We start from the raw sequence: 112,123 nt of genomic DNA on the forward strand, positions 1-112,123 counted from the left end.
TCCTGACCGGTGCAGATCGTGAAGGTCAGGGTGTCGATGAGGATGTCCGACTCCCGGATGCCCCAGTTGCCCGTCAGGTCCCCGATCAGCCGCTCCGCGATGGCGACCTTCATTTCCGGGGTGCGGGCCTGGCCCTCCTCGTCGATGGTCAGCGCGATCAGGGCGGCGCCGTGCTCCCGGGCCAGCGCGGTCACCTTCGCAAAGCGCGACTCGGGGCCGTCGCCGTCCTCGTAGTTGACGGAGTTGATGACGGCGCGCCCGCCGAGCTTTTCCAACCCGGCCTGGATGACGGGGACTTCGGTGGAGTCCAGGACGACCGGCAGGGTGGAGGCGGTGGCGAAACGGCCCGCCAGCTCCGCCATGTCCGCCACCCCGTCGCGGCCCACATAGTCGACGCACAGGTCGAGCAGGTGCGCGCCCTCACGGATCTGGTCGCGGGCCATCTCCACACAGTCGTCCCAGCGGCCCTCCAGCATCGCCTCGCGGAACTTCTTGCTGCCGTTGGCGTTGGTGCGCTCGCCGATCGCCAGATACGAGGTGTCCTGACGGAACGGAACCGTCTGATACAGCGAGGCGGCGCCGGGCTCGGGCTGCGGGGTGCGCACCGGCGGCACCGTGCCCCGCACCCGCTCCACGACCTGGCGCAGATGCTCGGGCGTCGAGCCGCAGCAGCCGCCGATCAGCTGCAGGCCGAAGTCGCGTACGAACGTCTCATGCGCGTCGGCCATCTCCGGCGGGGTCAGCGGGAAGTGCGCGCCGTCCTTGGTCAGGATCGGCAGGCCCGCGTTCGGCATGCACATCAGCGGCGTCGCCGAGTGCCGCGCCAGATAGCGCAGGTGCTCACTCATCTCGGCCGGACCGGTCGAGCAGTTCAGGCCGATCAGGTCGATGCCCAGCGGCTCCAGCGCGGTCAGCGCCGCGCCGATCTCCGAGCCCAGCAGCATCACACCGGTCGTCTCGAAGGCCAGCGAACACACCAGCGGCACCTGCACACCCAGCGCGTCCATCGCACGGCGCGCGCCGATCAGGCTGGACTTGGTCTGCAGCAGATCCTGCGTCGTCTCCACGATCAGCGCGTCCGCGCCCCCGGCCAGCAGGCCCTCGGCGTTCTGCTGGTAGCCGTCGCGGATGGTGGCGTAGTCGATGTGGCCCAGCGAGGGCAGCTTGGTGCCCGGCCCGATCGAGCCCAGCACCCACCGCTGCTGCCCGGTCTTCGCGGTGAACTCGTCGGCGACCTCACGCGCGATCCGGGCGCCCGCCTCGGACAGCTCGACGATACGGTCCGCGATCTCATACTCACCGGCCGCCGTGTGGTTGGCACCGAACGTATTGGTCTCCACGCAGTCCACACCGACCGCGAAGTACTCCTCATGCACCGAACGCACGATGTCCGGCCGCGTCACGTTCAGGATCTCGTTGCAGCCCTCCAGCTGCTGAAAGTCCTCCAGACTCGGATCCTGCGCCTGCAACATCGTGCCCATCGCACCATCAGCCACCACCACACGCGTGGCGAGTGCTTCGCGGAGTGCGGCGGCTCGGGTCCTGCTCGCGGAGTCGGCGGAAGGGGTCGGCAACGAGGCCATGAAAGAGCTCCCATAGGTGCGACGGCTGTCGGCTTTGCGGCTTCCGGTGGAAGGCGCACTCGGTCAGGGTAGCCGGGACGAAGGTCCCGGCCGAAGCGGCGTCCAGGGTGCGGACGGGCGGCCGATTCGCTGGGTTGACCCCGAAACAGACGGAAACACGACTGTCCGAGCATTAGCGAGAGGTCGACAACCACCGATAGTGTTCGTCATTGTCGAACGTGGTTGATCAATCATTGGGTCAGGGCCAAGGGGACGGAGGAAGGGGCTGCGATGGCCAAGAACATCCAGTCGCTGGAACGGGCCGCCGCGATGCTGCGGCTCCTCGCGGGCGGCGAGCGGCGGCTCGGCCTCTCCGAGATCGCCTCGGCGCTCGGGCTCGCCAAGGGCACGGCCCACGGCATCCTCCGCACCCTCCAGCAAGAGGGCTTCGTGGAGCAGGAGACCGCGTCGGGCCGCTACCAGCTCGGCGCCGAACTGCTGCGGCTCGGCAACAGCTACCTGGACGTGCACGAGCTGCGCGCCCGCGCCCTGGTGTGGACCGACGACCTGGCCCGCTCCAGCGGCGAGAGCGTCTATCTCGGCGTCCTGCACCAGCAGGGCGTGCTGATCGTGCACCACGTCTTCCGGCCCGACGACAGCCGCCAGGTCCTGGAGGTCGGGGCCATGCAGCCGCTGCACTCCACCGCCCTCGGCAAGGTCCTCTCCGCGTACGACCCGGTGGCGCACAGCGAGGCCGTCGAGGCCGAGCGGCGGGCCTTCACCGATCTCACGGTGTGCGACAAGGACGGCTTCGAGGGCGTCCTCGACCTGACCCGCGCGCGCGGGTACGCCTCCGACGTCGAGGAGACCTGGGAGGGCATCGCCTCGGTGGCCGCCCCCATCCACGACCGGCGCCGGATGCCGGTCGGCGCGGTCGGCATCACCGGTGCCGTGGAGCGCGTGCGCGACAAGGAGGGCGAGCTGCGCCCCGATCTGATCGCGGCGGTGCGGGACTGTGCGCGGGCCGTCTCCCGGGATCTGGGCGCCGGACGGTTCTGAGCCCCGCGACCGGGCGCTGCCGAGCCCCGCACCGCACCCCCCTTTCTGCCCCCTGCCGCTTCGGCATGCAGGGGGCTTCGTCATGGGGCACGATCGACGGACGCCGCGCTGATCACGGGAAACGATCAATAACGATCGTGTTTTCAATAACAGAACTCTTGACGTGCAAGTAACGCCGAGGCGAGACTCGCGTCCATCGGTCGGCATTGTCGAACACCTACCGGCATTACGCGCTAGAGTGGGGCGACGCCAAGGGCCGGAAACTTCCCCTGGACGAAGGACAAAGGAGTCGCGGGTGTCCAGCTCCGACATCTTCATCGGCGAGACCATCGGTACCGCCGTGCTCATCCTGCTCGGCGGCGGTGTCTGTGCCGCCGTCACGCTCAAGCGCTCGAAGGCCAAGGACGCCGGCTGGCTCGCCATCACCTTCGGGTGGGGCTTCGCCGTGCTGACCGGTGCCTATCTGGCCGGTGGCGTCTCCGGTGCCCACCTCAACCCGGCGGTGACCGTCGGTCTCGCCATCGAGGGCGGCACCAAGTGGAGCGACGTACCGCTCTACCTGGCCTCTCAGCTCCTCGGCGCCATGATCGGTGCCGTGCTGGTCTGGATCACGTACTACGGACAGTTCCAGGCGCACCTGACGGACCCGGAGATCGTGGGCTCGAAGTCCGCGCCCGACGGCATGGTCGACAAGACGGCCGAGCCCGAGGCCGGTCCGGTGCTCGGCATCTTCTCGACGGGCCCGGAGATCCGGAACGTCGCGCAGAACATGGCGACCGAGATCATCGCCACCACCGTGCTCGTCCTGGCGATCCTCACGCAGGGCCTGAACGACGGCGGCAACGGCCTCGGCATCCTCGGCGCCCTGATCACGGCCCTCGTCGTGGTCGGCATCGGCCTCTCGCTCGGTGGCCCCACGGGCTATGCGATCAACCCGGTCCGTGACCTCGGTCCGCGCATCATCCACTCGGTGCTCCCGCTGCCCAACAAGGGCGGTTCCGACTGGTCGTACGCCTGGATCCCGGTCGCGGGTCCGCTCATCGGCGGCGCCATCGCGGGTGGCCTCTACAACCTCGCGTTCAAGTAGGCCCGCGCCGGATACCGATCACCGACTGAGACCGCCAAGCAAGAACTTCTGGAGCACACCGTGACCGACGCACACACCGCGGGCCCCTTCATCGCGGCCATCGACCAGGGCACCACCTCGAGCCGCTGCATCGTCTTCGACAAGGACGGCCGGATCGTCTCCGTCGACCAGAAGGAGCACGAGCAGATCTTCCCGAAGCCGGGCTGGGTCGAGCACGACGCCACCGAGATCTGGGCCAACGTCCAGGAGGTCGTCGCCGGGGCCATCACCAAGGCCGGGATCACCCGCGACGACATCAAGGCCATCGGCATCACCAACCAGCGTGAGACCACGCTGCTGTGGGACAAGAACACGGGCGAGCCGGTCCACAACGCCATCGTCTGGCAGGACACCCGCACCGACGCGCTCTGCAAGGAGCTCGGCCGCAACGTCGGCCAGGACCGCTTCCGCCGCGAGACCGGTCTGCCGCTGGCCTCCTACTTCGCCGGGCCCAAGGCCCGCTGGCTGCTCGACCACGTCGAGGGCCTGCAGGAGCGCGCCGAGAACGGCGACATCCTCTTCGGCACCATGGACTCCTGGGTCATCTGGAACCTGACCGGCGGCGTCAACGGCGGCAAGCACGTCACCGACGTCACCAACGCCTCGCGCACGATGCTCATGAACCTGCACGAGATGGCGTGGGACGAGCGCATCTGCCACTCCATCGGCGTGCCGATGCAGATGCTCCCCGAGATCCGCTCCTCCGCCGAGGTCTACGGCGAGGTCACCGGCGGCAAGCTCGGCGACCTGCTCGGCGGCATCCCGGTCGCCTCCGCGCTCGGCGACCAGCAGGCGGCTCTGTTCGGCCAGACCTGCTTCGACGAGGGCGAGGCCAAGTCCACCTACGGCACCGGCACGTTCATGCTGATGAACACCGGTGACAAGGCCATCAACTCCTACTCGGGCCTGCTGACCACGGTCGGCTACCAGATCGGCGACCAGAAGCCGGTCTACGCCCTGGAGGGTTCCATCGCCGTCACCGGTTCGCTGGTGCAGTGGATGCGCGACCAGATGGGCCTGATCAACTCCGCCGCCGAGATCGAGACGCTCGCGTCGTCGGTCGAGGACAACGGCGGCGCCTACTTCGTACCGGCCTTCTCCGGCCTGTTCGCCCCGTACTGGCGCTCCGACGCCCGCGGTGTGATCGCCGGTCTGACCCGGTACGTCACCAAGGCGCACATCGCGCGCGCCGTCCTGGAGGCCACGGCCTGGCAGACCCGCGAGATCACCGACGCCATGACGAAGGACTCCGGCGTCGAGCTCGCGGCCCTCAAGGTCGACGGCGGCATGACCTCCAACAACCTGCTGATGCAGACCCTTTCGGACTTCCTCGACGCACCCGTGGTGCGCCCGATGGTGGCCGAGACGACCTGCCTCGGCGCCGCCTACGCCGCCGGTCTCGCCGTCGGCTTCTGGTCCTCGACCGATGAGCTGCGCGCCAACTGGCGGCGGGCCGCGGAGTGGACCCCCCACATGGACGCGGACACCCGCGACCGTGAGTACAAGAGCTGGCTCAAGGCCGTGGAGCGGTCCATGGGCTGGCTCGACGAGAACGCTGCCGAGGAGTAAGAACCATGACCACCCTGCAGAGCGGCCCCGCCTACCCGGCACTCGGGCTGCGTCCGGCTTCCGGTTCCAACCCGAGCCGCGCCGAGACCCGGGAGCAGCTGTCCAAGGCGACGTACGACCTCCTGGTGATCGGCGGCGGGATCCTGGGCATCTCCACCGCCTGGCATGCCGCGCAGTCGGGCCTCAGGGTGGCCGTCGTGGACGCCGGTGACTTCGCCGGCGCCACCTCCTCCGCCTCCTCCAAGCTGCTCCACGGCGGTCTGCGCTACCTGCAGACCGGCGCCGTGAAGCTGGTCGCGGAGAACCACTTCGAGCGGCGTGCGGTGTCGCGTCAGGTGGCACCGCACCTCGCCAACCCGCTCACCTTCTACCTGCCCGTCTACAAGGGCGGCCCGCACGGCGCCGCCAAGCTGGGCGCGGGCGTCTTCGCCTACAGCGCGCTGTCCGCCTTCGGCGACGGCGTCGGGCACCTGCTCTCCCCCGCCAAGGCGGCGCAGGACGTGCCGGAGCTGCGCACCGACAACCTCAAGGCCGTGGCCGTGTACGGCGACGACCAGATGAACGACGCGCGCATGGCCCTGATGACGGTCCGCGCGGCCGTCGAGGCGGGCGCCGTCGTCCTCAACCACGCCGAGGTCACCGGGCTCCGCTTCACCAAGGGCCGGGTCACCGGCGCCGAGCTCAAGGACCGCCAGTCCGGCGACGAGTTCGGGGTCGACGCCCGCCTCGTCCTGAACGCGACCGGGCCGTGGGTCGACCACCTCCGCAAGCTGGAGGACCCGAACGCGGCTCCCTCCATCCGCCTCTCCAAGGGCGCGCACCTCGTCCTCAAGCGCACCGCCCCCTGGAAGGCCGCCCTGGCCACGCCGATCGACAAGTACCGCATCACGTTCGCGCTGCCGTGGGAGGACATGCTCCTGCTCGGCACGACGGACGAGGAGTTCGAGGGCGACCCGGCCGATGTCCGTGTCACCGAGGCGGACACCGCGCAGATCCTCGACGAGGCCGCGTTCTCGATCCGCGACCAGCAGCTGTCGCGCGACCTGATCACGTACTCCTTCGCCGGTCTGCGGGTCCTGCCGGGCGGCCCCGGCGACACCTCGAAGGCCAAGCGCGAGACGGTCGTCACCGAGGGCCGCGGCGGCATGCTGTCGGTCGCGGGCGGCAAGTGGACGACGTTCCGCCACATCGGCCGTACGGTCATGAAGAAGCTGGAGGCGCTGCCGGGCCACCCGCTCGGCGACGACTACGAGCCGATCTCCGAGCTGCCGAAGAAGCTGCCGCTGCCCGGCATCGCCAACCCGCGCGCGGTCGCCCACCGGCTGCTCGTCGACGGTCCGGCGCCCGGCCCGCGCATGGCGGCCGACACCGCCAAGCACCTGGCCACGCACTACGGTTCGCTGTCCTTCGACATCGCCCGCCTGGCCAACGAGAACCCGGAGCTCGCCGAGCGCGTCCACCCCGACGCCCCGGAGATCTGGGCCCAGGTCGTCTACGCCCGTGACAACGAGTGGGCCGAGACGGCGGACGACGTGCTGCGCCGCCGCACGACGCTGACGATCCGCGGCCTGGCCACGGACGACGTCCGCGCGAAGGTCGAGGACCTGCTGGGCAAGAAGGACTGAGCCCAGGGCTGTTGAGCATGGAGTGTTGCGTAAGGGGCGGTCGCCGCTGCGGCCGCCCCTTACGCATGCCTTGCTATGCCGTGCCCTGCCAGGTGCCTGCCCTGCCGTGCCATGCCACTGCCACAGCGCCGCAATGTTCGGCGCGCAGAGTTGAAGCATGAAGTTCCAGGTGCTTTCGATCATCGGCCATGCCCCGCATCCGCTCACGGGTGAACTCCCCTCCGCCGCCGAGCGGTTGGCGGACGTCGTCGAGGTGGGCGTCGCCGCCGAGGAGCTCGGCTACGACGCGTACGCCGTCGGCGAGCGGCACGCCGGGCCCTTCCTGTCGTCGAGCCCCACCGTCGTGCTCGGCGCGCTCGCGGCCCGCACGACCCGCATCAGGCTCCTGACCGGGGTGACCGTCGTCGCGATCCTCGACCCGGTGCGGGTCGCCGAGGACTACGCGACGCTCGACCAGCTCTCGCGCGGCCGCGTCGAACTCGTCGTCGGCAAGGGCGCGGAGGCCGGGCACTTCGACCTCTTCGGGCTCGACGAGGAGCGGCAGTGGGAGCTGCAGAAGGAGAAGTACGAGCTGCTGCGGCGGCTGTGGAGCGAGGAGAACGTCGACTGGGAGGGCGAGTTCAGGCCCGCCCTCAAGAACGTGACGACCGTGCCCCGCCCCTACGACGGCCCGCCGCGCGTCTGGCACGGCTCCGCCACCTCGCTCAACTCCCCCGAACTCGCCGCCCAGCACGGCGATCCGCTGTTCACCGCCAACGCCATCCAGCCGCGCGCCGCGTACGCGAAGCTGATCGACCACTACCGGGAGCGGTTCGAGGCGCATGGGCACGACCCGGCCCGCGCCCATGTCGCGGCGGGCTCGGGCGGGCTGCTCATCGCGGACAGCGCCGAACAGGCCGTGGCGCGCTACCGGGACCTGTACGAGGCGAAGGTCCGGCAGACCTTCAAGCCGCACCTGGCGGGCAAGGCGGGCTACAACACGCCCTTCCGCACCATCGAGGACGCCATCGCCGACGGGCCCCAGCTCATCGGCTCCCCGCAGCAGATCATCGACAAGATCCTCGGCTACCACGCGGTGTACCGGCACGACCTCCAGTCGGTGACCGTGGACGGCTTCGGGCTCGCGCGCGGTGAACAGATCGAGACGCTCCAGCGGTTCGCGGAGGAGATCGCGCCGGTCGTACGGAGGGAGGCGCCGTCCACCCTGTGGGAGGCGTAGGGGCGCGTGGGGCGATCGCCGTTCGACGGGCGATCACCAGGCGATCGATGGGCGGCCGGTCGATGCCGGGCGACGCGTAGAGGCGCCGCCCGGCCTCGCGTTACGATCCGAAACGGCGTCCGAACTTCCGTATCACCGTGCCTGGTTGAGATCACCGATCCCGCTTGGGATCACCGTGCCTGCTCGAGGCCACCGTGCCTGCTTGTGGCCACCGTGCCTACTTGAGTGCCCCTTGTTCCCGCCGCCCTGGAGAGAGCCATGACCCTCCTCACCACCTGGCCGGAGTCCGGCCCCACGACCCAGGTGCGCCGCACCTCGGACCCGGCGCAGATCGCCGTGGCCCTCGCCCCGCTGGGGGTGCGCTACGAGCAGTGGCCCGTACGCGAGGACGTGGCGCCCGACGCGGACAGCGACACCGTCTTCGCCGCGTACGCCCCGGAGATCGAGAAACTCAACGCCGAGGAGGGCTTCCGGACGGTCGACGTGGTGGCCCTGCATCCGCCCGAGGACGCCGCCGACCCAGAGTGGCCCGGGAAGGCGCGGGCGGCCCGGCAGAAGTTCCTGGCCGAGCACACCCACGACGACGATGACGAGGTGCGCTTCTTCGTCGCGGGCGCGGGCATCTTCTATCTGCACGCGGGCGGCGCGGTGCACGCCGTGTACTGCGAGAAGGGCGATCTGCTCGGGGTGCCGCGCGGCACCACGCACTGGTTCGACATGGGCACCTCACCCGCCTTCACGGCGATCCGCTTCTTCCACGAGGAGGACGGCTGGATCGGCACCTTCACCGGCAGCACGATCGCCGAGCGCTTCCCGGACTTCGACACGATCCACGCGGAGTACGCGAGGGACGCCGGGGACGGCGGGGACAGCGGGGACAGCGGGGACGGCGGGAGCGCCGGGGGTTCCGGGGGCACGGCGTGACGGTCCGGTTCGGCGCGGTGGACGCCGTCGTGCTCGACATCGAGGGCACCACGAGCGCCACCGGGTTCGTGGTGGACGTCCTGTACCCGTACGCCGCCCGGCGGTTCGGCGAGCTGCTCGCGACGCGCGTCGGTGAGCCGGCGGTGGCGCGGGCCGTGGCGCAGGTCCGTGCGGAGCTCGGCGAGCCGGACGCGGACGCGGCCCGGGTGGAGAAGGCGCTGCTCGCCTGGGTGGCCGAGGACCGCAAGGCGACGCCCCTGAAGACCCTGCAGGGGATCCTGTGGGCGGAGGGGTTCGCGCGCGGCGACCTCGTCTCGCACTTCTACCCGGACGTCATCCCGGTGTTGCGGCGCTGGCGCGCGGAGGGAGTGCGGCTCGCCGTGTACTCGTCGGGGTCGGTGGCGGCGCAGCGCGCCTGGTTCACGCACTCCGCCGAGGGTCAACTCATGGACCTGATCGACGAGTTGTACGACACGGAGAACGCCGGGCCGAAGCAGGAGGCCGGTTCGTACCGGGTCGTCGCCGATTCCTTGGGCGTCCCGGCGGGGCGCCTGCTCTTCCTCTCCGACCGCCCGGGCGAGCTGGACGCGGCCCGGGACGCGGGCCTGCGGACCGTGGGCGTGCGCCGGGCCGGGGAGCCGTACTTCGCCGCCGGGGTCGGCGACCACCCCGAGGCGGCGTCCTTCGACGAGATCACGCTGGTGAGGAGCTCGGGCCCATGAGTGACCTGGATCTGGAGGAGGCGGGCGCCGTGCTCGCGGCCGAGGCGGCGCGGTTCGCGTCGTTCGGCTGGATGCGGGGCACCTCCGGGAACCTGTCGGTGGTCGTCTCCCGCGACCCGCTGCGGCTCGCCGTGACGGCGAGCGGGCGGGACAAGGGTGAACTGACGGCCTCGGACGTGGTGTTGGTGGACGAGAAGGGCGGCGCGCTGGGGGCCGGGCGGCCGTCGGCGGAGGCCGCTCTGCACGCGCGGGTGGCCGCGCTGACCGGGGCGGGGGCCGTGGTGCATGTGCATACCGTGGCCTCCGTCGCTATGGGCGCGCGGGAGCCCCGGGGGATCGCCTTCGCGGACCTGGAGATGCTGAAGGGGCTCGGGCATCCCACGCACGAGGTCTCGGTGACGCTGCCGGTGATCGCCAACAGCCAGGACATGGGGGAACTGGGGGATCGGCTGGAGGGGGCCCGGGCGGAGGGGATGCCCGCCGTGGTGGTGGCGGGGCACGGGCTCTATGTGTGGGGTGCTGTGCCTCAGGAGGCGCGGCATCGGACCGAAGTGGTGGAGTGGTTGCTGGAGTTGGAGCTCGCCCGGTCGTAGGGGAGATTTCCCCGAGCCCGCCCCTTCCTGACACCACCGCTCGCGCGGCCCTGGGGTACCGTCCTGGGGCTTCGTCCCTTGCCCCCGTATCGCGGCTCCGCGCTCGTCCTCGATCTCCCCCACGCGCTCAAGGAGCAGGGGACCCCCCTTGGCGGGCTGAAGGGCCGGCCACCAATTGGAGCTTCTCTCGTATGACCGCCGCCCCCGACCTCTCCCCCGTCACCCGCATCCCCCGCACCGGCCTCCCCGCCCGCGCCGTCGTCGTCGGTGATCCCGCGCGCGCCGAAGCCGTCGCGGAGCTCCTCGACGACGCCAAGGAGGTCTCGTACCACCGGGAGTACCGGGTCTTCACCGGGGACTGGCAGGGCGTGTCCGTCGTCGTCGCCTCGCACGGCATCGGTGCCCCCGGCGCCCTGCTGCTCTTTCAGGAGCTGGCCGACGCGGGCGTGACCGCCTTCGTCCGGCTCGGCACCGCGGGGGCGATGCGGGCCGGGATCCGGGACGGGGATCTGGTCATCGCGGACGCGGCGGTGCGCGACGACGGGGTGACCCAGCAGCTGATCCCCACCGCGTACCCGGCGGTCGCGGCCCCCGAGGCGGTGCTCGCGCTGCAGCGGGCGGCGCGCTCGGCGGGAGCCCCGTACCACCGGGGTGTCGTGTGGACGCGCGCCGCGTTCCAGCCGGGCTTTCTGCCGCTGCCCGGCGACGCCTACGAGCGGGCCGGGGTCGCCGCCATCGAGATGGAGCTGTCGGCCCTGTTCGTGCTCGCCTCGACGCGCGGTCTGACGGCGGGCGGCGCCCTCGTCGTGGACGGGGCGAACGCCGACGAGCTGGTGGACGAGGAGGCGACCGGGGGCTACGACCCGCACCGGGACGTGGTGGCCGACGGGGTCGCCCGCGCGGCCCGGATAACCTTGGACGCGTTGCGTCTGCTCGCCGCCGAGCCGCGCTGACCGCCCGCATCCCGGACCCGAGAGACACGGACCCGAGAAGCACGGACACGAGACACGGACCCGAGACACAGAGAGCGATCCCCATGCACCACCCCCTCGACCTCCTGGTCCACGGCGGCGACGTCCTCACCATGGACGCCTCCGGCACCGTCGTCACGGACGGCGCCGTCGCCGTCCGCGCGGGCGAGATCGTCGAGGTCGGCCCGGCCGACCGCCTGCGCGCCGCCCACGAGGCGGCACAGGAGATCGACGCGCGCGGCTGTCTGGTGCTGCCGGGCCTGGTCAACTCCCACACGCACCTCGCGATGAACCTGATGCGCGGCTCCGCCGACGACGTCACGCTGCAGGGCTTCCTCGCGCGCGTCGTGCCGCGCGAGGCCGAGCTGCTCACGCCCCGGGCCGTGGCGGCCGCCACCCGCGCCGCCGTCGCCGAGTCGGTGCGTGCCGGAGTGACCACGGCGCTCGACATGTACTGGTTCCACGAGGCGGCCGAGGAGGTGGCCCGCGAGGCGGGCTGGCGGCTGCTCACCGGGCTCACGTTCATGGACGTGCCGGGGGTGCCGGACGGGCGCCCGTACGCGGAGCGGATCTCCCTGGCCGGGGCGCAGCTCGCCGCCCGCACCCCGGCGCCGGGCACCCGGCCCGTGCTGTGCGCGCACTCCACGTACACCCTGGCGCCCGCCCAGATCGCGGAGATCGCCGCGCTCGCCCGCGCCCACGACGCGCTCCTGCACATCCACGCCGCCGAGAACGCCGCCGAGGTGACCACGGTCACGGAGAAGTACGGCATGCGGCCCGTGGAGCTGCTCGACTCCATCGGGGTCCTCGGACCGGACACGCTGCTCGCGCACGCCGTGGAGCTCACGGACGACGAGATCGCGCTGCTCGCCCGCACGGGCACGCCCGTCGCGCACTGCCCCGTCTCCAACCTCAAGCTCGGCTGCGGCATCGCCCGGGTGCCCGACCTGCTCGACGCGGGCGTCACGGTGGGCCTCGGCACGGACGGCGCCGTCGCGTCCAACACCCTCGACCTGCTGCACGTGCTGCATGTCGCCGCCCTCGTGCACAAGGCGGGCGGCGACCCGACGGCCGTCGGCGCCGAGCGGGCCGTGCGCCTGGCCACCATCGACTCGGCCCGCGCCCTCGGCCTGGACGCGGCGCTCGGCTCCCTGGAGGCCGGCAAGCGCGCGGACCTGATCGTGGTCGGCCTCGACCGGCCGCACCTGGCGCCGCGCCACGACCCGTACTCCACGCTCGCGTACGCGGCCGGGGCGGCCGATGTGCGGGACACCGTCGTGGACGGCCGGGTCCTGATGCGCGACCGCACGCTGCTCACCGTCGACGAGGAGGAGGCCGTGCGGGGCCTGCGCGAGGCGGCCGGCGAGCCTGCCGGAGCCGGTGACGGCGCGGCCCCCGGCGCTGCGGCCCACGGCAACGGAGCCCGCGCATGAACGTCCACGCCACCCGCGGCTTCACCGGGCGCGCCCGCGCCGCCGACCGCGACCCGCGCCTGCCGCCCGGGCAGTACGACGCCCGCGACACCTGGCCCGTCCTGTCCGCCGAGGTGACGCCCCAACTGGCCGCCGCCGACTGGACGTTCCGCGTCGACGGCCTCGTCGCAGAGCCGCGTACCTGGGGCTGGGACGAGGCACACGCCCTGCCCGCCTCCGAGTACCGGGGCGACATCCACTGCGTGACGAGCTGGTCCAAGTTCGGGGTCCGCTTCGGCGGGGTGAGCCTGGACGCCTTCCTGGCCGCCGCCGGGCCGCTGCCCTCGGCCACCCACGTCGTCGCGTACTCCCACACCGGCTACACCACGAACCTGCCGCTGGCCGATGTGACGGGCGGCCGGGCGTGGCTCGCCTGGGAGTACGACGGGGCGCCGCTGCCGCCCGAACACGGCGGCCCCGCCCGGCTGATCGTCCCCCACCTCTACTTCTGGAAGAGCGCCAAGTGGATCGCGGGCCTGCGCCTGCTCGACCACGACGAGCCGGGCTTCTGGGAGAAGAACGGCTACCACCACCGGGGCGACCCGTGGCGGGAGCAGCGCTACGCGGGTGACGGGGTCCCCGGGGAGGAGGGCATCGATGAGTGAGCAGCCCTTCGTCCCGCCCACCGCCTTCGCCGTCCCCGGCCGCATCGCCGTGAGCAACAGCACCGCCTCGCGCTGGCAGCCCGCCCTGATCACCGGGATCCGGCGCGAGACCCCGGCGGCCTCGACCTTCCGGCTCAAGGTCCCCGGCTGGCCGGGCCACCTCCCCGGGCAGCACCTGATGCTGCGGCTCACCGCCGAGGACGGCTACATCGCCCAGCGCCACTACTCGCTCGCCTCGGCGCCGGACGACAGCGGCGAGATCGAGCTGACCCTGGACCATGTGCCCGGCGGGGAGGTCTCCGGGCATCTGCACGGCGTCGCCCGGGTCGGTGACACCGTCGAGGTGCGCGGCCCGCTCTCCGGGTTCTTCGCGTGGCCGGGCGACCGGCCCGCGCTGCTGCTCGGCGCGGGCTCCGGCGTGGTCCCGCTGATGTCGATGATCCGCCACCACCGCCGGGCCGGGCTCACCCTGCCGCTGCGCCTGATCGTCTCGGCCTGCACCCGCGAGGACCTGATCTACGCCGAGGAGTACGGGGACGAGACCACCGTCGTCCTCACCCGCTCCGAAGGGCGCCTGCACGCCGGGCACTTGGCGCCCTGGCTCGGCGCGGGACAGCCCGGGGGCGGCGGCTGGGAAGCGTACATCTGCGGCTCGAACGGCTTCGCCGAGCACGCCTCGCGGCTCCTGGTGGACGGCGGGCAGCCGGTGGACCGGATCAGGATCGAGCGCTTCGGCTGACTCAAGAGCGGGATGATGCGCGGGGCTTCGGTGGAAGCCGGGATCCGCGCGGGAATCTGGCCGCATAATGAGCCGACACATCGGATGTCTGATTCCGCTGTCCGATTCCGTTGTCCGATTCCGCTGATCTGCTGAGGCGAGGTCCCATGGCTGTCACCGACGAGGCCATCGAAAAGATCAAGGGCATGATCGTCTCCGGGGCGCTGCGACCGGGCGACCGGCTGCCCAAGGAGAGCGAACTCGCCGCCGAGCTCGGCCTGTCCCGCAACTCGCTGCGCGAGGCCGTGCGCGCCCTGTCCCTGATCCGCATCCTGGACGTGCGGCAGGGCGACGGCACGTATGTGACGAGCCTGGACCCGCAGCTGCTCCTGGAGGCGCTGAGTTTCGTCGTCGACTTCCACCGCGACGACACGGTCCTGGAGTTCCTCGCGGTGCGCCGCATCCTGGAGCCCGCCGCCACCGCGATGGCCAGCTTCCGCATCACCGACGCCGAACTGGACGCCCTGTCCGCCCAGTTGGACGCCCTCGGCCCGGACCCCTCGGTGGAGGAGCTGGTCGCCGGGGACCTGGAGTTCCACCGGGGCATCGTGGCGGCGACCGGCAACTCCGTGCTGTGCTCGCTGCTCGACGGCCTCTCCGGGCCCACCACGCGCGCGCGTGTCTGGCGCGGCCTGACCCAGGAGGACGCCGTCAGCCGCACCCTGCACGAGCACCGGGCCATCCTCACCGCGCTGCGCGACCGGGACGCGGAGGCGGCGCGCTCCTGGGCGACGGTGCACATCGCGAGCGTGGAACAGTGGCTGCGCTCCACGCTGTGAGACACCTCGCGGCCGCCTGTGAGGCATCCCGCCTCCGCCCGCGGGACGTCCCGCCCCCGTCCGCGAGACGTCCCGCCCCCGCCCGTGAAGCACGTTCGTTCCCCCCTGTGAGCCAGGCGTGACAGGCAGTTGACCTGGGCAGTGATCCGTTCACTCGGCCCTGCAAGGGGGCTGCGGAGAGCCCCGGCTGACGCCGTAAGGTTGGGGCGTACGCAAGGCAACGTCGGAAGGAGCCCTGGGTGATCGAGCTCGAGGGGGTACCCGAGCTGATCGACCCGGTCATGGTGGCCGCGTTCGAGGGCTGGAACGACGCCGGTGACGCCGCCTCCACCGCGGTCGCGCATCTCGACAAGGAGTGGAAGGGCGAGGTGTTCGCGGCGCTCGACGCCGAGGACTACTACGACTTCCAGGTCAACCGCCCCACGGTCTGGCTGGACGGCGGGGTGCGAAAGATCACGTGGCCGACGACCCGGCTCTCGGTGGTCCGCGTCGGCGGCGACAAGCCGCGCGACCTGGTCCTGGTCCGGGGCATCGAGCCGTCCATGCGCTGGCGGTCGTTCTGCAACGAGCTGCTCGGTTTCGCGCACGAGCTGGGCGTCGAACTCGTCGTGATCATGGGCGCGCTGCTCGGTGACACCCCGCACACCCGGCCGGTCCCGGTCAGCGGCGTCACCTCGGACCCGGACCTGGCCCGCACCATGGACCTGGAGGAGACCAAGTACGAGGGCCCGACGGGCATCGTCGGCATCCTCCAGGAGGCGTGCACGCACGCGGGCGTCCCGGCGGTCTCGCTCTGGGCGGCCGTGCCGCACTACGTCTCGCAGCCGCCCAACCCGAAGGCCACGCTGGCCCTCCTGAACCGCCTGGAGGACCTGATCGACCTGCGCATCCCGCTGGGCGAGCTGCCCGAGGACGCGCGCGCCTGGCAGCTCGGCGTGGACCAGCTGGCCGCGGAGGACAGCGAGGTCGCGGAGTACGTGCAGTCGCTCGAGGAGGCGCGGGACACGGCCGAGCTCCCGGAGGCGTCGGGCGAGGCCATCGCCCGCGAGTTCGAGCGGTATCTGCGGCGGCGCGACGGGGGTGGCCCGGCCCAGGCCGGGGGTCATGCGACGGACGGCGACGGGGCGGCGTATCTGCGCGACACCCCCAGCGACCGCACCCGTCCCCCGAAGCCGAAGCCGCGCCCTGACCGCGAGCCGGACCCCGAGCCGGAATCCGAGCCCGACCGTGAGCCGGACCCCGAGCCCGACCGCGAGGACGGCGACGATTCCGGCCCAACCGGGACAAGTGATTCCTCGGAGGACTGAGGAAAGAACAGACGAGAGGGGCGGCACCCGGGACCAGGTGCCGCCCCTCTCGCTTGCGCGTTTGGCCTGATTGGGGCGTGACATCAACTTCGCGCCGAAATGCACGTGGATCGGCAGGGTTCCCCGTTCAACTTCTCTTCAAACGCCGGTGGGTTGAGGGGGGCTGGACGAACCATCGCGGCCGTAGCAGGGTGTGCCGAGTAGGCCCGGCCAACGGATCGAAGCACTGCGATCGACGCTCGAAGCACTGCCGAAGCATGCATTCGAAGGGAGCGGTGGAGCGATGACCGAGCAAGTACCGCCGGCGCACGGCCCCGGAGGCAGCGGCCCCGGGCCTGATGGAGCGGGATTCACCTACCGAGGAGCCGAGCAGGAGCTCATCGTCGTCGCCCAGCCCGAGGCCCGGCTGCGGGCCGGTACCGAGGGCGTCCGCTCGGCGGCGGGCTCCGACCTGTCGGCCCTGAACATGTTCCTCTCCGACGAACAGCTCGCCCTGGAGCCGCTGTTCGGCAACGAGGAGCGGGTGCAGGGCGCCGCCCCGCCCGCGGACGGCGGCGAGCCCGTGCCCGACCTCGCGCAGTTCTACCGGGTGCGCGGCGGCGCGGGCCGCGCCGAGGAGCTGCGCGCCCGGCTCGCCGCGCTGCCGGGCGTCGACACGGCGTACGTGAAGCCGGGCGCCGTACCGGCCTCGTACGGCCCGATCGGGCAGCCCCCGCCGCCGGAGAGCTTCGGGGAGCGGGACGAGACCCGGCGGCGCAAGGAAGGCGCCGTCACCCCCGACTTCACCAGCCGCCAGGGCTACTTGAGGCCCGCGCCCGAGGGCGTCGACGCCCCCTGGGCCTGGCAGCGGCTCGGCGGCTCCGGCGAGAACATCACCGTGATCGACGTCGAGGGCGCCTGGCAGCTGAGCCACGAGGACCTCACCGGCAAGCTCGCCGGGATCGTCGCGGGCACCCCGATCCAGGACGTGGCCTGGCGCAACCACGGCACGTCGGTGCTCGGCGTGATCGGCGGCGACCGCAACGAGTTCGGGATCACCGGCATCGTCCCGGAGGCCGTCACCGCGGCGGCGTCCTTCCAGGGCATCGGCACGGCCGCGGCCGTCTACGCGGCGTCCGAGCGGCTCGGCACCGGCGACATCATCCTCATCGAACTGCACCGCCCCGGCCCGCGGTTCGACTTCGAGCCGCGCGACGACCAGAAGGGCTACATCGCCCTGGAGTGGTGGCCGGACGACTTCGCCGCGATCCGCTGCGCCACCGCGAAGGGCATCATCGTGGTGGGCGCCGCGGGCAACGGCGCGGAGTCCCTGGACGACGCGGTCTACGAGCGCCGCCCGCACGAGTTCCCCGCCTGGTGGCGCAACCCCTTCAACCCGACCAACCCGTCCACGGGCGCCGTCCTGGTGGGCGCGGGCGCCCCGCCGCCCGGCAGCCACGGACGCGACCACGGGCCGGACCGCTCGCGCCTGGCGTTCTCCAACTACGGGGCCCGCGTGGACGCGCAGGGCTGGGGCCGGGAGACCACCACGACCGGTGGCTTCTGGAACCAGCCGGGCGATCTGCAGGGCGGCGCCGAGGAGATCGCCTGGTACACGGACACGTTCTCCGGCACCTCCTCGGCCTCCCCGATCGTGGTCGGCGCCCTCGCGGCGCTCCAGGGCATGCTGAAGGCCGCGGGCCAGGAGCTGATGACCTCGCAGCGGGCCCGGGCCGTGCTGCGGTCCACCGGCTCACCGCAGCAGGACGCTCCGGGCCGGCCCGCGTCGCAGCGCATAGGCAACCGCCCCGACATCAAGGGTGCGGTGACGAACCTGCTGCCGTCGGCAGTGGGTTCGGGGCGGGCGGAGCGGTACTGGGACGAGCTGCTCCCGTATCCGCCCGATCTCCCGCCCAGGCTCCGGCTGTTCGTCGCCGGAGAGTGGCGCAACCTGAACAACCCGTCCCCCGACATCCGCCAGGCGGTGCACTCCGCCTTCGCGGGGGGACAGCCCGACGTACGAGTCTGGTTCTCGGACGACGAGGTCGTGGGCCTGGTCGTCACGGGCTGAAACACCACAACCATTGAGGGAAGGTGGCACCCGCATGAGCACCACCCCGCAAATGAGTCCGCTTCAGCAGCAAGGCCAGCAGTACGGTCCACAGCAGCAGTACGGCCAGCAGCCGTTCGGGCAGCAGCAGCCCTTCAGCCCGCAGCAGTTCGGCCAGCAGCAGCCGTTCGGCCAGCAGCCGTTCGGTCCGCAGCAGTTCGGGCAGCAGGGCCCGAGCACCGCGCCGCCGCAGTCGCAGCAGCAGTTCGGGCAGCGGCAGTTCGGCCAGGGCATCCAGGGCATGGTGGGCCAGCAGCAGATCCCGCAGCACCTGCAGCAGCAGCTCCAGCAGCTCGGCCAGCAGCAGCCGTTCCAGCACCTGCTGCAGCAGATGGGCCGCGAGCAGGTCCCCGCCGCACAGGCCCCCGAGATCTCCACCCAGGCGATCCAGGCCGGCGTCGCGACGGCGTTCTGGGACCTCGTGCAGCCCCTGCCGGGCCAGTCCCCGCTCCTGTACCTGCTCATCGACAACTCGTGGCGCGTGTACGTGGACCCGTCCGACAGCACGCACGACGTGGTCCAGGAAGCGTTCGCGTTCGGGCAGACGGTGATCGGCTACTTCGACTCGAACAACCCGAGTCTCCTGCTGGCCATCGTGGTCACCAAGTGAGCATGACCCGCACCTGAGCACCTGAGCACCTGAGCACCTGAGTGAGACGGCGGCGCCGGGCGGAGACCACTCCCCGCCCGGCGCCGCTCCCGTGCGTCCGGACCAACCCGCCTATGAGCAAGTGAACTTGGCGGCCGCCCAGTCCCCGTGGTCACCGCTCTTGGACGCGTTGGTGTCGGTCACCTTCAGGCGTACGTGCCGCGCCCCGCTGACGTCGACATCCACCGGCACGGTCGCCGAGGCGCCCGTCACCTTCGGCGAGGTCCACAGGACCTTCCCGTCCGCCTCGACGGAGAAGGCCACCTCCCCGTAGCCGTTGATCTCGTCGTCGATGCCCGCGTCGGCGGTGAACTTCGAGCAGCGACCGCCGGTGTAGACCTCGACCGTGGAGTCGGCGTGGGTGCCGATGCCCTTCTCGTAGGTCTTCCCGGCAAGGGTGAGCGGATGGCCGTCGCCGGCCGCCGACTCCCCGTTGCTGCGGTCGTGTTCGGCCGGGCCGTAGCCATTGGTGGCGGTGAGCCAGACCAGGTCGCTCGCCCAGGTGTCGGCCGTGGGCGCGGGCGGCATGACGCCGACCGCGAGTCGGCCGGTGGCGGTGCGCTCCTGGCCCGCGGACCGGTAGCGGGCGCGGGCGGTCAGGGACCGCTCCCCCGGGTCCGCGCCCTTGGCCGGGGTGACGGCGAGCTCGACGCGCCGGGTCTGCCCCGCCGCGATCCTGTCGACCTTCGCCGCCTTCGCCGTCCAGCCCTCGGGCACGTCCACGGCCACCTCGACCCCGGTGGCGCCCCGGTTCCCCGCCGTGACGTCGACGGCGACCTTGCCCTCGGTCCCGGCGCCGAGCTCCTGCCCGGCGGGCGCGCCCACCGCTGCGGCCGCGCCCGGCCGGGCCCCGCCGACCGCGCTGGTGTCGTCGAGCGCGAGCTCAAATCCCTTGTCGGTACGGAGAGTCGGCGTCTTCACCCGCACGACGCCGCCGCGGTCGTCCCGGTCGTAGAACCAGCCCGTGGCGGCCTTCTCGTACGCGTCCTTCGAGGTCAGCCGCGGCAGTGTGCCCCGGTCGAGGCGCACTCGGCTCGGCTCGTCCCCGGTGTGCACGGTGAAGGCGTACGGGCGCTCGCTCTGCTTGCCCGCGAACTCGCCCTTGGACGGGCCGACTTGGATGCGCACGTCACCGGCGCCGGAGCGGGGCGCCGAGACGTCGGCACGCTGCGTCGCGTACTTCCCGTCGCGGTGCCGGCGGGTCACGCCGTCGTCCTCGTACAGCTGGAAGGAGCTCTTCCCCTGCGGGTAGACGTCCCAGGCCAGCGGCGAGTCGGCGGTCCGGTCCCGGTAGGAGCGGATCCCGGGCCACATGGGCACGCTCGCCCCGCCCTTCACGAACAGCGGCAGCGTGTCGAGGGGCGCGCTGTAGCCGTCGATGGTGGTCGGCCCCTGGTAGGTGCGTCCGGTCCAGTAGTCGGTCCACGTCCCCTGGGGCAGATAGATCCCGTCGCGGGTCGTCGTGTCCTTGTACACGGGCGCGACGAGGAAGTCCTCGCCGGTCAGGAACTCGTACTTGGCGGCGTCCGTGGCGGCCTTCGGGTCGTCCGGGTACTCCAGGGCCAGCGGCCGCACGGCGCCCACGCCCGTCTTCGTCGCCTCGTGCGCGTACGAGTAGAGGTACGGCAGCAGTGACTCGTGGAGCTTGAGGTACTTCCTGTTGATGGAGGTGTAGGGCTCCCCGTAGCGGAAGGGCTGCTTGTCACTGGCCGCCCAGCCGTCCATCGTCATCGTGACGGGCAGGAAGGACTTCCACTGCAGGTCCCGCGCGTACGTCTTGGGGCTGCCGCCGAAGATGCCGTCCACGTCACCTGTCGTATAGGCGAGTCCGGACATCGTCGCACCCGCGTACGTAGGGATCTGCCAGCGGATGTACTCCCAGCTGCCGCTCTGGTCGCCGGACCACTGCACGCCGCAGCGCTGCGCACCCGACCAGCTCTCCGGTGCCCAGGTGAAGCCCCGCGCATCACTGTTGTCCTCGATGCCCTTGTAGGCGTCCTTGCAGCCGTCGAGCGCCTTCTTGTATCCGTCGCCGACCCACGCCACGTCGAGCTTGGCGACGCGCTGGCCCGCCTTCACCTGCTCGGCGATCTTGTCGATGCCGTCCTCGGTCCACAGCCCCATTTCGGCCTTGCGGTCGTTCAGCCCCTTGCCGGTCTCGGCGAGGTTCTCGTAGCCGCAGCCGTAGCCGTCGTTGACGAGCATCCAGCCGAGCGGCATGTCGTTCTTCACGTAGTCGTCGGCGACCTTGAGCGAGTCCAGGGTGTGGCGCTCGCCGCGGTTGGCGTTGTGCAGATAGCAGTCGGCGTCGCCGATCTCCATGCCGTACACGGGCGGCATGAAGGGCTTGCCAGTGAGCTTCGTGTACTGCCCGATGACGTCCTTCGCGCTGTCGGAGCCGCTGCCCGCGAAGTAGTAGGCGTCGAAGCGCTGTTCCTTCGCGGTGGCGGTCACCGGCTCGGCGAAGTCGTAGGTGTTCGGGGCGTATGTGTTCCGGAAGACGCCGTAGCCCGCCGAAGAGAGGTAGAAGGGGACGGAGTTGGGGTGGCCGCCGTCGTCCCAGTTGTAGTCGACGCTCACCTCGACCTTGTTGCCGCGGTGCGAGGTGTTGCCGCGCCCGTTCTGCATCCCGGCGCCGTAGAACTGCTCGCTGCCGCCGCGCGCGAGGGACTGCGTGGTGGCGTCCTTGGTCCAGGAGAGCCCCTTGGACTCGGCCCAGACCTGGCTGCCGTCGGCGCGGTAGAGGGCGAACCGCAGCGGCGACTTGTAGGCGCGCAGTGTGACCTCGGCGGTGCGCAGCTCGTAACGGTCGCCCTTGTCCGCCCAGTTGGTCTTCGGGGGCGTGCCCTGCGGCAGGACGAGGTCGCCGCCCGCCGGGTCGGTGAACTTTCCGTCCGGGGCGAGTTCGAGCCGGAAGGTCTCGCCGGAGACGAAGCTGACGCGGGCCTCGGCCTTGCCCGCGGTCAGGTGGTAGACGGGGCCGTCGGCCTGGAAGCCGGTCACATCCCCGACCGTGGTCGCGGGGTCCTCGGCGGCGGCTTGCGCGGCGCCGCCGCCGGGCCCGGCGAAGGCCGCGAGGAGGCCCAGGAGTGCGGCGACGACCGCAGATCTGAGGCGCGTGGGAGATCTCATGGCCGGTGTCTAGCGCGTCAACTGCCGCCGGGGCCATGGACTTTGATGGGCCGCTCCTGGATTTCCGGAGCGGCCCATTCGGTGAGCGTTGCGGCTACAGGGCGACGCCCAGCAGCGCGTCCACGGTGCGCGACACGAGTCCGGGCGCACCCTCGTCGGTCCCGCCCTCGGCGTCCTGGCGGGCGGCCCAGGCGTCCACCGCGGCGAGCGCGGCCGGGGCGTCCAGGTCGTTCGCGAGGGCCTCGCGGACCTCTTCGACCAGGGCTTCGGCTGCCGGGCCGTCCGGGCGGGAGACGGCGGCGCGCCAGCGGCCGAGGCGCTCGACGGCCTCGCGCAGGACGTCGTCGGTCCACTCCCAGTCGGCGCGGTAGTGGTGCGCGAGGAGCGCGAGCCGGATGGCCACCGGGTCCACGCCGTCCCGCCGCAGCTTGGAGACGAAGACGAGGTTGCCCTTGGACTTCGACATCTTCTCGCCGTTCAGAGCGACCATGCCCGCGTGCACGTACGCCTTGGCCATGGGGAACTCGCCGGTGAGCACCTGCGCGTGCGAGGCGCCCATCTCGTGGTGCGGGAAGGCGAGGTCGGAGCCGCCGCCCTGCACGTCGAAGCCCATGCCCAGGTGGTCGAGGGCGATGGCCACGCACTCGATGTGCCAGCCGGGGCGGCCGCGGCCGAGGGAGGCGCCGTCCCAGCTGGGCTCGCCCTCACGGGCGGCCATCCACAGCATCGGGTCGAGCGGGTCCTTCTTGCCGGGGCGGTCCGGGTCGCCGCCGCGCTCGGCGGAGAGCAGCTTCATGGCGGCGCGGTCCAGGTTCGAGACCGATCCGAAGTGGGTGTCGGACTCGACGGAGAAGTAGATGTCACCGTCGAGTTCATAGGCGGCGCCCATGTCCCGCAGGCGCTCGACGAGCGGCACGATGCCGGGTATCGACTCGACGGCTCCCACATAGTGCTGCGGCGGCAGCAGGCGCAGCGCCGTCATGTCCTCGCGGAACAGCGCGGTCTCTCCCTGGGCGAGGGCGACCCAGTCCTTGCCGTCGCGGTTGGCGCGCTCCAGGAGCGGGTCGTCCACGTCGGTCACGTTCTGGACATAGTGAACCTGCCGCTTGGTGTCGAGCCACACGCGCTGAACGAGGTCGAACGCGTTGTAGGTCGCCGCGTGACCCATGTGGGTCGCGTCGTACGGGGTGATGCCGCAGACGTAGATACGGGCGACGGGACCGGGGTCAAGGGTGACGAGGCCACCGGTCGCGGTGTCGTGGATCCGGAGGTCGCGGCCCTTGCCGGGAAGGGCGGGGACCTCAGAAGCGGGCCAGGCATGCATGTCCTGAGCCTAACCGGACGTAGGTTCCGTAGACGAACCGGATTCCGTTGGAACGGCCGTGAACTGGCCGGGGAGGCGCTCTTGCGGATCACGGGGAAACATGCAGGGGGCACCAACGGCGGAATCTAGACAGGAGGCCAGGGAATCGCCGGCCATCCCCCGCCGGGCACGGGGTGCACCCCCGACTCCAGAAGAGCAACCACACGCGCACGCGTGGCCCCCACCTCGGCAGGTGTGATCAGGGCCCCGAGCCGCTCGGCCAGCGGCGCCCCGTCCTTGAGCCCGTCCCGCAGGGACCCCAGCACGGCCACCGCCTCCTCGGTGAGCGGCTCCCCCGCCCACCCCCACAGCAGCGTCCGCAGCTTGTCCTCGGCGTTGAAGGTGACGCCGTGGTCGATGCCGTAGAGGCGCTCTCCGGCGGGCAGCAGATGGCCGCCCTTGCGGTCCGCGTTGTTGATCACGGCGTCGAAGACGGCGAGACGCCGCAGCCGGGCGTCGTCGGCGTGCACGAGCAGAGCCGTCCGCCCCTCGCCACCGTCCTCGCCGCCCCCGCCGTCCGCGCCCTCTTCGTCGTCCGCGCCCTCTTCGTCGTCATCGCCCGTGTCCACGAACCCGATGGCCTTCCAGCCCGCCTCCGGCTCCGCGCCCTCCATGATGGCGAGCAGCCCGTCCGCGTCCTCCTGGGAGCCCTCGATCCAGAGCTGCACCATGCCCTCGCCGTACGGGCCGTCCCGCAGCACCGTCGGCGGCACCAGGCCCCAGCCCATCGCCTCGGAGACCTCGTAGGCCGCGACCTCGCGCTGGGCGAGCGTCCCGTCGGGGAAGTCCCACAGCGGGCGCTCCCCCGCGACCGGCTTGTAGACGCAGGCCGCCTCCCTGCCCTCGTACGCCACGGTGCAGTAGAGGACCGCGTTCGAAGCCTCCCGGATGCGCCCGCGCGCGGTGAGCTCTCCCCGGGTGAGGAGCTCGGTGTCGGCGGGCCCGAAGGCGGGCCCGGCGTCTGCGGTGCTCACGCTCCTCGCCGGTATCCGTTCTGGCGCGGGCATACGTGTCCTTCCGGGTCGAGCGGCAGGCTGCACAGCGGGCACGGCGGCCGCCCCGCGTTCACCACGTCGAGGGCGCGCTTGGCGAAGGCGCGGGCCTGGGCGCCGGTGAGCCGGACGCGGAGCATCGGCGGGCCGTTCTCCTCGTCCTGCAGGAGCCTTTCCTCTGCTTCGGCGAGGTCCTCCTCGGACTCGGCGTCCAGCTCCACCAGGGCCTGCGCCTCGACGATCATGCGCTCCTCGTCGCCGTCCCAGGCCAGCGCCATGGTGCCGACGCGGAACTCCTCCTCGACGGGCGAGTCCAGGGGGGCGCTGTCGGGGTTCTCCGTGGGCGCCACGGCCGGGACGGCGGCGCTGCCGCCGCTGCGCCGCACGACTTCGTCGAGGAGCTCGTCCATGCGCTCGGCGAGGGCGGCCACCTGGGTCTTCTCCAGGGCGACGCTGGTCACGCGCACGCCGGCGGACGCCTGGAGGAAGAAGGTACGCCGCCCGGGGAGCCCGACGGTTCCGGCCACGAAGCGTTCCGGCGGGTCGTAGAGGAACACCTGACGGGACACGTCCTGTCTCCCTTGGGATCGACTGCAACTGTTCAACTGCGGCCGCCTGGGCGGCCACCGCTTGACGCGGCCGCTTCACCCTACTGCGGCCGACGATCACGGTGCGCCCGCGCCACCACCCACGGTCGCGTCGCCGTCGGTGGCTTCGGGCCGGGGCGCGAGCGAGCCGAAGTCGCCGGTGTCTCCCAGGCGTACGAGGAAGGGGCGCAGCCGCGTGTACCGGATGGCGGTCACGGAGCAGGGCTCCACGGAGATGCGCTGGAACAGGTCCAGATGGAGCCCGAGGGCGTCCGCGACAAGGGACTTGATGATGTCGCCGTGCGAGCACATCAGGTACACGGCGTCGGGGCCGTGCTGCTCCGCCACGCGCGCGTTCCACTCCCGTACCGCCTCGGCGGCACGGGTCTGCATGGCCCGCATGGACTCGCCGCCCGGGAAGGCCGCCGCGGAGGGGTGCCGCTGCACGACCTCCATCAGGGGCTCCTCGGTGAGCTCGGCGAGCTTGCGGCCCGACCAGTCGCCGTAGTCGCACTCACCGATGCGGGCCTCGGCGTGCGCGGTGAGCCCGGGGCGGGCGGCGAGCAGCGGGGCGAGGGTCTCCTGGCAGCGCTGCAGCGGGCTGGTGACGACCTCGGACAGCGGCAGTCCGGCGAGCCGCCCGGGCAGCGCGGCGGCCTGCTCGGCCCCCCGCTCGTCGAGGGCCACGCCGGGGGTCCACCCGGCGAGCAGTCCCGCGGTGTTGGCCGTGGAGCGTCCGTGCCGGACGAGGATCAGCGTGGGCATGCGGGTCAGCCTAAATGTTGGCGTCAAGGGCACCCGGGTCGCGGAACGGGTCACAGCAGAGGCCGTCGGTGCGGGTGCGCTCACGGCTCGGGTTCGGGAGAATGCGGCACGTGATCGTCGACTGCGCCATCTACCGCGAGGGGCGTCGTACGGAAGGTCCGTCGGATCTGTCCGACGCCCTCGACGAGGCGCGTGCCGCGGGCGACGCGTTCGTCTGGATCGGGCTGCACGAGCCGACCATGCAGGAGTTCGACCAGGTCTCCGCGGAGTTCGGGCTGCACCGGCTGGCCGTGGAGGACGCCCTGAAGGCCCATCAGCGGCCGAAGCTGGAGGTCTTCGACGACTCGCTGTTCGTGGTCCTGAAGCCGGTGGTGTACGAGCCGGAGCACGACGTGGTGTCGTCCGGCGAGGTCATGGTCTTCATCGGGGACTCGTTCGTGGTGACGGTCCGGCACGGCGAGGGCGCCCCGCTGCACGACGTGCGCCTGCGCATGGAGGCGGAGCCGGAGATGCTCAAGCACGGTCCGACGGCCGTCCTGTACGCGATCTCGGACGCCGTCGTCGACCACTACCTGGAGGTCGCCGACGAGCTGCAGACCGACCTGGAGGAGCTGGAGGCACAGGTCTTCACGCCGCGCGGCTCCCGCGACACCGCCGCGCGCATCTACACCTTCAAGCGGCAGGTCCTCGAATTCCGGCGCGCCACCTGGCCGTTGGCGATGCCGATCGCCCGGCTCGCGGGCGCGGGCCCGTTCGCCCCGAAGGTGCCCTTCGTGGAAGCCTCGGCACAGCCGTTCTTCCGCGACGTCAGCGACCACCTGACGCGGGTCAACGAGTCGGTGGAGGGCCTGGACCGGCTGGTGTCGGACATCCTCTCGGCGGACCTGGCACAGACGAGCGTGCGGCAGAACGACGACATGCGGAAGATCTCCGCGTGGGCCGCGATGGCCGCCGTGCCCACGATGATCGCGGGCATCTACGGCATGAACTTCGACCACATGCCCGAGCTCCACTGGGTCTGGACGTACCCGGGCGTGATCGCCTTGATGGTGGCCCTGGAGTTCTGCCTGTACCGCCTCTTCAAGCACCGCGGCTGGCTCTGAGCCCCGCCCCGTGAACGGGCCCCGGCCCTACGCGAATTCGGGTGCCGTGACCGATGGCCCGCCCAGCGCGTCGCGCCGCTCGGGCATCTCCAGGGTCACCATCCGCCGCCAGCCCACGGCCCGTTCGTACGCGTGGACGGCGTGGATCCCCGCGGCGAGCGCTCTGGCCTTGGCGGCCGGCCAGCCCAGGATGCGCCCCATGTGGTCCATGACGGCGAGGCTGACGTCCCGGTAGACGCGGATCTCGGCGAGCGCGCACTCGCGCAGGGCCCGCTGGATGGCGCGGCCGTGCCCGGCGTACGCGAAGCGCAGCAACTCCTCGTGGCAGTACGCCAGATGGTTGTCCTCGTCGTTCGAGATCATCTTGACCGCGCGGCCGATGTCGGGGTGGTGGGCGAAGTGCTTGCGCAGCAGCCGCATCTGCTCGGAGGCGCGCTGTTCGGTGACGCGGCTGTGCGCGAGGTAGGTGATGAGGTCCGCGACGGTGAGCGGCTCGTCGGACGTCAGCTGCTCGTGCGCGAGGCCGATGCCGTGCTTCTCCAGGAGCATCGTGTAGTCGGTCTCGTGCGGCACCTCGACGGGGGTGAGGCCGCGCTTGCGCAGCAGGGCGTTGAAGATCCGCCCGTGCTTGTCCTCGTCCGCGCCGTGCCGCGCCACCTTGGGCGCGAGGGCGCGCTCGCTCTCCGGTACGAGGGCCGCGATCCGGCCGTTCTCCCAGCCGCCCTGGGCCTCGCCGCCCGCGGCGATGGAGCAGAAGAGCCGGAAGGACTCGTCGTGGTCGAGGATCTCTTCGAAAAGACTCCTGGCCGAAAGCATCGCTGGCACCTCCGTGGCCTCCGCGCGTGGTCCCACCGGGACCGAGTCAAATGCGGGCTGCGACAGGCGGCAACAGGTGTACAGGACAGCTCGGCCGAACGAAGGACTCCGGCGCCCGATCGGGGCCGTAACCGTGGGCGTGCTGACGCGTTGTTCCTCGTGACGGCCGTGGCGGGGAAGACCCCCGAGCCCCCACCACGGCCGCAGAACTTCCCTCCCTCTCCTTACGCCAGTCCGGCGTGCTCCAGCGCCTCGGTGCCCACCCGCAGCGCGGTGATCCGCTCGTCGAGCGTGAAGCCCGCGGGGGCCAGCGTGAGGGTCGTGACCCCGGCGTCGGCGTAGGCCCGCATGCGGTCGGCGATGCGCTCCACGGAACCGAGCAGCGTGGTGGAGTCGATGAGCCGGGTCGGGATCGCCGCGGCCGCGCCCTCCTTGTCGCCGGCCAGGTACTTGTCCTGGATCTCGGCGGCTTCCTTCTCGTAGCCCATGCGCCGGGCCAGCTGGTTGTAGAAGTTCTGCTTGCGGCTGCCCATGCCGCCCACGTAGAGCGCGGTGTACGGCCGGAACATGTCGGCCAGCGCGTTCACGTCCGCGTCCTTGTCGCCGCCGACGGCGAGCGGGAGGGTCGGCACGATGTCGAAGCCCTCCATGGTCCTGCCCGTCTTCTCGCGGCCCGCGCGCAGGTGGCGGACCGCGGTCTCCTCCAGGTGCTCGGCCGCCGGGAAGATCAGCAGGGCGCCGTCGGCGATCTCACCGGTCTGCTCCAGGTTCTTGGGGCCGATCGCGGCGACGTACAGCGGGATGTGCTCGCGCTGCGGGTGCACGGTGAGCTTGAGCGGCTTGCCGGGGCCGTCCGGCAGCGGCAGGGTCCAGTGCGCGCCCTCGTACGAGAGGCGCTCGCGCGTCATGGCCTTGCGCACGATCTCGACGTACTCGCGGGTGCGGGCGAGCGGCTTGTCGAACTTGACGCCGTACCAGCCCTCGGAGACCTGTGGTCCGGAGACGCCGAGGCCGAGCCGGAAGCGGCCGCCCGACAGCGAATCCAGGGTGGCGGCGGTCATCGCGGTCATCGCGGGCTGGCGGGCCGGGATCTGGAAGATGGCCGAGCCGATGTCGATGCGCTCGGTCTGGGCCGCGACCCAGGACAGCACGGTGGCCGCGTCGGAGCCGTACGCCTCGGCGGCCCAGCAGACCGCGTACCCGAGCCGGTCGGCCTCCTTCGCGACGGCGAGATTGTCCGCGTCCATTCCCGCGCCCCAGTAGCCGAGGTTGATCCCGAGCTGCATGGCCAGATCCCCTTACCCATCAGTAACGTGCCGGTGCCGCCGATCCTCGCCCTCCCACCACGGGTTTGTCCACAGGCCCACGCGCCACGGGGGTACGGCCAGTAATCTCAGCGCCCATGGAGCAGAGGCATCTCGGCCGGACCGGCCTGCGCGTGTCCCGGATCGGACTCGGCACCCTCACCTGGGGCCGGGACATCGACGAGAACGACGCCGCGGACCTGGTCAAGGTCTTCTGGGAAGCGGGCGGCACCCTCGTCGACACGGCCGACGTGTACGGCGACGGGGAGGCGGAGTACCTCCTCGGCCGCCTCGTCGAGCGCCTCGTGCCCCGCCGCGACCTGGTCATCTCCACGAAGGCGGGCAGCGTGCCCGACCCGGAGCGCCGCTTCGACGGCTCGCGCGGCCATCTGCTCGCCGCCCTCGACGCCTCCCTGGCCCGCCTCGGCACGGACTACGTGGACCTGTGGCAGGTGCACGCCTTCGACCCGGACACTCCCCTGGACGAGACGCTGCAGGCCCTCGACCTCGCGGTCAGCAGCGGCCGGGCCCGCTATGCCGGGGTCTCCAACTTCTGCGGCTGGCAGCTGGCGAAGGCGGCCACTTGGCAACTGGCCGCGCCCGGGACGCGCACCCGGCTTGCCAGTACGCAGATGGAGTACTCCCTGCTCCAGCGCGGTGTCGAGCGCGAGGTGCTGCCCGCCGCGCTCGACCTGGGCATCGGGCTGCTGCCGTCGTCGCCGCTCGGCCGGGGCGTCCTGACGGGCAAGTACCGGGGCGACGCCACCCCGGCCGACTCCCGGGGCGCCTGTGACCACTTGGCCCCGTTCGTCGCGCCCTATCTCGACGACGCCGCGAGCCGCATCGTCGACGCCGTCGCGATAGCGGCCGACGGCCTGGCGGCGACCCCGCTGCAGGTCGCTCTCGCGTGGGTCCGCGACCGCCCCGGAGTGACCGCCCCCATCGTCGGCTCGCGCAACGCGCAGCAGCTCACGGCCGCATTGTCAGTGGAGACCCTTAGTCTTCCTGACGAGATCTGCCAGGCGCTCGACGATGTGTCGGCGCCCGTGCACCGCTATCCCGATCACGACTGGAGCACGCTGTGAGCACGGAGCCCGCTGCCGCGGAGGAAACCGAGCCGGGGACGCCGGAGGCCGGGCCGACGGCTGCCGCCCCGGGCACCGAGACGGGCAGGGCGGACAAGGGGGCGGAGCCGGGCGGGGACGGCGCGGAGCCGGGCGTGGGGCCGGACGTGGAGGCCACCGCCGACGGCGCGGGGTCGGATGCCGAGGACACGGACGAGGCCACCGAGGATGCGGCGGGGGCCGCAGAGCATACGGAGTCGGGCGCCGACGGCGCGGACGAGGCCGCCGAAGACTCGGACGGGACCGCCGCGAGCGCGGAGCCGGGCGCCGACCGTACGGATGGCCGGGCTGCCTCATACGCGGAGTCGGGCACCGACGGCGCAGAGGGCGGGACCACTCCGGCCGCGGAGCCGGGCGCCGACGGCGCGGACGAGGCCGCCGAAGACTCGGACGGGGCCGCCGCGAGCGCGGAGCCGGGCGCCGACGGTGCGGGCGAAGGGGCTCAGCCGTCCGAGGCCGAGGCCGAGTTGACCGCTCAGCGGGAGCTGCGGGAGCGGATCGAGCGGCGCAAGGCCGAGCGGGAGGAGCCCATCGACAGCGGTGCCAAGCTGAGCGGGACCGCCGCCGACCTGCTGGCGGCCGTGCGCGCCGTGGAGAGCGGCGAGAAGCCCGCCACCGGAGTCTTCGACCGGCCCTCGGCCGAGCCCCCTGCTCCGCGCAGGCCCGCGCCCGAGCCGGAGCGCCGCCCGCAGCCCCCGATGCCCGCTCCGGCCGGACCCGCCGCGCCCGCCCCCGAGACCGTCGCGACCGTCGAGGCGGTGCTCGGCGAGGGCGGGGCGCCCGCCGCGCTCGCCCCCCGCGTGGCGGAGGCACTCGGCGAGGACGCCGACGGGCAACTGCGCGCGGACCCCTGGCAGTTGCTCCGCGTGAGCGGGGTCCGCCCCGAGCAGGCCGACGGCTTCGCCCGAGCGCTCCTCGGCCCCGAGTGCGCCCCGGACGACGAGCGCAGAGGATGCGCCCTCACCGTATGGCTCCTGGAGCAGGCCGCCCTCGCGGGGCACACCGCCCTGGAGGCGGCGGCGCTCGCCGAGGCGCTCGGGCAGCGCGGGGTGCCGGACCCGGACGCGGCGGTGCAGAGCGCCATCGCGGAGGCCGACGTCCTCGTGTTCCAGGACGCGATCGAGACCCCCGGGGTGCCCGCCCCGGCCGCCCCCGTCGAGGACACGGCGGAGGACGGCGAGGGCGACGCCGAGGCCGAAGCGGCACCGGTCCGCGTCCTGTTCGGCCTCGAGCGGTACGCACTGGCCGAGGAGAGCCTGGCGGACGGCCTGGCCCGGCTGGTCAACTCCCTTCCCAAGGAGGAGGGTTCGGGCCCCGGCGCCGCCGAGTGGCAGACCGCCGCCGAGCAGACCTCCGGGTCGGCCGCCGAGCTGATCCGCGCCGTGGGCGGACACGCCCTCGTGCTGCACTCCGGCGGCGAGGCCGCGCGCGCGGAGCCCGCCGCCCTGGCCGCCGCCGCGCTCGGCCTCGGCCTGCGCGTCTGCGTCGCCGTGCACGCCCCCGAGGGGCGCCGCCGTCTCGCCGAGGCCCTGGGCGAGGACCACGCCGCGGCCGCCGTGACGGTGCGCGGCCTGCTGTCGGGCGCGCAGACCCCGGGCCGGGACGCGGACGGCGCCCTCGCCGTGGACGTCCTGGTCGTCCTGGACGCCCCGCAGCTGGACGTGGAGAGCGCGGCGATGCTCGTGGAGTCGCTGCCCGACGGCGCCCGCCTGGTGCTCAGCGGCGACCCGGGCGTGCTGGGCTCGGTCGGGCCCGGCCGGGTCTTCGCGGACCTGCTCGCCGCCCGCTGCTGCCCGCAGGTGGTCTCGCGCACCCCGGACCCGGGCCCGCTCGGTGAGCTGGTGTCCGGGATCGGCGTCGGCGAGCTGGCCGAGGTCGAGGCGCCCGGCAAGGAGATCGTGATCGTCCCGGTGCGGGACGCGGGCGAGGCGGTGCACCGCACGGTGCAGCTCGTCGCGGACTCGGTGCCCCGGGCCATCGGCGTGCCCGCGCAGGACACCCAGGTCATCACCCCCGGCCACGGCGGCGCCGCGGGCACCCGCGTGCTGAACACGGCGCTGAAGGAGCGGCTCAACCCCGGCCCCGGCCGCTTCAGCGGCTTCGACCCCGGGGACCGCGTCGCCCACACCCCGGCGGCCGGCCGCACGACGCTCGGGCACGTGGTCCGCGCCGACGCGGAGGGGCTGCACCTGGAGTGCGACGGCACCCCCGTCGTCGTACGCAAGGAGCTGGTGGAGCGCACCGTCCGGCACGCGTGGGCGCTCACCGCGCACCAGGCGGCGGGGCTGCGCTGGCCGGCGGCGGTCGTGGTGCTGCCCGGCGACGCGGCGCGCTCGCTGAACCGCCCCTGGGTCTATACGGCGTTCAGCCGCGGCGAGCGCCATCTGTCCGTCGTCCAGGGCGCGGAGCAGGCGCTGCCGCGCGCGGTGGCGGAGGTCCTCCCGAAGCCCCGCACCACGCGCCTGCAGACGCTGCTCCGCCCGCAGATCCCGGTGACGGCGTCCTCCTAGATCCCTGATCCCTCAGGGCCTCCTGGCCTGGATGCGCCAAGAGGTCCGGGCCAGGATGGCCCTGAGGGATCCAAGGGAACGTCTCTCCTAAGGGTGGGCCGCGCCCCGGCCCCGCGCGCCGTCGGGCTCGTCCAGGTCGTCGAGCTCGACCACTTCGACCCCGTCGTCCGCCGCGTCGGACCCGTCGGCCTCGTCGGACCCGTCGGCCTCGTCGGCCTCGTCGGACTCGTCGATGTCTTCCATGTCGTCGAGGTCGTCGAGCGGTCCGGGCGCGAAGTCGGCGCCGTCGTCCAGTTCGTCGTCGAAGACCGCGCTGACGTCGAAGCGGCACACGACGCGGGCCGGGTCGGCCTGCTCGAAGGGGGTGTCGAGCCACTCGCCCGGGTCCGCCGGCTCGTCCGTCGCGGTCACCCAGAGCGTGGAGTCACCCTCCTCCAGGCCGAACTCCTTGTGCCGGGAGGCGATTTCGTCCGGCTCGAACTCGCCGAAGAGCACCCCGAGCGCCGCGTGCGCGTTGCTGCCCGCCGCGCCCTCGGCCCCCTCCTCCGTCTCGGCGTCCAGGTCCGCGACCCGCTGGGCCTGAGCGAGGAGCCGCTGCTGGTCCACCACCGCGTAGTCGCGGCGGATCAGCACGCTGAGCGCGTTCGGCTCCGCGGGGCCCTGGTACGGCGGCAGCGTCTCGTCGGAGCCGGGGATCTCGAACGGGGTGACCTCGTCGTAGCGGTCGTAGAGGAGCTCGTCGTACTCCTCGGCCGCGACGGCCAGCTCGTTGAACGCCTCGTAGACGGCCGGGTCGTCCTCCCCCGACCTGCGTTCGACCGCCGCGAGATGGCGGTCGAGCGCGGTCTTGATCGCCTCGGCGGCGGCGCGTACCTCGGCAGCGGTGGGCTGCGCAGCATCAGACATAGTGCAGACGCTATCCGTACCGGGCCCGTGCCCGCACAATAGATGCGATGCCGGAATACGAATTTGTCGACGTGTATGTGCCGCGCGGGGTCTCCCGCAAGGAAGCCACGCGGCTGCTGACGGACCACGCAGAGTACGGACACTGGGAGTTGGACCGCCTGAGTCTGCACCCCGACGGCAGCCGCAGGGTGCGGCTGCGCCGACGGATCATCCGCCAGGTGCGCGCCACCTGGTGATGCGCACCTGACCGACGGGCGCGACGGAGCGGGCCCCGCAGCTGCGGGGCCCGCTCCGTTCTACGCGCGGCTCAGCGCCGCCGTCCGACTCAGACGGCCGCCCTGGACCTGCGGTACAGCACCGTGCCCGCGAGCAGCGCGCTCGCGCCCACCGGCAGCGCCACCCCGAGCGGCAGCGAGCTGCCCGTCTCGGCGAGCATCGACCGGTCCGCCGGCGGCGCGACGACCTGCGTCGACGGCTGGTTCGGCTTGGCCGGGTGCTGCGGGGTGTGCCCGCCCGGCTTCGTGGGCTGCTCCGGCTTGCCCGGGTGATCGGGCTTACCCGGCTGGTCCGGCTTACCCGGGTGATCAGGCTTGCCGGGGTGGTCCGGCTTGCCGGGGTGATCGGGCTTGCCCGGGTGGTCCGGCTTCGACGGCGGCTTCTCGTTGCTCGGCGGCTTGGCCTCGTGGTTGGCGCATTCGTTGCCCATGGCCGCGTTGCCGAGCCCGCCGACGGTGACGCTGTTGCCGCAGACGTTCACCGGTGCGTTGACCGGCAGTTGAACGTCGTTGCCCGAGGCGACGCCGGGTGAGTCACTGGTGTGCCCCGAGGCCGTGGCCCCGCCGCCGGTGGGCTTGTGCGAGCCGCCTCCCTTGCCGGAGGTGTTCTCGCAGCTGTTGCCCATGGCGGGGTTGAGCACCCCGATGACGTTCACGGTGTTGCCGCACACGTTGACCGGAACGTCAACGGGGAGCTGGACCGAGTTGCCCGAGAGCACGCCCGGGGAGTCCGAACTGCCGCCCTTGGCGCCGGAGTCGGCGTGCGCGTAGCCACCCGTCACGGCGAGCACGCCGGTCGCGGCCGCCACGGTGATCAGGCCCTTGCGCGTGACCTGTCGCATAGCTTTTCCCTGCCTTATACCTTCCGGAATGCGCACGCGCCTGCTGACGTATGCGCTGAATGCCCGACGGCCCCGGAGTGCATGGCTCGCACTCCGGGGCCGAAGGACTCAGACCCTCATGGGGTGAGGCACAACAACGTCAGCTGTTGGTGCAGGTGTTGCCGAAGGTGGGGTTCAGCAGCCCAACCACGGAGACCGTGTTGCCGCACACGTTCACCGGGACGTGGACCGGCGCCTGAACAACGTTGCCCGAGAGCACACCGGGAGACTTCACGGCGGCGCCCTGGGCACCGGCGTCGGCAGCGGCGATGCCCGCACCCGCGAGCACGAGACCACCAGTGGCAGCCGCAGCGGCGACGACCTTCTTGATCATTATTCCTCCTTGTTGGCAATGCGGTCCCAGCCGCGGACCGCACCACCTGTAACGAGGGGGAAGTTATGGGGCTACGAGCCTATGGTTCCTTTCACTCTTTTCAGTCAAGTACGCACGCGCTGACGATTATTGGAGTTTCGTTTCAGCGACCGAAGCGACCGAACCGGGCGATTGCCGTCAGGATGCGTCGATGAACCGGTCGAGGACCCGGACCCCGAACTTCAGGCCGTCCACCGGCACCCGCTCGTCGACGCCGTGGAACATGCCCGCGAAGTCCAGCTCCGGCGGCAGCTTCAGCGGCGCGAAGCCGAAGCCCCGGATGCCCAGGTCGTCGAAGGACTTGGCGTCGGTGCCGCCGGAGAGCATGTACGGCACGGCGCGCGCGATCGGGTCCTCGGCCTGCAGCGCCGACTGCATGGCGTCGACGAGTGAGCCGTCGAAGCTCGTCTCCAGGGCCTTGTCCGCGTGCACGTCCTCGCGCTTCACGTTCGGCCCGAGGATCCGGTCGAGGTCGGCGAGGAACTCCTCCTCGTACCCGGGCAGGAAGCGCCCGTCGACATGCGCGGTCGCCTGCCCCGGGATCACGTTGACCTTGTAACCGGCGCCCAGCTGCGTGGGGTTGGCGGTGTTGGAGAGCGTGGCGCCGATGAGCTTGGCGATGCCGCCGAGCTTGGCGAGCGTCTCGTCCATGTCCTCGGGGTCGAGCTCCGTGCCGAGGGCGTCCCCGAGCTCGTCCAGGAAGTGCCGCAGGGTCTTGGTGACGCGCACCGGGAACTTGTGCCGCCCCAACCGCCCGACCGCCTCGGAGAGTTCGGTGATGGCGTTGTCCTTGTGGATCATCGAACCGTGCCCGGCGGTGCCGTCCACGGTCAGCTTCATCCAGTGCATGCCCTTCTGCGCCGTCTCGACGAGGTAGAGCCGCAGCTGCTCGTTGACCGTGAACGAGAAGCCGCCGACCTCGCTGATGGCCTCCGTGCAGCCCTCGAAGAGGTCGGGGTGCTTGTCGACGAGGTGCCGGGCCCCGTACGTCCCGCCCGCCTCCTCGTCCGCGAGGAAGGCGAGGACGATGTCGCGCGGGGGCTTGCGGCCGCTGCGCAGCCGGTCGCGGACGACCGCGAGGGTCATCGCGTCCATGTCCTTCATGTCGACGGCGCCCCGGCCCCAGAGGCAGCCGTCCGCGATCTCCCCGGAGAAGGGGTGGTGCGTCCAGTCCGCCGCGTTGGCGGGCACCACGTCGGTGTGGCCGTGGATCAGCAGGGCGGGCCGCGAGCGGTCCTCGCCCTCGATGCGGGCGACCGTGGAGGCGCGCCCCGGGTGGGACTCGAAGATCTGCGGCTCCAGGCCCACCTCGGCGAGCTTCTCGGCCACGTACTCGGCCGCCTTGCGCTCGCCGGGGCCCGAGTGGTCGCCGTAGTTGCTGGTGTCGATGCGGATCAGGTCGCGACAGAGGTCGACGACCTCGTCCTCGCCGGTGACAGTCCTGGCCGCGCTGGACTCGCTCACTCTTGTTCCTTCCGCTGTCGCTGCTGGTGGTCCCCCTCATCCTCCCGCGCGCACCCCTCGCCGCCCAAGGCCGGGTAGCTGCCGACATGCGTCGTTAACGCAGCTGAGGCGACAGATCCCCGTGTGATCAGGGACCCCTGAATGTTTGCTATGGTTTTCCACGTCGCCGCGGGAAACCGCGACAGACCACCGGTCCGGGTGGCGGAATGGCAGACGCGCTAGCTTGAGGTGCTAGTGCCCTTTATCGGGCGTGGGGGTTCAAGTCCCCCCTCGGACACCAGCAACACCAGACGGTGCTGGCCGAATCTCGGCCAGCACCGTCTGCGTTTTCACGGTTCCACAGCTTTCACGGCGCACTGCGCGCGGCTGTGTGACTCAGCGCGAGCCGGAGCCCTTGAAGCCGTAGTGGACCAGGTCCCGGCCGTCGTTGTTCCAGTTGAGCTTCAGGGCGCCGTCGGCGTACGCGCTCTTCTTGCCCACGTACTTCTTGGCCGTCCCGGTGGACCAGGAGCCGTTGCCGCTGCCGTTCATGCCCGCCAGGTTGTCCTGGATGTAGAACGTCTTGTGGGCCAGGACGGAGTCGGCGCCGCCGTCGGCGTGCTTCACATACAGCCGGAAGTACGCGGCGTCGAAGGTGTTGGACAGGTCGGTGCCGGAGTACCACGGCGGAGCGTCCCAGCTCACCTTGGCCTTCGAGTAGATGTAACCGCCGGACCGGGCCACGCAGTTCGTGACCGTGAAGTCCCAGTTGTCCCCCCACGGGCCGGAGTAGCCCGCGTCGTCGATGGTGCGGGAGCTGGAGTTGCACTTCCAGCTCAGCGCCGACGCCGGGGCGGCGGTCAGCACCGAGGCGCCGGCGACGGCCGCACCGACGAGCGCGACCGACATGGCCTTCTTGCCCGCGGACGAGCGGGAAAGAGGCGATATACGACGCAAGTTGAGTTTCATGGGTTCCCTCGTTGATGGTGAATGAGCGATCACCGTAACGTCGCTTTCCGGCCAGCCATGGTTCACACAGAACAACTCCCCAGACTCTCCTTGATCATCTGGTTCGGGTGCCTGATGCGGGTGCCCGCCGTGGCCGGATCGTGGGCTGCCCCGGGGCTTCCCGCGCCCCGACACTGGCAGCCCGTACGTCGAGCAGAGGCGGATCGCCATGCCGAACGGAGCGCAGCACCTCATCAACGCACTGGTGGACGGCGGCGTCGACGTGTGCTTCGCCAATCCCGGGACCTCCGAGATGCACTTCGTCGCCGCGCTCGACGACGTGCCGCGGATGCGGGCCGTGCTCTGCCTCTTCGAAGGGGTCGCCACCGGGGCCGCCGACGGGTACGGGCGGATGACGGGGTGGCCCGCGTGCGCGCTGCTGCACCTCGGGCCCGGGCTCGCGGGCGGGCTCGCCAATCTGCACAACGCGCGGCGGGCCGGTACGCCGGTGGTGGTCGTGGTCGGGGACCACGCGCTGTCGCACAAGCGGCTCGACGCCCCGCTGGAGTCCGACATCACGGCGCTGGCCCGTACGGTCTCGGGGTGGACGCGGCGGACGTACCGGGCGGGCGATCTGGCCGGGGACGTCGCGGAGGCCGTGGGCACCGCGGCCGGGCCGCCGGGGGCCGTCGCGACGCTCGTGGTGCCGGCCGACGTCTCCTGGTCGGACGCGGGCACGTCCGGGGCGCCCGTGCGGGTTCCGGCCGCGGGGCGGGGCGGTCTCGTCTCCGCCGACGCCGTCGCCGAGGCGGCCGACGCGCTGCGCGGCGGGGAGCCCGCGGCGCTGCTGCTCGGCGGTGCGGCCACGCGGGGTGCCGCGCTGCGGGCCGCCGGGCGGATCGCGGCGGCCACGGGGGCACGGCTGCTGTGCGAGACCTTTCCCGCGCGTCTGGAGCGGGGTGCGGGGGTGCCCGCGGTGGAGCGGCTCGCGTACCGGGCCGGGGACGCGGTGGGGCAGCTCGGCGGGGTCCGGCACCTGGTCCTTGCCGGGGCCGCGGCGCCGGTGGCCTTCTTCGCGTATCCGGGACAGGGCGGGGAGCTCGTGCCGGCGGGGTGCGCGGTGCACGCGCTGGCTGCGGGCGCGGAGGACGTCGCGGGTGCGCTCGGCGCGCTCGCCGAGGCCGTGGACGCGAAAGGGGATGCAACTCCCGTACCTGCGGCGGTGGTTCGGCCGGGGCTGCCGTCCGGTGCGCTCACCGGGGAGTCCGCCGCCGCGGTCATCGGGGCGCTGCTGCCCGAGGACGCCGTCGTCGTGGACGAGGCCAACACCTCGGGGCTGTGGCTGCCCGGTGCCACGGCGGGGGCGCCGGCGCACGACTGGCTGACGCTGACCGGTGGGTCGATGGGGCAGGGGCTGCCCTGTGCGACGGGGGCGGCGGTGGCCTGTCCGGAGCGGCCGGTGGTGGCGCTGGTGGCGGACGGGGCCGCGATGTACACGGTGCAGGCGCTGTGGACGCAGGCGCGGGAGGGGCTGAACGTGACGACGGTGGTCTTCGACAACCGGTCGTACGCGGTCCTGAACCTGGAGTTGCAGATGGTGGGCGCGGGCGTCGGCGGGGCCCGGGCGCGGGAGCTGCTCGACCTGTCCCGGCCCGAGCTGGACTTCGTCGCCCTCGCGCACGGGATGGGCGTGCCCGCCGAACGGGCCACGACGGCCGAGGAGTTCGCCCGGCTCCTGGAGCGGGGGCTCGCGGAGCCGGGGCCGTTCCTCGTGGACTGCGTGGTGCCCGCGCTGGGCGGCTAGGAAGCCCCTCTCCCCCGGCCACCCCCGCCGGGGACCTAGAAGTGCACCTCCTCGCAGGCGCGGCCGCGCGACTCCACATGGTCGCCCACCTGCTCCCAGCCCTCGGCGCAGAGCACCGTGCCGTTGGGGAGGTCGTGGCCCACCGGGATCGTGAACTTCTGGTGGTAGCCCCAGAACTGGGTCGGGCTGTTCTGGTCGATGCCGCCGCCCCAGATGTGGAAGTGGCCGGTGAAGTCGCCGTTCCACGTCGTCGACGCCCCGACCGACTCCACGGTGAGGCCGCTGCCCCGCACGTCGATGCACGTGCGGTCGTTGCACCCGGTCGCGCCCGCGGCCGCCGGGGGCGCTCCCACCGTCAGCAGCAGTCCGAGACCGGCCACGCCGACGCCCGCCCGCGCGGCCCAACGCCCCTTGGTACTCATACCGTTCACTCCCTGTTCCGCCTCTTCCGCCTGGCCTGATCGAGTCAGTGTCGATCAACGACGCAGGTGGGAGGGGGTTACGAGGGAGAAGGGGGTGACGAGCCGTCGGTGTGCCAGCGCCCCGCGTGCCCCCGGTGCGCTTCCGTCAGGCCCGTCGTGAAGAAGCGGTCGTAGTACTCCTCCTCCACGTGGTGGGCCTGGAGCCAGACGCCGGGGACGTGGATCGCGTCCGTGTGGGCGGGGAAGCGGCCGTGGGTGGCGTGGATGTAGGCGCAGACGTCACGCGCGCACTCCACCACCCGCTCGTCGTACTCGCTGGCCTCGGCGAGGTAGCGCTGGCCGTAGTCCTCCTTGTAGATGCGGGCGAAGACGTCCTTGTCGCCGTAGGTGCCGCCGGGGCCGAACTTGGCGCGGACGACGGCGTCCACGGCGTCCGTCATGGTCTTGTACGCGGGCGGGCAGGCCGCCGTGATGAGCGGCTCGCCGTCCCGGGAGGTGAGGCCCACCGGGTGGGAGCGCAGCGTCGCGTACTTGGGCAGCGGGACGTGCCAGCGCCACAGGTCGGCCAGGCGCCAGCGCGGGGTGACGAACGTGAAGCCGAGCATGCGGCCGTAGGCGCGCGAGAACTTCGGGTCGCCCAGGGCGACTTGGGGGTTGAGGGTGGCGTGGATCCAGGCGCCGAGGCCCATGGCGTCCGCCACCAGCATGAGGTTCTGCAGGAGGAGGTCCGCCTCGATCTGGGTGCGCATGGGGCCGAGGGCGCCGAGCGGGAGCTTCAGGGCGGGGTTGAGGAAGCCGTTGCGGAGCCACTTCCTCACGCCCGCCGGGCGGTAGAGGTTGCGGTCGTCGACGAAGGCGGGGCGGGCGCCGTCGGGCTGGGTGAGGAGGTACATCAGGGCGTTGATGTACTGGTGGGAGAGGTCGACCACCGGGAAGAAGACGGTGGTTCCGGGGAGGTTGGACAGGAAGCGGTTCGAGTCCAGGTAGGCCGGGAAGTCGCGCATGCCCTCCGCGACGTCGAGGCGGTGGTCCAGGACGCGGACCTTGGACTCGGCCGCGCGGGCCACGAGGGCGTCCGCAGTCAAGGGTTCGCCGGGAGCGGGCGGGAGCTTGCGCAGGTAGTACGTGCCGGTGTCGTTGATCATGAAGAAGTGGGTGCCCTGCGCGTTGTCGGGGCTGCCCGCCGTGCGCCCGTACATCGTCAGGTTGGGCTTGGCCATGATGGGCTTGCCGTCGCGGGGGTCCTCGAAGGGGCGGTCGGGCATGGTCAGCCCGGTGCAGCCGGTGAGGGCGATCAGGACGGCCTCTTCGAGGTCGCTCAGCGGCTTCGGCTCGTGGGGCGAGCGGTAACTCATCGACCCCGCGGGGACGTTGGCGCCGCGGCTCACGCGGTGGGTGCGGCGGCGCCAGACCGTCCGGAGCAGGGGGCGGGCCAGGAGGTCGTCGAGGCCCGCCCCTTCAGCAGCGGCCGAGGTCCCGTCAGCCGGTGCCACGGTCCGCTCCGGTCTCCTTCGTCGGCGGCACCTGGCGCCAGGGCGCGAAGGCGGTCGCGCCGCGCGGCAGCAGCCCCGCGAGGTCCGGGCAGTGGCGCGCGATCACCGAGTTCATGCCGCCCTTCTCGACCCAGTCGATGCCGAGCGGGGTGTAGATCTCCGGGCGGTAGTCGACGGTCAGGAAGCGGTCGCTCTGCAGGCGCCGGGTCGCCATGAGGATGAAGATGCGGAACGCGGTGTCGCTGAAGCCGAAGCCGGTGGGCGGGTTCTCCGCGAACAGGCCCACCACCGTGTCGATCTCGTCGACCGAGCGGTAGACGTCCTTCAGGCGGGCGAGGGTCTCCGGTTCCCGGGTGAGGTCCTCGAAGCTGCGCAGGCGCTGCTTGTGCAGGCCGGCCCGGAAGTCGTTGTAGCGGGGCACGCCGCGGCGCCGGGTGCGCACCAGGTCCACGACCGAGAGGTCGATGATCTCGCCGTCGCGCTCGAACTGCTGGAGTGCGCGCGGGAAGTTGTGCAGCGTGATCGCGCCGGGGTGGGCGATGCCGAAGGAGTAGAGCGTGTCCGCGAGGCCCGTCTTGCGGATCGCGGCCTCGGCGGCGGCGCCCTGGATGTCCATGAAGCCGAGGGTCTCCAGGCGCTGCCCGAAGTGGTGCTCGTGCATCTCGAAGTCGTCGGGGATCAGCGGGTGCATGCGGTAGACGGTGACGAAGTCCTCGGTGAGGGAGTACGGCGTTCCGTGGTGGTCGGGCAGTGTCTTCGGGATGCCGGTGAGGGAGTGCGCCTCCAGGAGCCAGAGGCCGAGCTTGGACAGCCACTTGTCGGGCGGGCCCTGCCAGTTGGTGTGCATGCCGACGTCGAGGGCCTCGGTGGCGAGGATCGCGGGGGTCCACTCCACCGTGTGGATCTTGGCGATGAGGGCGGAGACCACGAGGCGCGCCGTGTGGTAGATCCGCTCCTGGCTCATCGTCGGGTACTCGTGGTGCAGCGCGTCGCAGACCGCGTTGTGCTCGCGGGCGAAGAGGGTGTGCATGGCGCCGAGGCCGAGCCACCAGCTCTCGTTGAAGCCGGTGAGCGGGATGCCGCCGGGGCCACCGGGCAAGTACCCCTCGTCCAGGCGGAGTTTGGCGCCGCCGTCCGGCTCGCGCAGGAACCGCGCGGTGTGCTCGTCGGCCCCGTACACCTCGGAGCCGTCCCACCAGTGCGAGGCGGAGTTGCCGAAGAGGATCGGCGGCCGGCCGGCCGGGAGCGGGATGCCCTCGTTCTCGGCGAACCGCATCACGGCCTCCTCGGGGCCGCCCGGCGTGTTGTGCCAGGTGGAGCCGGGCGGCATGGGGACCTCGACGGCGCGCTCGCCGGTCTTGTAGCGGCGGTGGTTGACCCAGTCGTGGACCTGGAACTGGATCCAGGCGGCGGCCAGGATGTTGAGGCTGGTGGCGGGCACGAAGGTGTCGCGGTACAGCAGCCTGCGGCTGACGGTGACCGGGTTCGGGGTGTCGAAGAGCTCGGGCCGGTAGTCGGGCTCCAGGTTGCGCCCGAAGGCCGCGCCGACGGAGCCCATGCGCGGCTCGGACAGGTCGTTGTACGTGCCGTCGTACGACCGTGCCGTGCGCAGTTCCTCGGCGACGGGGGCCGGGACGGGGCCCGCCTTCGGGGGCGCCTCGTGCACGTCGGTGTCGATGAGGTTGAGGCGGCGCAGCGCCTTGCGCAGGAAGACCAGGTTCAACAGGGCCGCGTCCAGGGGCAGTTTGTGCCACGGGACGACGCGGTTGAGGGCGTCGAAGGCGGCGCCCACCGGGGGGCCGAGGATCCGGTTGCGCAGCGGTTCGGGGGTGAGGAAGCGCAGACCGCCCCGGTGCGCGGCGCTCGCCTCGTACGCGGTCTTCCGGGCCCGGTTGAGGTTGCCGAGGGGGCGGAAGTCGTCGGTGGTGTACCAGGGGTTGAAGCTCAGCTCCTCGACGCGCTGGGCGGCCGCGCGGGCCTCGGCGGTGGTCAGGTCCTGGCTCGGGATGGTGAGCCGGGCGACGGGCACGGGCGGGGTGACGGCCTCCTTCCACTCGACGGCGCCGTTCTCGACGGGGGTGCGCCGGTCGTCGACGTAGCGCTGCAGGCACAGCTCGAAGCCGACGTCGGTGGTGGCGAGGCGGCGGGCCAGGTCGCGGCGGAGGAAGTCCGGGTCGTGCCGGTCGGCGTCGCCCGCCTTGGCCGCGGCGGCCCCGGCGGCCGGGCGCAGCAGGAAGCGCACGGGCCCGGCGTCGCCCCACAGCACCGCGCCCCGGCTGTAGTACGTCTCCCCCGCGAGGCTGCTCACGGTGTGCCGGGCGGCGGCCTGCACATTGCGGCGCATCCGGGTCGCGGCGGTGAGGCCGACGGCGAACGGCAGCTTCACAAAGAGCCCGAACGCCTTCTGTACGGGGGTGCGGGCGCCCGCCATGGCCTTGGCGAAGGCCACGAACTCGCGGGCGTCGCGCGCGTGCGAGACCGGGTGGTTGGTGGCGAGCAGGTCGTGGCTCTCCTCGGCCGAGACGGCGACGCGGACGGCGGCGCCGCGCAGGTCGGGGGTGCCGTCGGGCTGCGCGATGCCGCTCGCGTTGGAGAGCCGCACGGTGGCCTGGTACTCGGCGCCGGGCCGGGCGTAGCCGGTGCGCAGGGCGTCGGGCAGCTCGTCGTGGAAGCGCAGGCGCGCGTTCTCCACGCCGAGGGCGGCCTTGGCGTGGAAGGTGCGGGCGAGGTGCGTCTTGCCGCTGCGGTTCTTCGCCTGGACCTTCATCAGCTCCCGCGCCAGGCGCAGGAAGATCTTCCGCTCCGTTTCCGGGCTGCCGCCCACGTAGCGCTCGTGGGTCTGTTCGTTCTGCGCGGTCTGCGGGGTCTGCTCGGTGTCGGCCATCGGGCGCTTCCTTCGTACGGATGCGTACGGGACGGGGCAGCGACGCTACTGGCGCCCGCGGGCCCCCGCAGCGACGGTTCCCGCCTATGTGTCCACCGGTGCCCCGGACCTCGACTCACCTGCGTACGACGGCATTTGGGCCCGTCGGCGGGGCCTCGGGCGCGGGCGGGCCCGGGGCGGTGATCCGGTGTTCGACCCGTACGGCCCCCGGTTGCTCAGCAGCCCCAGGAGCGCCCGTCGCCGGATGGCCGGGTTGCGTCGGCCCAACTCACCACGCGTAGCGGGTGGTTGACGGAGCGGCACCCGGACGGTCCGCCTGGCTCGAGTCAGTCGATGAAGGTGCCGTCCACGTACACCCAGGCGCCGTCGACCCGCTCGAAGGTGCTCCGCTCGTGCAGCGCGTCCGGGCGGCCGCCGTCGGTGTAGCGGGCCCGGAAGGTCACGGTGCCCGTGGCGTGGAAGGCCGTGCCGTCGGTGGTGTCCAGGATCTCCAGGCCGACCCAGCGCATCGCCGGGTCGAAGTCGATGCGGGGCGGGCGGGTCCGGGGGTGCCAGGTGCGCAGCAGATACGCCTCGTCGCGCTTCTCGAAGGCGCTGTAGCGGGAGCGCATGAGCTGCTCGGGGCCGGCGGCCGCGGCCTCGCCCCGGTGGAGGGGGCCGCAGCACTTCTCGTACGGGGCGGGGGCGCCGCAGGGGCAGGTGGTGGGGCGGGCGGTGCGGGGGCTGCTGGTGCTGCGTCGGGCCATGCGGCCATTGTCCCCGAAGCACCTTCGGCCGATGACTTCGGCCAGGGCTACGGCTACGGCTACGGCGCGAGCACGTCCAGCTCCTGGAGCGCGCCCACCGCGATCTCCCGTGTCAGTGCCTCCGCGCGCGCGGCGTCCCGCTCGCGCACCGCCTCGGCGACCCGGACGTGCAGGGTCACGGCCGGCGGGTCCGGGTCCTCGAACATCACCTGGTGCTCGGTGCGGCCGGTGAGGACCTCGGCGACGACGTCCCCGAGCCGCGCGAACATCTCGTTGCCCGAGGCGGTGAGGATGACCCGGTGGAAGGCGACGTCGTGCTCGAGGTAGCCCTCCAGCTGGTGGCCGCGCGAGTGGGCGACCATGCCGAGGGCGCACTCGGTGAGCTCGGCGCACTGCTCGGCGGTGGCGTTGACGGCGGCGAGTCCGGCGGCGACCGGTTCGATGGCCGAGCGCAGGACGGTCAGCGAGCGCAGCTGGCGCGGGCGGTCGACGCCCGCGAGACGCCACCGGATGACCTGCGGGTCGTACACGTTCCACTGCTCCAGCGGCCGTACGGTGACGCCGACGCGGCGCCGCGACTCGACCAGGCGCATGGACTCCAGGACCCGTACGGCCTCCCGCATGACCGAGCGCGAGACCTCGAAGCGCTGGGCCAGCTCGTCGGTGCGCAGCACGCTGCCGGGCGGGTACTCACCCGCGGTGATGGCGGGCCCGAGCGATTCCAGTACGCGGGCGTGGAGGCCACGGGCCTGAGCGGTCATGGAGTCAGCCTACGAGGAGACACCCCTCAGCAATAAGTCAGACTTTTACGTCACAGAGGCTTGAATTCGTCTGACCTAATGGGTTTCAGTGAGGCGAACAGCGATGTCGACGAAGACAGCGAGGCAGCAGCGATGAGCACCCCCCACGTCGTCGTGGTGATGGGCGTGGCAGGAACCGGCAAGACCACGATCGGCCCCCTGCTCGCGACCCGGCTCGGCGTTCCGTACGCCGAGGGCGACGACTTCCACCCCCCGGCGAACATCGCCAAGATGTCGGCCGGGACACCGCTGACCGACGAGGACCGCTGGCCCTGGCTCGACGCCATCGGCGCCTGGGCGCACGGCCGTGCCGCCGCCGGGCTCGGCGGGGTCGTCAGCAGCTCGGCGCTGAAGCGCGGCTACCGCGACCGGCTGCGGGCGGCCGCGCCCGGCAGCCTCGTCTTCGTCCACCTCACCGGTGACCGGAAGCTCATCGAGGACCGGATGGCGCACCGTCAGGGGCACTTCATGCCGACGGCGCTCCTGGACTCGCAGTTCGCCACGTTGCAGCCGCTCGGGCCCGACGAGGCGGGCGTCGACGTCGACGTCTCGGGCTCCCCCGAAGAGATCGCCGACCGGGCCTTCGAGGCTCTCGCCCGGCTCGGCTGAGCTCTCCCCTCCCCGCACAGCAACCCACCCCCTCGTACAAGGAAAAGACCGTGACCCATCTCAGCGTCGAGATGCTGGCAGCGGACGCCGTCGAGCCGATCACCTCCGCGGGCCATGCCCAGCTCGGGATCGCCGTCCTCGCGGGCATCGCCGTCATCGTCCTGCTCATCACGAAGTTCAAGGTCCACGCCTTTCTGGCGCTGACCATCGGCTCCCTCGCGCTCGGCGCGTTCGCGGGCGCCCCGCTCGACAAGGCCATCGCCAGCTTCACGACCGGGCTCGGCTCGACCGTCGCCGGTGTGGGCGTCCTCATCGCGCTCGGCGCGATCCTCGGCAAGCTGCTCGCGGACTCGGGCGGCGCGGACCAGATCGTCGACACGATCCTGGCGCGGGCCAGCGGGCGGGCCATGCCGTGGGCGATGGTCCTCATCGCCAGCGTCATCGGGCTTCCGCTCTTCTTCGAGGTCGGCATCGTGCTGCTGATCCCGGTCGTCCTGATGGTCGCCCGGCGCGGCAACTACTCGCTGATGCGGATCGGCATCCCGGCGCTCGCCGGTCTGTCCGTGATGCACGGGCTCATCCCGCCGCACCCCGGCCCGCTCGTCGCGATCGACGCGGTCCACGCCAACCTGGGGATCACGCTGGCCCTTGGTGTGCTGGTCGCCATCCCCACGGTGATCATCGCGGGGCCGGTCTTCTCGAAGTTCGCCGCGCGGTGGGTGGACGTGCCCGCGCCCGACCGGATGATTCCGGCGCGGGCCTCGGAGGAGCTGGAGAAGCGGCCGAGCTTCGGGGCCTCGGTGGCGACCATTCTGCTGCCGGTCGTCATGATGCTCTCCAAGGCGCTGGTCGACATCGTCGTCGACGACCCCAAGGACAGCGTCCAGCGTGTCTTCGACGTCGTCGGGTCGCCGCTGATCGCGCTGCTCGCGGCGGTCGTGGTGGGCATGTTCACCCTGGGGCGGGCCGCCGGGTTCTCGAAGGGGCGGCTGCAGTCGACCGTCGAGAAGTCGCTCGCGCCGATCGCGGGTGTGCTGCTGATCGTCGGTGCCGGTGGCGGGTTCAAGCAGACGCTGATCGACTCCGGTGTGGGGCAGATGGTCCTGGACATCTCCAAGGACTGGTCGATCCCCACATTGTTGCTGGCGTGGCTGATCGCTGTCGTGATCCGGCTGGCGACGGGGTCCGCGACGGTGGCGACCGTCTCCGCCGCGGGGCTTGTGGCGCCGCTCGCCGCGGGGATGACCGATACGCATCTCGCGCTGCTGGTGCTCGCGATCGGGGCCGGGTCGCTGTTCTTCAGCCATGTGAACGACGCCGGGTTCTGGCTCGTGAAGGAGTACTTCGGGCTGAGCGTCGGGCAGACCGTGAAGACGTGGTCCGTCATGGAGACGATCATCTCGGTGGTGGCCGGGGGGCTGGTGCTGTTGCTGTCGTTGGTCATCTAGGACGCCCCTCGTTCGCTGTCAGGGAGCCACAACTCGTGCTCCCTGGCAGCCCATTCGGGGTCCACCCGCCCCGTCCGCATCCCCCTCCTCGCCTCAGGGTCCCGCACCGCCATCCCCACGTGGCCCGCGATCACCACCCCCAGGGTCAGGGCCAGCCAGTCGTGGACGAAGGTGCTGCTCGTGCGCCACACCAGCGGGGTGAGGTGGGTGAACCACATCAGCAGGCCCGTGCCCAGCATCACCAGGACCGCGCCCGCCAGCCACGCCGCGTACAGCTTCTGGCCCGCGTTGAACTTGCCCGCCCGGCCCCGGCCCCTGCGACGCAGCCACTGCCAGTCGTGGGGGCCGTAGCGGTTGAGGAGGCGGAGGTCGCCGCGGAAGGCGCGGGAGGCCAGGCCCAGGAGGAAGGGGGCCGGCAGGAGGAGGCCCGACCACTCGTGGATCGTCACCACCAGGGCTCTGCGGCCCACCAGTTGGGCGAGCTGGGGCAGGTAGAGGCAGGCCGCGCTCGCCACGCAGACCGCCATGAGCGTGGCCGTCGCGCGGTGCACCCAGCGCTCGGCGCGGGTGAACCTCCGTACCCGGTGCGACAGTTGTGCGCTCACGTCACTGCGTAGGGGCATCGTCGCGTCCGTTCGACCGGCCCACCCAGGCGTCCACGTCGTAGCCGCGGTGCTCCCAGTAGCCCCGCTCCACCTCGTCGGTGAGGGTGATGCCGGAGAGCCACTTCGCGGATTTGTAGAAGTACATGGGGGCGACGTAGAGGCGGACGGGGCCGCCGTGGGAGTGGGGCAGGTCCTTGTCCTGCATCCGCAGGGCCACCAACACGTCGGCGCGGCGGGCCTGTCTGAGCGTGAGGCTCTCGCTGTACGTGCCGTCGAAGCAGGTGAAGCGGACGGCCCGGGCGCCGGGGCGCACGCCCGCCGCGTCCAGGAGGTGGGAGAGGCGCACGCCCTCGAAGGGGGTGTGCGGGACCCGCCAGCCCGTCACGCACTGGACGTCCCGTACGAGGCGGGTCTGGGGCTGGGCGCGGAGGTCGGCGAGGGTGTAGGTGGTCGAGTGGTCCACCAGTCCGTCGACTTTCAGCGTGTACGACGCCTCGCTCTTGTGCGGGACCGACGCCGCCACCGAGTAGTAGCGGAAGCCGCCGCCGTTGGGCAGCAGGTCGGTGAGGCCGGTGGGGTCCTTGTCGGAGGCGGCGCCGAGGAAGGACTCCAGGCCGCGCTGGAGCGGGGGCGCGGCCGCGACGCCCAGGGCGCCGAGGCCGAGCATGCCGAGGACGAGGCGGCGGCCGACGGGGGCGCCGCCTCCGTCGGCGGGTCGTTCGGCGGGTCGTTCAGTGGTCACCTCTCGATTCGAGCACCTGGCGCCGTCGCCTGCCAGGGGCCGCGGGGAGGCGTCAGCGTTTCGTCATACCTCGCGATGCCCTCGCGATGCCTTCGCGAGGGCATGGCGACCCCGCGCGCGGCTCAGCTCACCGCCTTCGCCGCCGCCCGTCCCGCCGTACGCCCGGAGAACAGGCAACCGCCGAGGAACGTGCCCTCCAGGGAGCGGTAGCCGTGCACTCCGCCGCCGCCGAAACCGGCCGCCTCCCCTGCCGCGTACACGCCCTCCAGCGGGTCGCCGCCCTCGGTCAACACCCTTGAGGACAGGTCGGTTTCGAGGCCGCCGAGGGTCTTGCGGGTGAGGATGTTCAGGCGTACGGCGATGAGCGGGCCCGCCTTCGGGTCCAGGATGCGGTGCGGGGCCGCGGCCCGGATGAGGCGGTCGCCGAGGAACTTGCGGGCGCCCCGGATCGCCGTGACCTGGAGGTCCTTGGTGAAGGGGTTGGCGATCTCGCGGTCGCGGGCGGCGAGGGTGCGGCGCAGCCCGGCCTCCTCGATGAGCGGCTCCTTGGTGAGCGCGTTCATGCCGCGCACCAGGGAGGTCAGGTCCTTCTCCACCACGAAGTCGACGCCGTTCTCCATGAACGCCTTGACGGGGCCCGGGACGTCGGCGCGCGCCCGGTCGATGACGCCGCGCACCGACTTGCCGGTCAGATCGGGGTTCTGCTCGCTGCCGCTGAGCGTGAACTCCTTGCCGATGATGCGCTGGTTGAGCACGAACCACGTGTACTCGTACCCGGTGCGCATGATGTGTTCGAGGGTGCCGAGCGTGTCGAAGCCGGGGAAGAGCGGCACCGGGAGGCGGTTGCCGCGCGCGTCCAGCCAGAGCGAGGAGGGGCCGGGCAGGATGCGGATGCCGTGGTTGTCCCAGATGGGGTTCCAGTTCTGGATGCCCTCGGTGTAGTGCCACATGCGGTCGCGGTTGATGAGGTGCGCCCCGGCGCCCTCGGCGATGCCGAGCATTTTGCCGTCGACGTGCGCGGGCACCCCGGAGACCATCCGCTCCGGCGGGGTGCCGAGCCGCTCCGGCCAGTTGGCGCGGACGAGTTCGTGGTTGCCGCCGATACCGCCGGACGTGACGATCACGGCCTGGGCCGTGAACTCGAAGGAGCCCGTCACCTCGCGGCTGCTGGCCTTGCCCCGCTCCACGTCCGAGGGCTCCAGGACGTCGCCGCTGACGGTGTCGACGGCGCCCGCGCTGCGCCCGAGCCCGGTGACGCGGTGCCGGAACCTGAGCTGGACGAGGCCGCGCGCCACGCCTTCCCGCACCCGCCGCACAAAGGGTTCGAGCAGGCCGGGCCCGGTCCCCCAGGTGATGTGGAAGCGCGGCACCGAGTTGCCGTGGCCCTGCGCGTCGTAGCCGCCGCGCTCCGCCCAGCCGACGACCGGGAAGAAGCGCACGCCCTGGCCGTGCAGCCAGGACCGCTTCTCGCCCGCCGCGAAGTCCACGTACGCCTCCGCCCACTTGCGCGGCCAGTGGTCCTCGGGCCGGTCGAAGGCGGCCGTGCCCAGCCAGTCCTGGAGGGCGAGGGCGTGGCTGTCCCTGATGCGCAGGCGGCGCTGCTCGGGCGAGTCGACGAAGAAGAGACCGCCGAACGACCAGTGCGCCTGGCCCCCGATGCTCTGTTCCGGTTCCTGGTCCAGGAGGATCACGCGCCGGCCCGCGTCGACGAGCTCCGCGGTCGCCGCGAGCCCGGCGAGCCCCGCCCCGATCACGATCACATCTGCGTCGTACGCCATGGGCTCCGCGCCTCCGGTTGCTGGTCCGTGGGGAATGGTTACTGGTGGGTCAGATCCTGGGTACCGGAGGGGCGGACGTCAACCGGCTCGTGGACCGCTTCGTGAACCGGCTCGTTCGGGGCACTCGCGCGGCGGGGTGGCGCCGAGGGCGCTATCGTCGGCCAGGTACCCGCCCAAGTACCCCTCCGCTGGCCCGCCTTGACTCTCGAGGTACCCGACGTGTCGGTTCTGGTTCTCACCCTCGCCGTCGGCGCGGCCTGCTGTCTGGGCGTCGGATTCGTGCTCCAGCAGAACGCCGCCGAGCGGGCCCCGCTGGGCGACTTCCTCTCGCCGCGGCTGCTGCTCGACCTGGTGCGGGTGCCGCGCTGGCTCGGCGGGATCGGGCTGATGGTGGCCGGGATGGTGCTCGGCGCGATCGCGCTCGGGCAGGGCGAGGTGTCGCTGGTCGAGCCGCTGCTCGCGACGAACCTGCTGTTCGCCCTCGTCCTGTCGCGGCGCCAGACGAAACAGCCGCTCGGCCGGCAGGGCTGGGCGGGGCTCGCGCTGCTCGCGGGCGGGGTCACCGCGTTCATCGTCGCGGGCGAGCCGAAGGGCGGCACGGCCGTCTCCGATCCGGTACGGCACTGGGTGATCGTCGGGGTGATGGCGGGCGGTGCGCTGCTGCTCACGGCGTACGCGAAGAAGTCCCGGCTGAGCGCGGCGCCGGTGCTGCTCGCGGTGGCGGCGGGGCTGCTGTACGGGCTGCAGGACGCCCTCACCCGGGTCAGCGGGCAGCGGCTCTCGGACGGCGGCTGGGTCACGCTCCTCACGGGGTGGCAGCCGTACGGGGTGCTCGCCCTCGGTGTGACCGGGCTCGTGCTGGTGCAGAGCGCTTTCGAGACGGGGCCGCTGCGGATGTCGCTGCCCGCGCTCACCGCCGCGCAGCCGTTGGCGGGGATCGCTTGTGGGGTGGGGTTCCTCGGGGACCGGCTGCGGACCGACGCGGGGGCGTTGGCGTGGGAGGTCGTGGGGTTGGCGGGGGTGGTGGTGGGGGTGGTGCTGTTGGGGCTGCATCCCGCGATGCCGGATGCCTCCCGGCAGGGGGGTCGGGTGCCGGTGGGGGCAGGGCGGCCTTAGCTCTGACGCCTGCCCTTGTGGTGGGGCACCCGTCCTGGGGCTGCGCCCCTCGCCCCCGATCCGCCTGAACGGCCTCGTCCTCAATCGCCGGACGGGCTGGTGGCGGCCGCAATACTAATGGCGGGCATTACTATGGACTCATGCCCCGTACATCCGGTCCCGCCACCCGCGAGAAGCTGATCCGGGCCGGCGAAGAGCTCTTCGCCGCGCAGGGGGTTCACGGAGCCCAGCTCCGGGACGTCGTGCGGCTCGCGGGGCAGAGCAATCCGTCCGCCGTCCAGTACCACTTCGGCTCCCGCCAGGGGCTGCTCGACGCCGTGATGGCGGGGCGCCAGGAGCGGACGGAGCAGGTGCTCGCCGACGCGCTCGGCGGCGCCGACGAGGGCGATCTGCACGCGCTGCTCGGCGCCCTCGTCGCCACCGAGGCCACCGAGCTCCGCACCCTCCGCGGCCGCCGCTGCCTCCTCGTCTCCGCGCAGCTCAGCCACGAGAGCGGCGTCCGGACCAGGACCCCGCACCCCACCCTCGAAGGCACCGTCTACTGGCGGCTCATCGAGTGCGTCGAGGAGTGCCTCACCCGGCTCGGCCTGCCCGAAGCCGTGCGGCTCGAACGGATCGACCTCGCGCTCACCCTCGTCGGCGCCGCCCTGAGCGACCGGGCCCGCCAGTACCTGGACGGCGCCGCACCCCTCACCGGCGAGGAGCTCTTTCTCGCCGATCTCGTCCAGACCACCGCGGCCCTGCTCGGGGCCCCGGAACCCACCATCAGGAGCGAGCAGTGAACACACATGACCTGACCGGCAGGACCGTCATCGTCACCGGTGCCGCCCGCGGGCTCGGCGCCGAGGCCGCGCGGCAGGCCGTCGAGGCCGGAGCGAACGTCGTCCTCACCGATGTCCTCGAGGAGGAGGGGAAGGCCACCGCCGCCGCGCTCGGCGAGCGGGCGCGGTTCGTGCGGCACGACGTGACCTCCGAGGAGGAGTGGCAGCGCGTCACCGCGTTCGCCGTCGCCGAGTTCGGCGCGGTCCACGGGCTCGTGAACAACGCCGGGATATCCACCGGCCAGTTCCTCGAGTCGGAGTCCGTCGAGCACTTCCGCAAGGTCCTCGACATCAACCTCACCGGGGTCTTCGCCGGGATGAAGAGCGTCATCCCGGCCATGAAGGAGGCCGGGGGCGGCTCCATCGTCAACATCTCGTCCGCCGCCGGGCTGATGGGGCTCGGGCTCACCGCCGGGTACGGGGCCTCCAAGTGGGGCGTGCGCGGGCTCACCAAGATCGGGGCGGTGGAGCTGGGCACGGCCCGGATCCGCGTCAACTCCGTCCACCCGGGCATGACGTACACCCCGATGACCGCCCAGGTCGGCATCGAGCAGGGCGAGGGCAAGTACCCCAACACCCCGATGGGCCGGGTCGGCGAGCCGGAGGAGATCGCGGGCGCCGTGGTCTTCCTGCTCTCGGACGCCGCCTCGTACGTGACCGGCGCCGAGCTCGCCGTCGACGGCGGCTGGACCGCCGGGCCCACGGTGAAGTACGTCATGGGGCAGTGAGGTTGGATGGGCGGCATGTCTGACGTACCGCTTGATCCCGCACTCGATCCCGCACTCGATCCCGCACTCGATCCCGCACTCGATCCCGCACTCGAAGTCATCACCGTCGTCGACGAGGACGACAACGTCGTCGACGAGGTCCCGCGCGGCGAGGCGTACGCGCGGGGCCTGCGGCACCGCTGTGTCTTCATCCAGGCGCGGGACGCCGAGGGGCGTGTCTTCGTGCACCGCCGCACGGCCACCAAGCTGGTCTTCCCCTCGATGTACGACATGTTCGTGGGGGGTGTGGTCGGGGCGGGTGAGTCCTATGACCGTGCGGCGCTGCGGGAGGCCGAGGAGGAGCTGGGGGTGCACGGACTGCCGCTCCCCACGCCGCTGTTCAAGTTCCTCTACGACGACGGCGCCGGGAAGACCTGGTTCTCGTATCTGTACGAGGTGCGCTGCGAGCTGCCGGTGCGGCCGCAGGTGGAGGAGGTCGCCTGGCACGCGTTCCTGACGGACGAGGAGCTGGAGCGGCGGCTCGGCACGTGGGAGTGGGTGCCGGACGGGCTCGACGCGTACCGGCGGCTGCGGGCGTTCCGGTCGGCCTGATGGCGTGACGGGCGGATTCCGTAGGGTGCGGTGGTGAGCAACTTCGCAGACACCCTCCGGCTGTGGTTCGCGCCCGCGCGGATCCGCGACGAGGGCGCCACCCCCGACTACCGCTTCTCGCTCGCCAACGAACGCACCTTCCTCGCCTGGCTGCGCACGGCCATGGCGCTGATCGGCGGGGGTTTCGCGGTCGATCAGTTCCTGCCCGACCTGCGCTGGGGGTGGCGCGTCGGGCTCGCGCTCGCGCTGCTCGCGGCGGGCGTGCTGTGCTCCCTGCGCGCCGTCCACCACTGGGTGCGCTGCGAGCGGGCCATGCGGCGCGGCGAGGACCTGCCCGCCTCGCGCTTCCCGGCCCTGCTCGGCCTGACCGTCGCCGTCGTGGCGGTGGCCATGGTCGTGGTGGTGCTCTTCGGGTGGGAGGGGTGAGCGGGGCGGACCCCGTGGCCCAGGACCGGGACCCGGGGCTCCAGCCCGAGCGGACCCGGCTCGCGTGGCGGCGCACGACCCTGTCCGGGACCGTCGCGGCCGTGCTCGCCGTGAAGACCCTGCTGAGCGGCGGGGTGTCCGTCGTCGGCGTCCTCGGCTGCGCTCTCTGTCTGCTGCTGTGGCTGGGCTTTCTGCGGCTTGCCCACCGCCGCATGGTCGCCCTCTCCGCCTGCCGGCCCCCGGCGCTCGCGCCCCGAACGGCGACGGCGGCCGCGCTGAGCGCGGTCGCGCTCGCGGTGTGCGCGGCGGCGCTGGTGTTCTGAGACCGGAGCCGTGACCCGCCCCGCGACCTGAGTGACCCGCCCCGCACGGGCGGCCGGCGCCGGGCCGGCTGGCCCGCGCCACCCCGGCTGGCCGTCCGTGCAGGTCGTGTGGTCGGCGCGGCTCGTGTGGTCCGTGCGGCTTGTGCGGTGCGGGCGGGGCGTGCGGTGGGGGCGGGGCGCTGAACTGGGACGGACTGCTCCGTGCCGACGCGACCGGGCCCGGCGCCGTCACTCCGCCTCGTCCGTCTCCCGCTCCGCCTCCCAGTCCACCGTGACCACGATCTTGCCGCGGGTGCGGCCCTCCGCGTTCAGCCGGTGGGCCTCGGCCGCGCGCTCCAGCGGGAACGTGTCGGAGACGTGCACCGTGACCACGTCCGCCTCCGCGAGCTCCGAGAGGCGGCGCAGGTCGGCCGCGTCGGGGCGGACGAAGCAGTAGCGGCCGCCGAGCCCGATCACGGAGCCGTCGGCGATGGACGCCAGCCGGCCGCCGGGCGCGAGGAGTTCGGCGGACGCCTTGAGGGTGTCGCCGCCCACGGTGTCGAAGGCCGCGTCCACGCCCTCGGGCACCAGCTCGTGCACCCGCCCGACCAGCCCGTCCCCGTACGCGACCGGTTCGGCGCCCAGCTCCCGCAGGTAGTCGTGGTTGCGCTCGCTCGCCGTGCCGATGACGCGGGCGCCCTTGTGCCGGGCCAGCTGGACCGCGAGGGAGCCGACGCCGCCCGCCGCCGCGTGCACCAGGACCACGTCGCCCTCGGTGACCTGCAGCGCGTCCTCGATCACCTGGTACGCGGTGAGCCCGGCAAGCGGCAGCCCCGCGGCCTCCTCGAAGCTGAGGTTGCGCGGCTTGCGGGCGAGGGTGCGCACGGGCGCCGCGACGTACTCGGCGAAGGTGCCGCGGCTGAGGAAGTCCTCGCGCACGTATCCGATGACCTCGTCGCCAACGGCAAACTCCGTGACGGCGGCGCCCGGTTGGACGACGACGCCCGCGACGTCCCAGCCGGGGATCACGGGGAAGACGGGGTCCAGGATGCCGTCGAGGTAGCCCTCGCGGCACTTCCAGTCGACGGGGTTGACGGCCGCGGCCCTGACCTTCACCAGGACGCTGTCCGGCCCGACCTTGGGGTCGCGCACCTCGCCGTACTCGAGGACGTCGGGTCCGCCGTACCGGCGGTAGCTGATCGCCTTCATGGGCTGGCCTTCTTTGAGGAATCTCGGAGTAAGTGGTGCAAATATCAACAAGGGTTGCATGAGGGAGATAAAGGTGCATTCAGGGCTAGCCTGGGAGGGTCATTCCACCCCTTCCCGCCCGTCTGGAAGTGAGCATGTCATGACCGCACTGCACCACGAACATCCGGTCCACGAGCACATCCACGGCCCCGCCTGCGGACACCCGGAGGTCCCGCACGGCGACCACGTCGACTACGCCCACGACGGCCACATGCACCGGCTGCACACCGACCACTGGGACGAGTGCGAGCCGAGCGGCCACGTCCGGCACGACGCGCACGACCACACGCACGGCGAGGGCTGCGGCCACGCGGCCGTGGCCCACGGCGATCACGTCGACTACGTCCACGACGGGCACCGGCACGCCGCGCACGACGGACACTGGGACGACCACTGAGCCATCGCTCGGCCCCGCTCCGGCCGGGCGGGCCGGGGGCGCGATACTGATCACGTTTCCGGCCCGCTCTGGACGGCATACCGACTGGTCGGCATCATGAGGGTCCGTACGCCGTACGACCTCGCCTCTGTCGTGACGGCACCGCCTCTCCCGATCAGGAGCGAAGATGAGTGCAGGCAAGGCGCCCGGGCTCGACCTCGACCAGCTGCGCGGCACGATCGACCGCGCACGGCCAGGTCTGGTGACCGGCCCGCTCACCGCCCGGCTCATCGAGGGCGGCCGGTCGAACCTCACGTACGCACTGACCGACGGCACCGGCCGCTGGGTGCTGCGGCGGCCCCCGCTCGGCCACGTCCTGGCCACCGCGCACGACATGAAGCGCGAGCACCGGGTGATCAGCGCGCTGCATCCGACGGACGTACCGGTGCCGAAGCCGGTGCTGCTGTGCGAGGCCGCCGAGGACAACGGGGCGCTCGGGGCGCCCTTCTATGTCATGGAGTTCGTGGACGGCACCCCGTACCGCACCGCCGAGGAGCTCGCGCCGCTCGGCCCGGAGCGGACCCGGGGCGCGGTGCTCGGCCTGGTCGACACCCTCGTCGATCTGCACGCCGTCGACCCGGAGGCCGTCGGGCTCGGGGACTTCGGGCGGCCCGAGGGCTTCCTCGACCGGCAGCTGCGCCGCTGGGGCAAGCAGCTCGCCGCCTCCCGGGGCCGGGAGCTGCCCGGCATCGAGGAGCTGCACGCGGCGCTCGGGCGCAGCCTGCCCTCCTCCCCCGCGGCCACCGTCGTGCACGGCGACTACCGCCTGGACAACGTCCTGATCGGCCCGGACCCGGCGACGGGCACCGACCGGATCAGGGCGGTGCTCGACTGGGAGATGTCCACGCTCGGCGACCCGCTCACCGATCTGGGCCTCCTGGTGATGTACAGCGCGAAGCTGGACCTGCCCGACTCCCCCATCTCCACGACGGCTTCGGCCGCCGGGCACCCGGATCCGGCCGAGCTGATCGAGCGGTACGCGGCGCGGTCGGGGCGCGATGTGTCCGCCGTCTCCTGGTACACGGCCTTCGCCTGGTTCAAGCTCGCCGTGATCCTGGAGGGCATCCACTACCGCTACACGCTCGGGCAGACCGTCGGCGCGGGCTTCGACCGGATCGGGGAGCTGGTCCCGGTCTTCATCGAGCACGGTCTGACGACCCTTCAGGAAGGCTGAGCCGCCATGGACTTCGCGTACGACGCGCGCACCGAGGAGCTGCGGGCCACGCTCCGGTCCTTCATGGACGAGTATGTGCACCCGGCCGAGGCCGTCGCGCACGAGCAGCGCGCACAGCTCGCCTCGCCGTGGGACACGCCGCCCGTGGTCGAGGAGTTGAAGGCGCGGGCGCGCGGGCTCGGCCTGTGGAATCTGTTCCTTCCCGATGCCGAGCACGGCGCGGGGCTCACCAACCTCCAGTACGCCCCGCTGGCCGAACTCACCGGCCACAGCCCGCAGTTGGCACCGACGGCCCTCAACTGCGCGGCGCCCGACACCGGCAACATGGAGGTGCTCGCGCAGTTCGGCACCGCGGAGCAGAAGAAGCGGTGGCTTCAGCCGCTGCTCGCCGGGGAGATCCGCTCGGCCTTCGCGATGACCGAGCCGGACGTGGCCTCCTCGGACGCCACGAACATCACCACGCATATCGAGCGGGACGGTGATGAATACGTCATCACCGGGCGGAAGTGGTACATCTCCGGTGCGATGAACCCCGACTGCACGATCTTCATCGTGATGGGCAAGACCGCCCCGGACTCCCCCGATCCGCGCCGCCAGCAGTCCATGGTGCTCGTCCCGCGCGACACCCCGGGGCTCGAAGTCCGGCGCGCCATGCAGGTGTTCGGGTACGAGGACCACTACCACGGCGGGCACGCCGAGGTCGTCCTCGACCGGGTGCGGGTGCCGGTGGAGAACCTGATCGGCGAGGAGAACGGCGGCTTCGCCATCGCGCAGGCCCGGCTCGGCCCCGGCCGCATCCACCACTGCATGCGCCTCATCGGCATGGCGGAGCGCGCCATCGAGCTGATGTGCCGACGGGCCGTGTCCCGCACCGCGTTCGGCAAGCCGCTGGCCGCGCAGGGCGTGGTGCGGGAGTGGATCGCGGACGCGCGGGTCGCGGTGGAGCAGCTGCGCCTCCTCGTCCTGAAGACGGCCTGGCTGATGGACACGGTCGGCAACCGGGGCGCGCACACGGAGATCCAGGCCATCAAGATCGCGACGCCGCGCACGGTCGTCGGCATCCTCGACAAGGCGGTCCAGCTGCACGGCGCGGGCGGGGTGAGCCAGGACTTCCCGCTGGCCGAGCTCTGGGCGGCGGCGCGGACGCTGCGCCTGGCGGACGGTCCGGACGAGGTGCACCAGCGGTCGCTGGCGCGGCGGGAGCTGAAGCAGTACCTCTGACCGGCTGAAGCAGTGCCTCTGACCGGTGGGACTTTGGGCCCGGCGCCCCGGCGACTCAAGTCCGGGGATTCGGGCCCTTCGCCGTGCGGGGGCGGCCGGGCGCCCTGCGTAACGTTGGCAGGTCGTCGAGTGAAAGATCCCCCTCTGCCATGTCCAGCGCACTGCTTGAAGCACCCGTTCCCGCCGCCGAAGCCGTGGCCCCCGCTCCGGCCGCCCCGGCCGCACCGGCGCCGAAGCTCGCCAACCCCGGCCCGCTCGGGCTCGCCGCCTTCGCGCTGACCACCTTCGTGCTCAGCATGTTCAACTCCGGCCTGGTCACGAATGCCGCGCTGAGCGCCGTCGTGCTGCCGCTCGCGCTGTTCTACGGCGGTCTCGCGCAGTTCGTCGCGGGCCTCTTCGAGTTCCGCCGCGGCAACACCTTCGCCACGACCGCGTTCATCTCCTACGGCGCGTTCTGGATGGCCTTCGCGGGTTACGTGAAGTTCGTCGTGCCGGGGCTGCCCGCGGCCGACGCACACCTGGCGACCGGGCTCTTCCTGATCGCCTGGTTCGTCTTCACCCTGTACATGACCGTGGCCGCGATGAAGCTCGACCTCGCGCACAGGGTCGTCTTCGTGTCGCTGTCGCTGACGTTCCTGTTCCTGGCCCTCGGCGACCTGGCGCAGTCCACCGCGCTCGGCCACATCGGCGGCTGGCTCGGCCTGCTCTGCGCGGCCGCCGCCTGGTACACCTCGTTCGCCGTCGTCACCAACGAGACGTGGGGCCGCAAGGCGCTCCCCCTCGGCTGACCGCGCCGACCGCGCCGACCGGGCCCGCCGTTACGGGCGCAGCGCCCGCAGCAGCAGGTCGGCCAGGTGGTCGGCGAGCTGCTGCGGGGTGAGCGGCCCGTCGGGGCGGTACCAGGTCGACAGATGGTGGATCGAGCCGAAGTGGTAGTCCACCACCAGGTCGGCGGGGGTCGCGGTGGAGAAGACGCCCGCCTCCTGGCCCTCCTCGACCAGGGCGCGGAAGCGCTCGTGGTAGCGGCGGCGTTCGGCGCGGACCTGCTTGTTCTTCTCCGGGCTCAGCTGGTGCATGGAGCGGAAGAAGATGGACGCGTCGTCGAGGTTCTCGATGGTGGTCACGACGACGTCGGCGGCGGCGTCGCGCAGCCGCCGCTCGACCGGCGCGTCCGCGTCGGCGTACGCGTCGAGCCGCTCCTGCTGGAGCCGGAGCAGCCGCGCGTACACCTCGTGCAGCAGATCGTCCTTGGAGCCGAAGTAGTGGTACAGCGCCCCCTTGGTGACGCCGGCCGCCTCCACGATCTCCTGCACCGAGGTGCGGTCGTACCCCTGGTCGGCGAAGAGCCGGGTGGCGGCGGCCAGGAGCCGCTGCGGGACCGGGGTGCCCTCGCCGCCGGAGCCCTCCGCCGGTGCGGACGTCGGTGTGGACACGGCCGCCACCTGCCTTTCTGTCACTCTGTGCACACGTGATCCGGTTGCTCACGTGGTCTTGTGCGCATGGGAACGGAGTTCCCGCCGGAGGATCTTCCCACTCGTCGTCTTCGGCAGCTCCGGCAGGATCTCGACGATCCGCGGATATTTGTACGCCGCGAGCCGCTCCTTGCAGTACACGGCCAGCTCGTCCGGGCCCGCCGCGGCGCCGGGCCGCAGACTCACGTACGCCTTGACGCTCTCGCCCCGGTACGCGTCGGGGACGCCGACGACGGCGGCCTCGCGCACGGCGGGGTGAGTGTAGAGGACGTCCTCGACCTCGCGCGGCCAGACCTTGAAGCCGGACGCGTTGATCATGTCCTTCTTGCGGTCGACGACGTAGAGCCAGCCCGCCGTGTCCATGAACCCGATGTCCCCGGTGCGCAGTTCACCTCCGGGAAACGCCTCGGCGGTGGCGTCGGGACGCCGCCAGTAGCCGGGCACGACCTGCGGCCCGCGCACCACGATCTCGCCCTGTTCGCCGAAGGGCACCTCACGCCCGAGGTCGTCCAGGATGCGCACGACGGTCTCGGGGCCCGGCACGCCCACCGCGAGGGTCCCGGAGACCGGGTCGACGGGCGCCTCCTGCCCCGGCGGCACCGAGGCGCAGGGGGCGGTGCACTCGGTGAGGCCGTAGCCGTTGTGGAGGTAGGGGCCGAAGGCGGCGCGGAACCGCTCCACCAGGGCGGGCGGCAGCGGGGCGCCGCCCGAGGAGATCATCACGAACGAGCCGAAGTGGTCGCGGGTCGCGGCGGGGTGCGCGGCCAGGGCCATGAAGGCGGTGGAGGGGCCCACGGTGTAGGCGGGCCGGTGCTCGGCGAAGGCGTCGAGGACCACCCCGGCCTCGAAGCGGTAGGCGAGCGCGAGGGTGCCCGCGTTGGCGATGCAGCCCGCGACCTGGGCGACCATCCCGGTGATGTGGAACAGCGGCGCCATCGCGAAGTAGCAGGCGCCCTCGGGTATGCCGGAGCCGGTGCGCTGGCGCTCCGCGTTGTAGGCGATGTTGCCGTGGGTGTTCATGGCGCCCTTGGGGGTGCCGCTGGTGCCGGAGGTGTAGCTGATCAACGCGACGTCGTCCGGCCCGAGTTCACGGTCGGCCGGGGCCTTGTGTCCGGCGCGGGCGACGGCCACCAGGTCGTCGGCGTCGGCCGCCTGCGGCAGCCGTTCGAAGTCGAGGACCCGCCGGTCGTCGCGGCTCTGCAGGTCGAGCTGACAGGCCGTCAGGACGACGCGTACGGGGCTGGGGGCGGCCGCCTCGCGCAGATACGCCTCCCAGGCCCGGTCCGCGCAGATCAGGGCGGCCACCTCGGCGTCGGCCAGGACGTGCCCGACCTCGCCCGCCTTGTACATCGGGTTCACGGGCACCACGGTCGCGCCCGCTTTCCAGGCGCCGAGCAGCGCGATGACGAAGTGCGGGGTGTTCTGCAGGAGGATCGCGACCCGGTCGCCGCGGGCCACCCCGCGTGCCGCCAGGTGTCCTGCGACCGAGTCGGACAGGGCGTCGGTCTCGCGGTAGCTGAGCCGCCCGTCGAAGTAGGCGAGCGCGGTCCGCTCGGGCGCCGCGGCGACGGCGCCCGCGAAGGCGTGGACCAGGGAGGGGGCGGGGGTGACGGGGGCGCGCTGGGCGTCGTTGAGGCGGTCGAGCCAGGGCTTGGCCGCGTACCCGGACGCGGCGGGGGTCGGAGGCAGGGTCTCGTCGGTCACCGCTCGGCCGCCTCCCACTTCTGCTGGATGTGGTTCATGTTGGTCAGCCAGTCGTCCGGCTTCGCGGCCCGGGCCCGGTAGTACGCGGCGACCTCGGGGTGCGGCAGGATCAGGAAGCGCTCCTCGGCCATGCCCGCGAAGAGGGCGTCGGCGACGGCGGACGGCTCGATCGCGGTGGGCGCGAGGACCAGTTCGCCCGCGGACCCGGCGGCGGTGAGCATGTCCGTGCGCACCCCCTGCGGGCAGATCGCGTGGACCTTGAGCCCGCGGTGCCGGTAGGTGAGCGAGAGCCACTCGGCGAAGGCGTACGCGCCGTGCTTGGTCACGCTGTAGGGGGCCGCGCCCACCATGGACAGCAGCCCGGCCGCCGACACCGTCGACACGAAGCGGCCCTCGCCGCGCTCCAGCCAGGCCGGGAGCAGCGCGTGCGCCGCCCGGACATGGGCCATCACGTTCACGTCCCACGCGGCGGCCCACACACTCTCGTCGGCCGCCTCCGTGCCGCCCGAGGCGAGGCCCGCGTTGGCGCAGTACACGTCGACCCGCCCGTCGAGGGCGGCCACCGCGTCGGCCACGACCGCGGACGCGTCACCCGGCAGCGCGGTCCCGCCGATCTCCCCGGCGACCGCCTCGGCCCGCCCGGCGTCCAGGTCGTTCACCACGACCCGCGCCCCGGCGGCGGCGAAGCGGCGGGCCAGGGCGGCCCCGATCCCGCCTCCGGCGCCCGTGACGACAACTCCCTTGCCCTGGAAGCTGCCCCGGAAGCTGTCCTGGCTCTCCGTGCTCTCCACGTTCGGTCTCCTTCGGCCTGCGGCTCGGTGACTCGACGGCAGACTAACCAGTCGGTATGCCGGTACGAAAGGGGGTCGCGCACTACCGTGCGTGGCCCGGCCACCTACCGCGTTCCCGGAGGTCACCCCATGATCCTGTCCCGACGCGGCCTGCTCGCCGCCACCACGGCCTCGGCGCTGGCCCCCGCCCCCGGGGGCAAGCGCCCCCTGCGCACCGGATTCGAGCGGCTCGCCGCCGACGGCTACGCACCCCTGCACGGCGCCCGCGTCGGCGTCGTCACCAACCCGACGGGCGTCACCCGCGACCTGCGCCACATCGTCGACGTGCTGCACGCCGACGAACGGGTGCGCCTGGTCGCGGTGTTCGGGCCCGAGCACGGCTTCCGGGGCACCGCGCAGGCGGGCGGCTCCGAGGGGAAGTACGACGACCCGGCGACCGGGCTGCCCGTCTACGACACGTACCAGAAGAGCGGCAAGGAACTCGCGGAGATCTTCACGGCGTCCGGCGCCGACACCGTCGTCTTCGACATCCAGGACGTCGGCGCCCGCTTCTACACGTACATCTGGACGCTGTACGACTGCATGGAGGCCGCCGCGCTCGCAGGCAAGCGCTTCGTGGTGCTCGACCGGCCCAACCCGGTGACCGGGCGCGCGGCCCAAGGGCCGGTCCTGCACGAGGAGTTCGCGTCGTTCGTGGGGCGCAGGCCCATCGCGCAGGCGCACGGGATGACGGTCACGGAGCTGGCCCGGCTCTTCAACGGCGAGTTCCTGAAGCGGCCGGTGGAGCTGGCGACGGTGCGCATGTCCGGGTGGCGGCGCACCGACTTCCACGACGCCTCGGGGCTGCCCTGGGTGCCGCCGAGCCCGAACATGCCGACCCCGGACACCGCGCTCGTCTACTCCGGCACCTGCCTCTTCGAGGGCACCAACCTCTCGGAGGGGCGCGGCACGACCCGGCCCTTCGAACTGCTCGGGGCGGAGGGCATCGACCGGAAGTGGGCGGCCGCCCTGGAGCGACTCGCCCTGCCGGGCGTGCACTTCAGGGAGGCGTACTTCGCGCCGACGTTCTCCAAGTTCCAGGGGAAGACCATCGGCGGCGTGCAGCTCCATGTGCACGACCGGGCCGCGTACGACCCGGTGCGCACCGGCGTCGCGCTGCTCGTCACGGCCAAGCGGGTCTGGAGCGGCTTCGCCTGGCGGCCGGACCACTGGATCGACAGGCTCACGGGCTCGGCACGGGTGCGCACGATGATCGACGCGGGCGCGGACACCGACGCGGTGGTGGGTGCGTGGGCGGACGAGCTCGCGGCGTTCCGCGCGGTGCGGCGGCGGTATCTGAGCTACACCTGACCGGTAGGCCCGCAGGGGGGCAGGCCCCACCGGGGATCGGGGAGCCTGCTGGTTGGTGCGGGGGCCGTCCGGACCGGGAAGCTCATCTCGCGGATTCCATCGGCGAGTTGAGGAGAGTCAGACATGGTACGGACGGCTCGGCGGGGCCTCCCGCTGCTTCTGGTCGCGGCGGCGGGCGCGGGCGCGCTCGTCGCCCCGCACCCGGCCCGGGCCGCACCGCGCGGCACGGACCCGGTGCCCGCCGTCGAGCGCGCGGCCCACCCCCTGCGCGCCACCGGACCCGGCGGCTCCGACCGGGACCTGCGGCCGCTCGGCCGGATGGTGGGCGACGCCACGGTGGTGGGCCTCGGGGAGGCTACGCACGGCTCGCACGAGTTCTTCACGATGAAGGACCGGGTGTTCCGGTACCTCGTGGAGAAGAAGGGCTTCACGACCTTCGCACAGGAGGTGAGCTGGACGACGGGGCTGCGCTTCGACGCATACGTGCGGGGCGGCAAGGGGGACGTGCGCGCGCTGGTCCACCAGGAGCTGGCGAAGACGCCCTGGGACACCGAGGAGTACGTGGAGCTGCTCACCTGGATGCGTGCGTACAACGACCGGCACCCCGGGCGGCAGGTGCGGTTCGTGGGTGACGACCTCAACTACCCCGAGCAGGGCGCGGAGTTGTTCGACGGGGTCACCGACTATGTGCGCACCCATGAGCCGGATCTGCTCCCGCGGATCAGCGGGCTGTACGCGCCGCTGCGGCGGCTCACGGACGGCGACACGTACATGGCGCTGCCGATCGCCGAGCGCAAGGAGCTGGCCGGGAGGGCCCGCACGGCGCTCGAGCTGCTGGAGGGCCGCCGACCGGCAGGCGGAGGCCGGGAGTTCGGCCTCGTGCTGCAGCATGCCCGGTCGATCGTGCAGACCGGCGACATGTACGCCTTCCCTCTCGACACCGACGCGGGCCGGCGGGACGCCATGCTCTACCGGGACCGCGCGATGGCCCGGAACACCGCGTGGTGGCAGCGGCACAGCGGGACCAAGGTGCTCCTGTCGGCGCACAACGCCCATGTGGCGTACGAGAGTTACGATCCGCGCTATCCGAGGATGCAGGGCGCCTTCCTGCGGGACGCGCTCGGCACGCGGTACGTCAGCATGGGGTTCACCTTCGACCGGGGCTCGTTCATGGCGCAGCCCACCGGCAGCGAGACATGGCGGCGGTTCACGGTCGGGGCGGCCACGCGCGGCATGAACGAGTACACGCTCGACAAGGTCCGCCACGACGACTACTTCGTGGACACCCGCACCCTGCCCAACTCCGCGCGCGCCTGGCTCAGCAAGGCCCGTACGACGCGCAGCATCGGCTCGGGCTGGCCGGACGGCCCGTACAAGATCGGGCTCGCGCCCTCGCACGACGTCCTGATCCATCTGCACCGGGTCACGGCGGCCCACCGCCAGTCTCAGTGACCGAGACTGGCCGTATCAAGTATTGACTGGCATGTACATCCACCGTGAGAGTTCCGCACGTGCAAACGGATGCGACACCAGCGAAGACAGTCGAAGAGGCCGAAGCGGCCGCAGGCGCCGAGGAGTCGGCGAGCCCGGAGAGCCTGCGCCGCGTCGCGGTGGCCTCGTTCATCGGGACGGCCATCGAGTTCTACGACTTCTACATCTACGGAACCGCGGCGGCGCTCGTCCTCAACGACGCCTTCTTCCCGACGCTCGGCTCGGCCAACGCCACGCTCGCGTCCTTCTCGACGTACGCGGTGGCGTTCGCCGCCCGGCCCCTCGGGTCGGTGGTCTTCGGACACTTCGGGGACCGGGTGGGCCGCAAGTCGGTCCTGGTGGCCTCGCTGCTGATGATGGGCCTGTCCACGGCGTTCGTCGGTCTCCTGCCGGGCTACGGGACGTGGGGCGTCTGGGCGCCGCTGCTGCTGATCCTGCTCCGGTTCGTGCAGGGCATCGGGCTCGGCGGCGAGTGGGGCGGGGCGGCGCTGCTCGCGGTGGAGCACGCCCCGAGCAGGAAGCGCGGCCTGTACGCGGCCTTCCCCCAACTCGGCCCGTCCGTGGGGTTCTTCGCGGCGACCGGGGTGTTCTGGCTGCTGTCGGAGAGCCTGTCCGACGAGGCGTTCAGGTCGTGGGGCTGGCGCGTTCCGTTCCTGCTGTCGTTCGTCCTTGTCGCGGTCGGGCTCTTCGTGCGGCTGAAGATCAGTGAGACACCGGTCTTCACGAAGGTGATGGACGCGCAGGAGGCCAGCAAGGTCCCGACGCTCGACGTCATCCGCCGCTTCCCGCGTGAACTCCTGCTCGGCGCGGGCGGGATGGTCGTCGCGTACGGCTTGTTCTACACCGCCACCACGTACTGCCTCGCCTACGCGACGGGGCCGCTCGGCGTCTCCCGGGACACCATGCTCGGCGTCTCCCTCGTGGCCTGCCTCTTCCTCGCGGCGGGGACCTGGCTGGCGGCGACCCGTTCGGACGGCGTGGGGCGGCGGCGCCTCATCGTCGCGGGCGCGGCGCTCGCGGTGGTGTGGGGCCTCGTCCTCTTCCCGCTGCTCGACACCGAACAGCCCGTCCTGATGGCCCTCGCGGTGGGCGGGGCGCTGTTCTGCATGGGCGTGGTGTACGGGCCGATGGGCGCGTATCTGCCGGAGCTGTTCGCCGCGCGGGTGCGCTACTCGGGCGCCTCGCTCGCCTACAACCTGGGCGGGGTGCTCGGCGGCGCGGTGGCTCCGCTGGTGGCGACCCGGCTGCAGTCGGCGTTCGGCTCGTCGTCGGTGGGCTGGTACGTGAGCGGGATGGCGGTCGTCTCGCTGCTGTGCGTCCTCGCGCTGCCGGAGACGCGGGAGCGGGAGCTGACGTAGCGGGGCGGTGCCTCAACTCCGCAGCCACCAGCGCTCGTTCTCCTTCTTCAGGGCGTCCCACAGCAGGTTCAGCGGGTGTCCGGGGTCGCAGGAGTCGCGGTCCCCGCGGCGGGCGAACACCCCGACGAGGACCTCCGTGCGCGGCCCGACGTCCCCGACGATGTCGAGCCGCCGAAGGCCCCCCGCCTCCGGGAGGCTGCCGCTCTCGGCGGCCTCCCCGATGCCCTGGGTCACCAGCATCGCCCCGCTCACCACCCCCGAGCGCAGCAGCTCGAAGCCGTAGTGGGCGGCCTCTATCTCGGCGGCGATGGTGAGGTCCTGGCGGAAGTCGGGGCCGTACCAGGACGTCAGGAAGTTGCCGATGAGGCCGCCCGCCGACACCACCAGGGGCATGCCCTTCAGCTCGCTCGCGCCGACCGCGGGTCCCGGCAGCTCCTCCTGGGGCAGGTTCGTGAGCAGGGAGAGCCCGCTGCGGCGCCACTCGATGACGTCGAACGGCGCGAGCTCCGCCTCCTCCTCGCCCTCCACCACGACGATCGAGCCGCAGACCAGGTCGAGTTCCTTGGCGCGCAGGCGGGCGAAGAGGTCGCCGGTGCGGACATGGGTGACCTTCAGGTCGACGCCCCGGCGTTCGTATGCCTCGCTGACGCGCTCCACCGCGTCGAGCAGGAAGCCGAGGGTGTAGCGGGTGGAGCCGACCGAGAGGGTGCGGCCCAGCCTTCGGCGGGCGTCGTGGATGCCGTCGGTCCAGTTCTCCAGGGTGCGCCGGGCCAGCTCGACGAGGGCCTCGCCGGTGGCGGTGAACAGGACGTCCTTGCCGCGCCCCCGCTTGAGGACGAGGGCCTCGCCGCAGAGCGCGCCGAACGTGCGGTTCATCGTGTCCAGTTGCTTCTGCACGCTGGACTGCTCACGGCCGAGCAGCCGGGCGGCGGCCAGGGCGGTGCCCGTCTCGTGCACCGCCAGCAGGGTGCGCAGCTGATCCATCGTGGTGTCCAGCAGCTCCGTGGGGTACTGCTGCGGACCTGTTAAGGCCATGCGGGGCGACTCGCTCTCCGACTCCTTTGTCTTTTACGGCAATGCAGCATAGCCGCCGTCGCGCGGGCGGCAGACTTGCAGAAGGCGGAGAGAAAGTGATCCCGGGAACACCCCAAATTATCTGGGGATTTCTTCCAGAAAATGCTGGATGCGTTCGAGGTACCCGTGGAATGGTCGAGCCAATCCCGATCACCCCAACTTCTCTGCAAGGAGAGTCACGCTCGTGAGCCACTACCAGGCCGCTCCTCCCGCGCCCGCCGACGCCCGCCCCAGGGGCCGCGCGGCCCGGCGGCCCGGCACCCTCACCGCCCTCGTCGCGACCTCGGTGCTCTCGGCGGTGTCCGCCACGATCGGCGCCGTCATGGTCTTCGCCGGCGGCAACGGCATGGCCGAGGACAACATCAAGGACGTCATCCAGGACCACCCGGACGTCGTCGGGCTGCCCTCGGGGACGACCGCCGCCGACCTCAAGGCCCTCACCGGGCCGATGTGGGACGAACTGGTCAGCGACCGCGCCGGAACGCTGTCGGCCCGCGGCGGTTTCGCCATATTCACCGCTGTTTGCCTGCTGATATTCGGGCTGCTCGCCCGGAAAGCGGCGGCGACCTGGTCGCGCGTCCTCATCACCATTTTCGCGGTGGTGGCGCTGATCCCGCATTTCCTCATTCTGGGCGACTATGAGCCCGATTCGGTGATGTGGTGCAGCCGCGTGGCCGTGTTCACGGCGCTCGCGGCCATCGTCCTGAGCTGGCTGCCACCGGTGAACCGGTACGCGAAGCAGCAGAAGCTCGGCTGACCGGCGGGGCCGGTGCCCCAGGGGGGTGGGCACCGGCCCCGGCGCGTAGCACCATGCGGTCGTGGACCCCTACTGGGAACTGACCTTCGACGCCGACGGAGACGCCGACAACGCGGAGCGCGACCGGCTCCTGAGCGGCGTCACCCAAGAGCGCGTGACCGATCTGCTGGTCCTCGCGCACGGCTGGAACAACGACCAGAAGCTCGCCCGCTCGTTGTACCGGCGCTTCTTCGAGCCCTGTCAGGGGCTTGCGGGCAGCGGTGTCCGCCTCGGGTACGTGGGCGTGCTGTGGCCCGCGGTCCGCTTCCCCGACGAGCCGATCCCGGACTTCCCCGACTCGGCCACCGCCGCCCCGGCCGCCCCCGCCGCCCCGCCCGGCGACAACCGCGGCCCCGTCCTGGACGAGCCGACGCGCGCCCTCCTCGACCGCACCTTCCCGGGCCGCTCGGCCGAACTGCGGCGCATCGGCGAGCTGTTGGCGGAGCGCTCCGAGGTGCGGTCCCGCTTCGACGAGTACGGGCGGCTGGTGCGCGACCTGATCGCCGTGCACGAGGCGAGCACCGCCGCGCACTTCGCGGACGACACCGACCCGGGCGACCCCGCGATGCTCACCGACGACGTCGTCGAGGTCTGCGAGATGCTCACCGCCTCACTGGTCGACGCCGGTGTGCCGAACTTCCTCGGCGGGGTCCGAAAGCGGCTGTGGCACGGGGCGCGGGAGCTGCTGCGGCAGGCCAGTTACTACGGGATGAAGCGACGGGCGGGCGCCGTCGGCGAGTTGGGGCTCGGCCCGGCGATCGGGCTGCTCGCCCGCGAGTCGACGGCCCTGCGGGTCCATCTGATCGGGCACAGCTTCGGCGGCCGCCTGGTGTCGTACGCGCTGCGCGGGATGCCCGCCGACTGCCGCTGTGTGAAGTCGGTGACGCTGCTCGAAGGGGCCTTCTCCCACTACGCGTTCACGGCACGGCTGCCGCACGCCCCCTCCCGGCACGGCGCGCTGCACGGCATGCAGGGCCGCATCGACGGGCCGCTGGTCTCCTGCCACTCGCGCCACGACGACGCCCTCGGCAAGTTCTATCCGCTGGCGTCGAAGCTCGCCGGGGACTCCAGCAGCTTCCTCGGCCTGTGGGAGCGGTGGGGCGCCATCGGCTACGACGGGATCCGCGCGGTCGACGGGGCGCGCCGGATCACGCTGGGCGATCCGGTGCCGGGCGAGGGGTGCGTGAGCGTGGACGTCTCGTCGGTGGTGCGCAGGGGCGGCCCGCCCGCCGGAGCCCACAGCGACATCTGCCATGTCGAATTGGCTCGCACCGTGTTTGCCGGCGGGCGGATCCCCCTTGCCTGAACCTGCGGGCTGTGTGCGGCTGGTCGCGCGGTTCCCCGCGCCCCTGTGGGGTGCCTACCGGTGCTGCGGGAACTCCACCACCTGCTGGTAAGTCGGCCGGTTCTGCCACTGGATCGCGCGGTGCGTGATGCCGCCGAGGGCGCGGTGGATCACCGTGTCCGCGCACCACTGGTCGCCGGCCTTGCAGCTGTCGTCGCCGGGGTAGACCTCGGTGGCGGGCTCGGCGGCGGCCCGGCCGAGCGTGGCGAGCAGCCCGTCGCGGCAGGCGTCGAGCTTGCCGCCGCCGCAGTAGACGTCGGCAAGCTTGCCCTTGACGGGCTCGCCGAGGACGGTCCGCAGGTCCTTGTCGGCGTAGCTCCACCAGCCGTTCTGGAAGGCCGATCCGGCGTGCGCGCCGGTGGGCCCGTGGGCGGCCGCGGGCGACTCGTCGACGGGCAGCCGGGAGCCGAACGCGTCGTACAGCTCCTTGCCGAGGCCCGGCTTGAACTCGGCCTCGATCAGCAGCGGCCACCAGGCGTCCATGATGCGCACGGCGTCGGCGTGGGCGTAGGTCCTGGACCCGGCGGCCGTCTGGTTGCGCGGCGCTCCCGCCTTCTGCCATGCCTCCAACTGCTGGACGGCCCGGTCCAGTTGCGGGTCGCCGACGGGCTTGCTGCGCAGCACCTTCAGGAGCTCGGGCAGGACCTGTTCGCCGCGCAGGTCGGTGATCGCGGCCTCCGCCATGGCCCGGGTCAGCGAGGCCCGGGTGACGCCGCCCTCCCGGGTGAGCTTCTTGACGCGGCCGTCGAGGAGGTCGCCGCGGTGCACGGAGCCGAGGCCGAAGCCGGAGGTGCTGTAGTCGTTCGCCTGCTTGTTGTTCCAGGAGATGTAGTAGTCCTGGCCGACCGACTGCGGGTGCTCGGCGGGCGGGGTCTGCGCCGACGTGTTGTCCTTCGGGTCGAAGTCCTGCCATTCGTACGCCTGTTGGCCCTGGACCGGGAAGGTCGGGTCGACGTCGGCGGCCCGCCGCGGATTGGCGCCGCTGTTGTAGTAGGCGATGTCACGGGAGTCGGCGTAGAACCAGTTGAAGGCGTAGCTGATGTGCTGGGCGGCCTTCTGGAACGACGCGGCGTCCTGCACGTACGAGGGGTCGTTGAACATCTGGAAGCCGATGATCGAGTCGGCCTCGTGGCGGTAGGTGGAGCGCAGCGAGACATAGGCGACGGGCTTGCCGCCGACGGTCGCGCGGTGCGTCACGATGCCGTACTTGGTGCGGTGGACCTGCATCCGGTACGAGCCCGCTGCGGTGGAGTCGGCGAGCGTCGGCTTCCACGCGTTCTTGCGCTCCAGCTTCTCCATCGGGGTGCAACTGCCCCGGTACAGATAGCTCGTCGACTGCTTCGTGGGGGTGCCGCCGCCCGGTTCGCACAGCTCGAGGGCGTAGGTGTCGGTGATGTCCTGCCCGGCGGAGGTGGCCGACCAGGCGTAGTCCTGGCCGCGGCCGAGCTGGACGTACATGCCGACGCCCGCGAAGGAGACGCCGCGCGCGCTGATCCCGGGCCCCTGGAGCTCCTGCTGCATCAGCAGCTGGGGCGCGAAGTAGCCGGTCTGCGGGCCGAAGACGGCGACGGGGTGGCCGCTCGCCGTGTGCTTGCCGGAGACGAGCAGGGCGTTGGACATGCCCTTCTTGGCGCCGTCCTGGCGGAACAGGTCGCCGGGCAGCACGCCCTTGTCGTACATGCCCTGCAGCGGCTTGAGCTTCGCGGGCGCCTTGACCGGGTCCTTCTTCGCGGGCGTCTTCGCGCCGCCCTCCCGGTCGTAGACGAGCTGTTCGCGTTCGACGGAACCGGGGTCGGGCAGGGCCGCGCCGCGCGCCTTCTCGGGCTTGCCCGCGTACGGGAAGCTGGAGCCGTCGTGGACGGTCTGCACGGCCTCGGGGTCGTTGCGCTCGCGGAAGGACTCCCAGACCTCGGTGCCCTTCTCGACGCCGTACTTCTGCTGGGCGGAGAGCAGCGAGAGGGCGTTGTCGACCTCTCCCCCGCCGCCGTTGCCGAACAGGCCGCCGACGACGGAGGCCAGGGCGATCATGTCGGTGACCTTGAAGGGCTGGATCTCGCCGGCGTTGGTGACGGCGTCGATCTTGCCGGTGAGGACGTATTCGCCGGGGAAGTAGCGGCCGTTCTTCGACTGGACGCGGTAGGCGTTGAGCCCGTCCACGTACGCCTGGGCGTCCTCCATGGCCTGCCTGCCGCGCTCGCCGGAGGTCGACTTGATGGAGTCGATCTGCCGTTGCAGATCCTCCTCGGTGTACGGGGCCTGCGGCCAGAACTCCTGCTCCAGGCCCTGGTTGGCGAGGGCGCCGCCCGCGAAGGAGGTGAGCTCGCCGCGCCCGATGTGCCGGAACAGGTCGATGAGCCACATCCGGTCCTGCCCGGCGGCGAAGCCCGCCCCGAACTCGGTGCCATAGCGCGTCGTGCCCTTGATGTGCGGGATCCCGTACTTCTTGTCGCGGGTGATCGTCACGTCGTCGCGGGGCCTGGTGACGGAGGCGGCCTGGCCCTCGGGGACGCCGAAGGACGCGTCGTTGAAGAACTCGGTGAGTTTGGCGTCGGTGAGGGAGGGATAGCCGGAGGAGAGCGCGTCATAGGGGCCGACCTGGTCGTCGGCGTGGCCGGGCTGGGTGCCGAAGACCTTGTGGGCGAGGATCTCGGCGAGGGTCGCGCTGCCGTTGGCGCCCGGCGGCAGGATGTCGGCGCACTGGCCGACGCAGTAGTCGGAGTTCGCCGACGGCTCCGGTTCCGCCGCGCCCGCCCCGGACTGGGGCGTCAGAAGGGAGGCCCCGAGGGTGAGTGCCGCGGCCGCGGTGAGGGTTCTGAGCTTGACGATGCGTCGTCGCATGACTGCTCCTGTGACTGCTCCTGCGGATCCTGTGGAAGGACGGTGCGGCGGAGGTTACTTGCGAGTTGACGAAGCCGAAAGATGAACATGCGTCGCCTTTTCCGAATCACCACAACGTCGCAGGTGACGGGCACCGTCTCGGAGTTCTCATGGAACTCTCACGAAATCCGACGCCGGATCGGGAGCCGATTGGCGTGTCGATACGTCTACTCGGCAACGTCTGAGTTCGTTGACGGAGGTGCAGGGCGATGGCCGGATTCCGGAGTCTCGCGAGACAGGTGCGCGACGCACAGAGCGACCTGGCGCTGCGGCGGTACTCGCTGCGCAAGTGCCTCGAGCGGTTCGCTCCCTACGGCCACCGGGCGACCTGGGACCATCTGAGCTCCCGCGCGGGGTTCGACCCCGAGGACCGGTCGCCTGATCCGAGGCGGCTCGTGGCCGCGCTCGACGAGTTGGAGGCGGCGCGCGCGGTCTGGCTCTCGTACGAGGAGAGCTTCGCGGAGCGGCGCCGCAAGGAGAAGCACGACGGCCTGCGGCGGCCGGGCAGTTTCGACGACTGGCACCGCTGTACCTGGGGAGGTTTCGGGGTCGCCTGGTGCGACGACCCCGGTGTCCACCCGGCCGAGCCCCTCGCCGAAGTGCTGCGCCGCCTGATCACGGCACTGGAACGGGAGCCGGGCACGGCCTGCCCCGTCTGCGCGAGCAGCTCCCTGGTGTGGCGGCACGGGCTCGCGCACGAGCCGAGCGAGGGCCCGGTGTGCACGCACTGCGGCATCGTGGTGCCGGACCCGGTGCTCACCGAGGCGGCCGTCAGCCGGGCGCGGGCGCGCCCGATGCGCCCGCTGGTCTCGGCGTGAGCGTCAGGACGCCCTGATGGTGCAGGACTGTTCCGGCGTCCAGGAAGGTTCCGGTGTTCAGGAGTGTTCCGGCGTCATGGGGTGGCGACGTCGGTGTGGATGGCCAGTTTGAACTCGGCCAGCATGAGCGGCGCGGCGATCCTCACATCGCCCGCGCCGCGCGCCGAGATCTTGAGCCCGACCGGCGTCTGCGGATGCACGAACATCTGCCACGTGTACGAGCGGTACTGGCCGCCCCGGGTGGGCGCGATGTCGGTGGTGGCCGTCGAGTCGTAGCCGGTGGAGTGCGACAGCGGGTCGCGCACGAACCGCGACCGGTACTCGGTGGGCCTGCCGTCCGCCTCCCAGAAGACCAGCGCCGTCAGGGTGCCCCACCCGTCGTGGCTGGGCCAGATCAGACCGGAGCGGGCGTCCGGGAACTTCGACGGCGACGTGCCGCCGCGCGCCGGGTCGTGCATCTTCCACGGGTCGTACGACTCCTCGGCCGCGTCGTACGGGAAGCGGACCAGGTGGTACCCGTCGCTGTCGTACGTGATCTTCTGTCGTCCGGTGCGTGCGGCTTCCCACTTCAGTGAGCAGATGGCGAGTGACATCGGCGTCCCCCTGAGTCCCTGACGGGTGTTGGGTTCCCTGTGTTCTCCTGTACGCATGGTGCGATGGATCCAGCTCTGTGCGAACGGCCCCCGCGGTGCCGAGGACGGTGCGGCGGTGCCCCTGTCGCCCGGTGATCTCGGGCGGTCCGTGGCCGAGGCGGTCGAGGCCGGTGCGTGTGATGTGCACGTTCACCCCAAGTCCCCTTGTGGTCAAGACACCTTGGCGCCGCATGCGGTTGCGGAGACGCTCCAAGCGGTACGGGCGGTGACCACGGTGCCGGTCGGGGTCACGACGGGCGCGTGGGCCGAGGCGGACCCCGAGGAGCGGGTGGCGCGGGTGCGTTCCTGGACCGTCCTGCCCGACCACGCGTCGGTCAACTGGCACGAGCCGGGCGCGGAAGCCGTGGCCCGGGCGCTCCTGGAGCGGGGCGTCGGGGTGGAGGCGGGGCTGTGGTCGGGGACGGACGGGGCGGAGCTCTTCGCGCGATCGCCGTTGCGGGGGCGGGTGTTGCGGGTCCTCGCGGAGGTGATGGACCCCGACCCCGAGACGGCGACGGTCTCCGCCCGCGCCCTGCTCGCCGCGATCGGCCCGACCGAGGGCCGCCCCCTCCTGCTGCACGGCCAGGACGGCAGCGCCTGGCCGGTGCTCGACCTCGCCGCCCGCCTCGACCTGCGCACCCGGATCGGCCTGGAGGACACCCTGCTCCTGCCGGACGGGCAACCCGCCTCTTCCAACGCTCAGTTGGTGGCCGCGGGGCTCTCCCAGTACGGGTCGGCCCACCGCTCCTCATAGGGCAGCCCGAGCAGCCGCACCCGGGTGCACAGCCCCTCGTCCGCGCCCACGGCCCGCAACCGGTCCGGCCCGTGCGCGGCCAGCCATGCCTGCAGCTCGGCGACGGGCTCGGGCCGGAAGGAGAACTCCGGGGCGTCCGGATCCGGCCAGTACCACCAGGGAATGGTCAGGCCCGGCACATCACCGAGCAGATCCTGCATCCACATGTCGGCCGCCCGCAGGAGCAGCCTGTCGGCCCGCTCGCCCACCGGCTGCCGCGCCCAGCACTCCAGCAGGGGCGTGATGGTGCCGCCCATGTCGGCGCAGACCGCGAACACGTCGGCGATGTCGTACGGGGACGCGTCGTCCGCCAGGAACGCCGCCCACCAGGCGTCGATGAACCCCCGTATCGCGTCGGCCTGCTGGGGCGGCCAGTCCGGCCAGCCCACCCGCCCCAGCCCGTTGGCCCCGTACCCGAGCCCCTCGAACCGTCCGGCCACGAGGAACTCGGCGAACTGCGGGAGCAGCCTGCACAGCACGGCCGCGTGGTCGTCGAAGTGGTCGGGCACCTCGTGGAAGAACTGGACCAACAGGTCCTCGGGCAGGGCGACTTCGGGGACCCGGAGCAGGGCGATGTCCTCCTCGCCGTAGCAGTAGGTGCAGCCGCGCTCGTGCGGGACCGCGGTGAGACCGGCGAAGACGGAGCGGAGGCGGGCGAGGGAGGCACCGAGCACGGCGGATCCTGACGTGACTCCGGCGGCGGAAGCGGCCGAAGAGCGCGACGCTACCAGACACATTTTCGGTGGCCACCTCGATTCCCGGCCGGGACAGTGGTCGTGATGAAACACGCCACGTGAACCAGGAGCCGGAACCATGTCGACGCTGCGCGTCACCGCCGAAGTGCTGACCGTCCACGAGCACCCCAACGCCGACGCCCTCGAACTGGCCCAGGTCGGCCTCTACCGGGCCGTCGTCGCCAAGGGGACCTACCGCACCGGCGAGAGCGCCGTCTACATTCCCGAACAGGCCGTCCTGCCCGCGGAGTTGATCGAGGAGCTCGGACTCACGGGACGGCTCGCCGGCGGCAACCGCGACCGGGTGAAGGCCGTACGGCTGCGCGGCGAGCTCTCGCAGGGCATCGTCTGCCGCCCCCGCGCACTCGCCGACGTGGATCTGACCGCCGCGGCCGCCGCGGACACCGACTTCGCCGAACTCCTGGGCATCACCAAGTGGGTGCCGCCCGTGCCGCCCATGATGGACGGGGACGTCGAGGCCGCCCCCGATCTGCTGCCCTGGGTGGACATCGAGAACATCCAGCGGTACCCGAAGATCTTCGAGGACGGTGAGCCCGTCGTGCTCACCGAGAAGCTGCACGGGTCCGCCTGTCTGCTCACCTACTTCGCGGACGACGGGCGTGTGCAGGTCTCCTCGAAGGGGTTCGGCGCCAGGCGGCTCGCCCTGAAGGAGGATGCGCGCAATCTGTACTGGCGCGCGGTCACCGGGCACGGCGTCGCCGCCGCCGCGGCCCGGCTCGCCGACCGACTCGGCGCCCGCCGGGTCGGCGTCTTCGGCGAGGTGTACGGGGCGGGCGTGCAGGACCTGACCTACGGGGCCGACGGGCGCAGGGACACCCTCGGCTATGCCGTGTTCGACGTCAGCGCGGAGATCGACGGCACGGTGCACTGGCTCGACGCGCAGTCGCTGCTGGAGGGTGAACTGCCCCTCGTACCACGGCTGTACGAGGGTCCGTACGACGCCGGGCACGTGCTGGAGGTCGCCTCCGGGCGGGAGACCGTGTCCGGGGATGCCCTGCATGTGCGGGAAGGGGTCGTGATCCGGCCGGGCGTGGAGCGGTACAGCTCGGTGACCGGTGGGCGGGCCATCGCGAAGGCCGTCAGTCCCGCCTATCTGACGCGGAGGGGCGGGACCGAGTACGAGTGAGGCGGCTCCACTCGGCCCCCGCGCGGCCGGGCGCCGGACGGCGGACGGCGGCTACGTGGCCGTCCGGCGCTCGCCGAGCAGGCGCGAACCCGTCAGCTGCTCGCCGAACACGTCGTCCGGGTTCGACAGCACACAGGTCTCCAGGGAGAGGCAGCCGCAGCCGATGCAGTCGGTCAGATGGTCGCGCAGGCGGCCCAACTGCTTGATCCGCTCGTCGAGTTCCGTGCGCCACAGCTCCGAGAGGCGCGCCCAGTCCTCGCGGGTGGGGGTGCGCTCCTCGGGGAGCTCGTCGAGCGCCTCGCGGATCGTGGCGAGCGGGATGCCCACGCGCTGGGCGGCCCGCACGAAGGCGACCCGGCGCAGCGTGTCGCGGTGGAAGCGGCGCTGGTTGCCCGAGGTGCGGCGGCTGCTGATCAGGCCCTTGGACTCGTAGAAGTGCAGGGCGGAGACGGCGGCGCCGCTGCGCGCCGACAGCTGGCCGACGGTGAGTTCGTGGATCTTCTCTGGGATCTGGGGCACCCCTCGAACCCTAATGGCTGCTCCGTTGACATGGGTCGGGCCACCCCGCATGCTGAGCAAGCGCTTAGTACGCGTACGTCGCATACGTTGAGGAGGCCGGGAAACATGGCAGAGCCGAAGATCTTCGCGTCGCCCGAGGAGCTGCGCGCCGGGGTCGGCGAGCAGCTCGGGCACAGCGACTGGCTGGAGGTCGACCAGAAGCGGATCGACCTGTTCGCGGACGCCACGGGCGACCACCAGTGGATCCACGTCGACGCGGAGAAGGCGGCCGCGGGGCCCTTCGGCACGACCATCGCGCACGGCTATCTGACGCTGTCCCTGCTGCCCTCCCTGGTGCCGCAGGTGATGCGGGTCGAGGGCATGAAGATGGGCATCAACTACGGCACGAACAAGGTCCGTTTCCCCTCCCCCGTACCGGTCGGCTCACGGCTGCGCGCGAGCGCCGTGCTCACGGACGTGACGGCGACGAAGGACGGCGGAGTCCAGGTGACGGCGACCGTGACCGTCGAGCGCGAGGGCGGCGACAAGCCCGCGTGTGTGGCGGAGTCCGTCTCCCGCTACTACTTCTGAGCCCCCACCATCCGCAGCACGAGGTCGGCGTAGAGCGCGCCGACCTCGTCGGGCGTCCGGCGGCCCGCGGTGTTGAACCAGCGGGCCACGTCGATGCAGAGGGAGAGCACGGCGAGGGTCGTGCCGGGGACGTTCGGGACGTCGAACTCCCCTGCCCGCACGCCGTCGTTGATGATGTCGCGCACCGCGGCGTCCGACTGGCGGCGCAGCGCCACGATCTCCGTGCGGTGCTCCTCGCCGAGGGCGTCGAGCTCGTACTGGACCACGCGTGCGGTGGTGTGGTGGGCGGCGTGCCAGCCGACGAAGGAGCGCACGGCGGCCGCGAGGCGCTCGGCCGCGCTGCCCGGCGCGTCCGCCGCGGTCCGCAGGATGTCGAGGGCCTTGTCGTGGCCGATCCTGCTGATGCGGTGGAGCAGCTCTTCCTTCGTCTTGTAGTGGATGTAGAGGGCGGCCGGGCTCATCCCCGCGCGGCCCGCGATGTCCCGGGTCGTCGTCGCGTGGTAGCCGCGCTCGGCGAACGCCTCGACGGCGGCGACCAGCAGCCGCCGGGCCGCGTCCGGGGTGACCTCGGCCCACGGCTGGTCGTCGCCGTGGGTCTCCTCCGGCGCTGCTTCCATGTGCCCTGCTCCTTCTGCCGCCATCGGGACAGACACCATACACGGAAGCTGAGCAAGCGCTTAGGGGATGCCGGAGGGAACGGGTCAGGGGGTCTTGAAGGGGTCGTGGTCGGCGAGGATCTTCTCCAGGCGGGCCTGGTCGACCCGGCTGACGATCTGGTCGGCCTCCTGCCGGTCGCGGACCACCTTGGCGAGCGTGAACGCCGAGGTCGTCAGGTAGAGGACGGCGATGGCGAGGAAGGCACGGATCCACGCGCTGACGTCCAGCTGGTAGATGCCGATCGCCACCGCGGCGAGCGCGATGGCGAACGAGGCGATGGCCTGGCCGTAGTACGCGGTGGTGGTCTGCTGCTTGACGGGCGTCTCAGTCGTGGTGGTCACGACGGAGAGCATGGCCCCGAGGGCGGCCGGATTCATCCGCGCAGGTACTCAACTCCCGTACTCAGTCAGGTACTCAGAAGGCGGAGACCCCCGTCAGGGCGCGGCCGATGACGAGCTTCTGGATCTGGCTCGTGCCCTCGTACAGGGTCATCACGCGGGCGTCGCGCAGCAGCTTGCCGACCGGGTACTCGTCGATGTAGCCGTAGCCGCCGAAGACCTGGAGGGCGTTGTTGGCGGCGCGCACCGCGGCCTCCGAGGCGAAGAGCTTGGCCTTAGAGGACTCGGTCTGGAAGGGCAGCCCGCGGTCGATGAGGTCGGCCACGCGCCAGGTGAGCAGGCGGGCCGCGTCCAGGTCCACGGAGATGTCGCTGAGCAGCTCCTGGACGAGCTGGTGGTGGGCGATGCTCCTGCCGAACTGCTCGCGCTGCGTCGCGTACGTCACGGCGGCGTCGAGCGCGGCCCGGGCGATGCCGACGCAGCCCGCCGCCACCGACATCCGCCCCTTGGCGAGCGCGGACATGGCCACGGAGAAGCCCTTGCCCTCGGGCGCCAGCATCGCGCTCGCGGGCACCCGGACGTCCTCCAGGACCAGCTCGGCGGTGGCCTGGCCGCGCAGGCCGAGCTTGCCGTGGATGGTGCGCCGGGTCAGGCCCGGGGTGTCGGCCGGCACGAGGAAGGCGGAGACGCCCCGGTGGCCGGGGGCGTCGGTGGAGCGGGCGAAGAGCAGCACGACGTCGGCCCAGGTGCCGTTCGTGATGAACATCTTGGTGCCGTTGATGACGTAGTCGTCGCCGTCGCGCACGGCCCGCGTCGCCAGGTTGCCCGCGTCGGAGCCGGTGCCCGGCTCGGTGAGCCCGAAGCAGCCGACCAGCTCGCCCGCGGTGAGCCCGGGCAGCCACCGGCGCTTCTGCTCCTCGCTGCCCCAGGAGGCGATGGTCTTGGCGACCAGGCCGAGCGAGACGGAGACGATGCCGCGCACCGAGGAGTCGCCGCGGCCGAGCTCCTCCGTGACCAGGCAGTACGCGAGGTGGTCGCCGCCCGAGCCGCCGTACTCCTCGTCGATGGTGAGGCCGAGGAAGCCGACCTCGCCGAGCTTCTTCACGATCGACCGGTCGACGCTCTCGGCGCGGTCCCACTCGATGACGTGCGGGGCGATCTCGCGGTCCACGAAGTCCTTGGCGAGCCGGCGGACGGCGGTCTGCTCCTCGCTGAGCTCCAGGTTCATCGTGGGCACCCCTTCACGGATCGTGGCTCGTCGGCAGCGTCGGACGCCGTCCGTCGAGAGTTAAATTAGCACTGCTAGTTTCAGGCGGCAGCCCTACTATGTGCCGCATGGCCCGACCGCGCAAGCCCCTCCTCAGCCGAGACCGGATCGTGGACGCGGCGCGCGCCCTCGTGGACACGGAGGGGCTCGCGGCCGTCTCCACGCGCCGCCTCGCCGCCGAACTCGGCGTGAGCGGGCCGTCCCTCTACAACCACTTCCGCACCAAGGACCAGATCCTGGAGGCGGTGGCGGACTCGGTGAGCGCCCAGGTCGACCTGTCGATGTTCGAGCCCGGCGACGGGCGCGACTGGCGCACCGCGCTGCACGACTGGGCGGTCTCCTACCGCGACGCCCTCACCCGGCACCCCCACATCGTCCCGGTCCTCGCGCAGGGCCCGGGGCGCCGCCCGGCCGGACTCCGGCTCGCGGACGCGATGTTCGGGGCGATGGTCGACGCGGGCTGGCCCGCCGCGCAGGCCACCTCCATCGGCGCGCTGATGCGGTACTTCATCATGGGCTCCGCGCTGGGCTCCTTCGCCGGGGGCTTCGTGGACGACGAGACGGCATACGATCCCGCCGACTACCCCCACCTGGGCCAGGCCCATCTGCTCGCCGAGCGCCAGGAGTTGATCGACGAGCGCGCCTTCGAGACGGGGCTCACCGCGCTGCTCGACGGCCTCGCGGTGCAGTTCGAGCAGGTGCGCGTGCTCACGTAGATGTACGATGCATCCACCTTGCGGGGAAACATGGATGCAACACGGGGGTGGGCCGTGCGGTGCTCAACCGACGCCGGAGGCACGGCCTTTGGCGCCCAGGTCCTGCGCGGCCAGGCGCAGGTCGTCCTGCAGCCGAGCGCCGCGGCGGGCGCGGTGTTCTGCGTCGCGCTCTTCGCGGCCGGATGGCGGTACGGGCTCTACGCGCTCGGCGGGGCGGCCGTCGGCACCGCGACGGCGCGGCTGCTCGGGGCGCCGGACGACCGGGTGGGCCCGGGCCTCGAAGGGTTCAACTCCTGCCTCACCGCGCTGTGCTGCGCGGTGTTCCTCGGCGCCGGACATCCCTCGACGGCCCTGCTCGCGCTGGTGGGCTGCGCCGTCGTGACGGTCGTGACGGCCGCCGTGGGCCATCTCCTCGGGGCCTGGGGGCTGCCCTCGCTGACCCTCCCCTATTGTCTGCTCGCGAGCGTGCTCACGGTCGGGGCGCCGGGGTTCGAGCGGGTCTGGCACGGGGGCGCCGGGTCCGCCGCGCTCAGCGGGCCGGCGACGGGGCCCACGCATCTCCAACTCACCGATCTGGCCCGGGGGTTCTTCGCGGGCTTCGCGCAGATCTTCTTCATGCCGCAGTGGTACGTCGGCGCGATCCTGCTCGCCGGGCTCTTCGTGGCGAGCCGCCGGGCGGGGGCCGTGGCGTGCCTGGGGAGCGCCGTCGGGATCTGCTCCGCGTGGGCCCTCGGCGCGCCCGCGGAGCAGATCGCCGACGGGTCGATGGGATACAACTCGGTGCTGGTCGCGGTGGCGTTGTGCGGGGTGTTCCTGCCGGTGTCGGCGCCCGGTCTCGCGTACGCGGTGCTGGGCGCCGGGACCGCTGCGGTGGTCACGCCTGCGGTGGGGGCGCTCTTCGCTCCCGCGGGGGGACATGCCTTTACGTGGCCGTTCGTGCTGACCACGCTGGCGTTTCTGGCGGGGGCGCGGTCGTTCAAGCGGCTGTCGCACCCGTGACGTGGGGCGCCCGCGGCCTGAGGCGCCCTTCCCGGGGCTGCGCCCCTGGACCCCCGTCGGCCTGAACGGCCTCGTCCTCAAACGCCGGACGGGCTGCATACCGACGCCCCGAGGGGCCGGACCTAGAAGACCACCAGCGCCCGTCCCCCCTTCCCCGCCTCCATGTTCGCGAACGCCCCCGGGATGTCCTCCAGTTCGATCCGGTCCGTCACCAGCGCGCCCAGGTCCAGCCGGCCCGCCCGCACGTGCTCCGCGAGCACCGGCAGGTCCGCCGACGGGTCGGAGTTGCCGTAGACGCAGCCCGACAGGGTGCGGCCCCAGTGGAAGATCTCCAGGGCGTTGAACGTGACCTGCTGGTCCTTGCCGCCGATGCCGACCACCGTCGTGCGGCCGCCGCGGCGGGTCGACTCCCACGCCGTGCGGATGGTGACCGCGCGGCCCACGCACTCGACGGCGACGTCCACGCCCTCGCCGCCCGTCAGCTTGCGGATCTCCTTGGCCGTCGTGTCGGAGGCCACCACGTAGTCCGTGGCGCCCGCCGAGCGGGCCAGGTCCTCCTTCGCCGGGGAGACGTCGACCGCCACGATCCGCTCGGCGCCCGCGATCCGGGCCGCCTGGAGCGTGGCGAGGCCGACGCCGCCGACCCCGTACACCGCGACCGTCTCGCCCGCCCGTACGCGCGCCGCGTGGTGCACGGCGCCGTAGCCGGTGAGGACCGCGCAGCCGAGGAGGGCCGCGTCGGTGAGCGGGACGCCCTCGGGCAGCGGCAGGACGCAGTTGGCGGCGACGACCGTCTCCTCGGCGAACGCGGCGACGTTCAGGCCCGGGTGGAGGTCCGTGCCGTCCGTGGCGCGGCGGGCGTAGACGTTCGCCGCGCCGGTGAGGGCGTTGCCGCAGAGCCATACCTCGCCGCGTGCACAGGCAGGGCAACTGCCGCATGACGGGGCCCAGTTGAGGACGACCGGGTCGCCGGGGGCCATCGCCGTGACGCCCTCGCCGACCGAGACGACCGTGCCCGCGCCCTCGTGGCCGAGGACGGCGGGGACCGGGACCCGCATGGTGCCGTTGGTCAGGGACAGGTCGGAGTGGCAGACCCCGGCGGCGGCGAGACGGACCCGCGCCTGGCCCGGGCCCGGATCGGGCAGGTCGATCTCGGTGATCTCCAAGGGAGAGCCGACGGCGGGCAGGACTGCGGCGCGGACCACGTTCTCGTACTCCTTCTGTCGTGTCAGGAAGCGTGTCGGGAAGCCTGTCGGGGACAGGGGGCTCAGAACTGGAGGGACTTCGTCTGGAGGTACTCCGCCAGGCCGTGCGCGCCCAGCTCGCGGCCGACGCCCGACTGCTTGTAACCCCCGAACGGGGCCACGGGGTTGAAGCCGCCGCCGTTGATGTCGACCTGGCCGGTGTCCATCCGGCGGGCGAACGCCACCGCCTCCGCCTCGTCGGCCGCCCAGACCGCGCCCGCGAGCCCGTACACCGTGCCGTTGGCGATGCGCAGGGCGTCGGCCTCGTCCTCGTACTTGATGAGCGAGACGACCGGGCCGAAGATCTCCTCCTGCGCGATGGTCATCTCGGGCCGGACGTCGGCGAAGACGGTCGGCGAGACGAAGTAGCCCTGCTCGCGCGGGGATGCGGAGCCGCCCGCGACGACGCGGGCGCCCTCGGCGGTGCCCTGGTCGATGTAGCCGCGCACGCGCGTGTGCTGCTTGGCGTTGACGACGGGGCCGATGCGGTCGCCGTACTTGGCGGCGGCCGCCGCGGCGAGCTCCACCGCCTCGTCGTACTGGTCGGCGTGGACCAGCATGCGGGTCCAGGCGCTGCACGTCTGGCCGGAGTTGGACATCACGTTGGCCACGCCGACGTTCACCGCCTTGGCCAGGTCGGCGCTGGGCAGGATCACGTTCGCGGACTTGCCGCCGAGCTCCAGGGCGACGCGCTTGACGGCCGCGCCCGCGACCGCGCCGATCTGCCGGCCGACCGCCGTCGAGCCGGTGAAGGAGACCAGGTCGACGCCCGGGTGCTCGGCCACGGCCTGCCCGGCCACCGGCCCGAGGCCCGTGACGAGGTTGAACACCCCGGCGGGCACGCCCGCCTCGTGCGCGACCTCGGCGAAGAGCTGCGCGGTCAGCGGGGTGTCCTCGGCGGGCTTGAGGACGATGGTGCAGCCCGCGGCGAGGGCCGGCGCGACCTTGGCGACGATCTGGTGCAGCGGGTAGTTCCAGGGCGTGATGGCGCCGACGACGCCCACCGGCTCCGCGTACACCGTGGAGTTGCCGACCTTCTCCTCGAAGGAGTACGAGGCGGCGAGCTCCGCGTACGAACCGGCGACCAGGATCGGCACGCCCGCGTGCACCAGCTGCGAGAACGGCAGCGGCGCGCCCAGCTCGGCGGTGACGGTCTCGGCGATCTCGTCCTTGCGGGCGACGAGGTGGTCGCGCAGGGCGCCGAGGATCGCGGCGCGCTCCGCGGGCGGGGTCGCGGCCCAGCCGGGCAGCGCCGCGCGGGCGGCGCGCACGGCCTCGTCGACATCGGCGGCCGTGCCCGCCGGCACATGGCCGATGACCTGCTCGTCGACGGGGTTCACGACCGCGATCGTGTCCGTGCCCGCCGCGGGCCGCCAGGCGCCGCCGATGTACATCCCGTCGTGAGCCTTCATCACTGTCCTCTCGATAGTCGTCCGCCGCCCAAACTAGCGCCGATAGTTTTCTGGCACCAGGGCCCTTCTCCGCCGATGACCTTCCCTCCCGCACCCCCGCCATCCCTCCGGGGCAAGGTCACCGGCACGCTTCGGCCAACTCCCTTTCGTGCCGGGAGAGTTGCTGCTTCATGTCGTACGCATGTCAATACATCGACTCTCTTGATCTCTGCCCCCCGGCCCGGCCACGCTACTGATCGCGACGGGAGCGACACTCACCGCTCCCCCCCCATCTCTGAGGAGGATCCCTCTCCATGGCCGTGCTCCGCAGCAAGAAGGCCCTGATCGCCGCGGCGGTCTCCACCGCCGCCCTCGCCGGCGCCCTGACCGCCCTGCCCGCCCAGGCCGCCCCGGCGACAGGCACCGTGGTCGGCGCCGGGTCCGCCGACGCCGTACCGGGCAGCTACATCGTCACGCTCAAGAAGTCGCAAGGCATCAAGGCCGCCTCGAGCCAGGGCAAGGATCTGATAGCCGGGCACGGCGGGAAGGTCACCAGGACCTTCACGGCGGCTCTCAACGGCTATGCCGCCCAGCTGAGTTCGAAGGAGGCACAGAGACTCGCCGCCGACCCGGCCGTCGCCTCCGTCGAGCAGAACCAGCGCGTGCACGTCGACGCGACGCAGTCCAACGCCCCCTGGGGCCTGGACCGCATCGACCAGCCGAAGCTGCCGCTGAACAAGACCTACACCTACCCGGACAGCGCGGGCTCGGGCGTGACCGCGTACGTCATCGACACGGGGGTGCGCATCACCCACAAGGAGATCAGCGGCCACGCCGTCAACGGCTATGACTCCGTGGACGGCGACACCACCGCCCAGGACGGCAACGGCCACGGCACGCACGTCGCCACGACCATCGCGGGCAAGACCTACGGCGTCGCCAAGAAGGCGAAGGTCGTGGCCGTGCGCGTCCTGGACAACAACGGCTCCGGCACCACCGCCGGGGTCGTCGCGGGCATCGACTGGGTGACCAAGAACCACGCGGCGGGCGCCCCGGCCGTGGCCAACCTGTCGCTCGGCGGCTCCGCCTCCACCGCGCTCGACAACGCGGTGAAGAACTCCATCGCCGACGGCGTCACCTACGCGGTGGCGGCGGGCAACGAGGGCACCGACGCCAAGAGCTTCTCCCCCGCCCGGGTCGGTCCCGCCCTCACGGTCGGCGCCACCGACAACACCGACGCCAGGACGAGCTGGTCCAACTACGGTTCGGTCCTGGACGTCTTCGCTCCCGGCGCGAACATCACGGCGGGCTGGAACACCAGCGACACGGCCACCAACACCATCTCCGGTACGTCGATGGCCACTCCGCACGTGGCGGGAGCCGCCGCGGTCTACCTGGCGGGCCACAAGTCGGCCACGCCGGCGCAGGTCGCCACGGCCCTGAAGAACGGTGCCAGCTCGGGCGTCGTGAAGAGCCCGGGCACCGGCTCGCCGAACAAGCTGCTCAACATCGTCAAGTGACGCCCTTGCCAACACCCTTGCGCTGAGGGCTGGTTGAGTCGGTGGGCTCCCGGGGGTGGTCGCCGCCTCCGGGAGCCTCCGCGCCTGAGGGAGTCTCCGCCCGGCTCCGCCCCCGCACACCCAGCCCCGCCGCCACGAGCAGCAGCCCGCCCAGCATCACGAACGGCGCCGCCACCCCCGCGACCCCCGCGATCAGGCCCGCCGACGCGGGGGCGGCGACCTGGCCGAGGCGGTTGCCGGTCAGGCGCAGGGCGAGGGCGGTGGAGCGGGCCTCGGGCGGGGCCGCCTGCACCACCGTCGTCATCGACAGGGGCTGGCCGACGCCCAGGCAGAAGCCCAGCAGGACCAGCATCAGCCCCAGTGCCCACACCGGCACGGGAAGCGCGATCCCGGCGCAGAGGAGAGCGGCGAGCGCGCAGGTCACGACGATCAGCGCGCCCCGGCCCAGCAGGTTGATCAGCGGCGTCATCACGAGGCGGCACGCGATGGTCGCCCCCGCGCGCAGGCTCAGGAGCAGCCCGATCACGGACGGCGCGATGCCCCGGTGCTCGCCGACCACCGGCAGGTACGCGGTGAGGATGTCGGTGGCCGAGAGCACCGCGAGGCTGATGAAGATGCCCGCGGGCACCCCCCGGGCGCGCAGGATGCGGTGGACCGGGACCTTGCCGCCCTCGGGGCGGCGCGCCCCGCCCTCCGTACGGCGTTCGATGCGCCACAGCGAGGTGAAGGAGACCGCGGCGACGGCCGCCGACACGAGCAGGGCGAGGGCGCTGGTACGCGCCATGTCGCCGCCGATGAGGGCACCCGCCGCGATCGGTCCGACGAGCTGGCCGAGCGAGGCGCCGATGGTGAAGTGGCCGAAGTTGCGGTCCTGTTCGGCGGGGGCGGACTGGCGGGCCACGATCGACTGGGCGCCGATCACGAAGCAGAGGTGGCCGAGGCCCATCACCCCGCTCCACGCGGCCATCGCGGCGAGGGAGTCCGCGGTGCCGCTGAGGGCGCAGCCGCCAAAGATCAGGACCACGCCGACGGGCAGCAGGGGCGCGCACCTGCCGTGGTCGGTGCGGCGGCCGAGGGGGACGGCGGCGAACAGGGGCAGCAGCGCGTAGACGCCCGCGATGACGCCGACCGCCCGCTCGTCGGCGCCCAGGGCGAGGGCCCGGTAGGAGACGGCGGGCCGCGCCATCGACACCGCCCCCTGCGCGAAGCTGAAGGCGATGACGAGGCGGAGCAGCCAGCCCCTGCCACCGGGCCCTGCTGGAGCGGGAGTTGCCATGGGGATCAGATGATCCCGAAGAGCAGGCCCGCGCAGAGGATCACGAGCGAGGTGAGCGCGGCCCACTTCACGGTGAACTTGGTGTGGTCGCCGAACTCGACCTTCGCCATGCCGACGAGGACGTAGACGGCGGGCACCAGCGGGCTGGACATGTGCAGCGGCTGGCCGACGAGGGAGGCCCGGGCGATCTCCAGAGAGGAGACGCCGTGCGCCTGGCCCGCCTCGGCGAGGACCGGCAGGACGCCGAAGTAGAAGCCGTCGTTCGACATGAAGTACGTGAGCGGGATGGACAGGACGCCGGTGACGATGGCCATGTGCGGGCCCATCGAGTTCGGCACGACGTCGACGAGCCACTTGGCCATGTGGTCGACCATGCCGGTGCCCTGGAGGACGCCGGTGAAGACGGCGGCGGCGAAGACCATGCCGGAGACGTTCAGGACGTTGTCGGCGTGCGCGGCGATGCGCTCCTTCTGCTCCTTCATCTGCGGGAAGTTGACCGTGAGGGCCAGGGCCGCGCCGAGGATGAAGAGGACCGGGATGGGCAGCCACTCCATGATCATCGCGGTGAGCAGGGAGACCGTGAGGAGGGCGTTGAACCAGTAGAGCCTGGGGCGCAGCGTGGCGCGGTCCGGGTCGAGGCCCTGGAAGCCCTCGTCGTCGTCCTCGGCGTCCGCGTCGGCGCCCGGACCGGCGCCTGCTGTGGCCTTGTTCGTACGGCCGGTGGCCTCGTTCGTACGGCCGTCGCCGCTGCCCGCGCCGACGAGGACCTTCTCGCCGGAGGCCACGGTCTCGGTGGCGGGAGTCTCCAGGACCTCGTCGATGGAGAGGTAGCCGAGGCGCTTGCGCTCGCGGCGGCCGAGGACGTACGCGAGGGCGAAGACGCCGACCAGGCCGACGGCGAGCGCCGGGATCATCGGCACGAAGATGTCGCTGGCGTCGAGCTTGAGCGCGGTGGCGGCGCGGGCCGTGGGGCCGCCCCAGGGAAGGGTGTTCATGACGCCGTTGGCGGTGGCGGCCACACCGGTCATCACGATGAGGCTCATCTTGAGGCGCTTGTACAGGGGGTACATCGCCGAGACCGTGATCATGAAGGTGGTGGAGCCGTCGCCGTCGAGGGAGACGATCGCGGCGAGGACCGCGGTGCCGACGACGATCCGGACCGGGTCGGCCTTCGCGAAGCGCAGGATGCCGCGCACGATCGGGTCGAAGAGGCCGACGTCGATCATCACGCCGAAGTAGACGATCGCGAACATCAGCATCGCGGCGGTCGGCGCGAGATCGCCGATGCCCGCGATGACGTAGTCGCCGAGCTTGGCTCCCTTGCCCACCAGGACGCAGAAGAGAGCGGGGATGAGCACGAGCGCCGCGATCGGCGACACCTTCTTCATCATGATCAGCACCAGGAAGGTGGCGATCATGACGAATCCGAGGATCGTCAGCATGAGGGGGTTCCTATCGTTCGCCCTTGAACTGCCGCCCGGGGGTGGCGGTCAGCGAGACGTTAGGGCCCGTTCATCGGCGTTAACAAGATGTTGACGTGCGAGCAATAAGCGCAAAACTCCTGGTCAACGGCGTACGGCGAGGTGCGCCCCGCTGAGCTGAAGCCTCAGGGCGCGACGGCCGTGAGCTCCACCGGGAAGCCGTTGAGCACCGCCGTCCCGGAGAGCGGGTCGAGGAGCGTGCCGTCGAGCAGCTGGTTGACATTGGCCCCGGGGTCGGCGGCGGCGACGCCGAGGCGGGTGCCGGGCCGGTCGTGGCCCCAGCCGTGCGGCAGGCTCACCACGCCGGGGCGGACGGCGTCGGTCACCTCCACGGGGACGTCGATCTCGCCGCCCGCGGCCTTCACACGCGCGCGGCGCCCGTGCGCGAGCCCGAGGCGGGCGGCGTCGTCGGGGTGGACGTGCACGGTGCAGCGGTTGGTGCCGCCGATCAGCTCGGGGATGTTGTGCATCCAGCTGTTGTTGGACCGCAGATGGCGGCGGCCGACCAGGACGAGGGCCGCGGGCACCTCGTCGACCGCGCGCGCGAGGCGCCGCAGGTCGTCGGTGAGCTCGGGCGGAAGGAGCTCGACGCGGCCGCTGCGGGTCCTGAGGACCTCGCCGAGGCGCGGCTGCAGCGGGCCGAGGTCGATCCCGTGGGGGTGGGCGAGGAGCCGCTCCAGGCTGAGCCCGTCCGCCCGTGCGCCGAAGCCGTCCCCGTACGGGCCGAGGCGCAGCATCAGGTCGAGGCGCCGCTCGGGCCCGCTCTCGCCGGTGAGCCGGGCGGCGAGTTCCTTGGGGTCGCGGCCGTGCAGCGGGGAGTGCGGGGCGGCGACGGCCTTGCCGAGGGCGCCGTCGATCACCATGGCGTCGACGGCGGCGGGGTCGGCGCCGTGCATGCCGCTGGCGGCGAGGACGAGCCGGGCGAGGATCTCCGTCTCCGGCATGCGCCCCTCCTCCAGGGGGACGGCGGCGCGGGTGTAGCGGACCTGGTTGCGCACGGCGAGGGCGTTGAAGGCGAAGTCGTGGTGGGCGCTCTGGGCGGGCGGCGGCGGGGGCAGCACGACGTGGGCGTGGCGCGAGGTCTCGTTCAGATAGGGGTCGACGGCGACCATGAAGCCGAGGGACTCCAGGGCCGCATCGAGGCGGTTGCCGTCGGGGGCGGAGAGGACCGGGTTGGCGGCGACGGCGACGAGGCCGCGGATCGGGCCAGGACCGTCCGCAGGCTCTGCACCCGGGGTGTCGATCTCCTCGGCGAGCGCGGCGAGCGGCAGTTCGCCCTTGGCCTCCGGGTGGCCGCTGACCCGGCTGGCCCAGCGGCCGAGGGCGAAGCCCTTGCCGGGTCCGGGAGTTCGGGGTGCGGGGGCGGTGGCGGCGAGCGGGAAGAGGGCGCCGCCCGGCCGGTCGAGGTTGCCGGTGAGGATGTTCAGGACGTCGACGAGCCAGCTGGTGAGGGTGCCGAAGGTGACGGTGCTGGAACCGACGCGGCCGTACACCGCCGCCGTAGGGGCGGCTGCCAGGTCGTGGGCGAGGGTGCGGATGGTGTCGGCCGGCACGTCGCAGGCGGCGGCGACGGCTTCGGGGGTGAAGTGGCGTACGGCCGCGCGGAGTTCGTCGAGGCCCGTCACCCGGTCCGCGAGGGCGCCGAGCCGGGTGAGCCCGTCCGCGAACAGGACCTGGGCCATGGCGGCGAGCAGCAGGGCGTCGGTGCCGGGGCGGATCGCGAGGTGGGTGTCGGCGAGCTTCGCGGTGCGGGTGCGGCGCGGGTCGACGACGGTGAGGGTGCCGCCGCGGGCGCGCAGGGCCTTGAGCCTGCCGGGGAAGTCGGGGGCGGTGCACAGACTGCCGTTGGAGTCCAGGGGGTTGGCGCCGATGAGCAGGAGGTGGCCGGTGCGGTCGAGGTCCGGTACGGGGATGGCGAAGGCGTCGCCGAAGAGGAGCCCGCTGGAGACGTGCTTGGGCATCTGGTCGACGGTGCTGGCCGTGAACACGCTGCGGCTGCCGAGGGCGCGCAGCAGCAGCGGGACGTAGAGGCCGCCCGCCATGGTGTGCACGTTCGGGTTGCCGAGGACCACGCCGACCGCGTTCGGGCCGTGCCGCTCGATGAGGGGGCGCAGCCCGGCGGCGACGGCGTCGAACGCCTCGTCCCAGCTTGCCTCTTGGAGTCGCCCGTCCCGGCGCACGAGCGGCGTGCGCAGCCGGTCCGGGTCGGCGTCGGCCGCCCCGAACGAGGCGCCCTTGGGGCAGATGAAGCCCCGGCTGAACACATCGTCCGCGTCCCCGCGCGCGCCGGTCACCCGGGAGCCCTCGACGGTGAGGGTGAGGCCGCAGGTGGCCTCGCAGAGTGGGCAGATGCGCAGGGCGGTGCGGGGCATGGGCCCTCCCGGGGCGACGGCTTCGGCACGCGTGGGCGCTCAGCATACTGGCCGGTATGTGCCTGTCCCAGGGGTCGGGCGGTGCGGCTATCCGAGCGTGCGCGCGAGATACGCGTGCAGCAGCGCCCTGGCCTCCTCGATCAGGTCGGGGCGGCCCGACTCGTCGGTGCGGAAGGCCAGTTGGAGGACGGCGTCGACGGCCTCCACGCCGACGAGGAGGGTGCGGCGCAGCGTCGCGTCCACGGGGCGGCCGAGGTGGCCGCCGAGCAGGGCGGCGAGGCGGTCGGCGACGTGCGAGTTGGCGTCGGGCATGTCCTCGGGGACCGAGGGGATGCCGAAGTCGACCAGGCCGAAGCCGGGCACGGTCCGCTTCATGGCGAGGTACTCGTCGAAGGCGGCGTCCACGGCGCCGCGCCAGTCGCCGGCCGGTACGTCGGCCATGCGCGCGGTGATCCGCTGCGCGTACCGGTCGAGGTTGCGGTGCGCGAGCGCGTCCGCCATCGCGCGCTTGTTGCCGAAGAAGCGGTAGACGGAGCCGATGGGCACGTCGGCGCGCTGGGCCACGGCCCGGGTGCTCAGGCCCTCGTAGCCGACCTCGTCCAGGAGGGCGGCGCAGGCGTCGAGGATCCGGGCGAGCCGGTCGGCGCTGCGCTGCTGGATCGGGGCGCGGCGCAGGGCGGCGGCGGGCAGCGCGTCCGGGGCGGGGTGGGTCGTGGAGCTCTGGGCGTCGTCGCGGTGGGGCATCACCCGGAGAGTAGAGCACCGTTCACATTCTTGTGATCCCTCTTGCGGACGGAATCCGCGAATCCTACGGTGAGACATAGGAATCAAACAGAATCCTGGACGAGGCAGCCGAGGAGCGACCATGAGCGGGGATCAGACAGTGAGCACCGATCAGAGCCGGAAGACCGCGGCAGCCCTGGAATACCTCTCCGGATTCGGCAACGAGCACGGCTCGGAGGCCGTTCCCGGCGCCCTGCCGCACGGCCGCAACTCCCCCCAGCGCGCGCCCCTCGGCCTGTACGCGGAGCAGCTGAGCGGCAGCGCCTTCACCGAGCCCCGGGCGTACAACCGCCGCTCGTGGCTGTACCGGATCCGCCCCTCCGCGGCCCACCCGAAGTTCGAGCGGACCGACAACGGCGCGATCCGCACGGCCCCCTTCACCGAGTCCGTGCCCGACCCCAACCGGCTGCGCTGGAACCCGCTCCCGGAGCCCGCGCCCGGCACGGACTGGCTGGCGGGCCTGTGGACGCTCGGCGGCAACGGCGACGCGACGCAGCGCACCGGCATGGCCGTGCACCTCTACCACGCCAACTCCCCCATGACGGACCGGGTGTTCAGCGACGCGGACGGCGAGCTGCTCATCGTGCCCGAGCGCGGCGGCCTGCTGCTCCGCACCGAACTGGGCCTGCTCGCCGTCGAGCCGAGCCAGGTGGCGCTGATCCCGCGCGGCGTCCGCTTCCGCGTGGAGCTCCTGGACGAGAGCGCGCGCGGGTACGTGTGCGAGAACTACGGCGCCCCGTTCCAGCTCCCCGACCTCGGCCCGATCGGCGCCAACGGCCTGGCCAACGCACGGGACTTCAAGGCGCCGGTGGCCGCGTACGAGGAGACCGAGGGCCCCGTCGAGGTGGTCAACAAGTTCTGCGGCAACCTCTGGCGGGCGACCTACGACCACTCGCCGCTCGATGTCGTCGCCTGGCACGGCAACCACGTCCCGTACGTGTACGACCTGCGCCGCTTCAACGTCATCGGCAGCATCTCGTACGACCACCCGGACCCGTCGATCTTCACGGTGCTCACCTCGCCCTCCGACACCCCGGGCCTCGCGGGCGTCGACTTCGTCGTGTTCGCGCCGCGCTGGCTGGTGGGCGAGGACACCTTCCGGCCGCCGTACTTCCACCGGAACGTGATGAGCGAGTACATGGGCCTGATCGAGGGCGCCTACGACGCGAAGGCGGAGGGCTTCGTGCCGGGCGGCGGCTCGCTGCACAACATGATGTCGGCGCACGGCCCGGACCGGGACACCTTCGAGAAGGCGAGCGCCGCCGAGCTGCGGCCGCAGAAGATCGACGACGGCCTTGCCTTCATGTTCGAGACGCGCTGGCCGGTCACCGCCACCGAGCAGGCGGCCGGAGCGGACCATCTGCAGCGTGGGTACGACGATGTGTGGGAAGGTCTCCAGCGTCATTTCCGGCCGTAACAGGCCACACTCTGGCCCCAACCGGCCGGAATCAGGCCGCTTTCAGGTGGCGAGACAGAGCAACTCGGAGCAGTCGTGACCGCTTTCGCCCCGGACTCGATCGTCCTGAACCGCAAGCTGCCGCTGTGGTACCAGGTGTCGCAGTCGCTGCGCGCGTCCATCCTGGGCCGCGCGGCGGACGCCCCGCTGCGCCTGCCCACCGAGGAGCAGCTGGCGGGGCACTACGGGGTGAGCGTGCTCACCATGCGCCAGGCCCTCAAGGAGCTGGAGGACGAGGGCCTGATCAGCAGACACCGGCGGCGTGGCACCTTCATCGAACCGGGCGCCCGGCGGGGCACCCCGGTCCGCCTGCTGGGCTCGGTCGACGCGATCGTGGCCCAGCAGTCGGGCATGAAGACCGAGCTGCTCGACCACGGCCGCACCCCGGTGCCCGCCGACATCGCCGAGCACTTCCCGGACGTCCCGGAGGTGGCCTCGTACCACCGGCTGCGCCGCGACGCGGAGACCGGCGAGCCGACCAACCACGCCCGCAACCACATACGCCCCGACCTCGCCGACCGCATCGACCTGGACGACCTGGTGCGCTGGCCGATGACCAAGGTCCTGCGCGACGTCGTGGGCGTCCGCATCAGCCGCATCACCGACACCGTCGAGGCCCGCCTCGCGGACCCGGAGACCGCCCGGCTCCTCGACGTGCCGCTGCTGAGCCCGATCCTGCACTACACGGGCATCACCTACGACGAGGAGGGCCGCGCCCTGGACGTGGCCCTCATCCACTACCGCGGCGACCGCTTCTCGTTCACGGTCACGCTCGACGCCACCTGAGGCCCACGTCGTACGATGCCGACCGTGACGCACGACGAAGCGCCGCCGCTGGCGGACCTCATGCCGTGGTCGGTCGCACCGCTGCGGCCGGGCCGGGGGTGGCCGATGGCGCCGGACACCGCATCCCTGAAGGCCCGTTGGGACGCGTTCGTACGGGCCGACGCGGACGGCCGCGCCGCGCTCCTGCGCCCCACCCGCGCCCGCACCCCGCACACGGCGGTCGCCCAGCTCCCGGGCCACGCCGCCGGCACCGGCCCGCTCGCCGAGGCGTCGGGCCCCTGCCCCGAGCCGGTGCGGATCGCGCACGGCCCCTTCGACGAACAGTTCCTGATACCGGACCACCGCCTCATCGACGTGGCCCGCCCCGAGTTGTGGCGGGTCGCCGACGCGGCACAGCTCTTCCTCACCGAGCAGGGACACGTGCCCGGGGCCGCCGGTCCCGCCCTGCTGGCCTCCGGCGTCCTGCCCGACGGCCGGTCCCCCGCGGGCCGCCCCGGCCGCGTCCGCCCGCTGTTCCGCCGCCCCGGCGGCCACGAACCCAACGTCGCCCCGGGCCTGTTGGCACACCTGTCCGCCACGTACGGCGTGGCGGTGGGCGCGGTGGACCTGCTGGCCTGGACGCTCGCGGCGGGCCGCGGGTCGGCCGCCGGGTGCCTCGTCCCGCTCCCCGGGGACGCCGAACTGTGGTCACGCGGGCTCGAGTTGGGACGGTCGCTGCTGCGGCTGCACGTGCGCGGCGACGGCGAGCGCCCCAAGCTCCCCGGCGGCCGCCGCCCCTACGTCCGCGCCCCGCTGCCCGCACGCCCCACCGAGCTGCGCTACGACCCGGACGAGGAGGCCCTGTACGTGGGCGAGGAGGGCAGGATCTCCCCGGTGCCCCGCGCCGCCTGGGACTTCGAGGTGAGCGGGGTGCGGGTCCTGGAGCTGTGGTTCACGCGCCGGACCGAGGCGGCCGAGCCCGGCACCCTGGAGGCGATCCGCCCGAAGGCGTGGCCCCAGGAGTGGACGTCGGCGCTCCTGGAGCTCATCACGGTGCTGGCCCTCGTCGCGGAACTGGATCCGGACCGCGAGGAGTTGGGCAAGGCACTGGAGGACTCACGGCTGCCCGCCGAAGAGCTGCGCCGGGCGGGCGTGCTGCCCGTGCCCGCCGCGGCCCGGCGCCCCGCCTCCGTGCTCGACCACCACGAGGAGGGCCCCGGCGGCCAGTTCGCCCTGATCTGAGCCCTTCGGTACCGGGCCCGCTACTCCGCCCCGACCCCGGTGTTCTGGCAGGCGTGCAGCAGCCACCGCCCGTCGTCCTGCTTGGTCATGACGTAGAGCGGCGCACCCTCCGAGTCGCCCTCGATCGAGTGGTAGACCTGGCGGACCTTCACGGCGGCCACGTCGGGGCGGAGGAACTCGATGTGCGCCACGTCGTACGTGACCTCCCCGTCCCAGTTCGCGGCGTGCAGCACGGCGCGGGTGAACTCGGCGACGGCGTCGAAGCCGATCAACACCTTGCCGTGGGCCGTCGTCCACAGAGCGTCGGGGTGGAAGAGCCCAAGGAACCCCTCGGCGTCCTTGGCGCGCTGGGTGCGCTCGACGGTGGCGACGACGTCTTCGATGGCCTTGATGTCCGCGGCCGTGGCGGTTTCGGTGTTCATGCCGATGATCCTCCGACCTCAAGTCCGCTTGAGGTCAAGGGCGTTCATCAAGGGCGTTCAGCAAGGGGGCTCACCAAGGGCGCTCTCAAGGCACGAACGAATCCAGCGTCCGCCCCAGCGCCCGCTCGAAGACCGCCTCCAGGTCGATCGGCCCGGCGTCCTCCTGGAACGCCGCCGCGAGCCGCGGATACCGCCCGCTGGCCACCTGCGCCCCCAAGTAGGCGCTGCGCACCGCGTGTTCCTGCTCCTCGCTCCACGGCAGCGAGCGGGTCCGCTCCGCGGTGGCCAGCTCGTTGGCGACGTACGTCGTCACCACACTGGTCACGGAGGCGATGAGCTCCAGCTTCGCGCCGTAGGGCAGCTCCAGCGGGTCCAGGCAGGCCAGACAGTGCTCCAGGTAGCGCAGCGCGTTGGGGCTGAAGCCGTAGGCCGGGGACATCAGGCGGGGCAGCCACGGGTGCCGGTGCATCAGGGCCCGCGCCTGCCGGGCGAGGCCGAGCACGTCGGCGCGCCAGTCCCCGGAGGGCTCCTCGTACACGTACTCCGCGCTGACCTCGTCGACCATCAGCTCGTACAGGTCTTCCTTGCGCGGCACGTAGTTGTACAGCGACATCGTGCCCATGCCGAGCGCGCCCGCGACCTTGCGCATCGAGACCGCGTCGACGCCCTCCGCGTCGGCGACGCGCACGGCCGCGGCCGCGATGTCGGCCCTGCTGTGCGCGGGTCTCGGGCCACGGCCCGTGCGCTCGGGGCGCGCCCAGATCACTTCCGGTTCGGCCGCTCGGCCCGCCATGGATCATCACCTCGCGCACCATCCTAGTTACGTACACCGTACGTAGTGCGTTACGGTGGGGCCATGACTTCTACGTACGCTGTACTTAGTGAAGGTCTGGAGAAGCGCTTCGGCTCCGGCGACAAGGCCGTGCACGCCCTGCGCGGGTTCGATCTCGCCGTGCCCGAGGGCACCGTGTGCGGGCTGCTCGGGCAGAACGGCGCGGGCAAGACGACGGCGGTACGCCTGCTGACGACCCTGCTGAAGCCGGACGGCGGGACGGCGCGCGTCGCCGGGCACGACGTCGCCACGCAGCCGCAGGCCGTGCGCCGCAACATCGGCGTCACGGGCCAGTACGCGTCGGTCGACGGCGACCTCACGGGCCGCGAGAACCTGCACCTGTTCGGGCGGCTGCTGCGGGCGCCGCGCGGGCGGGCCGACGAGCTCCTGGAGCGGTTCGACCTCACCGGCGCCGCCGACCGTCCCGCGCGCACCTACTCCGGCGGCATGCGGCGCCGCCTCGACCTCGCCTCCAGCCTCATCACCCGGCCCGCCGTCCTCTTCCTCGACGAACCGACCACCGGCCTCGACCCGCACAGCAGGAACGGCATCTGGGAGGCGGTGCGCGAGCTGGCCCGCGAGGGCAGCACCGTGCTCCTGACCACGCAGTACCTGGAGGAGGCCGACCGGCTCGCCGACGACGTCGTCCTCATCGACCACGGCCGCGCCGCCCACCACGGCACGCCCGCCGAACTCAAGGCGCAGATCGGCAGCTACGCGGAGGTCGTCGTCACCGAGGACGCCGGGGAGCGCGCGCTGCACGCGGCGGCCATGGTCCTCGACCGGCTCACCGGGGCCCGGCCCGACGTCGACCCGGAGCGGCGGACCGCCGGCGCCGTCTGCCTCGACCCGCAGCTGACGCTGCCCCGCCTGGTCCGCGAACTCGACGCGTCCGGCGTGCCGCTGGCCGACGCGAGTCTGCGCCCGCCCACCCTCGACGAGGTGTTCCTGCGCCTCACCGTCACCCCGAGCCCCACGGAGGCCGCCGCATGAGCACCGCGATCCTGTACGACGCCTCGGCCGTCCTCGGCCGCCACCTCCAGCGCGTCCGGCACGCCCCGGCGATCCTGGTCATGACGCAGACGATGCCGATCGTGTTCCTGCTGTTCTTCGGGTACGTCTTCGGCGGCGCCCTCGCCATGCCGGGCTCCGACTACCGGGCCTACCTGGTGCCGGGCATGCTCGTCGCGACGGCCGCGAACGGCATCATGACCGGGATGTTCACGGCCGCCCAGGACTCGCACCGCGGCGTCATGGACCGCTTCCGCACCCTGCCGATGAGCCGCTCCGCGGTGCCTCTCGGACAGGCGGCCGCCGATCTGCTGACCACCGCGGTCGGGCTGATCCCGCTGGCGCTCGTGGGCCTGGCGATGGGCTGGCGGATCGACGGCGGGGTCGGGGGCGCCCTGGGGGCCTTCGGGCTGCTGCTCCTGCTCCGCTTCGCCACGACCTGGCTGGGCATCCTGCTGGGGCTCGCCTCGGAGAGCGAGGAGGCGGCGGGGCAGTTGGGCAGCGCCACGTTCATGCTGCCGCTGCTGTCGAACGCGTACATCCCTACGGACGGGATGCCGGGGTGGGTGCGGACGGTCGCCGAGTGGAATCCGATCAGTGCCGTCGCCACGGCGGCGCGGGACCTGTTCGGCAACGCCCCGGTGCCGCACGACGCGGCGTGGCCGGTGGCGCACCCGGTGGCCGGTTCGCTCGCCTGGTGCGCGGTGCTCCTCGCGCTGTGCGTGCCACTGGCCGTCCGCCGGTACGGCGGCGGGGGTCGGTGACGCCGCGCGCGTGGCGAGCCGGTGAGCTACGCGCGTAACGCGGGGCCAACTCCCTTGCGGGAAGGTCGGTTTCAGGGGGGAACGGGGACGGACGCCCTGGCCGGTTCAGGCCGGCAGGAAGGCGCCCGCGCCCGGAACTAGCGGCTCCCGAAGAGGGAGCGGCGCAGCCTCCGCAGGGGAGCGAAGAGGGAGACCCGACGCACTCGGGCCCGCCGACCACCGCGGTCGTGCGCCACGTCCCGCGAGGTGAGCTCACGCATCAGCAGCGTCGCCTCGTGGGACTCACGCTGCGGGACGGCGGGGCCGCCCAGCACCGAGAGATGGCGGTCGAGGCGCGAACTGGTCGCACCGCTCCCGCACGTGATCGCAGGGACCCTCGCCCTGCTGCGCACCGTTATCTGTTCCATGTCACTCCCCACCCGTACGAGGGCACCCGGCCCAGGGCAGGTTAACCCTATCGCCCCACCCTGACACTCGTGTATCCCGGTCGACTGATTCACCTCCTTCATAAGGAGGTTGACGATTACTCTCCGAATCCGACTGATTCCAGGGCGAGTTGGACAAGAGGGGCAGTAGTGGGCCTCTTCGAGCCCCCGGCGGGCTCGGTGGTGACGGCGAGTGAGCTCGACGCGGGGCCGAGGCGCTCGGCGACGACGGGCGTGGCGCCCGCCAGCAGGCCCTGGGAGCGCGGCGCCGACCCCTCCCGCATCTCCCAGAGTTGGTGGACGCGGCCGTGCGGTGCGTCACCGAGTCCCGTGACGCTCACCACGGCCTGCCCCTGGGACGGGGAGGCGACCACGTTCATGCCGCGCCCCTTCGCGTCCCGTTCCCCGGTCGCCGTGGCGTCGGGCGCGGCCAGGACGTGGGCGATCTCACGTGCGGTGGTCCGCTCCTGGTCGAGGCGGTGGTCGGCGCGGGCGAGCCGGACGCCGAGGAGGACGCCGGCGGCGAGGATCAGGGCCGCGCCGGTCGCGGCGAGCGGCACGAGCACGGCGCGGGTCCGCGCACGGGTGGGCGGCACCGGAGTGCGGGCCCGCGCGGGCTCCTGTTCCGTCAGGCGCACGGAGGCGAGGACCCGCTCACGCAGTTCCGGGGGCGGCGCGGCGGCGGCCGCGCGCGCCAGGCGCACCGTGTCGCCCGCGAGCTCCCGCACCTCCTCCGGGCAGGTCGCGCAGCGCGGCAGATGACGCTCGAAGCGGCGCAGTTCCCGCGGGGTGAGCGCGTCCAGGGCGTACGGCACGGCGAGCGAGTGCACACCCCGCCGGGCCGCCGCGTCCCGCCGTGCGGCGTCGTCCAGGTGGGGCGCTCCCCCGCCCCAGGGCCACTTCACGCCGCCTCCCCCAGGCAGTCGCGCAGCCGGCGCAGCCCCTCCCGCATCCGGGTCTTGACGGTGCCGAGCGGCACGGACAGGCGCCGGGCCACCTCCCGGTACGTGTAGCCGTCGTAGTAGGCGAGCGTCACGGCCTGGTGCTGGAGGGCGGTCAGCCGCTCCATGCAACGGCGCACCCACTCGCGCTCCATGGCCTCCTCCACCTCCTCGGCGACCTGGTCGAAGGCGGGCATGTCGGCCCGCCGGGCCACCCGCTGCTCGCGCTCCCCCGCGGCGCGCACGCTGCGCACGCGGTCGACGGCTCTGCGGTGGGCCAGCGTGAGGATCCACGACTGGGCGCTGCCGCGCGCGGGGTCGAAGCGGGCGGCGGAGCGCCACAGTTCGAGCAGGACCTCCTGCACGACCTCCTCCGACTGGGCGGAGTCGCGCAGCACCCTGCGCACGAGTCCGTACACCGGACCGGCCACCAGGCCGTACAGCTCTTCGAACGCCTTCTGGTCACCGCGGGCGACCAGGGGCAGCAGCTCATCGGCGTCCACCGTTCCCCCTTCCGTATCTCTCCATACGTCTCCATGGGGGGCCTGGCTCGGGCTCATTGTGGGGGCGGCGCGCGGCAGGGGGAAGCCCGGCGGAGGGTCCGGAGAGACCTGAGAAATACGTACGCGGAACACCAAACCGCCGGAGCGGCCGCGCCGAATGGCTTCCGTCAGGCGGTCGCCGCGAGCGCGCGCGGCCGCGACCACGGATCCACTCAGAGAAAGCGACGGACGCGATGACAGCAATCGCCAGGAGCTCGGCGGGCCGACGGGGCCTCGCCGCGCTCATCTGTGGCGCGCTGGCAGCCGGGGGGCTCGCAGCCGCCGGAGTCAGTGCGCTCCAGCCAGGGGCGGCGGGCGCCTCCAGCCACCGGGAGGCCCCGCTGATCTCGGGGCAGCCCCAGTACGACAACACGGACGTGTACGCGTTCGTCAGCCCCGACAAGCCGGACACCACGACGCTCGTGGCCAACTGGATCCCCTTCGAGGAGCCCGCGGGCGGCCCGAACTTCTACCTGTTCCCCGAGGACGCCCAGTACGACGTGCACATCGACAGCGACGGGGACGGGCAGGGCGACCTGCTCTACCGCTGGACCTTCGAGACCCAGCGCAAGAGCGGCGACACCTTCCTGTCCAACACGGGCCCGGTGACGAGCCTCGACGACCCCGACCTGAACGTGACGCAGACGTACGACATCGACCTGCTGCGCCTGAAGGACCAGAAGGTCGTCTCCACCAAGAAGATGGCCGACAACCTGCCCGTCGCGCCGTCGAACGTCGGCAAGGCGTCGATGCCCGACTACAAGAAGCTGCGCGACCAGGCGGTGCGCACGGTCGACGGCGGCGGCACGTCGTACGTGGGCCAGGCCGACGACCCGTTCTTCCTGGACCTGCGGGTCTTCGACCTGCTGTACGGGGGTGATCTCTCGGAGGTCGGCCGGGACACGCTCAAGGGCTACAACGTGAACACGGTGGCCCTGCAGGTGCCGACCGCCCAGCTACGGCAGTCCGCGGACCAGCCGGTCGTCGGGGTCTGGTCGACGACACAGCGCAAGAACGCCAAGGGCGACTGGACGCAGGTGTCGCGGCTCGGCAGCCCGCTCGTCAACGAGGTCGTGGTGCCGCTCAAGGACAAGGACAAGTTCAACGCGTCCGCGCCGTGGAACGACGCCCAGTTCCTGAAGTACGTGCAGAAGCCCGAGCTGGCCCAGCTCCTGCAGAAGATCTACAAGATCAAGGCACCGGCCGAGCCCCGCAAGGACCTGGTCTCGGTCTTCCTGACCGGCGTCAAGGGCCTCAACCAGCCGCCGAACGTCCGCCCCGCGGAGGCCCTGCGCCTCAACACGTCGATCAAGCCCACGAGTTCGCCCAAGCGGCTCGGGGTGCTCGACGGCGACAACGCGGGCTTCCCGAACGGGCGGCGGCTCGCGGACGACGTCGTGGACATCGAACTGCAGGCCGTCGCGGGTGAACTCGTCGGTTCCAAGAACGACTTGGGCGACGCGGTGAACGTGAACGACCAGCCCTTCGGCACCACCTTCCCGTACGTGGCGCTGCCCACGTCGGGCTCGCGCGGCCCGCTGGCGAAGGGGGGCCAGAGCGGCTCGAACCGGGACGCCCTCAACGGCGGTGCGGTGCCGCAGAGCCCCTCCGGCTCCGACGACTCGACGGACACCGTCCTGATCGCGTCCGCCGCGGCGGGCGCCGCCGGGGTGCTCCTGGTGGGACTCGCCCTGGTGTGGTGGCGGACCCGGCGCAGGGAGACCAGCTGATGCGGCGCTCCCTCGGGCGGACCGCGGTGGCCGCCGCGGCCCTGGCGCTCGCCCTGACCGGGGGCGCGGTCGTGCTCGGCGGTACGCACGAGGCGGGGCGGTCACCGATGGTGGCCGCCCCGGCCCCGCCGCCGGGCGAGCTGCGCTCCGGCGACCTCGACCGCGGCATCCCGGCCCTCCAGGCCCATCTGCGCGCCCAGCCACGGGACTTCGCGTCCTGGGCGACGCTCGGCACGGCCTATGTCGAGCAGGCCCGCACCCACGGCGACCCGTCCCGCTACCGGGCGGCCGCCCGCGCCCTGGACCGGTCCCTGTCCGTGCGCCCCGGCAACGACGCGGCGCTCGCGGGCCGCGCCGCACTCGCCGCCGCCCGGCACGACTTCAAGGGCGCCCTGCGCCACGCGGACCGCGCCCTCGCCGTGAACCCGTACGGCGAGCGGGCGCTGTCCTCGCGCGTGGACGCCCTCGTGGAACTCGGCCGCTACCGGGAGGCGGCCCGCGCGGCGGACCTCGCCGACCAACGGCGGCCCGGCATCCCGGTGTTCACCCGGTACGCGTACGTGGCGGAGCTGCGCGGCGACACGGCGACCGCCCGTCGCGTCCTCGACCGCGCGCTGGCCTCGGCGACGGCGCCGGGCGACGTGGCGTACGTGGCGACGGCGCTCGGCCAACTGGCGTGGCGCCAGGGCGCGTACGAGACGGCCCAGCGGCACTGCGGCCACGCGCTCCGGGCCCAGGCGGCCCACCTCCCGGCGCTGGAGTGCCGGGCACGCGCGCGTGCGGGACGCGGCGACACGGCCGGGGCGCTCCGCGACCTGCGCGAGGTCGTGGCCCGCTATCCGCTGCCCGGCCCGCTGGTGGAACTCGGCGAACTCTACGAAGCGAAGGGCGACATGCGGCAGGCACGGACCCAGTACGGCCTCGTGAACACCTGGCTGCGGCTGGCCCGCGCGGGCGGCGTCAACGCCGACCTGGACACGGCCCTCGCCGCCACCGACCACGGCGACAGGAAGGCCGCCCTGCGCGCGGCCCGCGCCGAGTGGTCCCGCCGCCACACGGTCCACACCGCGGACGCCCTGGCCTGGGCGCTGCACGCGTCGGGGCGCGACGACCAGGCCCTGGGACACGCCCGTCGGGCCACGGCGACGGGCTTCAAGGAGGCGTCGTTCTGGTACCACCGCGGCATGATCGAGCGCGGCGCGGGCGAGAAGAGCGCGGCCCGTCGCTCCCTGAGGACGGCGCTGGACCTCAACCCGGCGTTCTCGCCCACGGGTTCGCGTGCCGCGCGCGCGGCGCTGCGGGATCTGGGGGACGGGGGGAGCGCGTCATGAGGCTCGGACGGACGGGGCGACGAGGACACGCGGGGGCACCGGGCCTGCTGCGAGCCGGGCGCCGAGGGCACGGGGATGCACTCCCGGGCCCGGGCCTCGGGCAGGACCCGCTGGCGGGTTCGGCCTTCCGGCAAGACGCGCTGCCGGGACCGGCCCTCCGGCAAGACGCGCCACCAGGCCCAGCCCGCCTGCAGGGCACGCTGCCGGGACCGGCCTTCGGGCAGGACCCGCCGCCAGAGACCACCCCCCGGCACGACCCGCCGCCGCTCGCGGTGCAGGAGCCACACCCACCGGTCCCGGCCGGCGCCCCGGCACACCCTTCGCCGGGTGGCCGGGCCCGTGGGCCCCGGCGCCCGCGCCGCATCGCCCCGCGTCGCGTCGCCCTGCGCTGCCTCGCCGTCCTCGCGGCCGCCGCCGCGCTCCTCGCCCTCCCCGGGCCCGCGGCTTCCGCCCACCCCCTCGGGAACTTCACCGTGAACCGGTACGACGGGCTCGTCGTCGCCCCGGACCAGGTGCGGGTCGACCACGTGGAGGATCTCGCGGAGGTCCCGGCCACCCAGGCGAAGTCCCGTATCGAGGCGATGGGGTTGAGCGGGTGGGGACGGGAGCGGTGCCGGGACGCGGCCCGTGACAGCCGGGTCAGCGTCGGAGGCGACGCTGTGCGGCTCGGCGTCGTGTCGGCACGCGCGCGCGTGCTGCCCGGGCAGGCCGGGCTCGACACCGTCCGGGTGGAGTGCGCGCTGCGCGCCCCGCTCACCCACCAGGGCAGGGCCGAGGTCCGGTTCCGGGCCGCGGGCCGGCCGGGGCCCGGCTGGCGGGAGATCACCGCGCGCGGCGACCGCATGACGCTCAAGGGCGCCGACGCGCCCGCCGAGTCCGTCTCACGGCGCCTCACCCGGTACCCGAAGCCGCTGCTCTCCTCCCCGCCCACCGCCACCGCCGCCGTCCTGCGCGCCGTGCCCGGCGGCCCCGCCCTCGCCGAGGAGCGGCCCGCGGCGCCTCCCGTGACCTCCGCGCTCCCCCGGGGCGCGGACCGCTGGACGCAGGCCCTCACCTCGCTCGTCGCCCGCCGCGACCTCACGCCCGCGTTCGCCGCGCTCGCCCTCGGCACCGCCCTGGTGCTCGGCGCGCTGCACGCGCTCGCGCCGGGACACGGCAAGACGCTGATGGCCGCGGCCGCCGCCGCCCGTGGGCGCGCCTCGTTCCGCGACGTGCTGCCGCTCGCCGCCTCGGTGACCGTGACCCACACGCTGGGCGTGGTCGCCCTCGGGCTCCTCATCGCCGGCGGCTCCGCGGCCGCGCCCTCGGTGATCGCCTGGCTCGGCGTCACCAGTGGCGTGCTCGTCGCGGGCGCGGGGGCGATGCTGCTGCGCCGCGCCTGGCGCAGAAGGAACAGCAGTCACGGCCACAGTCACGGCCACCGCGGTCACCGCAGTCACGGCCACGCGCACGAGCACGGCCACACCCACGACCACCTGCACCAGCACCAGCACCAGCACCAGCACGACCACCACACGCCGCCCACCATCCGCGGCGCCCTCTTCCTCGGCTTCGCCGGAGGGCTCGTGCCCAGCCCCTCCGCCGTCGTCGTGCTCGTCGGCGCCGCCGCGCTCGGCGAGGCGTGGTTCGGGGTGCTGCTCGTCCTCGCGTACGGGATGGGGCTCGCCGTCACGCTCACCGCGGCCGGGTTCCTCGTCGTCCGCGTGGGCGCGCTCGCCGGGCGGCGGACGGCGGGGCGGCGCGGCCTCGGTGGTGTGCGCCGAGTCGCACACCGATTCGTGCCCCTGGGCTCCGCCTGCGTCGTCCTCGCCCTTGGGTGTGGATTGGCGCTCAAGGGGGCGGCAACGGCGCTCGGTTGAGGTAATTTTGTCGAGAATCGCCTAGGGCCTGATCCGCACGGCGGGCCCCAGCTGGGCACGGCTTCCGAGGGGGCGCCCGTGAGCGACGACGAGCGTGTGATCGCAGGGCGCTACCGCCTCACGTCCCCGCTCGGCGAGGGCGGCATGGGCACGGTGTGGCGGGCGCGCGACGACGTACTGGGGCGCGAGGTCGCCGTCAAGGAGGTGCGCGCCCCCGCCGGGCTCCCGGCCCCCGACGTGGACCGGCTCTACGCCCGCCTGGAGCGCGAGGCGTGGGCCGCCGCCCGTATCCCGCACCGCAATGTGGTGACCGTCTACGACGTGGCGAGCGAGGACGGCCGCCCCTGGATCGTGATGGAGCTCGTCCGCGGGCTCTCGCTCTCCGAAGTCCTCGAGGCCGAGGGGCCGATGCCCCCGCAGCGCGCCGCGCACATCGGCGCCGAGGTCCTCGCCGCTCTGCGCGCCGCCCACGAGGCGGGGGTCCTGCACCGCGACGTGAAGCCGGGCAACGTCCTGCTCGCCAACGACGGCCGCGTCGTCCTCACCGACTTCGGCATCGCCATGGTCGAGGGCAGCTCGGCCCTGACGATGACGGGCGAGGTCGTCGGCTCGCCCGAATTCCTCGCCCCGGAGCGGGCGTTGGGACAGCGGCCGGGGCCCGCCTCCGACCTGTGGTCCCTGGGGGTGCTCCTGTACGCGGCGGTGGAGGGCAACTCGCCGTTCCGGCAGGACACCCCGCTGAGCACGCTGCGCGCGGTCGTCGACGAGGAGCTGCCCCCGCCGCGCCACGCGGGCCCGCTCACCTCGGTCGTCGAGGGGCTGCTCCGCAAGGACCCGGCCGAGCGCAGCTCAGCGTCGGACGCCGAGCGCGATCTGCGCCTGGTGGCCGCGGGCGGCTCCCCGCGCGCGGAGCCGCCCCCGGCCTCCTACCAGCCGACGGTCACCGCGCCGTTCCGGCCCGCCCCGGAGTCGGCCACTCCGGCGACCCCCATGGGGGCCACGGCCCCGTCCGGCACCCCGCTCCCCTCCTCCGGCACCACGACCACCACCACAACCGGCCGCTCCCGTCGCTCTGTTGTGGCCCTCGTCGTCGGCCTCGTCGCCCTCGTGCTGGCCCTGGGCGGCATCACGTACGCCCTGGTCGACAAGGACAACGGCGGGGGCGGCAGCAGCGGGGGCAGCACGGGCGGGGACACGGGCGGCAGCGGCGGCGGCTCCGGCGGCAAGAGCGGCGGGAACAACAGCGGCGGGTCCACCGGGGGCAACGGCGGGTCCACGAACGGCGGTTCGGGCGGCGACAGCGGGAGTGGGAGCGGCGGCAATGGTGGAAGCGGGGGAAACAGCGGCAGCGGTGGCAGTGGGGGGAGCGGGGGTTCCACCACCAAGCCGCCCCAGTCCGTGAAGGTCCACGTCTCGGGCGCGCACACCCAGTACTCGGGTGCCTGCCCGCCCGTCGCCGGTCAAGCACCCGCCTTCACCGCGACGTTCACGGTGGGCCGCGTGCCCACCACCGTCGAGTACCGCTGGGTCACCGCCTCGGGCGAGCCCAGCGACCCGGGCTGGAAGAGCCTCTCCTTCCCGTCGGGCGGCGGGAAGACGAAGCAGGTCAATCATGTCGAGCTGAACTACGACGAGGGCGGCGGGACGTACGAGAACTCGATCAGCGTCGAGGTCCGCTCGCCCGTGCAGGCGACGTCCAACTCCGTCTCCTATGCGGTCACATGTGAGACGGAGACCCCGACGGGCGGGGCCTCCACCTCTCCTTACGACGTCACGCAGCCGAGCGGCTAGGCGGCCGAGGTGAACGCGGGCAGATAGCCACCGGACTGTCCGGCGGCCGTGGGGTGGTAGGACTCACTGATGTTGGTCCACTCCAGGCTGTGCAGCCAGGAGTTGCCGGAGCAGATCTCGTGGCCGGTGAACTCGTCGGTCACGGAGGAGAAGGTGAAGCCGTGGTCGGCCGCGCGCTTGGCCGTCGCGGCGTTGAGGTAGTCCGCGGCGCCGTTGATCGCGGTGCGCTTCTTGTCCGAGAGCCCGACGGAACAGCTGCCGCCGATCTTGTAGAAGCGGGGGTAGCCGAGGACGACGACATGGGCCGAGGGGGCCTTGTCGTGGATGGCGGTGTACGTCTTGTCGAGATTGCCGGGGAGCGTCGAGTCGACGTACCTCTTGGCCTCGTCGATGCGGGCGAGGCAGCTGCTGTCGGAGCCGAGGACGCAGTCCTGCATGACGTCCGCGAAGCCCGCGTCGTTGCCGCCGACGGAGATGGAGACAAGCCCGGTACCGGAGCCCAGTGGCCCGAGCTGGTTCGCCACCACATCACCCGTACGTGCACCCGAGCAGGCCGTGAAGGAGAAGCTCGCGGGTGAGTGCGCCGCCGCCCACAGGGCGGGGTACGCCTTCGTGCTGCGCTTGCAGTTGCCACTTCCGCTGTCGTAGCTGCCGGACCCGACACCGGAGGAGTAGGAGTCGCCGAGTGCCACATACCCGGTGGCGGCGGCCTGTTGGCCACTCTCGTCGGCTGCGTGTGCCGCCGCGGCCCCGGTCAGGGCGAAGGCGACGGAGAGGAGGAGTGAGGAAGCGTATGCCGTAATTCGGGACAATCTCATGGAACCTCCCTTAGCAGGATTTCTGCCTCAACCGTGGTAGCACGCCCCTTACCTCGCCGGTAGTGTCCATGCCAACAATTTCGGGTGACAACTGCCGGGCGGCTGAGGTGAGTTGAGGAACGTCCTGTCATGACTCTTCCCCGCCCGAGGCACCTCGGCCGCGGTCGCAGGCGGCCGACTTCCCCGTCTTGACGGGTCCCCGGGGACTGCGCGACATTGAAGCCCGGCATCCGGCGCTTCGGGGGGCAAAGTCGCCAATGCAGACGTTAGGGATCAAGTCGTTGTCATCAGACACCGGGGAGAGCGGCAGACAGGGCCGCGGCCAGGGCCGTCACCAAGATGTGCTGCCGCTGCTCGCGGGCGTGGCCGTCGCCGTCGGAGCGGTCGGCGCGATGCTCGCGCTCACGGACATCACCTCGCCCCTGCGCGCCCCCTTCGTGCTCTTCTTCCTGCTCGCCGCTCCCGGCGCCGCGATCGGCGCCTGCCTGGAGGGACTTGACCCCTGGGGCCGTGCCGTGGCCGCCGTGTCCGGCGCCGTCGCGGTCGATCTGCTGACCGCGCAGGCACTGCTCGCGCTGCACACGTGGTCGGTGCGCGGCGGCGTCGTCATCGTCGGCCTGCTCTCCGCGCTCATCCACCTGCTGACACTCATGCGGCGGCTGCGTCGCCGTACGGCGAGAAGGCGGACATCCTGACGTGGACATCACCGTGCACCGCCCCGGCGAACTCACCGAAGCCGACCGTCTCTCCTGGACGGCGCTCCAGTCGAAGGCCCATCTGAACGGCCTTCCGGAGCTGGCGAATCCGTTCCTCTCCCCTGAGTTCACGCTCGCGATGGGGCAGGTGCGGCGGGGCGTGCGGATCGCGGTGCTGCGCGAGGACGGGGAACCCGCGGCGTTCTTCCCGTTCCAGAGATCCACCACCGGCGTGGGCCGGGCCATCGGCCTGGGCGTGTCCGACTGCCAGGGCCTGGTGCACCGGCCCGGCTTCACCTGGGACGCCCGGGAGCTCCTGCGGGCCTGCGGGCTCGCGGTGTGGGAGTTCGACCACCTCGTGGAGGGCCAGGCCCCGTTCGCGGCCGGCGCCTCCGGCAGCTACCCGTCCCCCGTCATGGACCTCGACCAGGGGTACGAGGCGTATCTGGCCCAACTGCGGGAGCAGTCACCGAAGTTCACCCGCACGACGCTCGCCAAGCAGCGCAAGCTCGGCCGCGACCACGGCGAGGTGCGCTATGTGCACGACGAGCGGGACCCGGAGCGGCTGCGCACGCTGATGGCGTGGAAGTCCGCGCAGTACCGGCGCACCGGCCGCAGCGACCGCTTCGCACACGAGTGGATCACCCGCCTCGTGCAGCGGCTCTTCCACACCAGGACCGCCCCGTTCGCGGGCGTCCTCTCCGTCCTCTACGCCGGTGACGTGCCGGTCGCCGCGCACTTCGGCCTCCGCTCCGAGCGGATCCTCGCGTGCTGGTTCCCGGCGTACGACCCGGCGTTCTCGAAGTACTCCCCCGGTCTGATCCTGCATCTGCGCATGGCCGAGGCGGCCGCCGCCGACGGCATCGCCTACCTGGACCTCGGCCGGGGCGTGAAGGAATACAAGGACTCCCTGAAGACGCGCGAACTCGCCGTGTCCGAGGGGTGGGTGGCGCTGCGTCACCCGGTGGCGATCGGGCACAGGGCGCGGCGCGCCCCGGTCCGGGCGCTGCGCAACACCGTGCTGGCCCGGCCGGAATTCTTTGATCCGGCCGACCGGCTGCTTAAACGGCTGGGAAGGATCCGTTCAAGAAACCGGGAATAGCGCAGTCCGCACACAACAGGGAAGAATGGCCAAATCAACAAAAAAGCGGGACCACGTTCCAGGTCTTGCCATACGGTCTCAATCATCAATACCGTCGTACATCCACCCGCATCGGTCCATCGGCAACGGTCTAGGGGGAGGGCTCAAGACCACGAGGGATCCGGGGCGGGGCGCGGTAGGGGGGTGCCGTGCCCGGCGATGCGCCTGTGCCGGGTCGCGTGCCGCGGTCGGCGGGGTCCGCTTCCATGGGGCTCACGCCAGCCAAGCCAGCTCAATTGGCCTGCTCGGAACTCCCATTCGGAGATCAATTCCGTCGTGGAGATCAATTTCGTGATGGCTGAGTGAGAACCCCCTCTTTCGAACCGGACAGACATCCGGACCGCCCGGGGGCGGGCGGTCCACCGGACGAGAGGGACAGACTCAATGACTTCTTTTGTGCGCCCGGTCGAGCCGGGGCAAGATCCCTTGATCGAGCCGTCAGCAGGCACCGCGAGCACGCGGACGTACCGGCCGGTCTCCTCGCACCTCGCGATAGCACCGCCGGTGAGCGTCGTGATACCGGCCATGAACGAGGCGGAGAACCTCCCGTACGTCTTCAAGACGCTGCCCGAGTGGATCCATGAAGTCGTCCTGGTGGACGGCAATTCGACCGATGACACGGTGGCGGTCGCGCGCGAGCTGTGGCCGGACGTGAAGGTCGTGCGCCAGCTCGGCAAGGGCAAGGGGGACGCCCTGATCACGGGCTTCAACGCCTGCACCGGCGACATCATCGTGATGGTCGACGCGGACGGCTCGGCCGACGGCCACGAGATCGTCAGCTATGTCTCCGCCCTGGTCTCGGGCGCCGACTTCGCCAAGGGCTCCCGCTTCGCCAACGGCGGCGGCACGGACGACATGACGCCGGTCCGCAAGCTCGGCAACTGGGCGCTGTGCACGGTGGTCAACGCCAAGTTCGGCGCCCGCTACACGGACCTGTGCTACGGCTACAACGCCTTCTGGCGGCAGTGCCTCGACAAGATCGAACTGGACTGCACGGGCTTCGAGGTCGAGACGCTGATGAACATCCGCGTCGTCAAGGCCGGGCTGCGGGTCCAGGAGATTCCGAGCCACGAGTATCTGCGCATCCACGGCGTGAGCAATCTGCGGGCCGTGCGCGACGGCATCCGCGTCCTCAGGGTGATCCTCAGCGAGCGCTCGGGCCGTCGCGAGCGGCGCAGGCTCGCCCGTGCCGTGGCGGTGTCCGCGGGTCAGGGAGAGGCGTCTTGACCGGAAGCTGCCGGATCTCGGTAATCATCTGCGTGTACACCGAGGAGCGCTGGGAGGACATCCTCGCGGCGGTCTCCTCGGTGCGCGCCCAGTCCCTCGCGGCCCTCGAGACGCTGCTCGTGGTGGATCACAACGCCTCTCTCCTGGACCGCCTCACGCGGGAGTACAAGGAGACGGACGGGGTGCGGGTGCTCGCCAACGCGGGCCCCCGCGGCCTGTCCGCGGGCCGCAACACCGGCATCACGGCCGCCGCGGGCGAGATCCTCGCGTTCCTCGACGACGACGCCGTCGCCGAGCGGGACTGGCTGCGCCACTTCGCCGCCGGGTACGCCGACCCCCGGGTCATGGCGGTCGGCGGGCGCACCATGCCGGTGTGGGAGTCGCGGCGCCGCCCGGACTGGTTCCCGGCGGAGTTCGACTGGGTGGTGGGCTGCACGTACAAGGGCCTGCCCGAGGGCAGGGTGCGGGTCCGCAACGTCCTGGGCGGCAACGCCTCGTTCCGCCGCACCGCCTTCGAGGCGGCGGGCGGATTCGCCACGGGCATCGGGCGCGACGGCGACAAGCGCCCGCTCGGCTGCGAGGAGACGGAGCTGTGCATCCGCCTCACCCGGGCCAGACCGGACGCGATCCTGCTGATCGACGACCGCGCCG

General features: G+C 72.3%; 103 protein-coding genes and 1 tRNA gene (1 of these 104 cut by a window edge). 59 read left to right on the forward strand and 45 right to left on the reverse strand.

Annotated elements, in window-relative coordinates; all coding sequences use genetic code 11:
• Positions 1-1,583: homocysteine S-methyltransferase family protein (locus ACFWYM_RS32105; protein WP_384845356.1), on the reverse strand; the 1,583-nt coding region annotated here is incomplete at its 3' end.
• Positions 1,584-1,853: 270 nt separating this feature from the next.
• Between ACFWYM_RS32105 and ACFWYM_RS32110 the strand changes: the two genes are divergently transcribed.
• The 16 genes from ACFWYM_RS32110 (at position 1,854) to ACFWYM_RS32185 (ending at position 19,010) form a co-directional block, all read left to right on the forward strand.
• Complete coding sequence (locus tag ACFWYM_RS32110; protein WP_384845359.1) at positions 1,854-2,621, forward strand: IclR family transcriptional regulator; 768 nt, start codon at positions 1,854-1,856, stop codon at positions 2,619-2,621.
• Between the two features lie 295 nt (positions 2,622-2,916).
• On the forward strand, positions 2,917-3,708 hold the full coding sequence (locus ACFWYM_RS32115) for an MIP/aquaporin family protein (protein WP_384845362.1): 792 nt from the start codon (positions 2,917-2,919) through the stop codon (positions 3,706-3,708).
• Positions 3,709-3,768: 60 nt separating this feature from the next.
• The gene (glpK, locus tag ACFWYM_RS32120; RefSeq protein WP_384845365.1) at positions 3,769-5,316 is read left to right on the forward strand and encodes a glycerol kinase GlpK; all 1,548 of its coding nucleotides are present in this window, start codon (positions 3,769-3,771) and stop codon (positions 5,314-5,316) included.
• 5 nt (positions 5,317-5,321) lie between these two features.
• Positions 5,322-6,941, forward strand: a complete 1,620-nt coding sequence (locus tag ACFWYM_RS32125) for an FAD-dependent oxidoreductase (protein ID WP_384845368.1) — start codon at positions 5,322-5,324, stop codon at positions 6,939-6,941.
• Between the two features lie 157 nt (positions 6,942-7,098).
• Positions 7,099-8,160, forward strand: coding sequence for an LLM class flavin-dependent oxidoreductase (locus ACFWYM_RS32130; protein ID WP_384845371.1), 1,062 nt, complete (start codon positions 7,099-7,101; stop codon positions 8,158-8,160).
• A 258-nt stretch (positions 8,161-8,418) separates the two neighbouring features.
• A complete protein-coding gene (locus ACFWYM_RS32135) occupies positions 8,419-9,084 on the forward strand; it encodes an acireductone dioxygenase (RefSeq protein WP_384845374.1) in 666 nt (221 codons plus the stop codon).
• Positions 9,081-9,806, forward strand: coding sequence for an acireductone synthase (mtnC, locus tag ACFWYM_RS32140; RefSeq protein ID WP_384845377.1), 726 nt, complete (start codon positions 9,081-9,083; stop codon positions 9,804-9,806). The genes ACFWYM_RS32135 and mtnC overlap by 4 nt, the downstream gene beginning before the upstream one ends.
• A complete protein-coding gene (mtnB, locus tag ACFWYM_RS32145) occupies positions 9,803-10,399 on the forward strand; it encodes a methylthioribulose 1-phosphate dehydratase (protein WP_384845380.1) in 597 nt (198 codons plus the stop codon). The genes mtnC and mtnB overlap by 4 nt, the downstream gene beginning before the upstream one ends.
• A 191-nt stretch (positions 10,400-10,590) precedes the next feature.
• Positions 10,591-11,352, forward strand: a complete 762-nt coding sequence (locus ACFWYM_RS32150) for a nucleoside phosphorylase (RefSeq protein WP_384845383.1) — start codon at positions 10,591-10,593, stop codon at positions 11,350-11,352.
• 83 nt (positions 11,353-11,435) lie between these two features.
• Complete coding sequence (locus ACFWYM_RS32155; protein WP_384845386.1) at positions 11,436-12,803, forward strand: amidohydrolase; 1,368 nt, start codon at positions 11,436-11,438, stop codon at positions 12,801-12,803.
• The gene (locus ACFWYM_RS32160; protein ID WP_384845389.1) at positions 12,800-13,447 is read left to right on the forward strand and encodes a sulfite oxidase-like oxidoreductase; all 648 of its coding nucleotides are present in this window, start codon (positions 12,800-12,802) and stop codon (positions 13,445-13,447) included. The genes ACFWYM_RS32155 and ACFWYM_RS32160 overlap by 4 nt, the downstream gene beginning before the upstream one ends.
• On the forward strand, positions 13,440-14,186 hold the full coding sequence (locus tag ACFWYM_RS32165; RefSeq protein WP_384845391.1) for a ferredoxin reductase: 747 nt from the start codon (positions 13,440-13,442) through the stop codon (positions 14,184-14,186). The genes ACFWYM_RS32160 and ACFWYM_RS32165 overlap by 8 nt, the downstream gene beginning before the upstream one ends.
• Positions 14,187-14,332: 146 nt before the next feature.
• Positions 14,333-15,004, forward strand: a complete 672-nt coding sequence (locus ACFWYM_RS32170; RefSeq protein ID WP_384845394.1) for a FadR/GntR family transcriptional regulator — start codon at positions 14,333-14,335, stop codon at positions 15,002-15,004.
• A 239-nt stretch (positions 15,005-15,243) separates the two neighbouring features.
• Positions 15,244-16,311, forward strand: a complete 1,068-nt coding sequence (locus tag ACFWYM_RS32175; RefSeq protein ID WP_384845397.1) for a PAC2 family protein — start codon at positions 15,244-15,246, stop codon at positions 16,309-16,311.
• A 283-nt stretch (positions 16,312-16,594) separates the two neighbouring features.
• Entirely contained in the window at positions 16,595-18,361 is a 1,767-nt protein-coding gene (locus ACFWYM_RS32180; RefSeq protein ID WP_384845400.1) for a S8 family peptidase, read from the forward strand.
• Positions 18,362-18,395: 34 nt separating this feature from the next.
• Entirely contained in the window at positions 18,396-19,010 is a 615-nt protein-coding gene (locus ACFWYM_RS32185) for a hypothetical protein (RefSeq protein ID WP_384845403.1), read from the forward strand.
• Between the two features lie 111 nt (positions 19,011-19,121).
• On the opposite strand, the gene ACFWYM_RS32190 is transcribed toward ACFWYM_RS32185, so the two are convergent.
• The 5 genes from ACFWYM_RS32190 to ACFWYM_RS32210 form a co-directional block, all read right to left on the reverse strand.
• Positions 19,122-22,181, reverse strand: coding sequence for an NPCBM/NEW2 domain-containing protein (locus tag ACFWYM_RS32190; protein WP_384845406.1), 3,060 nt, complete (start codon positions 22,179-22,181; stop codon positions 19,122-19,124).
• 94 nt (positions 22,182-22,275) lie between these two features.
• Positions 22,276-23,505, reverse strand: coding sequence for a cysteine--1-D-myo-inosityl 2-amino-2-deoxy-alpha-D-glucopyranoside ligase (gene mshC / locus ACFWYM_RS32195; RefSeq protein ID WP_384845409.1), 1,230 nt, complete (start codon positions 23,503-23,505; stop codon positions 22,276-22,278).
• Positions 23,506-23,630: 125 nt separating this feature from the next.
• On the reverse strand, positions 23,631-24,551 hold the full coding sequence (locus tag ACFWYM_RS32200) for an SCO1664 family protein (RefSeq protein WP_384845412.1): 921 nt from the start codon (positions 24,549-24,551) through the stop codon (positions 23,631-23,633).
• Positions 24,515-25,105, reverse strand: a complete 591-nt coding sequence (locus ACFWYM_RS32205) for a DUF3090 domain-containing protein (RefSeq protein ID WP_384845414.1) — start codon at positions 25,103-25,105, stop codon at positions 24,515-24,517. Before ACFWYM_RS32205 ends, ACFWYM_RS32200 begins: the two co-directional genes overlap by 37 nt.
• 96 nt (positions 25,106-25,201) lie before the next feature.
• The gene (locus ACFWYM_RS32210; RefSeq protein ID WP_384845416.1) at positions 25,202-25,888 is read right to left on the reverse strand and encodes a histidine phosphatase family protein; all 687 of its coding nucleotides are present in this window, start codon (positions 25,886-25,888) and stop codon (positions 25,202-25,204) included.
• Between the two features lie 101 nt (positions 25,889-25,989).
• Between ACFWYM_RS32210 and corA the strand changes: the two genes are divergently transcribed.
• Positions 25,990-26,991: a magnesium/cobalt transporter CorA gene (gene corA, locus ACFWYM_RS32215; protein ID WP_384845418.1), complete on the forward strand. Its 1,002-nt coding sequence runs from the start codon at positions 25,990-25,992 to the stop codon at positions 26,989-26,991.
• Positions 26,992-27,018: 27 nt separating this feature from the next.
• Here corA and ACFWYM_RS32220 read toward each other — a convergent pair whose 3' ends face one another.
• Both ACFWYM_RS32220 and ACFWYM_RS32225 read right to left on the reverse strand, forming a co-directional pair.
• Positions 27,019-27,807 carry a ferritin-like domain-containing protein gene (locus ACFWYM_RS32220; protein ID WP_384845420.1) on the reverse strand — a complete coding sequence of 263 codons (789 nt, stop codon included), beginning with the start codon at positions 27,805-27,807 and terminating at the stop codon, positions 27,019-27,021.
• A gap of 224 nt (positions 27,808-28,031) precedes the next feature.
• Positions 28,032-29,093 carry an LLM class F420-dependent oxidoreductase gene (locus ACFWYM_RS32225; RefSeq protein WP_384845422.1) on the reverse strand — a complete coding sequence of 354 codons (1,062 nt, stop codon included), beginning with the start codon at positions 29,091-29,093 and terminating at the stop codon, positions 28,032-28,034.
• Between the two features lie 116 nt (positions 29,094-29,209).
• On the opposite strand from ACFWYM_RS32225, the gene ACFWYM_RS32230 reads away from it, so the two are divergent.
• Positions 29,210-30,196 (forward strand): aldo/keto reductase, encoded by a 987-nt coding sequence (locus ACFWYM_RS32230; RefSeq protein ID WP_384845424.1) that lies wholly within the window; start codon positions 29,210-29,212, stop codon positions 30,194-30,196.
• Complete coding sequence (locus ACFWYM_RS32235) at positions 30,193-32,745, forward strand: helix-hairpin-helix domain-containing protein (RefSeq protein ID WP_384845426.1); 2,553 nt, start codon at positions 30,193-30,195, stop codon at positions 32,743-32,745. Before ACFWYM_RS32230 ends, ACFWYM_RS32235 begins: the two co-directional genes overlap by 4 nt.
• An 87-nt stretch (positions 32,746-32,832) precedes the next feature.
• Here ACFWYM_RS32235 and ACFWYM_RS32240 read toward each other — a convergent pair whose 3' ends face one another.
• Positions 32,833-33,651, reverse strand: coding sequence for a hypothetical protein (locus tag ACFWYM_RS32240; protein WP_384845428.1), 819 nt, complete (start codon positions 33,649-33,651; stop codon positions 32,833-32,835).
• A gap of 47 nt (positions 33,652-33,698) precedes the next feature.
• On the opposite strand from ACFWYM_RS32240, the gene ACFWYM_RS32245 reads away from it, so the two are divergent.
• On the forward strand, positions 33,699-33,887 hold the full coding sequence (locus tag ACFWYM_RS32245; protein ID WP_165340867.1) for a DUF5703 family protein: 189 nt from the start codon (positions 33,699-33,701) through the stop codon (positions 33,885-33,887).
• Positions 33,888-33,976: 89 nt separating this feature from the next.
• On the opposite strand, the gene ACFWYM_RS32250 is transcribed toward ACFWYM_RS32245, so the two are convergent.
• From ACFWYM_RS32250 to ACFWYM_RS32260, 3 genes are all read right to left on the reverse strand, one after another.
• Positions 33,977-34,768 (reverse strand): chaplin family protein, encoded by a 792-nt coding sequence (locus ACFWYM_RS32250; RefSeq protein ID WP_384845430.1) that lies wholly within the window; start codon positions 34,766-34,768, stop codon positions 33,977-33,979.
• A gap of 139 nt (positions 34,769-34,907) precedes the next feature.
• Positions 34,908-35,141 (reverse strand): chaplin ChpH, encoded by a 234-nt coding sequence (gene chpH / locus ACFWYM_RS32255; protein ID WP_384845432.1) that lies wholly within the window; start codon positions 35,139-35,141, stop codon positions 34,908-34,910.
• Between the two features lie 177 nt (positions 35,142-35,318).
• Positions 35,319-36,644 (reverse strand): M20/M25/M40 family metallo-hydrolase, encoded by a 1,326-nt coding sequence (locus tag ACFWYM_RS32260; protein WP_384845434.1) that lies wholly within the window; start codon positions 36,642-36,644, stop codon positions 35,319-35,321.
• A gap of 192 nt (positions 36,645-36,836) precedes the next feature.
• On the opposite strand from ACFWYM_RS32260, the gene ACFWYM_RS32265 reads away from it, so the two are divergent.
• Positions 36,837-36,924 (forward strand) — tRNA-Leu (locus ACFWYM_RS32265).
• A gap of 95 nt (positions 36,925-37,019) precedes the next feature.
• On the opposite strand, the gene ACFWYM_RS32270 is transcribed toward ACFWYM_RS32265, so the two are convergent.
• A complete protein-coding gene (locus ACFWYM_RS32270; RefSeq protein WP_384845436.1) occupies positions 37,020-37,592 on the reverse strand; it encodes a hypothetical protein in 573 nt (190 codons plus the stop codon).
• Positions 37,593-37,800: 208 nt separating this feature from the next.
• On the opposite strand from ACFWYM_RS32270, the gene ACFWYM_RS32275 reads away from it, so the two are divergent.
• Positions 37,801-39,375, forward strand: coding sequence for an acetolactate synthase large subunit (locus ACFWYM_RS32275; RefSeq protein WP_384845438.1), 1,575 nt, complete (start codon positions 37,801-37,803; stop codon positions 39,373-39,375).
• A 35-nt stretch (positions 39,376-39,410) separates the two neighbouring features.
• Here ACFWYM_RS32275 and ACFWYM_RS32280 read toward each other — a convergent pair whose 3' ends face one another.
• The 5 genes from ACFWYM_RS32280 to ACFWYM_RS32300 all read right to left on the reverse strand — a co-directional run bounded on the left by ACFWYM_RS32280 (position 39,411) and on the right by ACFWYM_RS32300 (position 45,681).
• On the reverse strand, positions 39,411-39,797 hold the full coding sequence (locus tag ACFWYM_RS32280; RefSeq protein WP_384845440.1) for a hypothetical protein: 387 nt from the start codon (positions 39,795-39,797) through the stop codon (positions 39,411-39,413).
• Between the two features lie 77 nt (positions 39,798-39,874).
• Positions 39,875-41,290, reverse strand: coding sequence for a hypothetical protein (locus tag ACFWYM_RS32285; protein ID WP_384845442.1), 1,416 nt, complete (start codon positions 41,288-41,290; stop codon positions 39,875-39,877).
• Positions 41,277-44,174 carry a peroxidase family protein gene (locus tag ACFWYM_RS32290; RefSeq protein WP_384845444.1) on the reverse strand — a complete coding sequence of 966 codons (2,898 nt, stop codon included), beginning with the start codon at positions 44,172-44,174 and terminating at the stop codon, positions 41,277-41,279. Before ACFWYM_RS32290 ends, ACFWYM_RS32285 begins: the two co-directional genes overlap by 14 nt.
• 326 nt (positions 44,175-44,500) lie before the next feature.
• Positions 44,501-44,920 (reverse strand): YchJ family protein, encoded by a 420-nt coding sequence (locus ACFWYM_RS32295; protein WP_384845446.1) that lies wholly within the window; start codon positions 44,918-44,920, stop codon positions 44,501-44,503.
• Positions 44,921-44,979: 59 nt separating this feature from the next.
• A complete protein-coding gene (locus tag ACFWYM_RS32300) occupies positions 44,980-45,681 on the reverse strand; it encodes a FadR/GntR family transcriptional regulator (protein WP_384845448.1) in 702 nt (233 codons plus the stop codon).
• A 132-nt stretch (positions 45,682-45,813) separates the two neighbouring features.
• On the opposite strand from ACFWYM_RS32300, the gene ACFWYM_RS32305 reads away from it, so the two are divergent.
• Positions 45,814-46,329 (forward strand): gluconokinase, encoded by a 516-nt coding sequence (locus ACFWYM_RS32305; protein ID WP_384845450.1) that lies wholly within the window; start codon positions 45,814-45,816, stop codon positions 46,327-46,329.
• A gap of 50 nt (positions 46,330-46,379) precedes the next feature.
• Entirely contained in the window at positions 46,380-47,777 is a 1,398-nt protein-coding gene (locus ACFWYM_RS32310; RefSeq protein WP_384845452.1) for a gluconate:H+ symporter, read from the forward strand.
• Here the strand turns inward: ACFWYM_RS32310 and ACFWYM_RS32315 are convergent.
• The 3 genes from ACFWYM_RS32315 to ACFWYM_RS32325 all read right to left on the reverse strand — a co-directional run bounded on the left by ACFWYM_RS32315 (position 47,774) and on the right by ACFWYM_RS32325 (position 50,902).
• Positions 47,774-48,400, reverse strand: a complete 627-nt coding sequence (locus ACFWYM_RS32315) for a cytochrome b/b6 domain-containing protein (RefSeq protein WP_384845454.1) — start codon at positions 48,398-48,400, stop codon at positions 47,774-47,776. The two genes, ACFWYM_RS32310 and ACFWYM_RS32315, sit on opposite strands and share 4 nt — an antisense overlap.
• The gene (locus tag ACFWYM_RS32320) at positions 48,384-49,049 is read right to left on the reverse strand and encodes a molybdopterin-dependent oxidoreductase (RefSeq protein WP_384845575.1); all 666 of its coding nucleotides are present in this window, start codon (positions 49,047-49,049) and stop codon (positions 48,384-48,386) included. The genes ACFWYM_RS32315 and ACFWYM_RS32320 overlap by 17 nt, the downstream gene beginning before the upstream one ends.
• Positions 49,050-49,246: 197 nt before the next feature.
• On the reverse strand, positions 49,247-50,902 hold the full coding sequence (locus ACFWYM_RS32325) for an FAD-binding dehydrogenase (protein WP_384845456.1): 1,656 nt from the start codon (positions 50,900-50,902) through the stop codon (positions 49,247-49,249).
• Positions 50,903-51,121: 219 nt separating this feature from the next.
• Here ACFWYM_RS32325 and ACFWYM_RS32330 point away from each other — a divergent pair, with 219 nt between their 5' ends.
• The 6 genes from ACFWYM_RS32330 (at position 51,122) to ACFWYM_RS32355 (ending at position 54,907) form a co-directional block, all read left to right on the forward strand.
• Positions 51,122-52,018 carry a DMT family transporter gene (locus tag ACFWYM_RS32330; RefSeq protein WP_384845458.1) on the forward strand — a complete coding sequence of 299 codons (897 nt, stop codon included), beginning with the start codon at positions 51,122-51,124 and terminating at the stop codon, positions 52,016-52,018.
• Positions 52,019-52,158: 140 nt separating this feature from the next.
• Positions 52,159-52,800 carry a TetR/AcrR family transcriptional regulator gene (locus ACFWYM_RS32335; protein ID WP_384845460.1) on the forward strand — a complete coding sequence of 214 codons (642 nt, stop codon included), beginning with the start codon at positions 52,159-52,161 and terminating at the stop codon, positions 52,798-52,800.
• Entirely contained in the window at positions 52,797-53,567 is a 771-nt protein-coding gene (locus ACFWYM_RS32340) for an SDR family oxidoreductase (protein WP_384845462.1), read from the forward strand. Before ACFWYM_RS32335 ends, ACFWYM_RS32340 begins: the two co-directional genes overlap by 4 nt.
• Before the next feature lie 15 nt (positions 53,568-53,582).
• Complete coding sequence (locus ACFWYM_RS32345) at positions 53,583-54,158, forward strand: NUDIX hydrolase (RefSeq protein WP_384845464.1); 576 nt, start codon at positions 53,583-53,585, stop codon at positions 54,156-54,158.
• A 33-nt stretch (positions 54,159-54,191) separates the two neighbouring features.
• Positions 54,192-54,584, forward strand: coding sequence for a YidH family protein (locus tag ACFWYM_RS32350; protein WP_384845466.1), 393 nt, complete (start codon positions 54,192-54,194; stop codon positions 54,582-54,584).
• Positions 54,572-54,907, forward strand: coding sequence for a DUF202 domain-containing protein (locus ACFWYM_RS32355; protein ID WP_384845468.1), 336 nt, complete (start codon positions 54,572-54,574; stop codon positions 54,905-54,907). Before ACFWYM_RS32350 ends, ACFWYM_RS32355 begins: the two co-directional genes overlap by 13 nt.
• Positions 54,908-55,135: 228 nt before the next feature.
• On the opposite strand, the gene ACFWYM_RS32360 is transcribed toward ACFWYM_RS32355, so the two are convergent.
• Entirely contained in the window at positions 55,136-56,095 is a 960-nt protein-coding gene (locus ACFWYM_RS32360) for an NADP-dependent oxidoreductase (protein WP_384845470.1), read from the reverse strand.
• Between the two features lie 139 nt (positions 56,096-56,234).
• Here ACFWYM_RS32360 and ACFWYM_RS32365 point away from each other — a divergent pair, with 139 nt between their 5' ends.
• From ACFWYM_RS32365 to ACFWYM_RS32380, 4 genes are all read left to right on the forward strand, one after another.
• On the forward strand, positions 56,235-56,531 hold the full coding sequence (locus ACFWYM_RS32365) for a hypothetical protein (RefSeq protein WP_384845472.1): 297 nt from the start codon (positions 56,235-56,237) through the stop codon (positions 56,529-56,531).
• Positions 56,532-56,697: 166 nt separating this feature from the next.
• Complete coding sequence (locus ACFWYM_RS32370) at positions 56,698-57,744, forward strand: phosphotransferase family protein (protein ID WP_384845474.1); 1,047 nt, start codon at positions 56,698-56,700, stop codon at positions 57,742-57,744.
• A gap of 6 nt (positions 57,745-57,750) precedes the next feature.
• Positions 57,751-58,965 (forward strand): acyl-CoA dehydrogenase family protein, encoded by a 1,215-nt coding sequence (locus ACFWYM_RS32375; RefSeq protein WP_384845476.1) that lies wholly within the window; start codon positions 57,751-57,753, stop codon positions 58,963-58,965.
• 149 nt (positions 58,966-59,114) lie between these two features.
• Positions 59,115-59,753 carry an acetate uptake transporter gene (locus ACFWYM_RS32380; RefSeq protein WP_384845478.1) on the forward strand — a complete coding sequence of 213 codons (639 nt, stop codon included), beginning with the start codon at positions 59,115-59,117 and terminating at the stop codon, positions 59,751-59,753.
• 30 nt (positions 59,754-59,783) lie between these two features.
• Here ACFWYM_RS32380 and ACFWYM_RS32385 read toward each other — a convergent pair whose 3' ends face one another.
• The 3 genes from ACFWYM_RS32385 to ACFWYM_RS32395 are packed head-to-tail and all read right to left on the reverse strand — an operon-like array spanning position 59,784 to position 62,932.
• Positions 59,784-60,398, reverse strand: coding sequence for a TetR/AcrR family transcriptional regulator (locus tag ACFWYM_RS32385; protein ID WP_384845480.1), 615 nt, complete (start codon positions 60,396-60,398; stop codon positions 59,784-59,786).
• Positions 60,399-60,446: 48 nt separating this feature from the next.
• Positions 60,447-62,141, reverse strand: a complete 1,695-nt coding sequence (locus ACFWYM_RS32390; protein WP_384845482.1) for a class I adenylate-forming enzyme family protein — start codon at positions 62,139-62,141, stop codon at positions 60,447-60,449.
• A complete protein-coding gene (locus ACFWYM_RS32395) occupies positions 62,138-62,932 on the reverse strand; it encodes an SDR family oxidoreductase (RefSeq protein WP_384845484.1) in 795 nt (264 codons plus the stop codon). Before ACFWYM_RS32395 ends, ACFWYM_RS32390 begins: the two co-directional genes overlap by 4 nt.
• 129 nt (positions 62,933-63,061) lie before the next feature.
• Here ACFWYM_RS32395 and ACFWYM_RS32400 point away from each other — a divergent pair, with 129 nt between their 5' ends.
• From ACFWYM_RS32400 to ACFWYM_RS32410, 3 genes are all read left to right on the forward strand, one after another.
• Positions 63,062-64,282 carry an exo-beta-N-acetylmuramidase NamZ domain-containing protein gene (locus ACFWYM_RS32400; RefSeq protein ID WP_384845486.1) on the forward strand — a complete coding sequence of 407 codons (1,221 nt, stop codon included), beginning with the start codon at positions 63,062-63,064 and terminating at the stop codon, positions 64,280-64,282.
• 123 nt (positions 64,283-64,405) lie between these two features.
• Positions 64,406-65,734, forward strand: coding sequence for an erythromycin esterase family protein (locus ACFWYM_RS32405; RefSeq protein WP_384845488.1), 1,329 nt, complete (start codon positions 64,406-64,408; stop codon positions 65,732-65,734).
• 59 nt (positions 65,735-65,793) lie between these two features.
• The gene (locus tag ACFWYM_RS32410; protein WP_384845490.1) at positions 65,794-67,131 is read left to right on the forward strand and encodes an MFS transporter; all 1,338 of its coding nucleotides are present in this window, start codon (positions 65,794-65,796) and stop codon (positions 67,129-67,131) included.
• A gap of 12 nt (positions 67,132-67,143) precedes the next feature.
• Here the strand turns inward: ACFWYM_RS32410 and ACFWYM_RS32415 are convergent, their stop codons facing one another.
• Positions 67,144-68,166: a LysR family transcriptional regulator gene (locus ACFWYM_RS32415; RefSeq protein ID WP_384845492.1), complete on the reverse strand. Its 1,023-nt coding sequence runs from the start codon at positions 68,164-68,166 to the stop codon at positions 67,144-67,146.
• Positions 68,167-68,389: 223 nt separating this feature from the next.
• Here ACFWYM_RS32415 and ACFWYM_RS32420 point away from each other — a divergent pair, with 223 nt between their 5' ends.
• Both ACFWYM_RS32420 and ACFWYM_RS32425 read left to right on the forward strand, forming a co-directional pair.
• Positions 68,390-68,962 (forward strand): hypothetical protein, encoded by a 573-nt coding sequence (locus tag ACFWYM_RS32420; protein ID WP_384845494.1) that lies wholly within the window; start codon positions 68,390-68,392, stop codon positions 68,960-68,962.
• Between the two features lie 61 nt (positions 68,963-69,023).
• Positions 69,024-70,307 (forward strand): serine-threonine protein kinase, encoded by a 1,284-nt coding sequence (locus ACFWYM_RS32425; RefSeq protein WP_384845496.1) that lies wholly within the window; start codon positions 69,024-69,026, stop codon positions 70,305-70,307.
• 54 nt (positions 70,308-70,361) lie between these two features.
• On the opposite strand, the gene ACFWYM_RS32430 is transcribed toward ACFWYM_RS32425, so the two are convergent.
• Positions 70,362-73,184, reverse strand: coding sequence for a penicillin acylase family protein (locus tag ACFWYM_RS32430; protein WP_384845498.1), 2,823 nt, complete (start codon positions 73,182-73,184; stop codon positions 70,362-70,364).
• Between the two features lie 248 nt (positions 73,185-73,432).
• Here ACFWYM_RS32430 and ACFWYM_RS32435 point away from each other — a divergent pair, with 248 nt between their 5' ends.
• On the forward strand, positions 73,433-74,041 hold the full coding sequence (locus ACFWYM_RS32435) for a hypothetical protein (RefSeq protein ID WP_384845500.1): 609 nt from the start codon (positions 73,433-73,435) through the stop codon (positions 74,039-74,041).
• Positions 74,042-74,115: 74 nt separating this feature from the next.
• Here the strand turns inward: ACFWYM_RS32435 and ACFWYM_RS32440 are convergent, their stop codons facing one another.
• On the reverse strand, positions 74,116-74,634 hold the full coding sequence (locus ACFWYM_RS32440) for a hypothetical protein (RefSeq protein WP_384845502.1): 519 nt from the start codon (positions 74,632-74,634) through the stop codon (positions 74,116-74,118).
• Positions 74,635-74,689: 55 nt separating this feature from the next.
• Here ACFWYM_RS32440 and ACFWYM_RS32445 point away from each other — a divergent pair, with 55 nt between their 5' ends.
• A complete protein-coding gene (locus ACFWYM_RS32445; protein WP_384845504.1) occupies positions 74,690-75,427 on the forward strand; it encodes a 3-keto-5-aminohexanoate cleavage protein in 738 nt (245 codons plus the stop codon).
• Here the strand turns inward: ACFWYM_RS32445 and ACFWYM_RS32450 are convergent.
• A complete protein-coding gene (locus tag ACFWYM_RS32450; protein WP_384845506.1) occupies positions 75,373-76,140 on the reverse strand; it encodes a hypothetical protein in 768 nt (255 codons plus the stop codon). The genes ACFWYM_RS32445 and ACFWYM_RS32450 overlap by 55 nt on opposite strands.
• Positions 76,141-76,279: 139 nt before the next feature.
• Here ACFWYM_RS32450 and ACFWYM_RS32455 point away from each other — a divergent pair, with 139 nt between their 5' ends.
• Positions 76,280-77,347, forward strand: coding sequence for an RNA ligase (ATP) (locus tag ACFWYM_RS32455; RefSeq protein WP_384845508.1), 1,068 nt, complete (start codon positions 76,280-76,282; stop codon positions 77,345-77,347).
• Positions 77,348-77,398: 51 nt separating this feature from the next.
• Here the strand turns inward: ACFWYM_RS32455 and soxR are convergent, their stop codons facing one another.
• Positions 77,399-77,866 (reverse strand): redox-sensitive transcriptional activator SoxR, encoded by a 468-nt coding sequence (gene soxR / locus ACFWYM_RS32460; RefSeq protein ID WP_384845510.1) that lies wholly within the window; start codon positions 77,864-77,866, stop codon positions 77,399-77,401.
• 105 nt (positions 77,867-77,971) lie between these two features.
• On the opposite strand from soxR, the gene ACFWYM_RS32465 reads away from it, so the two are divergent.
• Positions 77,972-78,436: a MaoC family dehydratase gene (locus ACFWYM_RS32465; protein ID WP_384845512.1), complete on the forward strand. Its 465-nt coding sequence runs from the start codon at positions 77,972-77,974 to the stop codon at positions 78,434-78,436.
• Here ACFWYM_RS32465 and ACFWYM_RS32470 read toward each other — a convergent pair.
• From ACFWYM_RS32470 to ACFWYM_RS32480, 3 genes are all read right to left on the reverse strand, one after another.
• On the reverse strand, positions 78,427-79,053 hold the full coding sequence (locus ACFWYM_RS32470; protein WP_384845514.1) for a TetR/AcrR family transcriptional regulator: 627 nt from the start codon (positions 79,051-79,053) through the stop codon (positions 78,427-78,429). The two genes, ACFWYM_RS32465 and ACFWYM_RS32470, sit on opposite strands and share 10 nt — an antisense overlap.
• A gap of 84 nt (positions 79,054-79,137) precedes the next feature.
• Positions 79,138-79,434, reverse strand: a complete 297-nt coding sequence (locus tag ACFWYM_RS32475; RefSeq protein ID WP_384845516.1) for a YiaA/YiaB family inner membrane protein — start codon at positions 79,432-79,434, stop codon at positions 79,138-79,140.
• Positions 79,435-79,507: 73 nt separating this feature from the next.
• Positions 79,508-80,659, reverse strand: a complete 1,152-nt coding sequence (locus tag ACFWYM_RS32480; RefSeq protein ID WP_384845518.1) for an acyl-CoA dehydrogenase family protein — start codon at positions 80,657-80,659, stop codon at positions 79,508-79,510.
• A 107-nt stretch (positions 80,660-80,766) separates the two neighbouring features.
• Between ACFWYM_RS32480 and ACFWYM_RS32485 the strand changes: the two genes are divergently transcribed.
• A complete protein-coding gene (locus ACFWYM_RS32485) occupies positions 80,767-81,414 on the forward strand; it encodes a TetR/AcrR family transcriptional regulator (protein WP_384845520.1) in 648 nt (215 codons plus the stop codon).
• 54 nt (positions 81,415-81,468) lie between these two features.
• Positions 81,469-82,413 carry an urea transporter gene (locus ACFWYM_RS32490; RefSeq protein ID WP_384845522.1) on the forward strand — a complete coding sequence of 315 codons (945 nt, stop codon included), beginning with the start codon at positions 81,469-81,471 and terminating at the stop codon, positions 82,411-82,413.
• 122 nt (positions 82,414-82,535) lie between these two features.
• Here ACFWYM_RS32490 and ACFWYM_RS32495 read toward each other — a convergent pair whose 3' ends face one another.
• Positions 82,536-83,618, reverse strand: coding sequence for a Zn-dependent alcohol dehydrogenase (locus tag ACFWYM_RS32495; protein WP_384845524.1), 1,083 nt, complete (start codon positions 83,616-83,618; stop codon positions 82,536-82,538).
• A 62-nt stretch (positions 83,619-83,680) separates the two neighbouring features.
• Positions 83,681-85,069, reverse strand: coding sequence for an aldehyde dehydrogenase family protein (locus ACFWYM_RS32500; RefSeq protein ID WP_384845526.1), 1,389 nt, complete (start codon positions 85,067-85,069; stop codon positions 83,681-83,683).
• 293 nt (positions 85,070-85,362) lie between these two features.
• Here ACFWYM_RS32500 and ACFWYM_RS32505 point away from each other — a divergent pair, with 293 nt between their 5' ends.
• Complete coding sequence (locus ACFWYM_RS32505; RefSeq protein ID WP_384845528.1) at positions 85,363-86,568, forward strand: S8 family peptidase; 1,206 nt, start codon at positions 85,363-85,365, stop codon at positions 86,566-86,568.
• Here the strand turns inward: ACFWYM_RS32505 and ACFWYM_RS32510 are convergent.
• The 4 genes from ACFWYM_RS32510 to ACFWYM_RS32525 form a co-directional block, all read right to left on the reverse strand.
• Positions 86,561-87,844: an MFS transporter gene (locus ACFWYM_RS32510; RefSeq protein ID WP_384845531.1), complete on the reverse strand. Its 1,284-nt coding sequence runs from the start codon at positions 87,842-87,844 to the stop codon at positions 86,561-86,563. The genes ACFWYM_RS32505 and ACFWYM_RS32510 overlap by 8 nt on opposite strands.
• A 5-nt stretch (positions 87,845-87,849) precedes the next feature.
• Complete coding sequence (locus ACFWYM_RS32515; RefSeq protein ID WP_384845533.1) at positions 87,850-89,286, reverse strand: CitMHS family transporter; 1,437 nt, start codon at positions 89,284-89,286, stop codon at positions 87,850-87,852.
• A gap of 164 nt (positions 89,287-89,450) precedes the next feature.
• Positions 89,451-91,697 carry a molybdopterin-dependent oxidoreductase gene (locus tag ACFWYM_RS32520; protein ID WP_384845535.1) on the reverse strand — a complete coding sequence of 749 codons (2,247 nt, stop codon included), beginning with the start codon at positions 91,695-91,697 and terminating at the stop codon, positions 89,451-89,453.
• 87 nt (positions 91,698-91,784) lie between these two features.
• Positions 91,785-92,441 (reverse strand): TetR/AcrR family transcriptional regulator, encoded by a 657-nt coding sequence (locus ACFWYM_RS32525; RefSeq protein WP_384845537.1) that lies wholly within the window; start codon positions 92,439-92,441, stop codon positions 91,785-91,787.
• Positions 92,442-92,562: 121 nt separating this feature from the next.
• Between ACFWYM_RS32525 and hmgA the strand changes: the two genes are divergently transcribed.
• The 3 genes from hmgA (at position 92,563) to ACFWYM_RS32540 (ending at position 95,943) form a co-directional block, all read left to right on the forward strand.
• On the forward strand, positions 92,563-93,897 hold the full coding sequence (gene hmgA, locus ACFWYM_RS32530) for a homogentisate 1,2-dioxygenase (protein ID WP_384845539.1): 1,335 nt from the start codon (positions 92,563-92,565) through the stop codon (positions 93,895-93,897).
• Positions 93,898-93,972: 75 nt separating this feature from the next.
• Positions 93,973-94,722 carry a GntR family transcriptional regulator gene (locus ACFWYM_RS32535; protein ID WP_384845541.1) on the forward strand — a complete coding sequence of 250 codons (750 nt, stop codon included), beginning with the start codon at positions 93,973-93,975 and terminating at the stop codon, positions 94,720-94,722.
• A gap of 15 nt (positions 94,723-94,737) precedes the next feature.
• Entirely contained in the window at positions 94,738-95,943 is a 1,206-nt protein-coding gene (locus ACFWYM_RS32540; protein WP_384845543.1) for a type ISP restriction/modification enzyme, read from the forward strand.
• A gap of 20 nt (positions 95,944-95,963) precedes the next feature.
• Here ACFWYM_RS32540 and ACFWYM_RS32545 read toward each other — a convergent pair whose 3' ends face one another.
• Together ACFWYM_RS32545 and ACFWYM_RS32550 are read right to left on the reverse strand one after the other, a co-directional pair.
• Complete coding sequence (locus tag ACFWYM_RS32545) at positions 95,964-96,365, reverse strand: SgcJ/EcaC family oxidoreductase (protein WP_384845545.1); 402 nt, start codon at positions 96,363-96,365, stop codon at positions 95,964-95,966.
• Between the two features lie 85 nt (positions 96,366-96,450).
• Positions 96,451-97,158: a TetR/AcrR family transcriptional regulator C-terminal domain-containing protein gene (locus tag ACFWYM_RS32550; RefSeq protein ID WP_384845547.1), complete on the reverse strand. Its 708-nt coding sequence runs from the start codon at positions 97,156-97,158 to the stop codon at positions 96,451-96,453.
• A gap of 63 nt (positions 97,159-97,221) precedes the next feature.
• Here ACFWYM_RS32550 and ACFWYM_RS32555 point away from each other — a divergent pair, with 63 nt between their 5' ends.
• Entirely contained in the window at positions 97,222-98,190 is a 969-nt protein-coding gene (locus ACFWYM_RS32555) for an ATP-binding cassette domain-containing protein (RefSeq protein ID WP_384845549.1), read from the forward strand.
• Complete coding sequence (locus ACFWYM_RS32560) at positions 98,187-98,972, forward strand: ABC transporter permease (RefSeq protein ID WP_384845551.1); 786 nt, start codon at positions 98,187-98,189, stop codon at positions 98,970-98,972. The genes ACFWYM_RS32555 and ACFWYM_RS32560 overlap by 4 nt, the downstream gene beginning before the upstream one ends.
• Before the next feature lie 137 nt (positions 98,973-99,109).
• On the opposite strand, the gene ACFWYM_RS32565 is transcribed toward ACFWYM_RS32560, so the two are convergent.
• From ACFWYM_RS32565 to sigK, 3 genes are all read right to left on the reverse strand, one after another.
• Positions 99,110-99,379 carry a hypothetical protein gene (locus ACFWYM_RS32565; RefSeq protein WP_384845553.1) on the reverse strand — a complete coding sequence of 90 codons (270 nt, stop codon included), beginning with the start codon at positions 99,377-99,379 and terminating at the stop codon, positions 99,110-99,112.
• Positions 99,380-99,495: 116 nt separating this feature from the next.
• Complete coding sequence (locus ACFWYM_RS32570; protein WP_384845577.1) at positions 99,496-100,269, reverse strand: anti-sigma factor; 774 nt, start codon at positions 100,267-100,269, stop codon at positions 99,496-99,498.
• A gap of 29 nt (positions 100,270-100,298) precedes the next feature.
• Positions 100,299-100,841, reverse strand: a complete 543-nt coding sequence (gene sigK / locus ACFWYM_RS32575; RefSeq protein ID WP_384845555.1) for an ECF RNA polymerase sigma factor SigK — start codon at positions 100,839-100,841, stop codon at positions 100,299-100,301.
• A 233-nt stretch (positions 100,842-101,074) separates the two neighbouring features.
• Here sigK and ACFWYM_RS32580 point away from each other — a divergent pair, with 233 nt between their 5' ends.
• From ACFWYM_RS32580 to ACFWYM_RS32595, 4 genes are all read left to right on the forward strand, one after another.
• Positions 101,075-102,610 (forward strand): DUF4331 domain-containing protein, encoded by a 1,536-nt coding sequence (locus tag ACFWYM_RS32580; RefSeq protein WP_384845557.1) that lies wholly within the window; start codon positions 101,075-101,077, stop codon positions 102,608-102,610.
• Complete coding sequence (locus tag ACFWYM_RS32585; RefSeq protein ID WP_384845559.1) at positions 102,610-103,941, forward strand: tetratricopeptide repeat protein; 1,332 nt, start codon at positions 102,610-102,612, stop codon at positions 103,939-103,941. The genes ACFWYM_RS32580 and ACFWYM_RS32585 overlap by 1 nt, the downstream gene beginning before the upstream one ends.
• A gap of 362 nt (positions 103,942-104,303) precedes the next feature.
• A complete protein-coding gene (locus ACFWYM_RS32590) occupies positions 104,304-105,800 on the forward strand; it encodes a nickel transporter (protein ID WP_384845579.1) in 1,497 nt (498 codons plus the stop codon).
• A 144-nt stretch (positions 105,801-105,944) separates the two neighbouring features.
• Positions 105,945-107,591: a serine/threonine-protein kinase gene (locus ACFWYM_RS32595; protein ID WP_384845581.1), complete on the forward strand. Its 1,647-nt coding sequence runs from the start codon at positions 105,945-105,947 to the stop codon at positions 107,589-107,591.
• Here the strand turns inward: ACFWYM_RS32595 and ACFWYM_RS32600 are convergent.
• Positions 107,588-108,409, reverse strand: a complete 822-nt coding sequence (locus ACFWYM_RS32600) for an SGNH/GDSL hydrolase family protein (RefSeq protein ID WP_384845561.1) — start codon at positions 108,407-108,409, stop codon at positions 107,588-107,590. The two genes, ACFWYM_RS32595 and ACFWYM_RS32600, sit on opposite strands and share 4 nt — an antisense overlap.
• A 281-nt stretch (positions 108,410-108,690) precedes the next feature.
• Between ACFWYM_RS32600 and ACFWYM_RS32605 the strand changes: the two genes are divergently transcribed.
• The 4 genes from ACFWYM_RS32605 to ACFWYM_RS32620 all read left to right on the forward strand — a co-directional run.
• Positions 108,691-109,104: a hypothetical protein gene (locus ACFWYM_RS32605; protein ID WP_384845563.1), complete on the forward strand. Its 414-nt coding sequence runs from the start codon at positions 108,691-108,693 to the stop codon at positions 109,102-109,104.
• Between the two features lies 1 nt (position 109,105).
• A complete protein-coding gene (locus ACFWYM_RS32610; RefSeq protein WP_384845565.1) occupies positions 109,106-110,206 on the forward strand; it encodes a GNAT family N-acetyltransferase in 1,101 nt (366 codons plus the stop codon).
• Between the two features lie 423 nt (positions 110,207-110,629).
• Complete coding sequence (locus tag ACFWYM_RS32615; RefSeq protein ID WP_384845567.1) at positions 110,630-111,472, forward strand: glycosyltransferase family 2 protein; 843 nt, start codon at positions 110,630-110,632, stop codon at positions 111,470-111,472.
• Positions 111,469-112,123, forward strand: partial view of a glycosyltransferase family 2 protein gene (locus ACFWYM_RS32620; protein ID WP_384845569.1) — the 5' portion only. 413 nt of this gene lie beyond the right edge of the window; the window shows 655 of its 1,068 coding nt (coding positions 1-655); its start codon is at positions 111,469-111,471; its stop codon lies off the right edge, out of view. The genes ACFWYM_RS32615 and ACFWYM_RS32620 overlap by 4 nt, the downstream gene beginning before the upstream one ends.

The sequence above is a fragment of the Streptomyces sp. NPDC059009 genome, assembly GCF_042740175.1.
Classification (GTDB): Bacteria; Actinomycetota; Actinomycetes; order Streptomycetales; family Streptomycetaceae; genus Streptomyces.

Excerpts from the sequence above, each read along its gene's own strand:
- ACFWYM_RS32110 (WP_384845359.1), top strand. The coding sequence starts at position 1,854 with ATGGCCAAGAACATCCAGTCGCTGGAACGGGCCGCCGCGATGCTGCGG.
- ACFWYM_RS32125 (WP_384845368.1), top strand. The coding sequence starts at position 5,322 with ATGACCACCCTGCAGAGCGGCCCCGCCTACCCGGCACTCGGGCTGCGT.
- ACFWYM_RS32130 (WP_384845371.1), top strand. The coding sequence starts at position 7,099 with ATGAAGTTCCAGGTGCTTTCGATCATCGGCCATGCCCCGCATCCGCTC.
- ACFWYM_RS32135 (WP_384845374.1), top strand. The coding sequence starts at position 8,419 with ATGACCCTCCTCACCACCTGGCCGGAGTCCGGCCCCACGACCCAGGTG.
- mtnB (WP_384845380.1), top strand. The coding sequence starts at position 9,803 with ATGAGTGACCTGGATCTGGAGGAGGCGGGCGCCGTGCTCGCGGCCGAG.
- ACFWYM_RS32150 (WP_384845383.1), top strand. The coding sequence starts at position 10,591 with ATGACCGCCGCCCCCGACCTCTCCCCCGTCACCCGCATCCCCCGCACC.
- ACFWYM_RS32155 (WP_384845386.1), top strand. The coding sequence starts at position 11,436 with ATGCACCACCCCCTCGACCTCCTGGTCCACGGCGGCGACGTCCTCACC.
- ACFWYM_RS32160 (WP_384845389.1), top strand. The coding sequence starts at position 12,800 with ATGAACGTCCACGCCACCCGCGGCTTCACCGGGCGCGCCCGCGCCGCC.
- ACFWYM_RS32165 (WP_384845391.1), top strand. The coding sequence starts at position 13,440 with ATGAGTGAGCAGCCCTTCGTCCCGCCCACCGCCTTCGCCGTCCCCGGC.
- ACFWYM_RS32170 (WP_384845394.1), top strand. The coding sequence starts at position 14,333 with ATGGCTGTCACCGACGAGGCCATCGAAAAGATCAAGGGCATGATCGTC.
- ACFWYM_RS32180 (WP_384845400.1), top strand. The coding sequence starts at position 16,595 with ATGACCGAGCAAGTACCGCCGGCGCACGGCCCCGGAGGCAGCGGCCCC.
- ACFWYM_RS32185 (WP_384845403.1), top strand. The coding sequence starts at position 18,396 with ATGAGCACCACCCCGCAAATGAGTCCGCTTCAGCAGCAAGGCCAGCAG.
- ACFWYM_RS32190 (WP_384845406.1), bottom strand. The coding sequence starts at position 22,181 with ATGAGATCTCCCACGCGCCTCAGATCTGCGGTCGTCGCCGCACTCCTG.
- mshC (WP_384845409.1), bottom strand. The coding sequence starts at position 23,505 with ATGCATGCCTGGCCCGCTTCTGAGGTCCCCGCCCTTCCCGGCAAGGGC.
- ACFWYM_RS32200 (WP_384845412.1), bottom strand. The coding sequence starts at position 24,551 with ATGCCCGCGCCAGAACGGATACCGGCGAGGAGCGTGAGCACCGCAGAC.
- ACFWYM_RS32210 (WP_384845416.1), bottom strand. The coding sequence starts at position 25,888 with ATGCCCACGCTGATCCTCGTCCGGCACGGACGCTCCACGGCCAACACC.
- corA (WP_384845418.1), top strand. The coding sequence starts at position 25,990 with ATGCGGCACGTGATCGTCGACTGCGCCATCTACCGCGAGGGGCGTCGT.
- ACFWYM_RS32220 (WP_384845420.1), bottom strand. The coding sequence starts at position 27,807 with ATGCTTTCGGCCAGGAGTCTTTTCGAAGAGATCCTCGACCACGACGAG.
- ACFWYM_RS32225 (WP_384845422.1), bottom strand. The coding sequence starts at position 29,093 with ATGCAGCTCGGGATCAACCTCGGCTACTGGGGCGCGGGAATGGACGCG.
- ACFWYM_RS32230 (WP_384845424.1), top strand. The coding sequence starts at position 29,210 with ATGGAGCAGAGGCATCTCGGCCGGACCGGCCTGCGCGTGTCCCGGATC.
- ACFWYM_RS32240 (WP_384845428.1), bottom strand. The coding sequence starts at position 33,651 with ATGTCTGATGCTGCGCAGCCCACCGCTGCCGAGGTACGCGCCGCCGCC.
- ACFWYM_RS32245 (WP_165340867.1), top strand. The coding sequence starts at position 33,699 with ATGCCGGAATACGAATTTGTCGACGTGTATGTGCCGCGCGGGGTCTCC.
- ACFWYM_RS32250 (WP_384845430.1), bottom strand. The coding sequence starts at position 34,768 with ATGCGACAGGTCACGCGCAAGGGCCTGATCACCGTGGCGGCCGCGACC.
- chpH (WP_384845432.1), bottom strand. The coding sequence starts at position 35,141 with ATGATCAAGAAGGTCGTCGCCGCTGCGGCTGCCACTGGTGGTCTCGTG.
- ACFWYM_RS32270 (WP_384845436.1), bottom strand. The coding sequence starts at position 37,592 with ATGAAACTCAACTTGCGTCGTATATCGCCTCTTTCCCGCTCGTCCGCG.
- ACFWYM_RS32275 (WP_384845438.1), top strand. The coding sequence starts at position 37,801 with ATGCCGAACGGAGCGCAGCACCTCATCAACGCACTGGTGGACGGCGGC.
- ACFWYM_RS32280 (WP_384845440.1), bottom strand. The coding sequence starts at position 39,797 with ATGAGTACCAAGGGGCGTTGGGCCGCGCGGGCGGGCGTCGGCGTGGCC.
- ACFWYM_RS32290 (WP_384845444.1), bottom strand. The coding sequence starts at position 44,174 with ATGGCCGACACCGAGCAGACCCCGCAGACCGCGCAGAACGAACAGACC.
- ACFWYM_RS32295 (WP_384845446.1), bottom strand. The coding sequence starts at position 44,920 with ATGGCCCGACGCAGCACCAGCAGCCCCCGCACCGCCCGCCCCACCACC.
- ACFWYM_RS32300 (WP_384845448.1), bottom strand. The coding sequence starts at position 45,681 with ATGACCGCTCAGGCCCGTGGCCTCCACGCCCGCGTACTGGAATCGCTC.
- ACFWYM_RS32305 (WP_384845450.1), top strand. The coding sequence starts at position 45,814 with ATGAGCACCCCCCACGTCGTCGTGGTGATGGGCGTGGCAGGAACCGGC.
- ACFWYM_RS32315 (WP_384845454.1), bottom strand. The coding sequence starts at position 48,400 with ATGCCCCTACGCAGTGACGTGAGCGCACAACTGTCGCACCGGGTACGG.
- ACFWYM_RS32320 (WP_384845575.1), bottom strand. The coding sequence starts at position 49,049 with ATGCTCGGCCTCGGCGCCCTGGGCGTCGCGGCCGCGCCCCCGCTCCAG.
- ACFWYM_RS32325 (WP_384845456.1), bottom strand. The coding sequence starts at position 50,902 with ATGGCGTACGACGCAGATGTGATCGTGATCGGGGCGGGGCTCGCCGGG.
- ACFWYM_RS32335 (WP_384845460.1), top strand. The coding sequence starts at position 52,159 with ATGCCCCGTACATCCGGTCCCGCCACCCGCGAGAAGCTGATCCGGGCC.
- ACFWYM_RS32345 (WP_384845464.1), top strand. The coding sequence starts at position 53,583 with ATGTCTGACGTACCGCTTGATCCCGCACTCGATCCCGCACTCGATCCC.
- ACFWYM_RS32360 (WP_384845470.1), bottom strand. The coding sequence starts at position 56,095 with ATGAAGGCGATCAGCTACCGCCGGTACGGCGGACCCGACGTCCTCGAG.
- ACFWYM_RS32365 (WP_384845472.1), top strand. The coding sequence starts at position 56,235 with ATGACCGCACTGCACCACGAACATCCGGTCCACGAGCACATCCACGGC.
- ACFWYM_RS32370 (WP_384845474.1), top strand. The coding sequence starts at position 56,698 with ATGAGTGCAGGCAAGGCGCCCGGGCTCGACCTCGACCAGCTGCGCGGC.
- ACFWYM_RS32375 (WP_384845476.1), top strand. The coding sequence starts at position 57,751 with ATGGACTTCGCGTACGACGCGCGCACCGAGGAGCTGCGGGCCACGCTC.
- ACFWYM_RS32380 (WP_384845478.1), top strand. The coding sequence starts at position 59,115 with ATGTCCAGCGCACTGCTTGAAGCACCCGTTCCCGCCGCCGAAGCCGTG.
- ACFWYM_RS32400 (WP_384845486.1), top strand. The coding sequence starts at position 63,062 with ATGATCCTGTCCCGACGCGGCCTGCTCGCCGCCACCACGGCCTCGGCG.
- ACFWYM_RS32405 (WP_384845488.1), top strand. The coding sequence starts at position 64,406 with ATGGTACGGACGGCTCGGCGGGGCCTCCCGCTGCTTCTGGTCGCGGCG.
- ACFWYM_RS32415 (WP_384845492.1), bottom strand. The coding sequence starts at position 68,166 with ATGGCCTTAACAGGTCCGCAGCAGTACCCCACGGAGCTGCTGGACACC.
- ACFWYM_RS32430 (WP_384845498.1), bottom strand. The coding sequence starts at position 73,184 with ATGCGACGACGCATCGTCAAGCTCAGAACCCTCACCGCGGCCGCGGCA.
- ACFWYM_RS32435 (WP_384845500.1), top strand. The coding sequence starts at position 73,433 with ATGGCCGGATTCCGGAGTCTCGCGAGACAGGTGCGCGACGCACAGAGC.
- ACFWYM_RS32440 (WP_384845502.1), bottom strand. The coding sequence starts at position 74,634 with ATGTCACTCGCCATCTGCTCACTGAAGTGGGAAGCCGCACGCACCGGA.
- ACFWYM_RS32445 (WP_384845504.1), top strand. The coding sequence starts at position 74,690 with ATGGTGCGATGGATCCAGCTCTGTGCGAACGGCCCCCGCGGTGCCGAG.
- ACFWYM_RS32455 (WP_384845508.1), top strand. The coding sequence starts at position 76,280 with ATGTCGACGCTGCGCGTCACCGCCGAAGTGCTGACCGTCCACGAGCAC.
- ACFWYM_RS32465 (WP_384845512.1), top strand. The coding sequence starts at position 77,972 with ATGGCAGAGCCGAAGATCTTCGCGTCGCCCGAGGAGCTGCGCGCCGGG.
- ACFWYM_RS32470 (WP_384845514.1), bottom strand. The coding sequence starts at position 79,053 with ATGGAAGCAGCGCCGGAGGAGACCCACGGCGACGACCAGCCGTGGGCC.
- ACFWYM_RS32480 (WP_384845518.1), bottom strand. The coding sequence starts at position 80,659 with ATGAACCTGGAGCTCAGCGAGGAGCAGACCGCCGTCCGCCGGCTCGCC.
- ACFWYM_RS32485 (WP_384845520.1), top strand. The coding sequence starts at position 80,767 with ATGGCCCGACCGCGCAAGCCCCTCCTCAGCCGAGACCGGATCGTGGAC.
- ACFWYM_RS32500 (WP_384845526.1), bottom strand. The coding sequence starts at position 85,069 with ATGAAGGCTCACGACGGGATGTACATCGGCGGCGCCTGGCGGCCCGCG.
- ACFWYM_RS32505 (WP_384845528.1), top strand. The coding sequence starts at position 85,363 with ATGGCCGTGCTCCGCAGCAAGAAGGCCCTGATCGCCGCGGCGGTCTCC.
- ACFWYM_RS32510 (WP_384845531.1), bottom strand. The coding sequence starts at position 87,844 with ATGGCAACTCCCGCTCCAGCAGGGCCCGGTGGCAGGGGCTGGCTGCTC.
- ACFWYM_RS32515 (WP_384845533.1), bottom strand. The coding sequence starts at position 89,286 with ATGCTGACGATCCTCGGATTCGTCATGATCGCCACCTTCCTGGTGCTG.
- ACFWYM_RS32520 (WP_384845535.1), bottom strand. The coding sequence starts at position 91,697 with ATGCCCCGCACCGCCCTGCGCATCTGCCCACTCTGCGAGGCCACCTGC.
- ACFWYM_RS32525 (WP_384845537.1), bottom strand. The coding sequence starts at position 92,441 with ATGCCCCACCGCGACGACGCCCAGAGCTCCACGACCCACCCCGCCCCG.
- hmgA (WP_384845539.1), top strand. The coding sequence starts at position 92,563 with ATGAGCGGGGATCAGACAGTGAGCACCGATCAGAGCCGGAAGACCGCG.
- ACFWYM_RS32540 (WP_384845543.1), top strand. The coding sequence starts at position 94,738 with ATGCCGACCGTGACGCACGACGAAGCGCCGCCGCTGGCGGACCTCATG.
- ACFWYM_RS32545 (WP_384845545.1), bottom strand. The coding sequence starts at position 96,365 with ATGAACACCGAAACCGCCACGGCCGCGGACATCAAGGCCATCGAAGAC.
- ACFWYM_RS32550 (WP_384845547.1), bottom strand. The coding sequence starts at position 97,158 with ATGGCGGGCCGAGCGGCCGAACCGGAAGTGATCTGGGCGCGCCCCGAG.
- ACFWYM_RS32555 (WP_384845549.1), top strand. The coding sequence starts at position 97,222 with ATGACTTCTACGTACGCTGTACTTAGTGAAGGTCTGGAGAAGCGCTTC.
- ACFWYM_RS32560 (WP_384845551.1), top strand. The coding sequence starts at position 98,187 with ATGAGCACCGCGATCCTGTACGACGCCTCGGCCGTCCTCGGCCGCCAC.
- ACFWYM_RS32565 (WP_384845553.1), bottom strand. The coding sequence starts at position 99,379 with ATGGAACAGATAACGGTGCGCAGCAGGGCGAGGGTCCCTGCGATCACG.
- ACFWYM_RS32580 (WP_384845557.1), top strand. The coding sequence starts at position 101,075 with ATGACAGCAATCGCCAGGAGCTCGGCGGGCCGACGGGGCCTCGCCGCG.
- ACFWYM_RS32585 (WP_384845559.1), top strand. The coding sequence starts at position 102,610 with ATGCGGCGCTCCCTCGGGCGGACCGCGGTGGCCGCCGCGGCCCTGGCG.
- ACFWYM_RS32595 (WP_384845581.1), top strand. The coding sequence starts at position 105,945 with ATGGGCACGGTGTGGCGGGCGCGCGACGACGTACTGGGGCGCGAGGTC.
- ACFWYM_RS32600 (WP_384845561.1), bottom strand. The coding sequence starts at position 108,409 with ATGAGATTGTCCCGAATTACGGCATACGCTTCCTCACTCCTCCTCTCC.
- ACFWYM_RS32615 (WP_384845567.1), top strand. The coding sequence starts at position 110,630 with ATGACTTCTTTTGTGCGCCCGGTCGAGCCGGGGCAAGATCCCTTGATC.